The sequence below is a fragment of the Neobacillus sp. FW104-15D2 genome (assembly GCF_058790155.1).
Genome location: NZ_JBYTCJ010000001.1, coordinates 56,527 through 171,869, shown reverse-complemented (window position 1 = coordinate 171,869; position 115,343 = coordinate 56,527). Strand labels below are relative to the sequence as shown.

Genomic DNA, 115,343 nt, shown 5'->3' with positions numbered 1-115,343 from the left:
CTGCTCGATCATAAGCTCAGATATCTTTTTCTTCTGGCTAATTGCCAGTTCTACTAATTCGGCAACATTACGAAACATTTGTCTGCCCCCTTTTTTTACATTGAGATAATATCTATTTTTAATCTACGATTTTAGTAACTTTTAAAACAATTGGCAGCTGTTCTATTTCTTGGAGAATATGATCACCAATATTATGATCTACTTCAATAGTCATTAATGCCATTTTTCCTTTTTCCTTACGGGAAACATCCATATGCCCTATATTAATTTCATGTTTAGCAAGAATATTGGAAACTGATGCGATAGCGCCAAAGCGGTCATTATGGACAACCAGAATGGCCGGATGATGCCCTGATAATTTTAACTCAAAACCATTTAATTCAGTTATCTCAACTTTCCCTCCGCCAATCGAGATTCCGACAAGCTCAAGCTCACCGTTCTCATCGCCAATTTGAATTCTTGCTGTATTGGGATGGTCTGTGATCGCGTCTTCCTCGATAAACCTTATTTTCATACCGTGCCCTTTTGCAATGTCAATCGCCTGAATGATCCTTTCATCATGGGTGTCAAAGTCCAGGATCCCCCCTACGATTGCTACGTCTGTACCATGGCCTTTATAGGTCTTGGCAAATGAACCATAAAGTGAAATATTTGCCCATTTTGGCTCCCGTCCAAATAAAGTTCGGGCAAGTCTCCCAATTCGTGCTGCGCCTGCAGTATGAGAACTTGAGGGACCTATCATAACCGGCCCAATTATATCAAATACGCTTTTATATTTCATCGCACATTCCCCTTTTTAAAAACTGGCTTCACAATGAAAGCGGTTTTATAAATTTATTTATATATAAGACCTTAAAAAGGTCCCTATGTTTGTATGCAAAGCAGAAGGCGCAATCGCCATGGTTAAATGATGATGAAAAGGCTAAATATGCCCGTCCTGTTTCAGCGACTTTCTGACCCACATGATACTGGATTAATAATCTTGTTTTCGGATTTATCCACAAGTTAAAATCTCATTTTTTCTAAAGCAAAAAAAATAGAAGGGTGCATCCCTTCTATTTTATCGTTCATTTAGGTATAGGTCTAGTAATAAAAATTGGGTTCAGTTATTTATTCAACAGCAAAGATAAAGGAATAAAGCGGCTGCTGGCCGTTGTGGATTTCCGTCTCAACATCCTCAAAGTTCTCCTCAACAAATTGTTGAAGCGCACTTACTTCATCTTCTGTTACATCTTCACCATAAAGAATGGTTAATATCTCGGAATCCTTATCAATAAGAGCTGTGAGCAAAGCCTCCGCAGCTTTTAATTTATCCCTGTCCTTTACGATAATTTTACTTTCCGCGATTCCCATAAAATCATCTTTTTGAATTTCAAGTCCATCAATGCTTGTATCACGGACGGCAAACGTAATTTGTCCTGTTTTCACATGCTGAAGAGCTTCATTCATGGAAGTTTCATTGGTTTTCATATCTGCTCCAGGATTAAATGCAAGCAAGGCAGAAAGCCCCTGTGGAACGGTCTTGGATTGAATAACTGAAACTTCCTCTTCGGATACTTCTGCAGCCTGCTGGGCAGCCATGATAATATTTTTATTATTTGGGAGAATAAATACTTTCTTGGCGTTAACCTCTTTAATTGCCTTTACAATATCCTCTGTGCTTGGGTTCATGGTTTGACCGCCTTCAATAACGGCGTGTGCTCCAATGCTCCTAAATAAATCAGCAATTCCTGCACCCATTGAAACAGTAACAATCCCGAATTCAAGCTTTTCTTTTTTCTTTTGTTTAGGTGTTTCAGAAACCAGCGGCGTATGAGTTTCACCCACAATATTGGTATGCTGCTGTCGCATATTATCCACTTTAATATTGATAAGGCTTCCATAAAGCTGGCCATAGCTTAGAACTGTACCCGGCTGTTCGGAGTGAATATGAACCTTAACCAATTCTTCATCCGCAATCACAAGAAGGGAGTCGCCGTACTGGCTGAGATCCTGGCGGAATTTTTCCTCTTTGAAAGGATTGTTTGCAAGTTTATCGGCTTCAAATTTAACCATCATTTCAGTACAATAGCCAAATTCAATATCTTCAGTGTTGATATGGCTTTGTACGCTCTTATGATGTTCCGCACTGACAAGCTCGTTCATAGAAGGGTAGGATGCTGGTGAATCTGGCAGCTTTTCTCCTTTTAATTCTGCAAGAAAACCTTCATAGACAAATACAAGGCCCTGGCCGCCACTGTCTACCACACCCACTTCCTTTAAAACAGGAAGCAAATCAGGAGTTCGTTTCAATGAGGCCTTTGCTTCTTTTAGAACATCTTCCATGATTACAATAATGTCATTTGTATTTTGAGAGGATTGTACTCCCTTTTTTGCAGAATCCTTAGCCACTGTCAAAATAGTTCCTTCAACAGGCTTCATAACAGCTTTATAAGCCGTTTCAACTCCTGAGTTTAATGCCGCAGCAAATTCCTTGCCAGAAATAACAGACTTGCTTTCAATTGCTTTTGAAAAACCGCGGAACAATTGGGAAAGGATAACACCCGAATTTCCGCGAGCCCCCATAAGCAAACCTTTTGAAAGAGCTGTTCCGACCTTGCCTATATGTTCTTGTACATTGTTTTTTACTTCCTTTGCACCGGAAGTCATGGATAAATTCATATTCGTTCCGGTATCACCATCGGGAACTGGAAAAACGTTTAATGCATCTACCATTTTTGCATTTGCAGATAGGTGGTTAGCACCTTGAATCACCATTTCTGCAAAACGTTTTCCGTCTAATGCTGTAATTGACACAAAACTTTCCTCCTCACTAAAGCTCGCTGGAAAACGACCTTACGGGTTCGTTACTCGAACTCCCTGCACGTAAATATTTACCGAGTCAACGGCCAGTCCAACAGTTTTATCAAGTGTATATTTAACCTTTGATTGTACGTTGTGGGCAACCTCGGAAATTTTAGTTCCATAGCTTACAATAATATACATATCAATATGTACTTCCTGGTCTTCCTGACGGACAATCACGCCACGGGTAAAGTTTTCCCTGCGCAGTATTTCTGTAAGGCCATCTTTAATTTGGTTTTTGGAGGCCATACCGATAATCCCATAACAATCTATTGCTGCTCCGCCCGCAATTGTTGCAATAACTTCGTTCGAAATATCTATTTGTCCGTATTTCGTTTTTAATTCAATGGACATTGATCGTTCCCCCTTTGGAAATTGCTCCTTGGCTAAGCTAATTTTACTATAGTCCACAGGATTTTGAAAGCCAGACTTGCCCTGCTTACTATAGAGCCTGAAAAGAAAATGAATGTCAAGGTTTTTTTCTTGAAAGCTTGCTACACAACTATTGCATTCACACAATTTGTATGATAAATTATTAAAGTATCTTTACGACGAAATTCTGGTCCGCCGGTTTTTCTCATGAAACGGATGGAAACATCTGATATTTTTATTGTACATGATAGCTTTTTGCAATTAAGGAGGGAAATAGATATGCCACGTAAATGTGTAATCACAGGTAAGAAAACTACAACTGGTAATTCACGTTCTCATGCTATGAACGCTAGCAAGCGCACTTGGGGTGCTAACTTACAAAAAGTACGCATTCTTGTTGACGGAAAGCCAAAGCGTGTTTGGGTTTCTGCAAGAGCGTTAAGATCTGGTAAAGTAGAACGCGTTTAATAATGAGCACACAGACATCCTTCCAAGGGTGTCTTTTTCTTTGTACCGATTTATTTATCCTGTTGCTTTATGCTCCTGGCGCTCGTTTTCCTCGGGCGATCCGGCAGCCTCCTCGGCACTATGAACCTTCGGAGTCTCCCCTGGACTCGCTTTTCCCGAAGGAGTCCCGCGCCTTCCGCTCCATTCAGCATACACACTTTTTACTCTGTTATTCTTCCCTATCTGAAAAAAAATAAAAGCACCCTCGGCCGAAGGTGCTTAAGCGGTTTAGAAAGGTTGTCTTGTTAATACGCAACCATAGATTTCCATGTTTCTATTCGTTTTTCTTAAAGGCACCAATCATAGCGCGGACAAGTCCGCCTAAAAACCTCGGCAGTTTAATCGTATAAAACTTCATACTGTCCCTCCTCACCAATCTCACACGTCTGTCTTCTGTCAGCCTTCTTTTGTGTTCCCTTATCATCCTATTCAATGAAATAAAATAAGTACTTAATTTGCAGAAGCATCTTTAATCCCGGCTTCTTACCACTATTAATATGCCTTCAGAAAATGAAAAAGTACCATAATCATCAATAAGTTCATTACTTATACATAGTGTGGATCCGAGTGAAATATGACAATTGTTTAATGGGTATTTGAAGCCTTCCAATGTGATTCCGGCAGCCTGAAATGTAACAGGGATAAAGGATATATATTTTTTGTCAGGGAGTTTTGCGATTTTATAGCTTCCTGGGCTCTTTAAAAAAACTTCATTTTTATTATCAATTAAAGAAACCTCATTTCTCTGATTGTTTAAAAGAGGTTTTACAAGCAGCTGTATATTAGCCAATAAGTGATCAAGCCTTCCTCCGCTAAATCCAAATATCTTTATAGAGGCTGGATTTTGGTCCAATGCCCAATTGAGGGCCAGTTCCATATCTGTTTCGTCCTTTTCCGGCTTAAATTTCCTCAATGACTGTACCTTCTGTTCAATTTCTTTCAGTTCAGCCTCGGATACAGAATCAAAATCCCCAAAAGCAAGATCAGGAGTAATCCCTTTTTTGAGAAGAGTAAATACACCCCTGTCTACTCCGACCCATATCCCCTCTTCAACTGTAAGATTAGGAAGAAGATCTTCCGGGCCTCCTGCTAATATATTAATATTCATCCCTTATTCATCCTTCCTTTAAAATAGCTCCCATATATAAAAAGCCAGCAACAGCTGGCTTTTTACAATGTTTATTATTATCCCCTAAGGGCAGAAATAGCTGTGCCTCTATCCTCTTGATTAAATACGGCAGATCCTGCCACAAGTACATTGGCACCAGCCTCTATGCAAAGTTGAGCAGTTTCAGGATTAACTCCTCCGTCAACCTCAATTTCCAGATCAAGTCCCCGTTCATCTGCCATTTTCTTTACTTCCCTGATTTTTGATAGAACTCCAGTGATGAATTTTTGGCCACCAAATCCCGGATTAACCGACATCAGCAGAACCATATCAATATCATCAATAATATGCTTTATCAGATCTACGGGAGTAGACGGATTTAAAACAACTCCAGCTTTTACACCTAGGGACTTTATATAATGAATAGTACGATGGAGATGACGGCATGCTTCAACATGCACTGTAATATAATCAGCTCCTGCTTTCGCAAACGCTTCAATATACTCGTCCGGATTTTCAATCATTAAATGAACATCCAGCGGAAGTTGGGTAACGGGCCTGATCGCTTCAACAATTAAGGGACCTATAGTAATGTTGGGAACAAAATGTCCATCCATAACATCAACATGGATATAATCTGCCCCGCCCCTTTCAACGTCTTTAATTTCCTCTCCCAATTTGGAGAAATCAGCAGACAAAATGGATGGCGCGATTTTTACCATTGTTAATACCTCGGCTTTCTATCTTTTATTTCCTGTAAAAAATCCAAATAATGTTCATACCGGTATCCCGGTATCTCACCGTTTTCAACACCGGTCTTTACGGCACATTTTGGCTCCTTGACATGAAGGCATCCCCTGAACTTGCACTTTTCGCTTGCTTCTTGAAGTTCAGGGAAACAGGCAGTTAATTGTTCAGAATCGATTTCCAAAAATTCTAGTGAACTAAACCCTGGTGTATCTGCAACAAGTCCATCCGCTACCTTAATTAATTCCACATGGCGTGTAGTATGCTTACCCCGTCCCAAATGAGAGGAAATCACACTTGTTTTTAATTCCAAATCGGGCCTTAATGAATTTAAAAGAGAGGACTTTCCGACCCCAGACTGCCCTGCAAATACGGAAATTTTATTCTCAATATGCGGCAGCAATTTCTCAACGCCTGCTTCTGTTTCTGATGAAGTAAGAATCACTTCATAACCTGCGGCCCTGTATTCTTCAGCATAATGCTCAATTCCGACTCTCTGTTCCTCGTTTGCCAAATCCATCTTGCTGATGCAGATAATTGGCACAATATGATTGTACTCTACAAGAACTAAAAAGCGGTCAAGCAGTGCTGTGCTAAAATCAGGCTCGACTGCTGAAAAAACAAGAAAAGCCTGGTCAACATTTGCGATTGGGGGTCTTAAAAGTTCATTTTTACGTTCCTTTACCTCCATTATGTAGCCTTCCAGGTCATTCTCTGCCTGAAATACCACATAATCCCCTACAAGGGGAGTGATTTTGTTTTTTCGGAATACGCCTCTCCCCCTGCACTGAATTATTCTGTCTTCACTAGCAACATAATAGAAACCGCTTAAGGCTTTAACAATTTTTCCTTCAGGCATACTAACGCTCCCTGCCATAATTTTCTTTTAAATGCCATCCATCGGCCAAAAAGATACCTGACATTACTTCGGATAATCTACCGTACCCTGATCAATGACTTCATTATCTCTGATAATCTGATACCCTGCTTGTTTTCCATATTGAACCATAAACCTTAAGGTTCGCTGCTCATTTTTAGTTATAGTAAATGTCTCAACGGGTTCAGTCATGCTGTCGTGCTCCATGTCCTCTATAAAAATCTTAACTTGTTGCGGCTGGCCGGGTATGGCTGGTTCATAATTTATCGTTACATCTTTTGTTACTGGCTTAGGAGGGATTTCTTCCTGCCCTTTTGACAGAACCACCTTAACTGTATCACCTTTTTCCAATTCTGTTCCAGCTGGGGGATCCTGTGAGATAACCATATCTTCCGGTATTTTATCACTGAAAGCCTTCTGTGACATATCAATCACAAGGCCAGTTGAATCAGCATAGTCCTTGAGTGTTTGTGAGTTATAGGCTGATAAATCTTTTACAGCTATTTTTCTAGGCCCTTTACTTACCTCAAATGTGACAACAGTATCCTCTGGCACAACTTTTATTCCGGCTTCAGGATCCTGGCTAAGAATGGTGCCCGGTTCACTATCATCATAAACCTCATTTTGCTCAACGTCTTTAAAGTTTTTATCCTTGAGAAGAGCTTGTACCTCTTCAATATCCCGGTCTTTAAAATCATCCATTTCCAGCTTTTCTTTACCAATACTTTGGTAAAGCGTAATTTTGGAACCTTCCTTGGCAGTATCACCGCCATTAGGGTCTGTTTTGATTATTTGCCCTTCTGGTATTTGGTCGTGGGGCATTTTTTTTGTTTTTCCAATCATAAAACCCTCGGCTGCAAGCTTTTCAACTGCCTTGTCCAGCTCTTTACCGCTGACATCCGGCACTGTTACATCCTTTGGCGCGAACCATTTAGGAAAAACAGTTACCGTCCCAACAGCAAGTAATACTAAAATAATAAAAATTGATACGAGAACAAAAGGCCATTTTTTCCTCTTCTTTTTGACTGGTTCCTGTTTAGTGTCCATTTTCCCGTTCTTTTTATCATTTGAATGAACAAGCGTGTAATCCAAATTTTGAAAAGGGCGGTCATTGGTTATGACAGGTATAGCTTTTGTTGCCTCATCGTCGTCCGGAATTGAAAATTTAGGTTCATTTATCCGATTGGGATATAATGAGGTCTGTAAATCTTCTCCCATTTCATCTACACTGTTGTATCGATGAAATGGATCCTTTGCTGTTGCCTTTAGAACAATATTCTCAACGCTTTGAGGAATATTGGGATTCCATCTTCTAACGGAAGGAGTTTCAGACTGCAAATGTTTAAGAGCAATTGAAACTGCAGACTCACCAGAAAAAGGCAGCCTTCCTGTTAACAATTCAAACATCACAATGCCAAGGGAATAGATGTCCGATTTTTTATTAGCCATTCCCCCCCGAGCCTGTTCAGGAGACAAATAATGGACCGATCCCATAACCGAGTTGGTTTGGGTAATACTTGTTGCACTAAGGGCCATAGCAATTCCAAAATCGGTAATTTTTACGGTTCCTTTATTGTCAACCAGAATATTGTGTGGCTTAATATCCCTGTGAACAATATGATTGTGATGGGCATGTGATATGGCAGAAGTAAGCTGCTTCATAATACCTAGGGCTTCATCCACATCTAAAGGTGAATTTTTTTGTATGTATTGTTTTAAGGTTTGCCCCTCTACATATTCCATTACAATATAGTAAATATCGTTTTCTTCACCGACATCATATATATTCACAATATTTGGGTGTACGAGACTTGTAGCTGATTGTGCTTCACGGTGAAAACGGCGGATAAATTCTTCGTCATTCGCAAAATCAAGTCTCAGAATTTTAACGGCGACGTCACGGTCAAGGATCATGTCATGCGCGAGATAGACATTTGCCATGCCTCCTCCGCCAACCATATCCAGGATTTTATAACGGCCGCTTATTCTTTTACCTATAAGCATTTAACTATCACCTTCGGTGCCTTCCCAAAACTCTACAATCACTAGGGTAATATTATCTTTTCCGCCATACTCATTTGCAAGGGACACAAGGGTAGATGCCTTTTCCTCTAACGATACTTCATTTGTTAGGATATCCAGCATTTCTGACTCTTTTACTCTGTCGGATAGCCCATCCGAGCATAGTAAAAGCTTATCGCCATCTTCAAACATAACTGTCCTTATGTCGACCTCTACTTCCCTTTCAGTTCCCAAAGCGCGAAGCACTACATTTTTATGTGGATGATGTTCCGCATCCTCTTTTGTTATTTGACCAGACCTTACTAATTCATTTACTAAGGAATGATCCTCTGTTATTTGTTTAAATCCTGATTCATTTAACAGATAGACACGGCTGTCACCAATATGCGCAACTGTGGCAAATCCGTCCATACAAACAGCAGCTACAATAGTGGTACCCATACCCTCGCACTCTATATTATTTTGGGCATGTTCAAACAATAAAAGATTTACTTTTAGGATTTCATTTTCCAACCATTTTTCTACTTCCCCAGCCGTTTTCATACCGGAGTTTTTTTCCCATTCCATTTTTAAATGGCTAACTGTCATGGTGCTAGCTACATCACCAGCACGGTGACCGCCCATTCCATCTGCTACAATGGCCAGGCGGTATCCGTCAGGATTTATGAAAACTCCCCCGGAGTCTTCATTATTCAGGCGCACCATGCCTTGATCTGTCATATAAACAGCTTTCATTGTTTCACCTCGTCTCCTCTTTACGCTCCTTTGCACGAAGCTGTCCGCATGCTGCGTCAATATCACTTCCATGTTCACGGCGAATGGTGACATTAACCCCCCGATTTTTCAGCGTTTTCTCGAAGGCGAAAATTTGGTCTCTTGGTGTTCGGACATAATCTCTTTCAGGAACGTAATTAACAGGAATTAAATTGACATGGCATTTGATCCCTTTTAATAGATCGGCGAGCTCTTCAGCATGTTCTACCTGATCATTAACCCCGCCGAAAAGGCCATATTCAAAGCTGATTCTCCTGCCCGTCTTATCGATATAATACCTTACCGCCTTCATTAAGTCATCAAGTTTATAAGCTCGGTTAATCGGCATTAATCTTGAACGGATCTCGGTATTTGGAGCATGAAGCGAGATAGCAAAATTGATTTGAGTATTTTCATCTGCAAATTTATAGATTTTAGGGACAATGCCGCTTGTAGAAACTGTAATATGGCGGGCACCAATATTTAGTGCCTTGTCATGATTAATGATTTTTAGGAATGAAAGCATATTATCATAATTATCAAATGGTTCCCCAATTCCCATGATAACTACGGAGCTGATCCGTTCATCTGTTTCATCAAGCGCCTGCTGAACCTTAACAACCTGGGCTACAATTTCTCCCGCTTCCAAGTGGCGTTTCAAGCCCCCCAATGTCGAAGCACAGAAGGTACACCCAATTCGGCATCCCACCTGGGTAGTCACACAAACTGAGTTCCCATAATCATGCCTCATTAATACAGTCTCGATTGAATACCCATCATGTAGCTCAAATAAAAACTTAATTGTTCCATCTGCTGACTGCTGTCGAATTACTGTATTTAGAGTAGTTATCTGAAAATTAGCTGCCAGCTTATCCCTTAAAGATTTACCTAAGTTACTCATATCTTCAAAATCAGTAATTCTCTTCTTGTAAAGCCAATCAAAAATCTGTTCGGCACGGAAGACCTTTTCTCCATTTACTTTAAGCCATTCCCTTAAATCATCAAGCTCTAAAGAATATATTGAGGGCTTTTTCTCTTCTAATTCATTATTTGTATCAGTTGCAGTAATTTGTTCCAACTGCTACACCTTCTTTCTTAGGCATGCTATATAAAATCCGTCTGAACCTATATGCTGCGGTAAAATTTGCAAGTCAAAACCATTGATCAGCGGCCGTACGGCCTCGGGCATCCGTTCTTTAAAGCTGGAGTCCCCCTCGAAATCGGGGTTTTCAGCTAGAAAAGAGGACACTACGTTCTGATTTTCTTCTTCATCTACGGTACATGTACTATATACTAAATATCCACCTTTTTTCACAAGTGGTGCCATAGTTCCCAAAAGATCCTTTTGGATGGAGGACAATTGGGTCAAGTCCTTTTCCTGTTTCACATACTTGATATCAGGCTTTCTTCTCATGACGCCTAACCCCGAACAAGGGGCATCAAGAAGGATTCGGTCGAACATTTCTTCCTCGAAACGCTCACCAGCTGTCCTGCTGTCCATTGTAATAGCTCTAATATTACCAAGTCCAAGCCTTTGAGCATTGTCACGAATAAGCTTTACTTTGTGAAGATGGAGGTCCAGGGAAACGACCTCACCCGTATTATCCATTTTTTCGGCCAGATGAGTGCTTTTTCCACCTGGGGCTGCGCAAGCATCAAGAATATGCTCATTTTCGGTTACACCCAGTGCATATGCAACAAGCATTGAGCTCTCATCCTGAATGGTAAGCATACCCCATTTGAACGCTTTTGAGGAAGCAATGTTACCTTTAAGAACTCTGATTGCCTCAGGAATGACAGGGCTCTTTTCCACTTCAAAGCCTTCTTCTTTGAGAGTTTCCAGGCACTCATCTCTTGAAATTCTGGTAAGATTTACCCTTGCAGTCTGCAGTGGGGCAATGAGATTTTGTTCGCACATTTCTTTTGTTTTTTCATAGCCGAACTGCTTATCCCACCGTTTTACAAGCCAAATCGGATGGCTGGTTTCAATACTCAGTCTATCCAATGGATCAGAAATCGTATCCAATGACGGCAAGCCCTCACGCTGAATACTTCTCATTACCCCATTAACCATACCGGCAATTCCTTTATGCCCCTGTTTTTTTGCAATTTCAACAGCTTCATGAATGGCAGCCCTGTCAGGTACTCTATCCAGATAAACCATTTGGTAAAGTGTTAGCCTTAATAAATTCATTACCCAGCATTCCGTTTTTTTACTATTCTTCACAAAAGGCTTTAAATAGAAATCCAGGGTCATCTTTCTCTGAAGAGTACCGTAAATCAATTCAGTTAATAGACCTATATCCTTTGAGGGCAGTTGATTCTTTTCAATGGCATTGTTTAGGAGCAGGTTGCTGTATGACTGATTTTTTTCAATTGCATCCAGTATTTCTAATGCAGTTTGACGGACGTTTTTTGTTTTGGCCATTTTATTCTCCCAGCTTAATTCCTGTTGTTAGTTTAGCACCTGAACCTCTCAAAAACTGTTCTGATAACATTTTTGTTTTTCCGGAAGGCTGAAGTTCGGTAATTTTTATAGCAGTAGAATTACCTGTTTGGACAACAAGTCCGTCAGGCTGAATATCTGTTACAGTACCAGGCGGCTGGCTCTCTTTGGATGGAAGCTTCTCGGCCTTCCATATTTTCAGAACCATTTGGTCCATTGACGTATAGGCAACAGGCCACGGATTCATTCCTCTTATTTGGTTATAAATATCTTCACCAGATTTGGACCAGTCTATTTTTTCCTGTTCTCTTTTAATATTATAGGCAAAAGTTGCCTCTGCCTCATTTTGAGTAATTGGCTCAAGCTTATTTTCGAGAAGCTTAGGAAGGGTATCAGATAAAAGCTGAGCTCCAGCCGAGCTTAATTTTACGTGCAGGGTTCCTACATTATCCTCTTCGGTGATGGGAACTTCTACTTGAGTTAAAATATCACCGGCATCAAGCTTTTCAGCCATATACATAATGGTAATCCCTGTCTTTTCCTTTCCCTGAATAAGGGCGTAGTGGATAGGAGCTCCTCCCCGTAATTCGGGTAGCAAAGAAGCATGCACATTAATGCAGCCATACTTCGGCGCTTCAAGCAATTCATTAGGCAGAATTTGACCAAATGCCGCAGTTACAACCAAGTCTGGCTGAAGGGCAAGTACTTTTTCAACTTCTTCCTTAATACGGATTTTTTCCGGCTGGAGAACAGGGATGTTATGTTTCAGCGCCTCAGCCTTTACAGGCGGAGGTGTTAAGACTCTTTTTCTGCCTACTGGGCGATCTGGCTGCGTCACTACTCCAACAACCTCATATCCATCCGCAATGATTTGCCTTAATACGGGGACTGAAAAATCAGGCGTTCCCATAAAAACGATTTTTGTCATTCTTGTTCCAACCCTTCCAACTCTTCCTCAGTTAAATATTTTTCCACCTTTTCAGTGAAGAGCACACCTGAAAGATGATCTATTTCATGCTGGATCGCTCTCGCAAGAAATTCTTCTGCTTCAAGCGTATATTTATGTCCATTTCTATCGTAAGCCTCAATTTTCACCTTATAAGGCCTTGTTACTTCACCAAATAATCCTGGGAAACTCAAGCAGCCTTCCGGCCCAGTTTGTTCGCCGGATGTCTCGAGAATTACCGGATTAATCATTTCAATTGTTCCTGACTCATCATCAATATCCACAATTGCAATTTGCTGATCTATCCCAATCTGAGGTGCGGCCAGGCCTACCCCATCAAATTCAATCATAGTATCATACATATCATTTAGCAGCCTGCCTAATTTCTTATCAAAAGCTGTAACAGGCTTGCATTGCTGTTCTAATATATCTGCTGGATAAGTTACTATTTTACGAATTGCCAAAACTGTTCCTCCGTTAATCAATTCTATATTTATAAAGCTTTCAGCTTTTGCCGAAAAGCGCTGGTATTGTATAAAAAGAAGCTTTGAAAGCTTTTTAGTTTCAACGCCAGAACAACTTACCACTAGGAAAAGTGCTCCTGCAACATTGGGGCGTTAGTTACCCCTCTTGCTTCTCTAGAAACCATTTTGGTTCACTAAGTTGTGTTTTAGTTACACCTTTTGTTCTCCAGAACCAATTTTTGAGTCATTTAGCAGCTGGATTTCAGCTCGTTGCAAAGTTACATGGAGTGGATTCAAGTGAGCAATTCTCAAGATCTCACTTAAATTGCTGCCTCGCTAAGCGGTATCTTCCGCTATTCTTTATTTTCTCCCAAAAACCCGATGCCAAAACAGTCGGTTTTTCAGACTCTTAAGATTACATTAAAATATATGGATTTACATCCACTGACACCTGAAGTCCGCCATTGCTGTCAGTCTGAAAACGGTCGAGTACGTATTTGAGTGTTGTACCCAATTCCGGTTCCCGCTTGTATTTTATCAAACATTGATATCTATATCTATCATTGATCCTTGGGATTGGGGATGCCACTGGACCAAGGACAACGGCATCCTCAGATACATGATTGCGAATATAGTTAGTTATTTTTTCAGTTGTAGAAACAGCAGCCATCAAATTTTCATGGCTAACTGTTACTAGAGCAATATAATAGAACGGCGGATACTTATGAAGCTTTCTAATCATCATTTCCTGCTTGTAAAATAAATCGAAATCCTGCTGGCCTGCAAGTTCTACACTGTAATGCTCAGGGGAATATGTCTGGATCACTACTTCTCCTGGCAAAGTGTGGCGGCCAGCCCTGCCGCTTACCTGGGTAAGCAGCTGAAATGTTTTTTCAGAGGACCTGAAATCAGGAAGGTGGAGCATTGTATCAGCTGTAAGGACACCAACAAGTGTAACATTCGGAAAATCAAGCCCCTTAGCGATCATTTGGGTACCAAGCAATATTTCTGCTTTACCATCCTGGAAGTCCCTTAACAACCTTTCATGGGAGCCTTTTCGGGAAGTGGTATCCACATCCATCCTTATCACTTTTGCCTCAGGCATAATTTTACCCAGTTCATCCTCTACCTTCTGTGTGCCTGTGCCAAAAAAGCGGATATGCTCACTTAAACAGTCCGGGCAGTTTAATGGTACTTGGTCCTCGAATCCGCAATAATGGCACTTCATCCTTTGGCTTGCTCTGTGATACGTAAGTGAGATATCACAATGAGGGCAATTAAGGACATAACCGCAATCTCTGCACATTACAAAGGAGGAATGTCCCCTTTTATTAAGAAACAAAACAGTTTGCTGTCCTTTTTCCACCCGGTCCCTTAATTTTTCAAGTAAAACCGTAGAAAACATGGAACGGTTGCCTTGACGGAGTTCCTCCCGCATATCGATGATCTCCACGGAAGGAAGGGACTGCTGGTTCATTCGATTTGGCAGATTTAATAAATGGTAGACACCTTTTTGAGCGCGGGCAAAAGATTCGAGGGAAGGAGTGGCACTGCCAAGAATAACCGGGCATTGATAGTTTCTAGCTCTTTCAATGGCCACATCTCTCGCATGATAACGGGGCATTTCCTCTTGCTTATAGCTTGTCTCATGTTCTTCATCAATAATAATAAGTCCGAGATTTTCAAAAGGGGCAAAAACGGCCGAGCGGGCTCCAACTACCACTTTTACTTCTTTTCGCTGGATTTTTCTCCATTCATCATATTTTTCTCCAGCCGATAAACCACTGTGAAGCACTGCCACCAGATCGCCAAACCGCCCTTTAAAACGGTTAACCATAAGAGGTGTCAATGCGATTTCAGGGACAAGCATGATAGCTTCCTTGCCTTTTTCTATTACATCCTGAATGGATTGGAGGTATATCTCCGTTTTTCCGCTTCCCGTTACCCCGTAAAGCAAAAATACTTCATGCATTTCGGCTTGATTAGCCTCAAGAATTGGTAAAATCGCGTTCTCCTGTTCTTTTGTTAAAAGAAAAGGATTTGTTCGTTCAAAAGTTCTGTTTTCATAGGGATCCCTGTATACTTCCATTTCCTTTTCAGCGAGTATTCCTTTTGATACAAGTCCTCTTATTGAAGAAGCTGAGAACTCATGTGCAGAAATGAGCTTCCTTAATTCAACTGGCTCTGAATTCTCTAAAAAATGCTCTAATACTTCTTTTTGCTTTGATGCACGAGCAGGCAAACTGCCGATTTCATCCTTCAGCTTTTCAACTGTTACAGCCGGATAAACAAAAAGAAGGCTTTTCTTTTTAACTCTTTCTTTTACTTGGTAAATAACTTCAACATTTCCTTTGGAGGCTTCCTTTTGCAAAGCTGAGATAAAACCCTGCTGAACTGACTGATCCCAATCCAGTTCCGAACTTTCGTGAAATAGCTGCTGAATTTCTTCAGGAAGCGCCTCGAGTCCCTTTCCGGGAACGAGCCTGATTTTTTTCTCATACTTCGCTTTTAATGCGGCTGGAAGCATTGCCTGATAGGCTGATATTTTAAAACTGAGAGTATGATCGGCAAGCCATTCTCCCAGATTCATTAATTCCGGGTTCAAGGCCGGATATAAATCCATTGGTTCACTTATTTCCTTAAGCTTCTCAAAATCGGACTGTGATTTAATTTCCTTAACGAATCCCTGAATTTTTCTTGGGCCAAACGGGACTATTACCCTTATACCCGGCTGAATAATATTCTCCCATTTGGCAGGAATTAGGTAGTCAAATGATCGGTCGGTCTGCTTTGCAGGAACATCAACAATTACACTCGCGATCTTCATATTCACTCATATCCTTTATTAGGAGAGAAACCTCATTAATAATTTTCTCTGCCACTTTTTGTTTAGACATCAAAGGCAGGCTTTCAGAATTCCCGTCCTTTTTATAAATTGTTACAATATTGGTTTCAGTGCCGAAACCCGCACCCTCCTGGCTAACATTGTTAGCAACAATCATATCTGCATTTTTTTTCTGTAATTTTCTTTTTGCATATTCATCGATATGGTCCGTTTCAGCAGCAAACCCTACTAATATCTGTTTCGTTTTTTTCTGGCCAAGTTCAAAAAGTATATCCTTTGTCCTCTCAAGTTCAATAGAGGCATCTCCGTCCTGTTTTTTCACCTTATGTTCATATTGTATTTTTGGACGGTAGTCAGCAACAGCAGCTGTTTTGATTACAGCATCGCAATCTTCAAAATAAGAAAATACGGCTTTGTGCATTTCTTTAGCACTTTCAACCTTAACAAGCTCCACTCCTGGGGGTGCATCAATGCTAACTGGACCGGAAACAAGGATGACACGCGCACCTGCTTTAGAAGCTTCCTCCGCAATCGCGTAGCCCATTTTTCCTGTTGAATGATTCGAAATAAACCTGACAGGATCAATTTTTTCCCTGGTAGGTCCAGCGGTTACAATGACTGTTTTTCCTGCCAGCACGCCTGTGCCATTTTGAAAAAATGTTTCAGCAAGACTCACAATTTTTTCAGGCTCCTCAAGCCGCCCTTTTCCAACATAACCACATGCCAAATATCCTTCACCCGGCTCAATAAAACGGTAGCCGTAATTATATAATGTTTCTATGTTTTTCTTGACTGCAGGGTGGTCATACATATGAACGTTCATCGCAGGTGCAATCCACACTGGAGCAGTTGCAGCAAGAAGTGTGGTGGTAATCATATTATCAGCAAGGCCATTTGCTATTTTTGCAATGGTATTAGCTGTTGCGGGAGCAACCAAAATAAGGTCGGCCCAATCGGCTAAATCTATATGAGCAATTACTTTTGGGTTCTTTTCATCAAATGTATCTGTATAAACTTCATTTTTGGATAGCGCCTGAAAGGTTAATGGCGAAACAAATTTGGCTGCTGATTCACTCAAAATTACTTTCACCACTGCGCCAGCTTGAGTAAGTTTGCTGGTTAACGCTGCAGCTTTATAAACTGCAATACCTCCGGTAACACAGAGTAATATTTTTTTTCCATTGATCATTTTCATTACCCCCGAATGCTTAATCCAGTTATCTTTTCTTCATTATGATGCAATCACGGCAAATTTTCATCTTTTTTGAACAAACACTCTGACAGTATAAAAGGTCTGACACATATTCGCGCCAGACCTCCATAAAGTTTATATTTTTTTGATTAATCTTCAGCAGTCTCAGACTTTTTTGGAGTTCGGTAAGTAAGTTCACCTGAATAAATTTCTTCCAATGCTTTGCCTACATATTTGTGGGAAACATACTTGTTCATTCTGTAGCCGCCACTTTGCTGCATCACCCGTGCACGCTTTGCTGCCACGGATACGAGGGAATATTTAGAATCAATTATTTCTAGCAATGAGTCAATAGATGGATATAACATACTTAATCAGCCTCCAATAATCTTTTATATTTATATGCCACGCGTTCTCTGCGGCAATGTTCCGCTGTCACAATTGCTTTAACTCTTTCTACAGCAAGCTCTACCTGGTCATTAACCACAACATAGTCATATAGATCGATCATCTCAATCTCTTCCCGTGCGGATAGCATACGGTTATTAATTAAATCCTCTGTTTCCGTTCCCCTTGTCACGATCCTGTTTTTAAGTTCTGTCAGGCTTGGCGGCATCAAGAATATAAATAATCCTTCCGGGAATTTTTCACGGACCTGGCGTGCTCCTTTTACCTCGATCTCCAAGAAAACGTCCTTACCTCTTTCAAGTGTCTCTCTAACATAATCGACAGGAGTTCCATAGTAATTCCCTACAAATTCGGCATGTTCTAGGAGCGCTTCCTTGCGGATCATTTCTTCAAACTCATCTCTTGATTTAAAGAAATAGTCAACTCCATGAACTTCTCCGTCGCGAGGAGCTCTTGTTGTCGCGGAAACAGAATATTCAAAAGCCGTATTAGGCTGGGAAAAAATCTCTTTTCTAACCGTTCCTTTACCTACACCGGAGGGGCCTGAAAGTACGATTAGCAGTCCTTTATCTGTCATTTTAAAAAATCCTACCCTTCATCAATAATATCAGACCGGTCTGCCAGCCTGTGGGCAACCGTTTCCGGCTGTACCGCAGAAAGAATCACATGGTCGCTGTCCATTACAATGACAGCACGGGTCCGCCTGCCATATGTGGCATCAATTAATGAGCCGCGGTCACGGGCATCCTGAATAATTCTTTTAATCGGCGCTGATTCAGGGCTGACTATCGATATAATTCGGTTAGCAGAAACTATATTTCCAAAACCGATATTGATTAGCTTAATAGACATGATGTTCCCCCATCATCAATAATTTATTTTTGCCGTATACCATTCTTTCTAAACACATTATTCTATATTCTGAATCTGCTCTTTGATTTTTTCAAGCAAACTCTTGATTTCCACAACATCCCTGGCTATGGAGGAATCCGTTGCTTTAGAACCAATGGTATTCGTTTCCCGATTCATTTCCTGTACCAAAAAATCAAGCTTTCGCCCAATGGGCTCTTTCTCTTTTAATATTTTTAAAAATTGCTGAATGTGGCTTCCCAGGCGGGTTAATTCCTCGTTAATATCGGCCTTTTCGGAGAAAATAGCCACTTCTGTAAGAATTCTGGCCTCGTCTATTTGCCCATTCAGGAAGTCCTGCATTCTCTTGGTTATTCGTTCCCTATATTGCTGAACAACCTCTGGAGCATATTTACGCAGTCCTGAAACATAAGATTGAATCTGCGCTAAGTGGGCTGTAATATCTTTTAATAACTCCTTGCCTTCAGTCTGCCTCATTAAGGCCAGCTGTGAGGCCGCTTCCTCTACAGCAGAAAGGACAGCATTTTCAAGATCTTCATTAGAACCTTCTGATTCTTCAATATGTACAAACTCTTCCCGGCTGATTAGTTCCTGAATGGTGATGGATCCTTCAATGGCATACTTTTCACGTGCCTGCTGGATAAATTGATAATATTCCTCTATCAAATTCCAATCTGCATGAACTTTGCGGCAGACAGTCCCTTCACCTTCGAGAGTAATAAAAACCTCTACTCTTCCCCTTTTGATAAAGGTACCAAGTTTTTTCTTGATTTTTTCTTCAATACTCAGAAGCTGGCGGGGCATCCGGATATGGAACTCGCAAAAACGGTGATTAACTGTTTTAATTTCTGCATTTACCGAAAAAGAACCTGCTTCCATTTTGCTTCTGCCGAAGCCAGTCATACTAAAGGCCATCCATCTGACACCATCCAATCTATTAGGAAACATGGCAAATGCTGAGGCGAAAATCCAACAGCAGAGCCGATGCTTAGCTTTTCTTATTGTCTAGCTCCAGTGCCCTGCGCCTATTGTCCATCCCTCTCCTCCCTACGATAAGTCAACAACGAATCACTTTGCTCTTCGTGTTTCCTTTATCTCAGTCGAAGTGGAGGCGCGCAGGACGCGGGTCAGAAAGGCGTTGCCACAGGACGTGGCGACCTTAGCCTTTCTTCAAACGGCCATACGTCGCATAACGGGCACTTCCGCTTTTTTTGTAACAACAAAAGGTAATAGAGTGGTTCTCTATTACCTTTTGGATTATAACATACTTTATTTTGTTTTTCTCACCAAAAATGAACCTGCCAGTAAAAAAGTAGGAATAGCTGACAATCCTATTATCAGCAGCCAGTCTCTTCCGGCGATCGGAAGGGTGTGGAAAATCGGCTGCAATGGAGGATAATAAATTACTACAAGCATTAAGGCAAGGGAGGAAATGACTGACCAAACAAGATATGGGTTACCGAAAGGATTCCGTGACAACACTGATTTTTCGCTTCGGCAGTCAAACACATGTATAAGCTGTGCCATTACTAGTGCCGCAAATGCCACTGTCTGCGCATATTGAAGGCGATCTGGCTGGTTTTTGTAAACAATAATAAACGCCAGCAAGGTTACTAAACCAATTAAGAATCCCCTAGAGACGACTTTCCATCCCAGGCCCCTGGCAAAAACACCTTCTTTCGGGCTTCGCGGTTTTCTCTTCATGACATTTTCTTCAGGACGGTCAAGGCCAAGAGCCATAGCCGGAAGACCATCTGTGACAAGATTAACCCATAGAATCTGAATTGGTACGAGCGGAAGTGGCAATGCAAGGATCATCGCGAACAGCATAACCAATATTTCACCCACATTGGAGGCAAGCAGGTAACGGATAAATTTGCGGATATTTTCGTAAATATTCCGTCCCTCAACAATAGCTTCTTTAATGGTTGCAAAATTATCATCAAGAAGTACAAGTGCTGAAGCTTCTTTTGCAACATCGGTGCCTGTAATGCCCATAGCAACACCAATGTCCGCCGCTTTAATAGCCGGAGCATCATTAACCCCGTCGCCTGTCATGGCAACAATATGCCCTCTGTTTTGTAATGCTTTAACAATTTTCAGCTTATGTTCAGGAGAAACCCTTGCAAAAACTGAAACATCATCAACAATAGCCTCGAGTTCCTCTACAGACATTCCAGAAAGCGTATTTCCATCGACAATTTTGCTTTTGCGCGTTAGAATCCCCAGCTGACCAGCAATTGCCTTTGCTGTTATCACATGGTCCCCAGTGATCATAACCGTCTTTATTCCGGCTTCACGGCATTCCCTTACCGCCTTTTTCACTTCTGGCCTTGGCGGATCAATCATGCCCTGTATACCAATAAAGGTTAAGTTTCTTTCTGCCTCCTGTTCACTAAGAATCAAGGTATTAGCAGGTACAGGTTTAAAAGCAATGGCTATATTTCTTAGAGCGTTTGAGGCAAGTCCATCAATAGCCTCCTGGACCTTAACCTTTGTCTGCCCTTCTATAAACTGCGTTTTACCGTCCCACAGAACAGACTGGCTTATTCCCACCAGAACATCAGGAGCACCCTTAGTGACGATAAATTGACGGCCTTCCTTGTCCTTGACCAGAATACTCATCATTTTCCTGGTCGAATCAAAAGGGAATTCCTTAAGAATCTCAAATTCTTTCAAAAGACTATTTTTGTCATAGCCAGCTTTCATGGCGCTGACAAGAAGTGCTCCTTCTGTCGGATCTCCGTCGAGAATGATTTCATCCTCATTACGGATCAAGTCAGAATGATTGCAAATCATACCGAAAATAAGCATTTGCTGAAGAGCTTTTTCATCTTTTACAGAAATAGGCTTTCCATTTCTGTAAAACTGGCCTTTTGGTTCATACCCTACCCCATCCACACTCCAGAGCTGTCCTCCGCTCCAAAGATGGGTAACGGTCATTTTGTTTTGCGTCATGGTTCCTGTTTTATCGGAACAAATGACTGATGCACATCCCAGTGTTTCGACGGCCGGCAGTTTTCTAACAATAGCATTTTTCCGAATCATCTTCTGGACACCCAGTGATAAAGCTACAGTAACAATGGCTGGCAGTCCCTCTGGAATGGCAGCCACAGCTAGAGACACCCCAGCAAGGAACATCGTATACAAATCGTTGCCCTGCATGACACCAATTGTTACTACAAGCACAGTCAAAAGAAGGGCTGCCGTTATTAAAATTTTTCCGAGTTGCTCAAGCCTGTGCTGAAGTGGTGTTGTTGCTGTTTCAGCATTTTGAAGAAGGTCGGCAATCTGTCCCATAGCTGTCTGCATTCCAGTAGCTATAACTGTTCCTATGCCGTTTCCACGGGTAACCATGGTTCCCATAAAAGCGATATTTTCCATATCACCAATTCCAGGGTTCTCATTTTCTAATGGATCAATATGTTTAGCAACTGGAACTGATTCCCCTGTTAAAGCGGATTCCTCAATTTCCAGGCTCTTAACGTCTATGAGCCTTACATCTGCACCGATTCTGTCCCCGCTTGAAAACTTCATAACATCCCCGATTGCAATCTCTTTTGATGGAGTCTTTATCCATCTGCCATCGCGCAGAATGCTAACCTGTGGAGCTGACAATTCCTTTAATGCCTGCAGTGACCGTTCAGCTCTTCTTTCCTGGAAAAAACCCAGGAAACCGTTGATTAAAACAATAGCAATAATAGCAATAGCATCGATATACTCACCGAGCAGCCCAGAAATAAGCGTAGCCGCCAGCAAAACTAGGACCATAAAGTCCTTAAATTGGCTGAAAAATAAAATCAAAGCTGATTCTTTTTCACCTTCCGCCAGTTCGTTATATCCATGCTCTATTATTCGGTTTTTTGCCTCTTCCGTTGACAATCCAGACGAAAAGTCCGTATTCAGTGTTTTTTCCGTTTGTTTTACGTCCATTTCATAGAACTTCATCCGGTCATTTCACTTCCCCCTTAAAAAGTACACATTCTCTTAAGTAAACATATTCGGTCTCGTCCCAAAAAATGCTAAGATAGAGAAAAACTTGGTTTGGGCAGGAAACAAAAGCTAAGAGGGAATAAGAGACAGTCTTACTTCCACAGGGTATACTAAAAGGATAGTGAGAGCTGTAAAAGAAAAGGATGTTATTTATGTCATTTGATGGATTATTTACAAAAGCGATGGCTGATGAATTATCACAGAAGCTAAAAGGCGGAAGGATTAACAAAATTTATCAGCCTTATAAAAATGAAGTTCTTTTAACCATTAGAGCTAACGGAAAGAATCATAAACTGCTATTATCAGCTCACCCGAGCTATGCACGTGCCCAGCTCACAGCTGAATCTCATGAGAATCCAAGCGAACCGCCAATGTTCTGCATGCTCCTTCGAAAGCATCTTGAAGGTTATATCATTGAGGATTTATACCAGGTGGAAACGGAAAGAATCTTTATTTTTGAAGTAAAAGGCAGAAACGAGCTTGGAGATATTAGCTATAAGCAGCTAATAGTAGAGATTATGGGGCGGCACAGCAATATCATTCTTGTTGATAAAAACCGTAATGTAATTCTCGACAGTATTAAGCATGTATCGTATGCGGTTAATACCCACCGGGCCATTCTTCCTGGACAGGTATATATTGCGCCTCCTGAACAGAATAAGCACAATCCTTTCACTGCGGAGGAACAGGATGTTTTAAAGACACTTGACTTTAACAGCGGCAGACTAGACCGCCAGCTTGTGGAACAATTTTCAGGTGTCTCTCCTCTATTTGCCAAAGAGGTGCTTTTCAATAGCGGATTGTCAAACCGGACTACTCTTCCTCCAAATTTTATTAAGATGATAAAAGAAATTGAAAGCGGAAAAATAGAACCAGCCATTACCTCTTATTCTGGAAAAGAAGCCTTTTATCTCTTCCCACTTAAACATTTAAAAGGTGAAAGCAAAACTTTCCGAAGCTTAAGTGAGATGCTGGATCGTTTTTATTTTGGGAAAGCTGTGCGCGATCGTGTAAAACAGCAATTTTCTGATTTGGAACGGTTTATTGTAAACGAGAAGGAAAAAAATGAGAAAAAAATTGAAAAGCTGAAAAGAACGCTAGAAGAAGCTGAAAGAGCCGATGAATATCAAAGATTTGGCGAATTGCTGACTGCCAATTTATATGCTGCCAAAAAAGGCATGAAGGAAATTGAGGTAGTAAATTACTATGATGAGTCAGGGAGTACTATCACTATCCCTCTTAATCCGCTGAAAACTCCTTCAGAAAATGCCCAGAAGTATTTCTCAAGATATCAAAAGGCGAAAACGGCTATGCGGATTGTTGAGGAACAAATTCAAATTGCCCATGATGAAGCTGTTTATTTTGACAGTCTTTATCAGCAGGTACAGTCAGCTTCTCCTAAAGATATAGAGGAAATCCGGGAAGAACTAGTTGAGGGCGGTTACATCCGCATGCGGCAAAAAAGAAATGGCAAAAAGGTTTCTGCTAACGCTAAACCTGTTCTTGATCATTATTACTCCCATGACGGTATAGACATTATTGTCGGCAAAAATAATAAACAAAATGATTATCTGACAAACAAGCTCGCTGCAAGAGATGAGATATGGCTTCATACAAAGGATATACCAGGATCCCATGTTGTAATCCGCAGCAAGGAGCCAACAGAACGTACTATCGAGGAGGCAGCAATGCTGGCGGCCTACTTTAGTAAAGCCCGCTCCTCCAGTTCCGTACCTGTAGATTTTACAAAGGTCCGATATGTTAAGAAACCAAACGGAGCTAAGCCTGGTTTTGTCATTTATGATAACCAGCAAACACTTTTCGTTACACCTGACGAAGAAACGGTTCTCCGATTAAAGAATAAGCCCGATTTTTAAAAGATAAAGCCAGGCATCCGCCTGGCTTTATCTTTTAGTTTACGGCAAATTGATTGCTCCAGCTGCCAGGGTCCTTTGCCCATTCTAGCAGGCTTCCCTGGTCATCCCCGCTCACATACCCTTTTTCTATTGCTAACTCAACAAGCGTTTCGAAATCTGTCAATGAGTGGCTTTCTATTTTCTCACCCTCTAACAGCACTCTTCCTTTATTAAGTCCGTATGTAAAAATGGAAACGACCCCCAGGACCTCACAGCCGCTTTCCCTTAAAGCCTGAACAGCAGTGATAACACTACCGCCTGTTGAAATTAAATCCTCGACCACAACAACCTTCTGTCCAGCTTCTGCTTTCCCCTCAATCTGATTTCCTTTCCCATGTCCTTTTGGCGCAGAACGAACATAACACATAGGAAGATTCATTAATTCGCTAACCCATGCTGCATGTGGAATCCCGGCAGTTGCTGTACCGGCTATAATCTCCGCTCCCGGGAAGTGCTCATCAATCAAGCTCTTCAACCCATTGGCTATCTCTCTCCGCACATCAGGATAGGACAGAGTAAGCCTGTTGTCACAATAGATGGGGGACCGGAGACCAGATGTCCATGTAAAAGGATCCTTTGGCTTTAATGCCACCGCATTAATTTCTAAAAGTTTTTCAGCAATTTTTCTCTTCATTTCCTTACCCCTTTCCATTCTTCCATCCAATTAAGATAGCTGCTTAACGGGTCCATTGCTTTTGTAATTGAGCGTCCGACTACAATGGCAGAAACGCCTGATTCTCTTGCAAATTGTGGTGTAGCAATTCGTTTTTGATCCTGTACTTCATCTGAAGCAAGACGTATTCCAGGTGTTACAGTTAAAAAAGAGCCTCCAAGCTGATGCCTTATCTCTTTAGCTTCCCAAGCAGAACACACTACACCCTCCAGGCCAGCCTGGCTTGCAAGCGTTGCATAGTGGAGAACTGATTTCTCAAGTGAAACAGAAATTAGCTGTTCCCGCTGCATCTGTGCTTCAGAGGTGCTTGTGAGTTGGGTAACAGCGATACACTGTGGACGTTCATTACCCGCTGGAGTCCCTGCATCCAGTCCTTCCAGGGCAGCCTCCATCATTTCCCGTCCTCCGGCAGCATGCAAATTGACAAGATTGCATTCCAGTCTTGCCAGCCCCTTCATCGCACTTTTAACAGTATTCGGTATGTCGTGAAGCTTTAAATCAAGAAAAACCTGATGTTCCAGTTCCTTTAATTTATGAATGATTGAAGGGCCTTCCTGGTAAAAAAGCTCCATTCCCACCTTTAAAAAAAGCTTCTCTTTCCCAAGCATCCCTAGGAAACCCTCTACTTCCGTCCAGTTGGAAAAATCAAGCGCGATGATTAACGGGCTGTTCATTCCTCTTCCAGCTCCTTCCTGTACATTCGGAAATATGTTCTATACCAAGCTTATCCAGCAGTGCTGCTAATTCCTCAATAATAGTTGGACAAACAAATGGGTCAACAAAGTTTGCCGTACCGACTGCGACAGCACTTGCTCCTGCGTAGAAAAATTCAACAACGTCCTCTGCGGATTGAATGCCTCCCATTCCGATTATCGGAAGTGTCGTTTTCTGGCTTACCTCGTAAATCATTCGAAGTGCAACCGGCTTTATCGCAGGTCCTGATAAACCTCCGGTATTATTGGCCAAAATGGGTTTTCCCGTTTTGAGGTCCAGCCGCATGCCAATTAGTGTATTGATCATTGTCAGCCCATCCGCTCCGCCATCCTCAACAGCCTTGGCCATCTCAACAATATTGGAAACGTTTGGTGATAGTTTCACGTAAACCGGAACCGCGGATACCTCTTTTACTTTTCTGGTTAGCTGCTTTGCCACATCCGGAATCGTACCAAAAGCAATCCCCCCTGTTTTCACATTAGGACATGAAATATTTAGTTCAAGGGCATGAACATTCGCTGCTTGTGAAATAATCCTTGCCGTCTCCACATAATCATTTTCCTGTGAACCGGCTATATTAGCGATAACCGGAACATCAAACTGATCAAGCCACGGTAATTCCTCGGTTAAAATCTTATATGCTCCAGGGTTTTGCAGCCCAATGGCATTAAGCATGCCTGCTGACGTTTCCGCCACTCTCGGAGTTGGATTTCCAAACCGCGGCTCAAGTGTCGCCGCCTTGATCATAATAGCCCCAAGGACATCCAGATTGTAAAATTGGCTGTACTCCCGCCCAAATCCAAAACATCCTGAGGCTGGCATTATGGGGTTCTTTAAATCCAATCCAGGCAAATTAATATTCAGCCTATTCATATTACAACCTCCCCACCACGGAATACAGGACCATCACTGCAAACCTTTTTATAAGAGATTCCTTTCGGATCGTCTGTTGTGTGGCAAACACATGCAAAGCAGGCGCCTATTCCACAACCCATCCGCTCCTCCAGTGATAAAAACACTTTTTTATCCTGGTAGTTCTGTTCAATTGCACGGAGCATCGGAGTTGGTCCGCAAGCATATACAACATCAAACTGCAGCTTCCTCTCACGTATCACATCCGTTACAAATCCTTTAACTCCATAGCTTCCATCTGCGGTTGCAATCAAGGTCTCTCCCAGACTCTCAAACTTTGATTCATAAAAAATACTGTCTTTTGTTTGAAAGCCAAGTACATGAATTACTTTAACGCCTTTTGCCTTTAGCTGACGGGAAAGTTCGAATAGCGGAGGCACGCCTATTCCTCCCCCTACTAAAAGGGCCGTTTCTTCTGCTTTTGCTTCATCCAAGGGAAACCCATTTCCGAGCGGTCCCAGTACATCAATGGCTGCTCCTGCCTTTTTTTCAGAAAGAAGGGCCGTTCCCCGGCCCTCTTTACGATAAATCATCGTTAGTTCATTTTTACTTCTGTCAATCGAAGAAATACTGATGGGTCTGCGCAAAAGGGGATCGTAACCTTCAGCCGCCTTTACATGTACAAACTGGCCAGGAGTGCGGATATCCTTCACCATTTCACCTTTTACAGTCATTTCAAAAATGGAATCAGCTATTTCTGTTTGGCGGATAACTTCACATAATTCTTTGCGGATCATGCAAAAATTGCCTCCTTCTTATCCGTGCCCATCGCTTCTGTTGAAAAGTTCATTGATTCAATTACTTTTAAAATAGCATCTGCTGTATCAAGTGACGTAAGGCAAGGGATACCATTTTCCACAGCCTCCCGGCGAATTCTGAATCCATCGCGTTCAGGCTGTTTTCCCTTTGTAAGAGTATTGATAATAAACTGTGTTTCTCCTTTATGAATCACATCCAGCAAAGTCTTACCTTCATACCCGATTTTCCCTACCACTGTTACCGGGAGACCTGCTTCTTCAATCGTCTTGGCAGTTCCTTCTGTCGCCATGAGTCGGTACCCGTTTCCAGCAAATCTTTTCGCTAATTTTAGGGCTTCACCTTTATCTTTATCAGCGACTGTTAAAAGGACCGTTCCAAATTTCTGGATTTTCATTCCTGATGCAATCAAGCCTTTATAAAGTGCTTTTTCAAGAGTTAAATCCTTGCCCATTACTTCACCTGTCGATTTCATCTCAGGTCCTAGAGTTATATCAACGCTTCTGAGTTTAGCAAATGAGAACACTGGAACTTTTACATAAACTCCTTCTTTTTCTGGAAGCAGCCCGGTGCTAAATCCCTGTTCCGCCAAAGACTCTCCTAAAATCACTTTTGTTGCTATTTTAGCCATCGGCACCTCCGTAATTTTGCTGAGGAATGGAACAGTACGGCTTGAGCGGGGATTTACCTCAAGAACATACACTTCGTTTTTACACAGTACATACTGGATATTCAGAAGCCCGATAATGTTTAGTCCTTTTGCAAGCTTCTTGGTATATTCCGCAAGCTTTGCCTTAATCTCTGGAGAAAGTGTTTGTGGCGGATAAACCGCGATCGAATCTCCGGAATGTACTCCGGCGCGCTCTATATGCTCCATAATTCCAGGGATAAGAACATCCTTCCCATCACAAATGGCATCTACTTCAATCTCTTTACCAGTCAGGTAACGGTCTATTAAAACAGGATGCTCCGGATTTATTTTTACAGCGTTTTTCATGTAATACAGAAGTTCTTCCTGGCGGTAGATAATCTCCATTGCACGTCCTCCCAGAACATAGGAAGGCCGGACAAGAACCGGATAACCGATTTCTTCTGCTACAATAACAGCTTCCTCAACAGACATGGCAGTTCTGCCCGGAGGCATTGGGATTTTCAGTTCTTCAAGTGCGTGCTCAAACTTGTTTCTGTCCTCAGCCCGGTCAAGATCCTCCAGCCTGGTTCCAAGGATTTTCACTCCATGTTCCGCTAATTTCCCTGCAAGATTTATGGCTGTTTGCCCGCCAAATTGGACCACGACTCCTTCTGGTTTTTCAAGGTCAACTATATGCATAACATCTTCTGCGGTAAGAGGCTCGAAGTATAATTTATCGGAAATGCTGAAATCGGTTGAAACCGTTTCAGGATTATTATTAATGATGATTGCTTCATACCCGGCTTCTTTAATCGCTTTTACAGAATGGACGGTTGCATAATCAAATTCAATTCCCTGGCCGATTCGGATAGGGCCAGATCCCAGTACAATGACACTTTTTCTGTCAGTTCTCACCGATTCGTTCTCTTCTTCGTATGTCCCATAGAAATATGGAGTTTCGGATTCAAACTCAGCTGCACAAGTATCTACCATTTTATAGACTGGAAGGATTCCCTGTTCTTTTCTCCAGGAATAAATCACTTCTTCAGAAGTATTCCAAAGCTCGGCAATCTTCTTGTCCGAAAATCCTGATTGCTTGGCCTTGTATGCCGATTCAACCTCAAACTGATTCTTTGCAGTCTTTTGCTCAAGTAAAATGATTCCTTCCATCTTTTTAAGGAAAAAGAGGTCTATTTTGCTCCAATTGTGGATCGTTTCGATCGTAATTCCACGTTTCAGCGCTTCCGCGATATAGAATAATCTTTCATCGCCTGCTTTTCTGATTCGTTTTTCCAGCAGATCAGCATCTATTTCCTGTCCGTCCTTTAATTCAAAGTGGCTTACACCGGCTTCAAGTGAACGAATGGCTTTTAGCAGGGACTCTTCAAAGGTTCTGCCGATCGCCATTACTTCCCCGGTTGCTTTCATTTGAGTCCCGAGTGAACGGTTACCTGATTCAAATTTATCAAAAGGCCATCTCGGAATTTTGGTTACGATATAATCAAGTGCAGGTTCAAAGCTTGCATAGGTTTTGCCTGTAACAGGATTTAGCATTTCATCAAGTGTAAGCCCAACAGCTATTTTTGCTGCAAGCTTGGCAATCGGATATCCCGTTGCTTTTGAGGCAAGAGCAGAGGATCTGCTAACCCTCGGGTTAACTTCGATGATAAAATATTCAAAGCTGTCTGGATCTAGTGCCAGCTGAACGTTGCAGCCGCCTTCTATCTTAAGGCTGCGGATAATTTTAAGGGAAACATTTCTTAAAAGCTGGTATTCACGGTCGCTTAGTGTCTGACTAGGAGCAACTACAATTGAATCACCTGTATGCACTCCAACCGGGTCAATATTTTCCATGTTACAAACCACGATAGCATTATCATTACTGTCACGCATTACTTCATATTCGATTTCCTTAAATCCAGCGATGCTTTTTTCAAGAAGACACTGGTTCACCGGGCTGTTTTTGAGGCCACTGGCGATGATTTCCGCCAGCTCATCATGATCGCGGCAAATTCCTCCGCCTGTTCCTCCAAGAGTATAGGCTGGCCTTACTATTACCGGATACCCTGCTCTCTCAACAAAACGCTCCGCTTCCTCCATATGGTGCACGATTTCGCTGTCCGGCACCGGCTCGTTGAGTTCGTTCATCAAAGTCCGGAACAATTCCCTGTCTTCCGCTTTTTTTATGGCTGTCAGCTTTGTCCCAAGGATTTCTACTCCGCACTCATCAAGAACACCAGACTCATGGAGTTCAACAGCCATATTTAAACCTGTCTGTCCACCAAGGGTGGCTAGGAGTGCATCAGGACGTTCCTTTCGGATAATGCTACTCACAAATTCAAGTGTTAGTGGCTCAATATAAACCTTATCGGCTATTTCGGTATCCGTCATAATGGTAGCTGGATTGGAGTTTACAAGAATAACCCGGTACCCTTCTTCTTTTAATGCCAGACAAGCCTGAGTTCCGGCGTAATCGAATTCAGCTGCCTGCCCGATGACGATTGGGCCAGACCCAATCACAAGAATGGTTTTAATATCAGTACGTTTTGGCATAGCCAGCAGCCTCCTCTTTCTTGGAATCTATTAAATTCATAAACTGGTCAAATAAACCGTTTGCGTCCTCTGGTCCTGGTGATGCTTCAGGATGGTACTGCACTGTAAAGGCTGGAAACTCCTTGTGTCGAAGTCCTTCGACAGAATCATCATTAAGAGCGATATGAGTAATCTCAAGTGCTGTTGAGCCTACAGACTCTTTTTCAACCGCATAACCGTGGTTTTGAGCGGTAATGGCAATTTTTCCTGTTCGAAGATCTTTAACCGGATGGTTTGAGCCGCGATGGCCAAACTTCATTTTGCTTGTATCTGCTCCGCAGGCAAGGGCAAAAAGCTGATGTCCAAGGCAGATTCCGAAAAGAGGTACCTTACCTAATATCCCTATAATCATTTCAATCGCTTCCGGCACATCCTTTGGATCTCCAGGTCCGTTTGAAAGCATAATTCCATCCGGGCGTAAATGGAGGATTTCTTCAGCACTTGTATGATAAGGAACCACCACCACATCACAGTCCCGGCGATTTAGCTCTCTTAGAATCCCATGCTTCATTCCAAAATCTACAAGCACTACTCTTTTTCCCCGGCCAGGGCTGGGATAAGGATTCCTGGTTGAAACCTGGCTAACCTGGTCTATCGGAAGCTCAGATGAACGAAGCTGTGAAAGAATTTGCTGTGCATCCTCCGAGATATCACAAATCGCTCCTTTTAATGTGCCATATTCCCTAATAATCCTCGTCAGCTTCCTTGTATCAATTCCACTTATTCCCGGAATCTTTTTAAATCGTAAATATTCATCAATTGTAAATTCGCTTCTCCAATTAGAAGGTAGTTCTGCTGCTTCTTTAACAATGAATCCCTTTACCGCGGGATTAATTGATTCAAAGTCATCCCGGTTAATTCCGTAATTTCCTATAAGCGGATATGTAAAAGTAACAATTTGCCCGCAATAGGAAGGGTCAGACAGGATCTCCTGATAACCGGTCATTCCTGTATTGAAAACAACCTCTCCAATTGTTTTTTCCTGGCTGCCGAGGCCCTCTCCGACAAAAATGGTGCCATTCTCTAATATCAGCTGTTTTTTCATTATTGTCCGCTCCCTTTCTGCCAAGCTATCTTCCCTTGGGCAATCGTCATTACCGGCCATCCTTTGCAATTCCAGCCTTTAAATGGTGTATTTTTACCTTTAGATAAAAACTCTTCCGGTTCGATTTTCTTTTCTTCCTCTAGATCGATAAGTACAAGATCAGCAATAGCCCCTTTTTCTATTTTTCCATAGGGCAGTGAGAAGGCTTCTGCCGGCTTTACTGTTAAGAAGCCAATCAACTCTTCAAGCGTAAGGATCTTCTCTTCAACAAGGTTCGTGTACAAAAGCGGAAATGCAGTTTCCAAGCCAACAATGCCAAATGGAGCCAGCTGCATTCCTTCACTTTTTTCTGCCTCCATATGAGGTGCGTGATCGGTTGCAATAAAATCAATCGTGCCATCCAAGAGGCCTTCGATTAATGCCCTTTTGTCTTCTTTTCCCCTTAACGGAGGATTCATCTTGTAATTCGGATCCAGTCCAGGGATATCGTTCTCACTTAATAATAAGTGATGCGGTGTTACCTCGGCTGTGACTTTAATTCCAGCCCGTTTGGCGTCTCTGACTGTCCTGACTGATTCCTTTGTACTGATATGGCAGACATGGTAGTGGCAGCCGGCTGCCTCGGCAAGTAATACGTCTCTGGCGATATGTACTGATTCACATACAGAAGGTATGCCGTTAAGTCCATGTTTTTCAGAAAAAATCCCTTCATGAACCGAACCTTTGTTTATAAGTGTATTTTCCTCGCAGTGCGCCACAATCGCCATTCCTGCATCAGCGGCTTTTTTCATTGCTTCAAGCATCTTAGAAGCAGACTGAATGCCTACACCATCATCCGTAAAAGCAAAAGCCCCTGAATTTTTCAATGCTTCAAAGTCTGTAAGCTCCTGGCCCAGCTCTCTGACAGTAATGGATGCATAAGGGAGAACGCGGACATGAGCCGTTTCTTTAATCCTTCCCTGAAGCCAATCCAGCTGCTCTTTAGAATCCGGTACTGGCCTTGTATTTGGCATAGCGGCGAGAGTGGTAAATCCTCCCCTGGCAGCAGCGTGTGTTCCAGTTTCGATCGTCTCCTTTTTTTCACCACCAGGCTCTCTAAGGTGGACATGCAAGTCAATTAGCCCTGGAGCTGTAATGAATTTCGTTCCATCAATGACCTTTGCATCTGTATAAGAAAGTTCCTCTCCAATATCCGAGATGATTCCGTCCTCGATTAGGATATCACCCTTTTGGAATGTGTTTTCAGTATTGAAAAACGTTGTGTTTTGAATTAGCATTTTCATAACTGTTTCCCCCTCCTATACTTTCAATTGATCTTTTTAAAACTGCCATACGAACGAATACTCCATTTTGCATTTGCTTAAAGATTCTGGAACGCTTTGACTCAACAAGGCTTCCTGCTATCTCCACATCCCTGTTAAAAGGGGCTGGGTGCATAATAATACTGTTAGGTTTCATTGTTTTTTCCCGCCGTTCGGTTAAACCAAAAAGTTCATGATACTGTGAAGCTGTTAAGCTTCCTTTTTCCTCATGTCTTTCATGCTGGATTCGAAGCAGCAACACCACATCCGAAGAAGCGACAGCTTCATCAATAGGTTTATAAAAGGATTTATTTTTTGGATCAAACCATTCTTCGGGTCCTGAGTAAGAAACCTCCGCACCAAGCTTTGTCAGGGCCTCCGCATTTGAACGGGCTACCCGACTGTGCAGGACATCCCCAACGATGGCAACCTTCAAGCCAGAAAAGTAGCCGAATTCCTGCTGAATTGTCATAAGATCTAGCAGAGACTGAGTAGGATGGTGGCCGCAGCCATCGCCTGCATTGATTATTGGAATTCGAATGCCGTCCAGCAGTTCATTGAAGTAGCAATCCTGCTGATGACGGATAACAGCGGTGTTTATGCCAATGCTTTCCATGGTTTTAACCGTATCATAAAGAGTTTCACCTTTTTGAATGCTGGATCTTTCTGCTTCAAACGGGATTACCTGCAGTCCAAGCTTCCTTTCTGCTACCTCAAAACTTGTCTTTGTCCTTGTACTTGGTTCAAAAAAGAGATTAGCTGTGAATATATCCTTTTTCGGTTTCCATTCCATTCCTTTGGCAAACTCATGTGCATCTCCAAGAATATGGAGTATTTCACCTGCAGTTAATTCCGATGTAGTCAATAAATGCTTCATCCATTCCACCGCCTCATGATTTTTAATACATTTTTTGTTATGTTTTGACTTTTATTTAAAAAGTGAAGCTGCAACATGATTGAAAGCATTTTGATATTAGAAAAACTTGGCATTCGCCAATTACTTTTTGGCGGAGGCCTTAGTTTTGCTTATGCGTTCAGAATTTATGGATATAAATTCTGATTAGCTAAAAAAACACCCTGCCATTAAGGCCAGGGTGTTTGCGCTGCAGCAAGCCCAACAAGGATTTTACATTCCTTCTGTGCCTGTCATCAGTTACGCTACACCCTTATTAGCCTCTCTGGACTCATTTAAAAGGTTCGCTTTCGCTTTATGCGGATTTTTGTTCTTCAAAAAGATCTTCTTTTGCAGGCTCTCTGCCTGGGAGTACTAGATTTAACACAACACCAATAATCGCAGCAAGAGCCATACCTTGGATTTGGAAGTTTGCGACCTTGATAAATGCACCGCCGATTCCAATAACAAGGATTACGGATGCAATCACAAGATTACGCTTATCACCGAAATCAATTTTACTGTCTACCAGCATACGAAGGCCGGAGGAAGCGATGATTCCAAACAGGAGGATTGATACTCCGCCCATAACAGGTGTTGGAATTGTGCTGATTAATGCTGTCATTTTTCCAATAAAGCCGAATAATAATGCAATTACTGCAGCGCCGGCAAGGACGTACACGCTGTATACCCGAGTGATTGCTAGCACTCCAATATTTTCACCATAAGTGGTTTTAGGAGGTCCTCCGATCAGAGCAGAAATCATTGTCGCAGTTCCATCTCCTAAGATAGAGCGGTGAAGCCCTGGATCTTTAATATAATCTTTTCCTACTACCTTACTTAAGACGAGCTGGTGGCCAATATGTTCAGAAAGCGTCACAATCGCAACTGGGACCATCAATCCAACCAGGCTCCAGGTTACTTTTACTTTATAGTCGATAAAAGGGAAGATAAAATCAGGCATTTCAAACCAATGTGCTTTACCAACTGGTGCTAAATCAACCACTCCAACTGCAAACGCATAGATATAACCTACGACGATCCCTCCAAGAATCGGAATCATGCTAAGCATTCCTTTAGCATAGATGGAGAAAATTACAGTTGCTCCCAGGGCAACAAGGCCAACCGAGAAGTGAAGCATGCTGTATTTCCCAGCAGGGTTGTTCATTGCCATACCTACTGCAGTGCTGGAAAGTGAAAGTCCGATTACCACAATAACAGGACCAACTACTACCGGAGGAAGAAGGTTCATAATCCAGCGGTATCCTGCTTTTTTAATGACTAAAGAAACAATTCCGTATACAAGACCTGCCATAAAGGTACCGATCATGGCCGCTCCCGGACCGCCTGCCGCTTTGGCGGCAATGACCGGAGCAATGAAGGCAAAGGATGATCCAAGATATGCAGGAACTTTAAATTGAGTAATTAACAGAAAAGCAAGTGTTCCAAGGCCGCTTGAGATTAAAGCGATGGACGGGCTTAAGCCCACCAGATATGGAACAAGGATGGTTGCCCCAAACATTGCGAACAGATGCTGAATACTAAGTGTAAGCCATTGGGCCGGTTTTGGAACATCTTTTACATCCAGGATAGGTTTATTCATTATTTCTTTCTCCCCTTGTATTATATTTATTTTTGCAAGAAGAATTCCAACGGCTTGAGTGATAATAAATGATGCCGGTCTTTCCTGCTTATCTTTAACTTTCCTTAAAATCGCCTAAAAAAAACCCTCTTTGCCTGATGAGAAAACAAAGAGGGTAAATGGCTCAAAAATCTGAACTATTTTGTCTCCCTTTGTCAGCCTCACAGGACTGCCATTAAAAGGGTTATTTATTTTTCAAAAATGCTGACCTGATCAGCATTATCAATTTCCACAAGCTCTACAACGATTTTTTCCGAACTGGAGGTAGGGATATTCTTCCCTACATAATCTGCCCTTATTGGAAGCTCCCGGTGTCCGCGGTCTACCAGTACAGCTAGCTGGATAGAGGATGGACGGCCAATATCCATTAAGGCATCCATACCCGCTCTAACGGTTCTTCCAGTGTAAAGGACATCATCGACAAGAATTACTTTTTTATCTGTAATTTCAAAAGGAATATCCGATCCTTTTACAAGTGGTTCCTGGTTTTCTGTTTTTTTAGTAAGGTCATCACGATATAGCGTGATATCCAATTCACCAATGTTAATTGGAGTTCCTTCAATTTCCTCAATTCGATCAGCGAGGCGTTTTGCCAAGTAAATGCCTCTTGTTCGAATGCCAACAAGGATGCTGTCCTGAACACCTTTATTCTTTTCAATTATTTGATGTGCGATCCTGGTTAACGCTCTGCGGATTGCTTGTTCATCAAGTACTTCGGCTTTTTGTTCTGCCATAAAAAAAACCTCCCACCGGTTTTGGCGAGAGGTAACGTTTTGGCCAATTTACTGGCCCCTTGCATCCGTTTCCTTCTCAGCCTCACGGGACTGATTTAAAGGACTATTCAACTACAGTTATCTTATCTTACAAACTTCGACATGTCAATTATTAATTCTTAAAGTGCCAAGAATCTCTTCAAACTCTTTTGGGAGTGGAGCCTCAAACTCAAGGTATTCTTTTGTTCTTGGATGTTCAAACCCTAGAATTCCCGCATGCAATGCCTGACCATCGATATCAAGAGTCTTTTTCGGTCCATATTTCGGATCACCGGCAAGAGGATACCCAATATACTTCATATGGACCCGGATCTGGTGAGTCCTTCCTGTCTCAAGCTGGCATTCAATAAACGTAAAGTCCTTGAACCTTTCTATCACATGGAAATGTGTAACAGCATGCTTACCCTGGTCCACAACTGTCATGCTCTGACGGTCTTTTGGATCTCTGCCAAGGGGAGCATCTACCGTACCATAGTCATGCGGTATTACACCATGTACAATTGCTTTGTATTTTCTGGTAACCGTTTTTTCAACGAGCTGGTTTACCAGACTTTCATGGGCCATGTCATTCTTCGCTACCATTAAAAGACCTGAAGTATCTTTATCAATTCGGTGTACAATTCCGGGCCTCATGACTCCATTAATTCCTGATAAATCTTTACAATGAGCCATTAGCCCGTTTACCAGCGTCCCATTTAGATGTCCGGGTGCCGGGTGAACCACCATGCCTCGCGGTTTATTTACAACCAAAACATCACTATCCTCGAAATAGAAATCCAGGTCCATTTCTTGAGGGATGACATCCAATGGCTCAGGATCTGGAATAACAATTTCAATATTATCATTAACACTGCATTTATAATTGGTTTTAACTTTCTGCCCGTTAACCAGAACATGTCCATCTTTAATCCATTGCTGAACCTGTGACCTGGACCAATCTTCATTTATTGTGGAAACAGTTTTATCAATCCTGTCTCCCTTTTGTTCCTTAAGAACCGTGTGTTCCATTTTCTCCATATGATTTCTCCTTTGTTTCTCTCTCTTCTCGCAGCATTTGAATCATCAATAATGCCACACCGATGACAAGGGACGAATCTGCAACATTAAAAACAGGAAAGTTGTAACTGAAAATAAATGTATGGATAAAATCAACTACTTCTTTGCGAACGACACGGTCAATAAAATTACCGATCGCCCCACCTAGCATTAACGCAAGTGAAATGCCAAGCATCGGCTTTCCTTTTGCTGCTTTTTGCATGTAATAGATAATCCCAATAATCACAACTACTGTTATGGCATAAAAGAGCCACATCTGCCCTTGCAAAATTCCCCAAGCCGCACCTCTATTGCGATGGGATGTAATATAAAGAAAATCCTTTATTACCGTTATGCTTTCACCAAATTGCATTTTTGCAACAATCAGCCATTTTGTAACCTGGTCTAATAAAATAATTAAAACAGCAATCAAATAATAAAACACCGGAAAACCTCCACATTATGCGATGACTTCCCTAGCATTTTAGCACAACCTGCCTTCATCGTAAATCTAACGGTCAAAAAACAATACCTCATATGGTTTTTTATAAAAGAAATTTATAACAGCACAATCTTTCTCTGTCCTAAGTATAGGAACAATGGAAAGCAGGTCCTCGGGTAATAATTCCCCGGAAAATTCACATTCACCAAATGTCCCTTTTTCGATTTTTCCCATTGCATTCTGAACATCTGAAAGTTCCTCTTCCAAAATGCATGTGAACCACGTTTTATCCTTCAGATTACTTAAACGGTTTATCAATTCCTTTTCGGTATTACGGAGTTCCACATACAGCTTTTCAGTTGATGCCATCATATTAAATGCCTCCGTATAAGATTTTTTCTTATTATTGCCTGTGGTTTAAAAGCAAACCTTTAAAACTTTTGTCATCACCACTAGCAATTGTCGGAGGTGGAAATAATAACATTTTAATAAATAACATTTTAGTGAATAAAGTCCTTCTGCCGCGGAGCTGGAAAAACGCCCCTAAAAAACCCCATGCAGTAATTCGCACGGGGTTTTTTGATTATGCAGTATAGTTTTCTTTTACCACTTCTGCGCATCGAGGGCAAAGAGTTGGATACTCTTCTACCTTGCCTACCTCAGTTGAGACAGTCCAGCATCTTTCGCATGTTTCGCCTTCAGCTTTGGTTACAACAATAGCTGCAGTTTCAAGCTTTAATGCATTTTCCGGTGCATCATCGTAGGATCCTGCTACTTCAAAACCAGAAACGATAAAGAGCTGACCAACGCTCTCCTGGATAGAATTCAGCAATCCACGAGTCTTATCATTTACATACAATGTAACCTTTGCAGTAAGAGATTTACCGATCACTTTTTCGTTTCGAGCTTCTTCAAGAGCTTTGAGAACATCATCACGAAGCTTCAAAAATGCAGACCATTTATCTTCGAGTGCAAGAGCGTTTTCCAATGGCTTAAACTCAGGCATATCTGAAAGCTGTACACTTTCCTCTTTAACAGAAGGAATGAAGCTCCATACTTCGTCCGCAGTATGAGAAAGGATTGGTGCAGACAATTTTGTAAGAGCAAGCAGAGATTCATAAAGAACAGTCTGGATAGCACGGCGCTCATGATTGTCTTTTGCCTCGATATATAAAACATCTTTTGCAAAATCAAGATAGAACGAACTTAAATCAAGAGTACAGAAATTATTGATTGCATGATAAATACCTGCAAACTCATAATTTTCATAAGCGGAACGAACATATTTAATTAGTTTGTTTAGCTTTACAAGCATAAACTGATCTACTTCACGAAGCCTTCCATACTCTACCGCATCTGTTTCAGGGTTGAAATCAGAAAGGTTTCCAAGCAAGAATCGGAAAGTGTTACGAATTTTACGGTAAACTTCCGCAACTTGTTTAAGAATAGGATCAGATACCCGAACATCGGATTGATAATCTACTGATGCTACCCAAAGGCGGAGAATATCGGCACCAAGCTGATTCATAACTTTTGCCGGTACCACAACATTACCAATCGATTTACTCATCTTTCTTCCTTCACCATCAAGCGCAAAGCCATGGCTCAGGACGCCTTTATAAGGAGCTTTTCCTGTAACAGCCACTCCAGTTGATAGGGAAGAGTTAAACCAGCCTCGGTACTGGTCGGAGCCTTCCAGATAAAGGTCTGCTGGACGCTGCAGGTCATCCCTTTCTTCCAAAACAGACTGGTGAGAAGAACCGGAGTCAAACCAGACGTCCATGATGTCCGTTTCCTTTGTAAAACGTCCATTCGGGCTGCCAGGATGTGTAAATCCTTGAGGCAATAGCTCATTGGCTTCTCTTTCAAACCAAACATTTGAACCATTCGATCTAAAAAGGTCAGAGATATGATTAATGGTTTCGTCAGTAATGATTGGATCCCCGTTTTCAGCATAGAATACCGGTATTGGAACACCCCATGCACGCTGACGGGAAATACACCAGTCACCACGATCTCTTACCATGTTGAACAAACGAGTTTCACCCCAGGCTGGAACCCACTTAGTTTCCTTAACTGCCTCAAGAAGGTCATTACGGAAATCCTTAATGGAGGCAAACCATTGTGCAGTTGCACGGAAGATTACCGGTTTTTTTGTTCTCCAGTCGTGCGGATAAGAGTGGGTGATGAAGTTTAATTTTAGAAGAGCTCCTGCTTCCTCTAGTGCCTGAACAATTGGCTTATTAGCTTCATCGTAAAACAATCCTTCAAATCCTGGTGCTTCGTTTGTCATCTTACCCCGGTCATCAACCGGACAAAGTACTTCAAGACCGTATTTTTGACCTACATGGAAGTCGTCTTCCCCGTGGCCTGGAGCGGTATGGACGCATCCTGTACCTGCATCAGTAGTTACATGTTCCCCAAGCATAACAAGGGAATCACGGTCATAAAGCGGATGAGATGCAAGTATGTTCTCAAGTTCGCTTCCTTTTACCTTTTGTACTACTTCCGCATCTTCCCAGCCAAATTCTTTTTTAACAGACTCAAGCAGCGCTTCCGCTACAAGATATTTACTGCCATTTGCTGATACAACCACATACTCAAGCTCCGGATGTACAGAAATACCAAGATTTGCGGGAATTGTCCATGGTGTTGTTGTCCAGATAACAATGCTGGTATCTGTATCAAGCACACCTTTGCCATCCTTTACTTTAAATGCAACATAAATGGATGGGGATTTTTTATCTTTGTATTCAATTTCAGCTTCAGCAAGAGCGGATTCACTTGATGGAGACCAATAAACTGGCTTAAGACCTTTATAAATGTAGCCTTTTTTCGCCATTTCACCGAATACTTTAATTTGCTGTGCTTCATATGAAGGATTTAAGGTGATATAAGGGTTTTCCCAGTCTCCCCGGACACCAAGGCGTTTAAATTGAACTCTCTGGTTGTCAATTTGCTCAAGAGCATATTCCGCACATAATTTACGGAATTCAGCAACTGTCATTTCTTTGCGTTTAACCCCTTTATTCGTAAGCGCCTGTTCAATTGGCAGACCATGAGTATCCCAGCCTGGAACATAAGGAGCGTTATAGCCACTCATTGATTTAAAGCGAACAATAAAATCCTTTAAAATTTTATTTAGTGCATGGCCCATATGGATATCGCCGTTTGCATAAGGAGGTCCATCATGAAGGACAAACATCGGGCGTTCTTTCGTTCGCTCCTGCACCTTATTATAAATATTCATTTCCTCCCATTTTTCCTGAATTTCAGGCTCTCTCTTGGGAAGATTGCCGCGCATCGGAAATTCAGTTTGCGGCATGAGCAGTGTATCTTTATAATCCATTTTTTCTTCCTCCTGACACTATCATCATTGACAAATGATCAAAAAGTTAAAAGGTAGTGCCCGCTAATTTTTCAGAAAACAAAAAAACCCCCTCATCCCAATAGGGACGAGAAGGTTTTATTCCCGCGGTACCACCCTGATAGATCATGCGCTTATGCACATTTTCCACTTTTACATTCGTAACGTGAACAAAACGCCTTTGCTTAATAGCCTGTTTAGGCGTTCAGCAAGGAACTCAAGGGTGATATTCCAGCTTTCTGCTTATACCAGGCTCCCACCATCCCCGGTTCGCTAAAAAAAACAATTGAAAACTGTACTGTCCCTGTCAATGTCTTTTGACCTGTCAACTTTATTAGAAAATTATATGCGAAATGCCATCATTTCGTCAAGCCAGTGAATCTTCTTCCTCAGTGGCTTTCAGTTCAGTAGCATCGAGCTCATATTCAAGCAAATGATCCCAATCATCCGTGTTTAGCATATCAAGCTGAGCTTCAATCAGCATTTTAAAACGTGTACGGAAAACCTTGGACTGCTTCTTTAAATCCTCTATTTCCAATGCAATTCTTCTAGCTTTGGAAAGTGATTCATTTACTATCCTGTCAGCGTTTTTTTCTGCTTCCTTAATAATTAGCTTAGCTTCCTTTTGGGCATTTCTTTTTACGTCTTCCCCTGCTTCTTGAGCTATAATAATTGATTTATTTAGGGTTTCTTCAATGGTTGTAAAATGTCCAAGACGGTCATTTAAATCTTTAAGACGCTCTTCCATTTCTTTTTTCTCTCTAATGATTAACTCATAGTCCTTGATAACTTGATCAAGAAATTCATTTACTTCGTCTTCATCATAACCTCTGAATCCTTTGTTAAATTCCTTATTGTGTATATCTAACGGTGTTAAAGGCATGACGCCACCTCCAAATGTATCAGAATCATTATGTATTAAAGCTAATATTCGACATCTTTCACATAAAGTCCTTCATGGACAGGATAAATTATTTTTGCTTACCAATGATTATTCTGATTTTTTCCTTTTTCGTTACACCTTCCAGTGAAATGATTTTGACCCGTCCATGTCCCCTTACGGAAATAAGATCGCCCTCTTCACACTCAAAGGAAGGATTTTCAATGTTTGTCCAGTTCACTTTTACATGTCCCTGCTGAACCAACAGCTGTGATTTTTGCCGGGAGAGATTATGTATTCCAGAAACAACCGTATCAAGGCGAAGTGAAGAAACTGTAATGGATTGCTCTGTTATAGATACGCCAGCTGATATAGCTTCACTGAAAGCTACTTCCTTCAAAGTAACGGAAGCTCTGCCAATGGATTCAAGCTGTGAAGTAATATAATGGCCTACCTCCTGGGCAGCTAAAAACTGAATTCTGTCACCTTCAAATAGAATATCACCGTATTTCCCTCTCTTGAGCCCAAGCGACATGAGACTTCCAAGAACCTGAGGATGTTCAATGGTAACAAACTTTGAAGGATAGTCCACTTCATAAAGGCTAATTTGAAAATCCTCTTCCGAGGGTTCCATATATTCTGGATAAATAATGGCCCTTCTTCTTTCAGCGTCTTTAATTCCGCCAAAAAGATCCCATTTTACCAGGGGATGTTCACCTATAATAACCTTTAAAATATGCTGTTCCCTAGGATCAAGAAAATCAGTAAGCCTTGGTGCGTAGGCATTTTCAACATAATCCTTCCAATGCAGCACCTGGTCAATGAAATCTCGTTCCTCGGGCCTGAAATGCTGATATATATTCATTTCATACCTCTTTTAAAAGAACGTAAGCGCCCGATTTAAGTTCCAGGAATACATAACCTACCAGGGCGCTGAAATTTTAATCGTATTACCTTAAATATTAACAGTCTCTAAGCTTAGTTGTAGGTCTTAGACAAACCAAATAGCTAATCTTTGGAGTCCGCTTGAAGCGAGATTCAGTACCATAAACGCCACAATAGGAGAAATATCAATCATACCAATTGCCGGAACGAATCTCCGGAAAGGATTAAGATACGGTTCGCAGATTCTGCTTAAGAATCGGCCAACAGAGCTGTTTTGAGCATTTGGAAACCAGGACATTAAAATATAGATAATTAATATCCATGAATAATAGTAAAGCACTCTTTGCAGAAGATAAAATACAATTGCCATTAACTTCTACCACCTCGTGTCTCGTAAATCATGCTCCTGCATGATTTCTGAAATCGTTCCTGAAACTTCTACATTGTCCGGCGTACATAGGAAGATACTGCTTCCTATTCGTTGAATATCACCGCCGATGGCATAAACAGTGCCGCTTAAAAAGTCCACAATACGCTTTGCCTGGTCATGTTCAATCCGCTGCAAATTAACAACAACTGCCCTGCGGTTTTTTAAATGATCAGCAATATCCTGAGCCTCTGCATATACCCTCGGCTCTACTAATACTACTTTGGAAGCTTTTTGAACACTTTGAAGACTGACGACATTTTGGCTTTTGGCAGCAACCGGCTGCTGCCTTTGCGGTTTTACCGGCTCTACTTCCTCAACATATTCCTCTTCTGTATAATCATATTCATCATCTAGAAAGAAAAATGTTTTGATTTTTGATTTAATGCTCATTTATTGCACCTCCTAATCTTCTTCTCCAACTAATGCAGTTCCGATCCTCACCATGGTTGCTCCTTCTTCTGCTGCAATGGAATAATCGTTTGACATCCCCATTGAAAGTTCCCTGCACGGAGCATGGTTAAACTGGCATTTTTGTATATCTTTTTGAAGGTTTTTTAGTGTTTTGAAACAATTTCGCAGTATATTTTCATTATCGGTATTTGGGGCCATTGTCATTAGCCCGTCAACAACAATCTTTTTGAGAGGAGCCAGCTGCTCAATAAAATTAATAACATCCTCCGGACTCATTCCATGCTTGGAGTCTTCACCGGAAACATTAACCTGCACAAAGCATTTGATTGGATTTTTAGCTCTTTTATTAATTTCTTCAGCAAGCGACAAACGGTCAAGTGAGTGAATATATTGAACCTTATCAATAATATTTTTGACCTTCCTGGTCTGAATGGACCCGATAAAGTGCCACACAGGCTTGTCCTTCATTACTTCCCACTTTTTTAATAGCCCTTCGTCCCGGTTTTCTCCTAAATCAAGAATACCCGCCTCAACAGCCTCAAGGGCCCTTTCGGTACTGACATATTTAGTAACCGCAATTATTTTTATATCTTCAGGATTTCTTCCTGCCCTGCGGCAGGCTTCTTCTAACTTATTTTTAATGTCCTTAAGCTTTTCTGCAACTTCCATTATGGCTTAACTTCCTCCTTCCAGCCGATAAAGGCAGCCATTCTTCCAGTCTTGCCGGAATCACGCCGATGGGAATAAAAATGATCCTGATCGCAGCTGGAGCAGAGGCTGGTAACGCTTATATTCTGTTCTGGGATGCCAGCGGCCATCATAATCAATTTGTTTGTTTCCTGTAAATCAAGGCTATACTGCCCTTCTTTTATTTGATTATAGGGCTTTTTTTCGACAGATTCTAGTGTATTTTCTACGAAAGTAATAACACGGTCATCCACAATATAGCATTTTCCGCAAATAGAGGGCCCAATTGCTGCATATATTTCAGATGCCTTAATACCTTCCTTCTCCCAAGCCTCTGCCATATTCCGGGCAATACCATGGACTGTTCCTTTCCAGCCGGCATGTGCACAGCCAATCATACCTGCTTTTGGTGCAATAAAAAAAAGGGGGACACAATCAGCAAAACAAAGAGTCAGCAAAATCCCCCGTTCTGACGTATAAAATCCATCCGTGCTTTTAAAGGCGTTCTCATAGGAACGGGCTCCCAGCCCGCGATCTGAAGCCGAAATTTTTCTTACAAATACTTCATGCGTTTGTTCGGCTCCAACCCAATTGTCCAAAGGGAAATCGATCAATTCAGCTAAACGATCCCTATTTTGGCAAACCGATGTCTGATCATCCCCCACATGAAAACCAAAATTCAAACTGGAGAAGTGATCCTGGCTGACTCCACCATTCTTAGTGGTTATTCCTGCAGTAAGTCCGGGAAACTGCTCAATCCAGTTTTTGATTAGAAAAAAGGAGTCATTTTGTAAAATAAACGGTTCCATTTCTTACCTCGCGCTTTTTCTCTATAGTTTAACATAAAGAGCCAATAAAAGTGTTATTTCTAGGTTTATTCAATCGATTCGGGAATTTTTCCGTTAAATCTGACAAGAACTACATCTTCACCTATTTTGAGAATATTCCTCCATGGGATTACAATTTCATCCTCTTTACCAAACAACCCTAAAACTCTGCCGTTTTTATTAATTACAACTGATTCAATTTTTCCAGTATCAAGGTTAATTTCTATATCCCCTATATTTCCAAGATTTTTTCCATTGGCGACATTGACAACATCCTTTATTTGAAACTCTGAGATTTTTATCATCTTCCTCACTCCTCTTTCCTGCTATTTATAAATATATGTATAGGATCGCCTAATAATTTCTGGATAAAAATGAAAAAGCTGCCCATTGGCAGCTTAGCTCTGGATATTTTTATTCATTTGTTTTATTGCAGCTTTTTCAAGCCTTGAGACCTGAGCTTGGGAGATTCCTATTTCATCTGCAACTTCCATTTGAGTTTTTCCCTGAAAGAATCTTTTGCGGAGAATGAGTTTTTCCCTTTCATTCAATCTTCTCATTCCCTCTTTCAGTGCGATCTCTTCAATCCAGTGAATATCCTTGTTCTTCTCATCACTTAGCTGGTCCATCACAAAAATTGGGTCTCCCCCGTCATTGTAAATCGGTTCAAATAGAGAGACAGGATCCTGTATTGCGTCGAGGGCAAAAACGATTTCCTCATGTGGCACTTCCAGTACACGGGCGATTTCTTCAGCTGTTGGTTCACGGGATGTTTCGCTCATCAATTTTTCTCTTACCTGCAGTGCTTTATAAGCAATGTCACGCAGTGATCTCGATACACGTATGGGATTATTATCCCGAAGATAGCGTCGAATTTCTCCTATGATCATTGGAACTGCATATGTTGAAAATTTAACGTTTTGACCTAGGTCAAAGTTATCGATTGATTTCATTAGACCAATACAGCCAACCTGGAATAGGTCATCAACGAATTCGCCACGATTGTTAAATCTCTGGATGACACTTAATACCAACCTTAGGTTCCCGTTGACAAGCTTTTCACGCGCTGTAATATCGCCATCTTGCATTTGTTTGAAGAGCAGTCTCATTTCTTCATTTTTTAAGACAGGAAGTTTTGATGTATCCACACCGCATATTTCAACTTTATTTCGTGTCAATCATTTTCCCTCCTCATAGGAGCTGCTGTACAAAAAACAGTATCTCCGAGAGCAGGAAAATTATGCACATCCGTTTTTTTACTCAAGAAGGAAAAAGGACCAAAAAAGCGGACATTTCCTTAATAAATCAAGGTGAAAATTTATTTGTGGGAAGCGAAAAAAAAGATTTTTCAGTATAGGATTTTTGTTTATTATCTTTTCTGTTAATCGCCACTAAGCTAATGCTTTTTTCATTTTACGCTGGCTTATCTGCAACAATGTTTTAATCTCTGCACAACCAGATAAACCAATAAAAAAAGCTCCTGGTTGGGAGCCTTTTTTTGTTATACCATTTTATTGAATTCTTTCCTCAGTCTTTTTATAATTCTCTTTTCAAGCCTAGATATGTAGGATTGGGATATTCCGAGCATATCGGCAACATCCTTTTGTGTTTTTTCTTCCCCATTTGAAAGGCCAAACCTAAGTTCCATAATTTGTTTTTCGCGGTCTGACAGCTGATGAAGAGCCTTGGTGAGCAGCTTTCTGTCTACATTTGCCTCCAGGTCTTTAGTAATGATATCTTCATCCGTGCCTAGTACATCTGATAGTAATAATTCATTTCCATCCCAATCGATATTAAGAGGTTCATCAAAGGAAACTTCTGATCTGATTTTATTATTTCTTCTCAAGTACATGAGAATTTCATTTTCTATACATCTAGAGGCATATGTAGCAAGCTTAATTTTCTTTTCTGGGTTGAAGGTATTAACAGCCTTTATTAACCCAATGGTGCCAATACTAATAAGATCCTCGATGTTAATCCCAGTGTTCTCAAATTTTCTGGCAATGTATACAACAAGGCGGAGGTTTCTTTCAATTAAGATGGAACGGGCTGCTTTATCGCCATTAGGGAGTTTTTTAAGCAGCAATTCTTCTTCATCCTTATTCAGGGGAGGCGGCAGGGCTTCACTTCCGCCAATATAAAAAACCTCATCCGTTTTAAGTCCCAGTTTTATTAGAATTTTATACCAATAATATGATAATCGAAGTCTCCATTTTTTCACGGAAGTTCCTCCTTCTAAATTGTTTAAAGTTGAGTATAGTATTATTAGCAAAACTTGGCGTTCGCCAAGTACTTTTGGCGGATACCCTTGCTTTGCTTATGCGTTCAGAAGATAAGGATATATACTGACTAGTTAAGAAATGCGGAAGCGCCCGGTGAGCGCTGTATGGATACCATGAAGGCTAAATCTGCCCCCCTGTGGCAACACCCTTCTGACCTGCTTCCTGCAAGCCTCCGCTTTGACTGAGATAAAGGACACACGAAATGCAAAGCATATAGATTTTTAATTATCGAAGGGAGAACTAAGCGCTAAAGCTGGACGGTATTCAAACTACAAAAATATATCCTCTCATTTTCTCAACTGACCTGCGGCTCATTTATAGCCTGCCGGTGCCCCGTAAGCATTTTCGGATGTACGATGCACTCAAAGGCATCCTCCGAGGAAAGCTGCTGTGCAGTAAAAGAAATAAGGCCCTTTTCACACAATATTTGCTCTTCCTTTGTTGTTACAATTATTAAATCTGGTTTAATTGCTGTTACCAGCTGATGATCTTTGCCAACGACCTTGCATGGAATAATCCTCAGCCTGTTTTGCCATTCACCGGAAATTTCAGTCTGGCCCATAATGATTTCCTCAGATTCTTCCGCCAATTGAATAATGTCCTCAGGAAGGTGGTTTCGTTTCTTATTTATAGAAACGAACATAACCGGCATTTTCGAGATTGGATCATAAACCTGATTACCGCTGTCAATCATCCCTGTAAAATTATAATCCTTTTCATCAACCCTAATAGCGACTGAAACTAACTGGTCATAATTGATCTTAGCTATTTCGATTCTGTCAAACCTATTTTTAGCAAAATGCCATGCTGCCGGAAAACCCAACATAACGAAAAACCAGGTGATAGGGTCTCCAAAGCCCTTTACACTTGAGATCAGGACATTTTCAGTAAGCTTTGGATCATATTGAATAAAATAATGAACTCCAATTAATGCCCCGCCTGCTATAAAGGTCGATAAATAGAGAGTTAAAAGCCCGTTAACAAAATATCTCCATCTTTTAAATCCAAAGGCTATCCAAACCATTAAAACGGAGCAGAGAAACTTTGAAACAGGGTGGCTTGTAATCCAACTGAAAGGAGTAAAGGATAACAAAACAATGAGTGAACCAATGAAACCTCCTGTAATTAGTCTCCAATATTTGAATTTCCTTTTCAGTAGGATAGCAGTCAGGTAGAGGAGAAGACTGTCAAACAGAAGATTGAGCAGCCAGATTATATCTAAATATACAACCAGAGCCCCCTCCTCCTTTACTTATCATTGCAACACGAGAATAAACTTAGAGCCAAGCAAGTCTATTAATATTCTGTTTACCGAAAAGTATAACCTAGAGTTAACGCTGAAGTGTGTCACTTTGTGTACATGAAAGTGGAGAAATTTTCATCCTTCTCTGCGGAATTTTGTCAGTTTTTTAAAGCAAGATTTAGAAGGAAAATTGAGTGGGAATAAATAGAAAGGCATGATTCCATAGAAAATCATGCCTCCGATTGCAGAAAAGTTGCTCTCCGTTCCAGTCGCTTGCTTTCCGGGGGCCGTTCGCCGAGCCTCCTCGCAGCTGGATCCTGCAGTGTTTCGCCTGTAACGATAATCACCCAGGAGTCAAGCACCTTCCGCTCCTCTCAACTGTTGAATGAGCTTTAGTTGATGATTTTTGCTTCTGTATATTTATAAAAATAAACAGGCCGCACAAACCTCTGAATCTGATTTACGAGAAATTTCCATTTATTGTTATCGGCGTGTTCTTACTACTTTTCCTTGAGCGCAAAGATACCTATCATGTATATTTCTAGGGGTCACAATAGTACATAAAATTCTTTTTTTATCAGTCGCTGTGTAATCTTAAATAAAATCACTTGATCATTACTTGTTCCCCATTTTGTAATATAGGCTTTCCACTATTGGATTAATAAAAGAAAAGTCAATTGCCTTCTCAATCTCAGCTACTAAAAGAGCTTCAGGAACTAATTGATCAGTAAGTAAGCATTTCTAGCTGTTCTAGCTTATTTGATTTTATTTTTAGTCATCATTGTTATACCACCTCAAAGAGTATTAATTTGTATATTAAGGAATTAGTAAACTAATTTAACTTGATTATAGCGAAGGGTGGCGACTCCAGCGGGAAAATCGGGTCATTCGAGACCCTGGACTGAGCGTAGCGAAGGAAGCGGCTCGGCCCCGCCCGCGGAAAGCGTCCACCCAAAGCTAAAATCCACAGTCAACCTAAAAAAAAAGCCAAAAAGAAAAAAGACTGTAGACAAACTCAAAATTCTTCGAGTTTGTCTACAGTCTGGAGGCATGATTCCGTTAAAATCATACCTCATAAACAAATATTTTTATCTAGCTTATCCACCCGGCGAAGTTTCATCTCCGAGAGTGCTTACACTTTTCTTTGTCTAGCTTACGCTTTTCTTTGTCTAGCTTCAGCTCCCAGCGACTAATGTCCATCCCACTTCTCCCTACGATAAGTCAACATCGAAACGTTACACGTTTCGTGTATCCTTTATCTCAGTCGAAGCGGGCCCCTGCCCTTACGTCGCTAAACGGGAGCTTACGCTTTTCTTCTTATCTTCTGCGGTTACGATTGCGCAGGAATGTAGGAATATCCAAAGCATCTTCCTGAGATGCTTGAGTATTTCTTACAGGAGGTTCCTGATGAGCCTCTTCTCGTTTTGGCTGTTCTCTTTTAACAGTACCAATCGATGGCTTTACCTGTCCAAAAGAAGAAGGACGAGTCATTTTTGGCTGAACTACTTCTTCATTAAATCCAGTTGCAATTACTGTAACAATGATTTCATCTTTAAGATTCTCATTAATAACAGAACCAAAAATCATGTTAACTTCTTGATCCGAGGCAGTTGCAACGATATCTGCTGCTTCCTGGACTTCATAAAGACTCAGATTTGATCCGCCCGTAATATTCATCAATACACCCTGGGCACCATCAATGGAAGTTTCCAATAATGGTGAGCTGATAGCCTTTTTGGCAGCTTCAGCAGCACGGTTTTCTCCAGCGGCGATACCGATTCCCATAAGTGCAGAACCTTTATTAGACATAATGGTTTTTACATCAGCAAAGTCCAGGTTAATAAGACCAGGAACCGCTATTAAGTCTGAAATACCCTGAACACCTTGACGGAGTACATTATCTGCTTCACGGAAGGCTTCAAGCATTGGAGTGCTTTTATCAACAATTTCAAGCAAACGGTCATTTGGAATAACGATTAAAGTATCAACGGCTTCCTTCATAGCTCCAATACCGCCGGAAGCTTGTCCAGCCCGTTTTTTTCCTTCGAAAGTAAAAGGTCGTGTAACAACGCCCACTGTTAATGCACCTAGTTCACGTGCGATTTGTGCAATGACAGGAGCCGCACCTGTTCCGGTTCCTCCACCCATTCCTGCAGTAACAAATACCATATCAGCTCCTTTAAGAGCTTCTTCTACCTGTTCACGGCTCTCTTCGGCAGCTTTTTTCCCCACTTCAGGGTTGGCACCTGCACCAAGCCCACGGGTAAGCTTAGCACCGATTTGCATTTTCACTTCTGCCTTTGAGAGATTTAAAGCTTGTGCGTCAGTATTGACAGCAATAAATTCAACGCCCTGTACACCATGCTCAATCATCCGGTTAACTGCATTGTTTCCGCCGCCCCCAACACCGATTACTTTTATCGTTGCTAGTTGGTCTAAATTAGTATCAAACTCTAACATGTAATATCCTCCTAATTCGTCAAGATTCCATTATCGCGCATTTTTATTCAAAAAAGTATCCGAGGAATTTTTTTACCTTTGAGGTCACTTTTTCCTCCGGCTGCTTTTCCTGTTTAACTTTTGGCGGATGCTGTTGCTGCTGCTGTTTTGGAATCCTCTTTTCTTTCGGTTCGGAAACTGGCAATGGCATACCTGCCAGGCCACCTCTTAATTTGGCATTTTTATAGGCAAATTTTATAAGTCCAACTGCAGTTGTATATTGCGGTTCCCTAACACCAATATAATCGGGAATAGCAATTCTAACACGGCTATCAAACATTTCCTGGGCAAGTTCCAGAACACCCTGCATATTGGAAACCCCACCAGTAAGGACAAATCCACCTGGCAGATCTCTTACACCCATTCGCTTAATTTCATTTGCAACTAGTTCGAAAATTTCTTCCATCCTTGCTTCTATAATATCAGAAATTTCAAGCTGGTTAAATTGTTGATGCTGATCACTTCCAATAATAGGAACACTAAACACTTCTTCCTCTGATGCATCATCGTAAAAAGCATGTCCATATTTTATCTTGATCTTTTCAGCATCCTCGGTGGATGTCCTTAAACCTATAGAAAGATCCTTGGTAATGTGTTCTCCCCCGACTGGAATTACACATGTAGCTTTAAGATGCCCTTGTTCAAAAACGGCTAGGCTTGTTGAACCTCCGCCAATATCAACGAGAGCAACACCAAGGTTTTTTTCATCCTTTGACAGTGCAAAAGATGCTGCAGCTAATGGCTGCAGGGTTATGTCCAAGATATCCAATCCAGCCCGCTCCACACATCGGAGCGTGTTATGTAAAATCGTTTTTGAACCAGTAATGATTGTTCCTTCCACTTCCAGCCTAACACCGATCATACCGCGAGGATCATTGATCTCATCAAGTCCGTCAACTATAAACTGTCTTGGGATAACATCAATGATTTCTCTTTCGGGCGGAATTGAAATCACTTGGGCTGCCTCTATTACCCGGGCAACATCTTCATTTGTGATTTCTCGATTGTCGCTGGATACTGCGACAACACCATGGCAAGGCTGAAGTATAACATGGTTTCCTGAAATTCCGACAATAACCTGCCTGATTTCCATTCCTATCATTCTCTCAGCTTGCTCTATTGCCCTTCTAATGGAATGAACTGTTTCGTCTATATCTACTATGGAGCCTTTTCTTAATCCTTCTGATTGGACATTGCCTACCCCAATAATATTCAATGAGTCATTGACCATTTCCCCAATGATAACTTTTACACTGGATGTACCGATGTCAAGACTTACATAAATTTCATTGCTGTTCATTCACTGGCACCTCCTTTTTAATCTCTTCAAAGTTTAAATTAATTATATTAATCGATTTAAATAGCTTCTTGGTTATATCTTATAAAATTATTCGGCACAACTAAATGATTCCCTTTAAAAAAAATCATTTTTTTTCTGTTTTTTGCTGGTTAGTTGACCATTTCGTCAATAATATCCTTCGGATAACAGCAATGTTTTGGAAAAGCCGGACACCAAAAGCAAATACTGCTGCTAAATACAAGTCTACACCAAGATGAACACCTAGAAAAGCCAAACTTGCAGCTAAAAGAATATTAAAGAAAAATCCCGATACAAATACTTTTTCATCATAAATATTTTGCAGGTGGGCCCTAATACCTCCAAACAAAGTATCTAAGGCAGCGAGGACCGCAATTGACAAGTAGTTGGAGTATTCCTCCGGTATACGGATATCAGTCAGCAGCCCTAGAAAAATGCCGACAATCATCCCCATAATTGGAAGCCACATTATGTATTGCCTCCTTTATCATCTCCGGCAGTATTCATGTTCAGGACGCGGATAGGGTTTTCATATGCAGGAACCGTAACACTGGGTTTGGGCTGGGAAACTGTTAATCTCATATTATCGATAAAAAACTCTTCGGCAGATTTTGAAACCTGCATGTGGTTATACAGTTTTTCGGCATTCTTCAGGCCATCAGTAACAACATGGATCTCTATTGGCAGATCCTTTATTGCATGACCGTCTATCTTTGTTTCCTTATTTATGTCTCGAATAACAGTGCTATTTATAACCCGCTGCCCATCAATCGATACTTGTTTAGCACCATACATATTTAATTCATTTTGAAGTCTCTTTAAGAGGTCAGGCGAAACTGTCGCTGTAACTGGCTCTCCTAATTTAATCTCTTCATAAACAGGTTCTATTTTCAGAATAATCCCCGGTCCAGTTATATCCGTTAACCCAGCTTCTGCCTTAAGTTCATTAAGAGTTTCTTTTAATACTTCTTCCTTGCTTTGCTTTCTTTTGGATTCATAGGCTGACAGCTTTTCCTCATTAGACCTTATTTCTTTCAAAAGACCTGATTGCAGCTCTTTTTCTTTCAATAAGTCCTCTCTTAACTGCCAAATATCCCGTGTATCCCTCTCGACCGGCTTTTTAATTGTCTGAAACTGAATGGCAATCATAAAACCAACAATCACTGCTATAAGAGTAAAGCTGACCTTTTTGGGCTTGTCCACTTTTCTCACCTTCTAATCTCTTTAACTTCGTGGACGGAATATGCTCTTTTTTTAATTTCCTAAAATAGGGTCAAGGACAATTTCATCCTGTTCAAGTGAAAAAACAATATTATCGTTTACTAACTGGTCTTTTACCCCTCCGGTAAGGTTAATTGCCGAGGATAATACATCGGGATCTCCAATTGCGGTTATAACAAACGGAGCCGGATGCTGATATCCATCCACAGTGATTACGGGGCCATTGCAAACAATGTAAGAATGGCTTGATAACCTTTGACCATTTATCGCTACTGCAGAAGCACCCGATATGTATAGTTCATTGATTACCTTAAATACATGAAATTCATGAACCAGATAGTTATTTACATTTTTTTCATCGGGATTATAATCACCATCATCCAGTGTTATCTTAACCCCTTTGCCCTTTACTTTAACCTTGCCCAGGAACTTCCTGTATTTCTCAGCATCCTCGGCAAGATTAAAGTTGATTTGGTCTTCCTTCGATAAGCTCTTTTCATTTTCAAGGACCTTATCCTGTTTACGTTTTAATTCTTTTTCAAGGTCTCGGTTTGTTTCTTCTTGATCAATGAGTTCATTCCTTAATGCCAGAGTTTCCTCATACTGTTTCCCGTACACTTTTTTAGTTTTTTTTTGATTTTCTTCTTGGGTAAGGTGGTAGGAAAAAGCTATCATGTACCCTAATACAAGACAGACAAGGGATAAAATAACATGATTACCTTTCACCTTCAGTTTTTTCACTGTTTTTTTCCCCCTCTGATTCATAAGCTTTAAAATATGAACCCACTTCCAAATCAATTACACCTTTTTTATTGGGATCCAGCTGGCTTATGATTGAAGGATAATGCGACATTTTTTCAGAGAAAGTCCTTAATGTAGCGCTGACTTCAAAACCGTCGTTCATAAAAAGGGAAATATGGTACTTGTCCGTTTTATTCGGTGTATAATGGATCTCCGAAATAGAATTAACAACCTCAGCAGGTAATTTCTTCAGACTGTCTACCATTAATTCCAGGACGTCCCCTTCTTTAAAGTCAAAAAGAACAGGTGCATTTACCGGAACATCTGCCGATTTTCTCCCCTTAACAATTTTGCCGTTTTCCAGGACCGGATAATAAGCAGAATTCTTCGCAAGGTAGGCTATCCTTTGGTTTTCCTTGACCTGGACGATAACCGAGTTCGGCAAGATAACGGATATTTTCGCATCTTTTATTTCAGGCAGCTTCTTAAGCTTTCCTGATAATTCTTTTTTTCTGATTTTCCAAATGTTTGTTTGTTCATTAAGGCCTGTCTGTTTTATTAATGCTTTCGATGAGTAAAACTCATTGCCTTTTACATAAATCTTTCTGACATGACTTAAAGGCGATTGAACATAAATAATACAGGCTATGAGGATAAAGAACAGCAGCAGAAGTGTAATCAGCCTTCTGTTAGCTTTTCTGCGCCTTTGCTGTTTCAGCTTAGGTATCCGGTCTTCAAGGGTAACGATTTTTCCATTTTCCAAAATTTTCACCCCACTAGAATAGGAGAACTGTTTATAAAGGGTAGTTAAACCTTATTCGGAAAAAGTAGAACAACGGCACGAGTATTCATGCCGTTATTTATTTTCACAGCTTTTTCCCCTATATCTAATGAATTATTATAGCACAATATTTGTCAGCGAAAAGAACTATTTATTGCTATTTCCTGCCTATTATTTCTACTTCTGTTTCCATTTTTATCTGATATAAATCATAAATGGTATCTTTAACATGCTGGATAAGCGCCAGTACATCCTGAGCAGTCGCGTTACCCGTATTAACAATAAAGTTGCCATGCATTTCTGAGATCTTTGCTCCTCCAATGCTATGACCTTTTAGGCCAGCTTTTTCTATCAGGTTCCCTGCATATTCAGGTAGCGGATTGCGGAATATGCTGCCGGCACAAGGGAAATTCCAAGGCTGGGTTTCTTTTCTGTAATCTTTATTCTTCTTGATCTCTGCTGTGATTTTTTCTCTGTCCCCTTTTTCCAATTGAAAAATCGCCTCTACTACAACACCTGGGCGCTTCTTCTGCAGAACAGAGGACCGGTAAGAAAACTCCATCTCCTTATTGGTTAGCCACTCTAATTTTCCATCATCAAAAAGAACAAGTGCTTTTTTCAATATTTTTGAAACGTCTGATCTGTGAGCACCCGCATTCATATAAACGGCTCCGCCCACTGATCCAGGAATACCACCAGCGAATTCCATTCCGGACAAACCTTGCCTACTTACAAGTGTTGCAAGACTGACTAATGAATGGCCGCCACCAGCAGTTACTATTTCTCCTTCAATATTCAGCGTATCAAGGCCAGGTCCCAATTTTATCACAACCCCCTCTATACCGGAGTCCGAAACAAGTAAATTGGACCCTCTTCCAATAGCACGCCAATTAAGATTATGCTCTTGGATAAATTCCATTAACTTTTTCAAGTTTTCCTTTGATGATGGTTCTATAAAGAGGTCTGCGGGACCACCAATTTTAATCGTCGTATGATTTGCAAGTGGTTCATTCTGCTTTACTTTTCCAATACTTAAACCTTCTAATTCCTTTAGTAATTCGTCCATGGTTACCTCCAAATAGAAAAGCGCACGCGTCTGTTCAGCGAAGCTCCCTGAGTAACATCGTTAAAACCCGCTCCAATGAAATAACTTCCTGCCGCTTGGCAACAAGCTGACAGAAGGTCCTTTAGCGCAGGAGCACATAAATGTACCTGATGCGATCAAAAACGATTCGATGTTGACTTATCGAAGGGAGAATGGGATGGCCACTAGTCACAGGACACGGCAGCTAGACAGTAATCAAATTCAATCCTTTTTATATTTTGAATCAGGGGTTAATTCAATTTATGCAGTTAACAGTAAATGGGCTACCTATTGTTTTTTCTTAGTAAGCTGTTTCATTACTTTAAACATGCGGTCTGCTGAATCAGGAACTCCTATTCTCAAAGCGTTCTTTTTCATTTCCTTTTGTATATCCTTATCCAGCATTATTCGATCAATACTTTGAATAAACGCTGAAGCATTTAAATCCCTTTCAAGGAGCATATCCGCGGCTCCGTTGTCGCTCAGAGAACGGGCATTTTTTTCCTGATGATTATTTGTTACATAAGGGCTTGGAATCAGAATACTTGGTATTCCAAGAGATGTAAGTTCCGCAAGAGTAGTCGCCCCTGCCCTTGAAACAACTAAATCCATTCCGGCCAGTACTTCTGGCATATTGTGGATAAACGGTTTGATTATGACATTCTGTGGATTTCCGACAAGGTCTGCCTCTTTCTTTACGTCTTCGAAATGCACATCACCAGTAATATATAAAACCTGATATGGTTTCTCACCAAGAACGGCAAGCGATTTAATTACCGCTTCGTTGATTGGTCTCGCACCTCTGCTGCCGCCAAAAATTAGAACCGCGGGAACATTGGTCTTTAGTCCTGCCGAAAGACGTCCACGGATTCCATCCTTTCCCTGGACTTCAGAAGCCCGGGGATTCCCAGTAAAAACAACCTTTTCACTCGGAAAGTAATCTTGGGCTTCCTTAAAACAAACAGCTATTTTATTTACGTACCTGCTTAAAAATTTGTTAGTTAGACCCGGAACACTATTTTGCTCGTGAATAATGGTGGGTATTTTTAATTTTGCAGCGGCATAAACAACTGGGCCGCATACATACCCGCCTGTTCCTATTACGACATCAGGCTTGAATTCCTTCAGCATTCGTTTGCTGTCCCTTACACCCTTTAAAAATCTCATGACTGTTTTTACGTTATCAAAGGAAAGTTTTCTTTTAAAGCCTGTTATATGTATAGACTTAAAAGGGATATTCTCCCTAGTAACCAGATTGCTTTCCAATCCATTTTCCGTTCCAATATATAAAAATTCACTTTGGGCTGATTTTTTTTGGATTTCCCTTATCAAAGCCAGCGCCGGATAAATATGGCCGCCTGTTCCCCCGCCGCTAATCGCAATTTTCATTTCTACACCCCATTATATATCTTCTTTTCGGGTACTTGCTAACCTGGTAAGTGGCTTTTGACCACCAACTCGATATACCCCATTCTACTATAAACAAAACAGAATCTGATGCTTTAAAAAAAGAATGTTAGACAACTGTAATAAATTTTAATAAGGATTGGAAAGCCTAGGTATTTCTGGGTTTATTAAAGATTGATAATCCAGTCAATTGGCGTTTCTCCTATATGCTTCATTCTAAGCATTCTTTCTATTGACAAATGCTTTGGTAGACGATGTTGTTTATTGAAAGGGAATCCAGACAGACACTCCTCAGAATGTAGCACATTTCATTCGTGCGCTGTTTAATCGAGGAAGCTAGTTCAGTGTTCTGTAGAAAAACGAGCTGGCAGGACCCCACTGCGAGAACGAGAAGGCTTGGCTGTTCGTCCGCAGTAACGGAGCGGACTCCCTCCCTTTTAATAAGAATCAACAGTAAGAGTTAACAGTTCCTTTTCAAAAAGAAAACTCGCCGAATGGCGAGCTCTCTAAGAAGCATTCATACCTTAGTATCTCGAATAACGGCTTATATTCAGCAGAACTCCTATAGCCATCAGCATTAATGTCAGCGAAGAACCTCCATAGCTTAGGAAAGGAAGTGTAATCCCAGTAACTGGCATAAGTCCTGTAACTACCCCAATATTAATCATGACTTGAATAGCAACCATTGCGATAATGCCTACCGCAAGAAAGCTGCCATATAAATCTGGGGCACCAAGGGCAATTCGGATTCCACGCCAAAGCATTAGTGAGAATAGGAGCAAGATCAGTGATCCTCCAATAAAGCCAAGCTCTTCTGCAAGAATAGCAAAAATAAAGTCAGTTTGTGGTTCAGGCAAGTAGAAGAACTTCTGACGGCTTTCACCCAGCCCCTGTCCAAAAAGTCCTCCAGGCCCAATCGCGTATAAAGATTGGATTATCTGAAACCCGCTCCCCAGAGGATCTGACCAAGGATCAAGAAACGATGTAATCCGCTTAATCCTATATGGAGCGGAAGCCACTAGGCCTACAAAGCCAGCAACACCCAAGAGCCCCAGCCACCCAAAATGACTGATTCTTGCACCTGCAACAAAAATCATAATAACGCATGTTCCGATCATAACAGTGCCTGTACCCAGGTCAGGCTGAAGCATAATCATGGCAAAGGCAGCAAACGCAAGACCTAAAGACGGCACGAGACCTTTTTTAAAGGAAGTAATAAGCTTTTGCCGTTCTGATAGGTATTTTGCAAGAAATGCTATCATTGCAAGTTTCATAAATTCCGATGGCTGAATGGAAAACGCACCCACACCAATCCAGCTGCGCGAGCCATTCCTGACATTGCCGATTCCCGGGATAAGAACTAAAACCAGCAAAACAAAGCATGTAATTAAAATAGCTTTTGACCAGGTACGCCATGTCCAATAATTGATATTCATAATAAAAAACATGGCTGCAATTCCCACCCCTGCAAAAAGCATCTGCCTTTTTGCAAAGAAAAAGGAGTCATGGAATTTATAATCCGCCCAAATAGCACTTGCACTGTAAACCATGATAAGTCCTATCGCCAGCAGCGTAAATGTTACCAGCAATAAAATAAAATCGGGAGTCGTTTTCTTTGTCGGCACCGCTACACACCTCAACCGCTAGTATTGGGGCTTGCAGTGTTGCGAACTAAGGAGATCTCTGCATAGACAAGCCCTTACTTAAGCTTATTCACCGCTTCCACAAAAATGTCTCCCCTGACTTCAAAAGTTTTGTATTGGTCCCAGCTAGCACAGGCAGGAGATAAGAGAATAACATCCCCAGGTTCAGATAAGTCAAACGCGACAGGGACTGCTTTTCCCACATTATCGGCCTGTGTTATTGTTTTTATTCCTGCTTTTCTTCCTGCCTTCTGAATTTTTTCAGATGTCTGCCCAAAAGTAATCAGCGTTTTTACGTTTTCAAAGTATGGAATCAACTCATCAAATTCATTGCCTCTATCAAGCCCCCCTGCAAGCAGAACAACTGGCTGCTTAAACGCCGCAAGTGCATTAACTGTGGCAAGGATGTTAGTTGCTTTAGAATCGTTATAAACCTTTCTTCCCTGTACTTCCCCAATGAACTGAAGGCGGTGTTTAACCCCGCTGAAGGTTGTGAGAACTTCTCTAATAGCTTCATTGGTTACACCGGAAAGCTTTGCTGCCGCCAAGGCAGAGAGAATATTTTCAAGGTTATGTTTTCCTGGCAAGACGATTTCATCAATCTTGATTACCTGTTCTCCATTGAACCAGAGCCATCCATCATAAGCACATGCACCGCTATCGAGCTGGCGTTTCACTGAAAAAGGGATAATAGATGCCTTTGAGTTCCGGGCGATCTCCATCACTTCATTCTGATCGGAATTCACAATGAAATAATCTGTTTCTGTTTGATTTTTAGTAATATTTGCTTTTGCACCAAAGTACTCCTTCCTAGTTCCATGATAGTCAAGATGAGCATCATAGAGGTTAGTAAGGATAGCAATTTTAGGTCTGAATTGCTCTATACCCATTAATTGAAACGAGGATAGTTCAATAACAATGGTATTTTCTTTTGTTGCTTCCTGCGCTACTCCAGAGGCTACCGTTCCAATATTTCCTGCAATAAGCGGGTACTTATGGCCAGCATTCAGCATTTCATGTACAAGCGTTGTTGTTGTGGTCTTACCATTTGTTCCAGTAATAGCAATAAACGGAGCCTCAGAAATCTGGTAGGCTAGTTCAACCTCTGTTATTACAGGAATGCCTTTTTCAATTGCTCCTTCAATCATTGGATTATGATAAGGAATGCCAGGGTTCTTTACTATTAATTCGAAGCCTTCCTCTAGAAGCTCAATAGGATGGCTGCCGCAAATAACCTTTATCCCCTGTTCAAGCAAGCCCTGTGCCGCTGGATTTTCAGACAAAGGCTTCATATCATTTACGGTAACGAAAGCTCCCAGCTTATGTAGTAGGGCTGCAGCTGTTACACCGCTCTTGGCTAATCCCAGTACTAAAATTTTCTTATGACAATACGTCTCTATCGTTTTCACTTACAACCACACCTCTATATAAATTCCAAGAATCGCAAATAATAAACCAACACTCCAAAAAGTTACAACTACCCGCCACTCGGACCATCCACTCAATTCGTAATGATGGTGAAGCGGGCTCATTCTGAAAATCCTTTTTCCTGTTGTTTTAAAAGAAGCAACCTGGAGGATAACAGATAAAGTTTCAATAACGAATACCCCGCCAATGATAATTAGCAGTATTTCAAGTTTTGTCAAAATCGCTACAGCCGCAAGCGCGCCGCCCAAAGCCAGAGATCCAGTATCTCCCATAAACACCTTTGCTGGATGAGCATTGAATACCAAAAATCCCAAAACAGCACCTACCGCGGCTACACAAAAAATAGCTATCTCAAATTGAGATTGGTTCCAGGCAAGAACAGCATAGGCACCAAATGCAATGGCTGCTGTACCGGAAACAAGTCCGTCTAATCCATCTGTTAAATTGACTGCATTCGAAAAACCAACCAGCCAAAAAAGAATGAAAAAGACAAAGAACCATCCAAGATTAATCGAATAATCTCCGAACGGAAGATCAATTACAGTCGGAAACTCATTTTGTTTATAAATGAAATAAAAAATAACGGAAATAATAATTTGTCCAAGTAATTTTTGTTTAGAGGTTAAACCCAAATTCCTTTTTAGGACCACCTTTATAAAATCATCAAGGAAGCCTAACAGCCCAAATCCAAACGTAACGAGGACAAGCAAATAAGTTTTGACAGTTGGCTCAGCAATTCTTCCTGTCATAACAAAGGTACTGATAATAATCGAGAAGAGAATCATTAAACCGCCCATTGTAGGTGTACCCGATTTCTTCTGATGAGATTTGGGACCTTCTTCACGAATGCTTTGTCCAAATTTCAGCCTTCTCAAAAAGGGAATAAAAACAGGGGATATTAACACCGTTATTAAAAAACCCATTAGGATTGTGAAAAACAGAACTTTTTCCAGCATTTTAGCCCCTCCTTCCCCGGCTGCCTAGATTGACTGCCAAGTTCCCTTCTATTACAGCTATATCATATGATAGGTAAGATTTATTAAGAAGTTTTTTATCTAAAAAAAGATTGTTGTTATTCATTTTTTTATCTGCTCTTTCCATATTTTTTTATGCTGTTAATTCCAATAAAGCCTATAAAGCTTCAATTGCTTTTTTTGCTTCCTCCCGGTCGTCAAAGTCAAATACCTGACTTCCAATAATTTGGTATGTCTCATGTCCTTTTCCTGCAATTAGGATTACATCGCCTTTAGCAGCATTTTTAATCGCATACTTAATTGCTTCTTTTCTGTCTGGGATCAGTTGATATGTGCCTGGTATTGCTCCATCTTCCATATCCTTTAATATCTCAATTGGATCTTCACTTCTTGGATTATCTGAGGTAAAGACAGGGTCGCTAGCCAATTCGCAGGCTATTTTTGCCATCAAAGGGCGTTTAGTCCGATCACGGTCCCCTCCGCAGCCTACGACCACAAAGGTTTTCTTTTGGGCAAACTGGCGAATAGTTGTAAGGACATTTTCAAGACTGTCAGGTGTATGAGCATAGTCAACAATTACAGTAAAGTCCTGACCAGCCTTTACTAGCTCAAATCGTCCCGATACTCCTTTTACGGATTCAATCGACCGGATAATATCCTCAGCAGTAATTCCTGAAACCAGCCCTGCACTAATTGCAGCTAATACATTATAAACACTAAACTTTCCAATCAGCTGCATCGAAACGGGGTATTCTCCTTGTGGAAGGATAAGTTTAAATGTTGTTCCTTCAGGTGTCATACTCATTTCTTTAGCCATAATATCTGCTGCACTGTCAATACCATATGTGACAACGTGCGCAGCTGTTCCTCTTATGTAGGATTCGGAAGCTTCGTCATCTGCATTCAAGATGGCATATTTCGGTTTATCAGCCTGAAAGGAGTTTCCAAGCTGCGAAAACAGCAAGCCCTTAGCATGCTTATACTCTTCCATTGTTTTATGGTAATCAAGATGATCCTGTGTCAAATTAGTAAAAACCGCGACATCAAAGTCAGTTCCGTGTACCCTTCCTAAGTCCAAGGCATGGGAAGAAACCTCCATAACAGCTGATTGTACACCGTTATCGTCCATTTCTTTAAATGTCTTTTGCAGTGTCAGGCTTTCGGGAGTTGTATTTTTTGTTTCAATCTTACGATCACCTATTTTAGTGTACATCGTTCCGATGAGACCTGTTTTTTTTCCTGCGTCCGACATTATTTTTTCAATTAAATGACTTACAGTAGTTTTTCCGTTTGTTCCGGTAATGCCAATTAATTGAAACTTTCTGCTTGGATGCCCATAAAACACATCAGCAAGTACTGCCATAGCTCTATTGGTATCTTTTACGATGATTACAGGCACATCAAGATGCAGTTCCCTTTCAGCCAAAATCGCTGCGGCTCCCTTTTGGACAGCCGATGGAGCAAAGTCATGGCCGTCAACAGTGTATCCCTTAATACAGATAAAAAGACTTCCAGGCTGAACCTTACGATTATCGTTTTCAATCGAAGTAATTTCAGGGTTGTCACCTGTAAAAGGAACTAAAAGATGCAAATGCTTGAGCAGCTCATGTAATTTCATATAATCTCAAATCCTCTCATGTCTAAAACATAGCGTTTATATTTTACATGATAATGAAAGACAATGCCATTGATTTAAAGAAAAGTGCAAGTGACCGTTTATCTAAGCCGCTAACTGAAGGATCGCGGAGGCTTCAGACAGCTTTTCGACCAGGTGAACAAGGAATTCCCTGAATAAGCTGTTGTGCGGGAGCACTCAAGCGGTGACTTATCGAAGGGAGGAGTGGGTTAAACATTAGGCTGCAGAAAGTATTGCCGAACAATCCTGGTTGATGCAAATACTCTAAAAAGCTTACCTGGAAGAAATTCACGCTGGGCGCTGAAACTAGACAGGTTAAATAGTAAATTACAGTTATTATTCCCATGTTTGGAAAAAGAAAGCAAAAAATGGGACGGTAAGGGAAATTTACCGTCCACTTTTATCCTATTCTTTCTTTCCGAAGAACAGCCTGATGGTCGATCCTTCCTTTAGTTTAATGCCTGGCTCCGGAGATTGCCTTACGACAATATCCCCCTCACCGCTTGCATCAATTCTAAGATTGACCATTTGTTCCTGGAGTTCCGATTTTGTCATACCTACCAAATTAGGAACCTTAATCATTGGTGTATCTGTCCATTTCAGTTTTTTCTCAATCTGGTCTTTTCTTGGCTGTACTCCCATAGCCCTTAAGCTATCCTTCATGATGTTCCCTACGATCGGAGCGGATACAACACCGCCAAACTGCACGGTTCCTTTCGGATTATCTACAGCAACATAAACTACCAGTTCGGGATTATCTGCCGGGGCAAAACCAATAAACGATACGATATGATTATTTTCCAAATATCTGCCGTTTTGTGCTTTTTGCGCTGTACCTGTTTTTCCCCCAATACGGTAGGAGTCTACAAAAGCATTGCCGCCTGAACCCTTTGCTACGACGTTTTCCAAAGCATAGCGGATTTTTTTGGAAGTTTCTTCTGAAATGACCCTTCTCTTTGCAACAGGAGTTTTCCTCATGACCACTTCCTTTGTCAGAGGGTCAATTAGTTCCTTTGCTACATAAGGAGTATAGAGGATTCCGCCATTAACAGCAGCGGAAACAGCTGCAACCTGCTGAATGGGCGTCACTGATACGCCCTGTCCAAAAGCAGTAGTTGCCAGCTCTACAGGACCTACTCTATCGAGATTAAATAGAATCCCTGATCCTTCACCCTGCAAATCTATGCCTGTCTTTGTACCAAATCCAAAATTCTTAACATAACTGAACAATTTTTCCTTACCAAGTCTTTCACCAAGAGCAACAAATCCCGGGTTACAGGAATTTTGGACTACCTCTAAGAAGGTTTGGCTTCCGTGCCCGCCTGCTTTCCAGCATCTTAGCCTTGCTCCGGCAACCTGCGCAAACCCCGGGTCGTGGAAATGATCCTTGTCAAGATCCACCTTACCCTCTTCCAAGGCGGCTGCAAGGGTTATAATTTTAAAGGTTGAACCCGGCTCATAGGTACTCCAAACAGGAAGATTTCGATTGTAAACTTCCTGGGGCACATTGCGGAAGTTAGCAGGATCAAAATTAGGTCTGCTTGACATGGCTAGTATTTCCCCGTTATTTGGATTCATCGCAATTGCAATTAACCCATCCGGATTATATGTCGCCTGGGCATTATCAAGTTCTCGTTCCATGATTGTCTGTATCTTTGCATCAATTGTCAGCTTTAAGTCAAGACCATTTTTCGGAGGCTCATAATCGTCAGCCATATCATTCATCCGCTCGCCTTTGGCGTTTGCATAAAATTTAACTGAGCCTTCATCGCCGCGGAGCTCTTTATCATAATATAATTCAAGGCCCATTAATCCCTGATTATCAATTCCTGTAAAGCCCAAAACATGTGAGAGATATTTACCATATGGATAGTAGCGCTTGGAATCCTCACCTATATAAACACCCTTAAGGCCCAAAGCCCTGATCTCTTTTGCTTTCGCATGAGAGATTTTCCTGCCTCCCTTTAGGCGGACCATTGACTCTCCTGCAGTGATTTCCTTATAGGTTTTTTCTTTATCAAGCCCCAGCACTTTGGAGAGATTGGCTGCAGTATTGGCGGGGTTCTTAAGCTGTCTGGGCACCACGTAAACAGTAGGTGTGCTTATATTGGTTGCAAGAGCAACTCCATTTCTATCTGTTATTTCCCCTCGCTTAGGCTGAAAAGGAATATTTCGGCTCCATGAGCCCTTGGCAAGATCCGTTAGTTTGTCTCCAAGAAAAAATTGAACATAACCAAGACGGACGTCGATAATTAAAAAAGTCAGAATGCCGACAAATAAAGCAACCATCAGCCGCTTTCTAACGGTAACATTAGAAACACGCATAAATGAACGATCCTCCTTTTCATAAGTCCGTTCATTTATATGCTTGTACGAATTTAATTAGAACGATTGCGGCAATGGCGATTGTTTAATCCTTAACCTCTTCTGAGTTTTCATCCTTACCTGAATCTGAATTATTTTTTTTACTATTCTTTTTAGCATCTGCTTCAAACAGCTGCTCTGGAGATCGGAGTTTCACTATTAAGGAATCCCTATCCTTCGCCTCTGTACCGGCAGGTATACTTTGTTTTTCAACGTATCCGCTTCCGGCTGAGCTCAGCTTAATATCGAGCAGCTTTGCCACCTTCATTACATCCCTTAATGACCATCCTGTCATATCAGGAATCTTGCGGTTCCCCCCCGTGTAAATAACGATTTTCTCTCCCTCAAGGATTGTTTCTCCCCCTTTAGGAAGCTGTCCTTCGATGTTAGTTCCATTTCCTATAACAACTGTTTCAAAGCCTTTTTCCTTTAATGTATTAACAGCGGTATCAGCTTGTTCACCGGTTAGATCTGGCAATTCAAGTGTTGAAGGTTTGTCCTGTTTGGCAGGCTGTATATTTAGATACTGAAGGCTGCTCTTCATAACTGGAACAAAAATCTCTGACACAGGTTTTGATCCATCAAAATAGCTTTCAATATCAGGCTGCTGCACAGCAACATAAACAATTAATTTTGGGTCATCTTTTGGAGCCATACCAAGGAAAGAGAAAACATAGTTTTGTGCCCCTGTGAGGTATTTTCCATCTGGTCCTGGCATTTGGGCAGTTCCTGTTTTACCTGCTACACTGTAGCCATCAATCTTATATTTGCTGCCTGTACCTTTAGGCGAGGTAACTACTGTTTCAAGAATATCTCTCACCTTTTTTGCTGTTTCCGCAGAAATTGGATTCCCTACTACTTCTGGAGTTGAGTCTTTAATTACTTCACCTGTATCGTGATTCACAATTTTTTCAACCACATGCGGCTTCATCATTTTTCCGTCATTCGCAACTGCAGTTGCAGCCTGGATTTGCTGGATAGGGGTTATCGCTGTACCCTGTCCAAAAGCGGTAGTCGCTTTTTCAATTGGCCAATGAAACAAAATCTTTCCGCTTGCTTCATCTGGTAAATCAATACCTGTCGGTTTATCAAAACCAAATTTTGTTAAATATGTCCTTAATTTATCAAAGCCCAATTGCTCGTTAGCAATCTTCGCGAATGCAACATTTGAAGAACGCTGTACTCCTTCTAAATAGGTTATAGGTCCCCATCCAACATAGTTATGGTCATGAATAGTGCTTTTCGCAATTTTATAGGTTCCAGACTGATAGATGGCATTTGGATTGAACGCATTTTCCTGAATTGCTGCAGAAAGCGTAAATATCTTCATCGTTGAACCAGGTTCAAAGGATGTTTCGATCGCTTCATTATGCCAGCTCTTATCGATTCCTTCTCTTGTTGATGGACGGAAGGTAGGCCTCTGACCCATGGCTAATATTTCTCCCGTTTTAGGATTAGCCACAATTGCAATCATCTTTTTAGGCTTATATTCCTTATCCACCTTATTAAGAGAATCCTCCAAAAAGGTTTGGATTTTCTTATCTAGTGTCAAATATACATCATTACCGTTTTTGGCTGGAGTAATTTTTTTCTTGCTATCGGGTAACAGATATCCCCATAAGTCACTTTCATAATCGATTGTTCCATTTTTACCTTCCAGCTTTGAATCTTCCGTTTTCTCTACACCCATTTTCGCCTCTGTTTTATACGTTCTGTCACTTTGTTCTTTTCTTTCCACAAATCCGACCACATGTGAAGCAAAAATTCCATTCGGATAGAATCGTTTAGAGTCGCGCAAAAATATAATTCCCGGAAGATGTAAATCTTCAATTTTTGTCTTGGTTTGATGTGATATATCCCGTCCTGCTTCCCCGAACTCCACCTGAAAAACTTTCTTCTTCGTCAATCGATGGTAAATTTCTGATTCGTCCATTTTAATGTACTTGGAAAGTTCTCTGGCCGTTTTCTCCGGATCTTTAACATGCATTGGCTTTTTAGGATCGGTTGTCATTTTTTTATCAAGAATGGCAACAAGCGTGTAAGCTGCAGTATCTTCGGCAACCACTTCGCCGGTACGATCAAAAATGGTTCCCCGGGTTGCTTCTAAAACTCCCTGTTTCATATATTTCTGTTTTGCCTTTGCGACAAGCGGCTGGCCGGCAGCCTCCCCTGTTATCTGAATGGAAAAATATCGGAAAATCAAGACAAAAAAGAGCAGGCTGAATATTACAAATAATATCGCTGCTCCAAAATTCATATTAGGCTGTTTTCGGCTCATTTTTGCTGCACTACCTTAACATTTTTATCATTGAATTGAAGACCAAGCTTATCGGTTATTGCCTTGATTCGTTCATATGTACTAAGTTCACTAACCTGAACCTTTAAATCATCATTTATCTTACCCTGCTCCTTAATCGAGCTCTGAATTTCCTGAATGTCCTTGTTAGCGCTGTAAATTTGAGACTGATTGGAAATCATATGGACCGCTCCAAAGCCGACCATTGCGGTAAATGTCAATCCCAGCACCATTTCTCCTGGTGTAAGCCAAAACTTTCTTGCCCTTGCCCTTTTAGGTTCGGCCAATGGCAAATGTTGCTGCTGTTGCTGTTGCTGTTCCTGCAATTGTCTGGCTAGATTACTCATTTTTTCCCCTCCTGTTTAATTATCTTTTTATCATTTTTTTTCGAATACCTAGCTATATTAGCCTATCTCTCGTATCCTTTTTATAATTTTTCAGCTATTCTCAGCTTAGCTGATCTCGCTCGATTATTTTCCTCTAATTCTTCTTCACTTGGCAAAATAGGTTTTCTCGTAATGAGTTTAAGGATAGGTTTATACTCATCTGGAATGATCGGCAGTCCTGGCGGCAGATTTGGAGTTTCACTAGCCTTTTTAAAAGCTGATTTACAAATCCTGTCTTCAAGAGAATGAAACGTAATAACGCTGATTCTTCCGCCGGGGCTTAACAGGTCAATGGCCTGTTCAAGTGATCTTTCAAATACACCCAGCTCATCATTTACAGCAATTCTTACGGCTTGGAACACTCTTTTTGCCGGGTGTCCGCCTTTTCTTCTTGCTGGAGCTGGAATGGCATCCTTAATCAGTTCAACTAATTCAGCAGTGGTTTCTACCGGCTTTTTTTCCCGCGCTGCCTCGATTTTACGAACGATTTGCTTGGAAAATTTCTCTTCTCCATAACGGAAAAAGATCCGTACCAAATCTTCATATTTCCAATCGTTAATTACATCATAAGCAGATAGCCTGGCGTCACTGTCCATCCTCATATCCAGGGGAGCATCATGATGATAGCTAAAACCCCTTTCAGGTGTATCCAATTGCGGAGATGACACCCCAAGATCATAAAGGATGCCGTCAACTTGTGTAACACCAAGGTCTTCAAGTTCTTCTTTTAAATTCACAAAATTGCTTTTAATAATGGTTAATTGCCCGGTGTAATCAGAAAGCTTCTCTTTTGCATTGGCAATTGCTGTCTCATCCTGATCAAAAGCATATAGTTTTCCATGTTCGTTAAGCTTTGAGAGCAAATAAGCGCTGTGGCCTGCTCCACCCATGGTGCAGTCAACATAAATCCCATCTGGTTTTATGTTTAGGCCGTCCACCGTTTCTTTCAATAACACCGTTGTATGTTCAAACATTAAGCACAAAACTCCCTTCCAATCGAACGGCTTAGATATAAAACTATATCAGTATAGTATCCCCATTATATATCAAAGCCAATCATATTTTCCGCAATTTCTGCAAAAGATTGTTCAGACTCTGTAAAATAGTCTTCCCAAACTTGCTTGCTCCATATTTCAATTCGATTGGAAACTCCCAAAATCACACATTCTTTTTCCAACTTTGCATACTGGAGCAGTGGCGCAGGTACATTTACTCTACCCTGCTTATCGATTTCACTTTCAGTGGCACCCGAAAAGAAAAACCGTGTAAAGGCGCGTGCATCTTTTTTAGTTAGAGGCAAACCCTTTAGTTTTTCTTCTATTAGGCTCCATTCAGTCAGTGGATAACCAAACAAACATTGATCCAAACCGCGGGTAATAATAAACAAATCACCCAGGTCTTCCCTTAGTTTAGAGGGCACAATTAAACGGCCTTTATTATCAATGTTATGATGGTATTCACCCATGAACATACCACTAGCCCCACTTTCTATTTAAAATGTACCACAATCCCCCACTTTCCTCCACACCTTTTTAAAAAATTAATACAATCGTAAAACTTATCCACATGTGGATATCTTTGTTCCTTAAACATTAGAAAAAAACGCATTAGGCAATCCCTTTTGGCCCCCTGTTTTTCTTATACGTTCTGAATTTATGGTTAAAAATTCTGATTAGCTAAAAAAACCTCACCAGTGGTGAGGTTCCAGCTTTAGACAAACTCGATGAAACCGAACTTGCCTTCAGTCTGTTTATTTTTGTAGATGGCCTGTTGATTTTCATCAGGCGCTCACTTTCCGTGGGCAGTCCGGGAGCCTCTTCGGCTATGCGCCCTGTGGGGTGTCCCTTGGACCGCTTTTCCCGAAGGAGTCTCGTGCCCTCCACTCAATCAACTGGGTTAGTATAATCAAGCAATTTTAAAAATAGATATATATAACGCTTAAGGTGATGAAGCTGCTTTCGAACAGTCCCAATCAATTAAATCAGCTTGAGATTACTCTAGACCAGCTTGTACCTCTGTCCTGTTGTGAAGTATTGGTATTCATCCACGAAAAAAGAAGGGTACTGTGAATACAAATCCTCAAATCATATTTGCCCCACCTATCCTTTTTTAGCTTAATGTATATAAAGCAAATATCATCAAAAAATCGCAACGCACCATACCTGGCAAGATAAGTGGGGGAAGCAAACCTTGACGCATAAAGAAGAGGTAAGAAACATTTATGGAAAACGTAAAGAAACCGTCGAGCGTATATTCGTCTGCGCAATAGAGATGCATGGCATGAGTTGGACAACCTTGAGAGGCGATGCTTACTTTCGCTGCCCTGAATTTAAAAATGGACATAGGGGACTAGTAGCGGACTTGAGTCCGTGAATAAGAATGGTAAATCCAATAGGAAATCTCAATAAGTCAAAAAGGGGGTTCGGAATAAAGCATTCCGAACCCCCTTTTGTCGACAAAATGAAACCTCACCAGTGGTGAGGTTCTTATAGCTTAATGACTTTATGGTTTCCATCGAATTCATAGGAAAGCTCCATAAGTGAATGGACAAAATCTAGTCCATATTTATTGATAAACCAGAAGATATTCCATATCCGTTCCTGAGGAGAACCCTCCGGCCTTAAGGCAAGATCAATGCGGGAAAACTTTTCTAGAACCGTCTCATGCTGCATCTTGACAGATTTCTCTAGTCTTCCTTCCATAAAACTGATTTGTTTAATTAATAAATCTTGATTTTTCTTTAATAAAGGAAGCAGCCCTTTGTCCAACTGACCTGTTTTTTCTTCGATAAGGAGGTACTGTCGAGTAAGCTGATCTCTGGCGGCTGTAAAAAGTTCTTCTACTTCCTTATCCTTAATGGATTCAAGAAAAGCATCCTTTTTAATCGAAGTTCCAAACTGAAGGACTTCGGCAAGCTCCAATTCCATCTCTTCGATATCTGTTTCAACCGATCTGTCCAGCAAAGTAATATTAAGCCTTGGAATAATGGGCGGCATTTTTATCCCAAAATGTTCAAAAACCTTCTTTAACTCTGCCCAATAAGCAATTTCACCTGGACCAGCAATAAAACCGAGAGTTGGGAACAAGAAATCCTGCATTAATGGACGCGTTACCACATTATTACTCAGTCTCTCCGGGGAATCAGCTAAGACCCTTAGTAACTCTTCCTTTGAGAAGGAAAGAACTCCATTCTTCCCGATAAACCTATCTTGAGTCCGATCGTATTCCAATAAAATGCGTTCTTGCAGCATTGGATCATAATAGAAAATGTTTGCCGCATTCTCAGTTGCCTCTAAAGTTAGCGAAAAACCTTTTTTGCTGATCTCCTGCTGCTGTTCAAGAAGAGAAACTGTAATTGAATCATGGTGATTGATTTGTTTTTCAAAAAATTCCTTTTCAATTTTCCTTACGTCTGGATTTCCAGAATCAATAATTAACAAACCATAGTCCTTATAAAACTCCATGATCACCGTTGCAAAAAAGTCTGTAAAACTTTCCGATTTTTTTAGAGCATCCTCTAGCATTTCCAAAATAGAGTTTGTATGATCTGTCTCTCCAAAATTCTTAATCAGGTTTTGTGCCCATGATAGACAAATCTCCTCATCAATGGCTATATCTGACACCATTCTTTTCTGAAGAACCCTCTCCGGATAAACCCATTTATCCGCTTTTTGCCCCACCGGAACAAATACATGATTAACCTCTTGGTAATCATGATCTTCACCAGCAATCCAGAAAACAGGGACTACAGGTATTCCCAGCTCTGTTTCCTTTTGTTCAGCCATCTTTATAATCGAAATTACTTTATGTATGGTATAAAGCGGACCTGTTAAAATCCCTGCTTGCTGTCCGCCTATAATAACTGCGGAATTTTCCTGTTTTAGCTTCTCAAGAGAACTTTTTACAGCAGGGGAAGATGGAAAGCGGCTCATATAACTTTCTATATGTTCGCCTAGCTCTTTTCGGGGAAACGTCCTATTTTCCAGTTCCTTTAATCTATTTTTATAATCAGATAACTGATTGTATCGGTAATGAAAAAAGGGCAGAATTTCAGCCGATTGTTCCAAATAGCTTGATGCAAATTTATTCGTAGCAGGCAAAGAGAGATTCATCATCTCCATTTATTGTACTTCCTTTCTGTTTAACCAATATTCATTCCTATCGAGTATAGCATTTACTCCTATAATTGAAAAAAAACTTTGCCTGAAAATAAGATTTAAATTTTAACAGCCGGCTAGAATAAATCGGTGTATTCAATAATCCTGTAAATCATACCAAAAACAATTAAAACAAAATAAGCAAGAGCGAAGATTAAAAAATTAAATCGCCATGCTCCTTTAAAAACCTTTGCAAAGTGAATTTCCCCTTTAACTTTCCAATGAGTAACAACAAAAAAAGCTCCAATTATCAAGATTAGCAGGAGAATGATCCAAAAAAGAGATTTTCCCCAAATAGTGTAAACAATAAAATGGACGGAAGTAACAAAAAAAATGGTGCTGCCATCAGCGGCCATTTGAACGGATCTCCGATGGCTGCCCGTAAGCCATTTACACCCAATAAATATGAACAGATAAGCTGCCAGTGGCAGCATTACCATTCCAGCAAGAAGGAAAGAAATAAGATTTATCAAGATTTACCCTCCCTGTTTATCTCCTTTCCTTTTAGCATGTGGTAAAAGTTCTCTGTGAGAGGTGCTTTAATATTCTGCTTTTCTGCTTCCAACACAACATACCCAAGGATTGCATCAATTTCTGTTTTTCGATGAGCTTCCACATCTTTTAGCATTGAAGATCTGTTCTTGGCAGTCTTCTGACAAATTTCCATTACTGACTTCAACATCTCTTCTTTATTTTTCAATTTTAAAATATGAGCAATTTCCTCAAACATTTGATTAAACACCATATGATAATAGGGATTGTCCAATAATCTTCCATTTGGGACACCAAGAACGGCGGTTAATGGATTAATAACTGCATTTGCCACAAGCTTTTTCAAGAGCATTTCATAGTAGTCTCTTTCAATGAAAATGGGAAAAAAACCAGAAAGCGTATTTGATAAGGATATTAAAGCCTCACTGCTTCCCCTGAATACTGCCGATTTTGTAATCCCTTCCCCGTTATGCCTGACGGTCCATTCATTTTGCTTTAAGGCCCCGTGCTCTACGGAACCTACATAAATATTTTCTGAGCTGAGTTTTTTCATCGTTTCCAAGTGGCCCATGCCATTTTGTAAAAAGAAAAGGTTTCCGCCAATTAATGCGGGAAGCACCTCATTTAACTGATATTGCTTGACTGCAAGAATCGTTAAATCTTCATCCCCCATATACTTTTCAAAGGGAAGGGCCTTTACTTCTACACTTTTTTTGTCGACGCCCTTTAATAGAACGATCCCATGCTCCTCAATTAACTTTGCCTGTTCTACTGTCTTGGAATAAACAGTGACTTCAAAGAAATCCGCTAAGTAAGAGGCAAATAATAAACCAATAGAGCCGGCACCTATTATGGAAATTTTCATTAAAATCCCTCATTTGTTTTCTATAGAAATATTTTAACAGAACATGAGCCGGCGGGGTAAGACATTTCTAAATGGCGTGAATGCAAAATAAAACCCTTTCCATTCTAGAATCGGAAAGGGTTTTATTTTCACACCGGGTATACAGGGTGTTTACGGACACTAAATGAAAGTTCCTTTGTTTCATAATATGCGAATCTTTGAATCAAGGTATCCCTTAATTCAGAGGCTGCAACGATTTCATCAACAATTAATTCAGAAGCAAGCTTATATATATCGATGTGTTCTTTATACTCCTGATGCTTAGCCTGAACAAAAGCAATCCGCTCTTTTGGATCTTCAATTTCATTAATCTTATTCGAATAGACCGCATTTACGGCTGCCTCAGGTCCCATTACAGCAATCTGTGCGGTTGGAAGTGCGATACAGCAATCCGGTTCAAAAGCTGGACCCGCCATTGCATATAAACCAGCACCATATGCCTTTCTAACAATAACAGAAATCTTTGGAACTGTAGCTGAGCTCATAGCTGCAATTAATTTGGCACCGTGCCTAATAATGCCAGCTCTTTCAACCTTTGTGCCAATCATAAATCCGGGTACATCTGCCAGGAACAGTAAAGGTATATGGAAGGCGTCACAAAGCTGAATGAATTTTGCCGCTTTATCAGCCGAATCCACAAACAAAACTCCGCCTTTTACCTTTGGCTGATTAGCAATGACTCCCACTGCCTTGCCATCTATTCTTGCAATACCGGTAATAATTTCTGGGGCAAACAGCTTTTTAACTTCAAAAAAGCTGCCCTCGTCAATTAGTTGATCAATAGCTTCGTACATATCAAACGGGGCATTTTGATTTTCAGGAATGATACTTTCTAAAGAACGGCCCTTTTTTGGACTTCCAGGTTCAACAGCATCTGGTTTTTCTTTAAAATTAGCCGGGAAGTAACCAATATATTTTTTTGCCTGCTCGATGGCTTCCTGTTCGCTTGCTGCCAGCACATCACCACAGCCGCTTACAGTACAGTGCATGCGTGCCCCGCCCATCTCTTCCAGCGTGACTTTTTCACCGATAACTTTTTCAGCCATACGTGGTGAGCCAAGGTACATGGATGCATTCTTATCAACCATGATGACTATGTCACAGAAGGCCGGAATATATGCACCACCGGCAGCTGATGGGCCGAAAAGGATACAAACCTGCGGAATCATTCCTGAAAGCTTGACCTGATTATAAAAAATCCGTCCTGCGCCCCTTCTGTTCGGGAACATTTCAAGCTGATCTGTAATCCTGGCACCTGCAGAATCTACCAAATAAAAAATAGGCACCTTTAGTTTTTCTGCCGTTTCCTGGATCCTGATAATCTTTTCGACCGTCCTAGCCCCCCAGGATCCCGCTTTAATGGTCGAATCATTGGCCATTACACAAACAGTTTGGCCATTAATTTTCCCCATAGCTGTAACCACACCGTCTGCAGGGAGATCACCAGCCTGGAAATTTGCAAATTTTCCATCTTCTTCATACTTTCCCTCATCAAATAATAAAGAAAGTCTTTCACGAACAAATAGCTTGTTTTGCTCAGCCAGCTTTTCATGATATTTCGGATGTCCGCCGGCTTCCACTTTTTCGTGATTCTCAAGCAGCTTATCCTGAATACTTTTATTCACAGTCATTTTTTCCTCCCCTTTTGGCAGTATCATATAGACGCCCTTCTATTCGAGGACCATTAAAACATCGCCTTCATTTACAAAATCGCCGATTGCTGCCTTCAATTCCTTTACAGTTCCTGTATATGGGCTTTCAACCGGAATTTCCATTTTCATAGATTCCAGCATTAATACCTCCTGGCCCTCCGTTACTTCCTCACCTTCACTTTTTAAAATATTTAGTAAAGTACCAGCCATGGATGCAGTAATCTCTTTCATGTTTTTTCCTCCTTTTATTTCAGTACATTTGTATTTGTTAAAAATCCAGTTGTATAACTGCCATTCTGAAAATCTTTGTCTGCCAAAATATTAAGGAACAGAGGGACGTTTGTTTTAATCCCCTCAATCTTCATTTCTTCAAAAAATACTTTTGCCTTTTGAATAGCTTCTGCCCTTGAATCACCATGAAGAATACATTTGGCAATCATAGGATCGTAAAATGGTGTAACCGTATCTCCTTCACAATAACCTGTGTCTACCCTAACATTTTCGTCAAGGTGCCAATCAAGTTTGGTGATTTTGCCCGGAGAAGGAAGAAAGCGGACTGGGTCCTCCGCATATAAGCGAAACTCTATAGAATGCCCTTTGGAAACGATTTCATTTTGCGATTGGGGCAGTCTTTCCCCACTTGCCACAAGAATTTGCCATTTAACCAGGTCAATTCCTGTATTTAATTCGGTAACAGGATGTTCGACCTGCAGTCTCGTATTCATCTCAAGGAAGTAAAAGTTTTCATTTTGGTCCACAATAAATTCAATTGTTCCGGCATTTTCATAGTCTACTGCTCTCGCTGCCCTCAAAGCTGTTTCAAACATTTTTTCCTTAACTGTTTGCGAAAGGAAAGGAGAGGGAGATTCTTCGACCACTTTTTGATGCCTTCTTTGTATGGAACAATCTCTTTCAAAAAGATGTACTAAATTTCCATACTTATCTCCAAAGATCTGAACCTCAATATGCCGGCCATCGGCAATATATTTTTCAATAAATACCTCATCCGAACCAAAATAAGCCTTTGCCCTGGCCTTCGTTGAATCGAAGGATTTAGCGAGCGCTTGCTCATCATCACAGCGGATCATTCCGATTCCGCCGCCTCCGCTGCTCGCTTTCAGCATAACAGGGTATCCTATACTTTGAGCTAGCTCTTTTGCTTCTTCAATATTTTGAATCCCGGTGCCGCTTCCTGGCACAACTGGAACTCCTGCCTGCTCCATAGTTTGTCTTGAAATGATTTTATCTCCCATTAACTCAATAGTTTTGGATTTAGGTCCAATAAAAGAAATGCCTTCCTTTTCAGCCATTTCAGCAAAAGCTGCATTCTCTGAGAGAAAACCATACCCTGGATGAATGCCATCAACCTTTTCCTGCTTAGCTACTTCAAGTATTGCTTCTCCCACGAGATATGATTTATTTACAGGCGCTTCCCCAATTCTGACCGCCTTAGTAGCTGCTTTTACAAAAGGCATTTCCTTGTCAGCATCAGAATAGACTGCGATCGTTTGGATACCCAATTCGTGGCATGTTTTGATGATTCTTAATGCAATTTCTCCCCTATTCGCAATTAAGATTTTTTGCACAGTATTTCTCCCTTCTCTATGCTTTTTTACCAACAGTGTTATATCTTTCTACATAGTTTCCTTAATTTCCTGCAAATTATGAAAACGGTTTCTGTAGTTTCTTCGGGTTTTTTCTTTCATATTGACGGTGCTGGGATAAATGAAGTTTTAAAAGCTGAGAGTGTTGGAAGATTCAATCTATTTGTTATATAATGAAAATGATATATTATGAAAATACTGAAAAGGATTTTCATTTTTATGTTATTCCTTTAATTTTCACTATATACAATATAAAGATAAGAATTTAATTTAGGGGGTATCTTTAATGGACGTCACCAAATTGCATATTAATTTTAAGACTCTAGAAGAATTTAAAAAGTTTAAAGAATATGGTCTTCAGGAACTTTCCATGCTGGAAGAGCTTGAAGGGAATATTATTGAAGAAAACAGCGAGTCACCATTCTATGGTATATATTTCGGAGATAAACTAGTTGCGCGGATGAGTCTTTACCAGATTGACTCCAGGTTTGACCGTTATTTCTCCCCTCCCCAAAATTATTTAGAACTTTGGAAGCTCGAAGTTCTCCAGGATTACCAGGGAAGAGGGTTTGGAAAGGCTCTTGTCGAATTTGCAAAGAGCTTTGGCTTGCCGATCAAAACCAACCCTCGTGTAAATTCTAAAGATTTCTGGGAGAAGATGGGCTATAAAAATGTAAATTATGAAATGGAACGGGACCGCGGTGAAAACCCGCTCGTATGGTACCCGGAAGGCGTCGATCCACAGGTGCATTAGATGCCCGTTTAGCGACGTAGAGGAGTTTAAAAAAGGCTCAAATCGATTCCCTCGGAAAAGCTGCTCTTTTCCCTCGTGCGATGTAAATGCTTGTCCTTTGGCAACGCCTTTCTAACCTGCATCGCACGAAGCTGTCCTGCAGGCCTCCACTTCTATGTTGACTTATTGGAGGGAGGAGTGGGATGGACACTGGCTGACCCAAGCATCACCTGGCGGTCATAATTGATGCAAGATACTTAAAATACTTTCTAAAGGTGAATACCGCTGTGCACCGGAGCTAGACAGTAAACAAGGTGTAATATTAAATTTAAATTAATTGATATTATTTCAAATTAAAAAGCGGACATTGCGTCCGCTTTTTTATATTGAAAACTTACCCTTCTACTCTTTCAAGATTACCGTTTTTGTCCATTTGGAATCTCACCTTTTTTTGGCGATCCTCCTCCTGCAGAACCACCATTTTTCTGGCTCGCTCCATAATCTCAATCAAAGAACGGTAATCTTCCTCTATTGCCTTTAGGTTTTTAGAAAGTTTTTCATTTTCTGCAGCAAGATAGAATGCTTTTTTCTCTAAGTCTCTTATTATTTCTTTATCATCATCAGCTTTAGAGGATTTTTCAGCCTTCACATATAAGTTTTGTATATAACTTACCACTTCCTGAAGGTTCAGCCCACTAGCCCCCACTACCTCTTGAGTATCTATTTCCTGCATATCTTCCTGGACATTTTCAACCTTCGCTTCTTCTAAGGCTGGGGTCTTCTTGACTTCCTTTCGCTGTTTTTTTGCAACCTCAATACCGGATTTATATTGCTTACGGACGTAGGAATTCCAGCGAAAACCACACGCCGCAGCAGTTCTCGAAAGTCTTGCCCCTGTTTCTTCAAAAGCCTGAAGCTGAGTTCCTCCCTCGCGAATATGACGAAGCACTATTTCAGCAAGCAGTAAATCTTCATCCTGCGTCCATGCATCCTGTCTGGTTGGTGACATCAGTATCCCTCCTAGTGTTTTTATTCATACATATGCATCTGCTAGAAAAGATAGACTGATATCAACAGCCGTATTATTGTTTATTCAATTTTTCATTTAAAAAATGGCTTACATACTCATGATGGGCGTCACTCTCCCATAAAATTGCACATGCCTTAACTTCTTCCTGCATTCTTTCCTTTAGCTGTAAAGCTTCCCATTTGCGAATCCACATTGCTTTATAGGCTTGAATAACGTCAGTATTTAAGCCGATTGTTTTTTTAATAAACATTTTCGCTGCTTCAAGTGGTTCTCCTTCATAAAACTCATCAATAAAACCAATTTTATGTAATTCTTCTGCCTGCTTTATATTTGCCTCAAATAGCAATCTCATTCCGTTCGTCCCCGTGAGTTTTTCTGACGCAATCGTTCCGCCGCCCCACCCGGTTGTAATCGCTTGCTTTCCCTGTACAAAACCAGCTTTAATAGTCTTTTTTGCCAGACGAAAATCGCAGGCCATTGCCACTTCACAGCCTCCTCCCACAGCAGCTCCGTTCATAAGAGCAATAACCGGCTTTGGAAGAATAAGCAACTCATAGAGAATAGCAGACATTTTAGAAAGCATTGAATAGGCTTCGTCCCTGGTCTTTAGTGAATGGAAAACGGATAAATCGCCGCCTGAGCAAAAAGCCTGATTGCCGCTGCCCGTAATCACCAGGGCTTTTACATCCTTTTCCAACGCTAAGGCAATAGCTTCTTTTAGGCCCTCCATAACTCCATAATTAATGGCATTCCTTTTTTCATTTCTTTCAATTGTAAAAATCAAAAATCCATCCGAATTCTTTTTTAATGTGTAATCCATTCCTTAACCTTCCTTTATATAAAGTTCTTTAAAACGACAAAAGCACAAGGGCATAATAGTCCTTGTGCTTTTTATCATGAAAATTATTTGTTTACAACGTCTTTTCCTTTGTAGGTTCCGCAAGCCTTACATATGCGGTGAGCAAGTTTCATTTCACCACAGTTTGGGCATTCTACCATACCAGGAACATTTAATTTGAAATGTGTACGACGCTTTCTTTTCGCAGTTTTAGAAGTTCTTCTAAAAGGTACAGCCATTCTTCCCACCTCCTTAAAGAGTTATAAGAAAGTAATGAAGGCCGAAATCACGGTCTTCACTTTGCTTCTTTTTTTTTGCCGATTGTTAATCGGAGGAATTGTTGTCGTCAAAAAACTTAGCCAATTCTGCAAGTCTTGGATCAATCTTCTTTGTTTGATCTTCCTCAGTGACTACTTCCCAATCCTTTCCTGATTGAGGGGCAGCGCCTTCCTGATTATAATCCTCACAAAATACTTGCATCGGCACTTCAAGCAGGAGTATTTCTCTAATGACTGGCATTAAATCAATAAGGTCCCCTTTTACTTGATGAGCCTCCTCTTCGGTAACAGCTTCATATTCCGGTACATTAAAGAGGTATGTTTCAGTTGTTTCGACAGAAATTGGATAATTGACATCAACTAATGTTCGAGAACAAGGAAGAATTAAATAACCATCAATTTCCAAGTGAAATGTCACTCTTGTAGAACCGATATCAGCCCGTCCAGTTACATGGATTGGTGATACCCCTCTTATTGTTGGATCATCAGTTTTAATCTCATCTACCCGTATGGTTTCATCAATTAAAAATTCCTTATTTCGACTCTTTTGCAATTGGCTTAATGTCCATTTCATATGAATCACCCCAAGGCAACAAAGGTAATTATAGCCTTCCCATAATTTTTTGTCAATGTTTTTTCTTTACACCTGGAAGGCATTAAAACAATCATCCTTTGGCATTTTACTTTAATACACATTATTAGTTTATCCTTTATATATTTTTGCAAACCTCTCCGAACGGTAATGATGTTTATACCAATCACTGCATCGAATTGCAGAAAAAAATTTGCTATAATAAAATTTACCATTAAATTGTTTTAAATTAAAGGAGAACATAAATGAAAGCTGTTGGGCTAATTGTTGAATACAACCCTTTTCATAATGGACATGCTTTTCATCTGCAAGCATCTAAAGAAGCTTCAGAAGCAGATGTTGTTATTGCGGTAATGAGCGGAAATTTTCTTCAGCGAGGAGAACCGGCACTTGTTTCCAAGTGGGCAAGAACAAAAATGGCTTTAGCAGGAGGTGCAGATCTTGTATTAGAACTTCCCTATATTTTCGCAGCACAGAAAGCGGAGACCTTCGCAAATGGCGCTGTATCTATTTTGACTGCAGCAGGTTGTGATGCTCTATGTTTTGGCAGTGAAGACGGGGATATTAATGCCTTTCTTAATACTCTGGATTTCCTGCATGAGAACCAGTCCCAATATAATCATAAAGTAAAAACCTATATAAAAACCGGAGTAAGCTATCCCAAAGCTCTTTCACTTTCTTTTGAAAGTTTTGAAGGAACTGATAGTCTTATCAGCCTGGCAAAACCAAATAACATCCTTGGCTTTCAATACATAAAAGCTATTCGAGATCAAAAAAGCTCAATTAAGCCACTCACTGTAAAAAGAAAGAATGCTGACTACCATGATGAACACTTTGCTTCTGAAACAATAGCTAGTGCAACTAGCATCAGAAAAGCCATTTTTGGAGAAGATGAAAACGCAGACAAAGTTAGCCAGTATATTCCAAAACCTACATTTGATCAATTAAAACTCTACTTTTCTGAATATGGTCTCTTTCATCAATGGGAAAACTATTGGCCATTCCTTAAATATAGACTCTTGAATATGGAGGCTAAGGAGTTGCATGAAATCTACGAGGTGGAGGAAGGCATTGAAAACCGTATGCTAAAAGCGGCAGTATCCTCTTCTTCTTTTGGTGATTTCATGGAGCAAATTAAAACAAAAAGGTATACCTGGACAAGACTTCAAAGAGCCTGTGTCCATATATTAACGAATACACATAAAGAAGAAATGTATCTTCCCCAGGAAAAAGCATCCTATATGAGACTGCTTGGAATGTCTTTGGCAGGACGAGAGTACCTAAACAAAATGAAAAGCCACTTTTCCTTACCTCTTGTATCAAAACTATCGTCTTTTAAAGAGAAGTCGATTAATCTGGATATAAAAGCAGCAAAGGTGTATTCATGTGCACTAAGTGGTGAAAAACAAGTGAAGCATTTAAAAATGGAATTTAATCAACCGCCAATTTATATGAAATAAAGGACTGCCCGCCGCTGGGGAGTCCTTTATTTACTGGTTATCTAATTAAGATTTCATTTTAAGCTTTTCTAAATAATGGACAGCATCGTTAAAGGTATCTACAGGAATGATTTTCATATTGGTATCTATATCTTTTGCCGTTTTAACGGCTGCCCGATAATTGGAGTCTTTCGCTCCCTTTTCATTCGGGGCAAAAAAGATTTCAGCGCCTGCTTTGTCAGCCGCAATGATTTTTTGCTCAATTCCCCCGATAGGTCCAACCATTCCATCAGGAGAAATCGTACCCGTTCCCGCAATTTCATAGTTCCTTGTTAAATCTTCCTTTGTCAGCTGGTTATAAATTTCAAGCGAGAACATTAATCCTGCTGAAGGGCCACCGATTTCGTCTGTTTTGATTTTAACCTTAGGCTGAGTAATAAGATCCTTATCATCAACAAGTCCTATCCCTATCCCAACATGCTTCGGATCATTTTTAAATTTCTTGACAGACATATTTGCTGTATCTGTCTTTCCTCTTCTTGAAAAGGTAATCTTAACAGGATCACCTTCATGCTTTTTACTTACAGATTCAATAAATTGTCCTGAGGAAATAAACGGATGACCATCAACTTTTAGAAGCCTATCTCCAGATTTTAATTTCCCTGCTGCCGGCATCCCGGGTACAATATCAAGTACATACACACCTTTGTAGCGGTACTGAACAGGGATTCCTGCTTTTTTAAAAGCAGTTTCTATGGCACTCTCTTTTGAGCCCTCCATCATATGTAGCTGACGGGTATTAAATTCTTCTTCCGTTTCTTTTTTTCCCATAATCATGTCTAATGGGTAAATTTCATCGTATTTGCTTACTTTAGCAGTGAGATACGAATAGATATTGGCTCTTCCCATCCTTACGGTTGTCAGCATAAAGCTTCCTTTTTCGTGGTAACCGTTCTCTATATTGATGATGGGCTCCAATTCTTTTGCCATTCCCGGTTTCGAAACAAAATATGGCAAGGGAAAATATAAAGCTCCTATTAAAACTGCTGTTATTAGAATATAAGGAAGAAACGATATTTTTTTCCGCATCTTTATTCTGTCTCCTTCCATTGATCAATCACATTTTGAATTTGAGAGAGATGCTTTCTCGCCTCGTCTTCCCCAATTTTTATAATTTCTTCTATATTGGTAAAAGCTCTTGAACTGTACATTTCCACATGGGGGCGAATCATTATATCTGAAGCCGCCTCCCTGCTAATAACCAGTTCCTTCTGCATAATATCAATGCTCTGCATAATTACATCGAAAATGGAAGTAATTTCAGCATTTTTCTTTACTTTTGCGACATCCACCGCAATAACTATATCCGCACCCATCTCCTTTACAACAGAAACAGGGACCCTGTCTGCCACACCGCCGTCCACTAATATCCGGCCATTTAATTTTTCTGGAACCAATATTCCTGGAATGGATATACTTGCACGGACTGCATCAGATATTGGGCCATCTCTAAAAATGACCTTTTCTCCTGCAATCAGGTCGGTAGCGACCACAGCAACAGGAATATCCAACTCTTCAAGATTCTTTCCATGTGTAAAGAGCCTTATAAATTCCTTTATCCGGTTCCCTGCTATAAATCCCATTTTTGGAACGGTAAAATCAAGGTAATATTTTCTCTTAAAGGCTCCCGAAAGCTTATATAAGCGATCCATATCAATGCCAGCCCCGTAAAAGCAGGCAACTAAGGCTCCCATGCTGCTTCCGGCAATTAAATCAACAGGAATCCCAGCCTCTCTTAACACTTTAATAACACCCAGATGGGCAAAACCTCTTGCTCCCCCTGAACCGAGCGCCAATCCAATCTTCGGACGCACCAAATTGAACTCCTCCTATACCTAGGTACAAACCGGTTTTCGGCATGCCTTTCTTAAGATACAAGATAAAATATATTTTTAATTTTGGTTCTCCCCTGAAAGAACTTTGGATAACCGTTCTTTCATTCTTTTTTGTACCCATTTTCAAGGCAGGGTGTCTGTTAAATTTACCTGCTTATTTCTGCTTCAGGAACTCGCTTTCCGCGTCCTGTTTGGGGAGTCGTCTTCGGCCCTAGAAGCCTGTGGCGTCTCCCTTTACCCGCTTCTCTGATAAGAGAATTGTCTTTCAATCTTATGGTCTAAAATTTCTTTATATGAGTATATTGTGTTATATGAGGACAAGGCAATATTCCTTATTCTAGCACTGTTTTGGCACCTTGCACAGTAAGGAATTCCAGAGGAAGGAGGCAGTCCCATTTGTTTCGTTCAAAGCTAAAAACCCTCTTTTTATCTGTATCAGTTACCATATTGGCTGGGTCCCTTATTTCCTTTCCGCAGGAATCATTTCAGGCATCGATCAGGGGATTAAATATGTGGTGGGAAATTGTATTTCCTTCGTTACTTCCCTTTTTTATTGTCTCTGAAATGCTTATCGGTTTTGGAGTCGTTAGATTTATAGGGGTCCTGCTCGAACCGCTAATGCGGCCACTTTTTAAAGTGCCTGGAGTTGGCGGTTTTGTATGGGCAATGGGTATGGCATCCGGTTTTCCGGCAGGGGCAAAACTGACAGCAAGGCTTCGCCAGGAAGGACAATTAACTAGAACTGAAGCTGAGAGGCTTGTATCTTTTACTAATTCCTCAAACCCGCTGTTTATTTTCGGAGCTGTTTCCGTTGGATTCTTCAATAATGCCCAGCTGGGAATCATTTTTGCCTTTGCTCATTATCTTGGAAACATCGGTGTGGGTATTCTCATGAGGTTTTATGGAAAGGAAGATTCATTGAAAAGGAGTGAAAGGAAAAAAAGTTTTGCATTTAGAAGTGCCTTATCAGCTCTTCATCAAACGAGATTAAAAGATAATCGTCCCATCGGGAAATTACTGGGCGATGCTGTTACTTCCTCCATTCAAACCCTCCTAATGGTCGGTGGGTTTATTATAATTTTTTCGGTGATAAATAAACTCCTATATCTTTTACATATCACTGCTTTCCTTGCACAAGTTGTTGATTTTGCCCTGGAGACTATATCCTTTCCGGACATGCTAAGTATTCCCTTTATTTCTGGGCTTTTTGAAATAACCCTTGGCAGCCAGATGACAAGCCAGGTTCAGGATGCCACTTTGCTGCAGCAGGCAATGATTACAAGCTTTATCCTTGCATTTAGTGGTTTTAGTGTTCAGGCGCAGGTTGCAAGCATCCTGGCTCAAACCGATATACGCTTCCAGCCATTTTTTTTCGCAAGAATTATTCAAGGTGTATTTGCCAGCTTGTTTACACTTGTTTTATGGAAACCACTTTATCTTCATTTTCAGGAACCTGAAAAGCCTTCAAATGCCATACCCGTAAGTCTTCTTAAAACTGCCATAGAGTCAGATCACTTATTTCAAAAAATGGTCCTTGCCGGTCCATTGATCACTCTTTTTGCACTCGGTGTTTATGTATTAATCCTTGCAAAAAGGCATGCAAAAGCGTAAACGAAACCTTGGCTATTGCGAGCCTTTAAGTGAGAGCAGAGCCGTTCCTGCCCATATCACGCTCAAAACGGCAAGTCCACGATAAAGCTGATGAAGCCTTCCTTTTCCGGTCAACCGTTCTTTCAAAATTAAATCTGATTAGCTAAAAACAGACCTGAGCTGGTTCTCTGGTCTGTTTTTTGTTATTTATGGTCTGTTATTTTTTAAATTTCTTATGTAGGGCTTTTTCTACAGGGGTAGGAACAAGTGATGAAATGTTGCCGTCATATTTGGCAACTTCTTTTACAATACTTGAGCTTAAAAAGGAATATTGATTATTTGTCATAATAAAAAAGGTTTCAATACTTTCGTTTAGCACCCTGTTCATAGATGTAATCTGCATCTCATATTCAAAATCGGATACCGCCCTTAATCCCCGGATGATGGCATTTGCATTTACCGACTGTGCATATTCCACCAATAACCCCGAAAATTCATCCACCTTAACATTAGGAAGGTCCTTCGTTACCTCTTTAATTAGTTCAATTCTCTCATCACCTGAAAAGAGTGGGTGCTTGGAGGAATTGTTTAGAACAACCACATATAGCTGATCAAAAACTTTAGCCCCTCTTCTAATAATATCTAAATGTCCATAAGTTATAGGATCAAAACTACCAGGACACACTGCAATGCTTGCCATATTCAGTTCCCTACTTCCTCTAATTCATTCTGAAAAATGGAGATGGATATGATTCCATACCTTTCATGCTTTATTTGCTGCAAACCTTCCAATGAGTCCGGAAGAATAACCTCGTGGCTGTGTTCACAGACAATTAGGCCTCCATCCGCGAGCAGATTTTGCCCCCTTATTTTTTCCATAAGGCTCACGAGCTGCTGTTTTTTGTATGGCGGATCTAAAAATATGTAATCAAATACTATTTCTCTTTTTTTAAGTGCTTTTAGCGCCCGGTCAGCGTCGTTTCGATAGACCTCAGATTTTTCTTCAAAGCCGCATGTTTTTATATTTTCGTTAATGGTATGGATTGCCTTAGGTTCCCTATCGATAAAAATAACTTTATCAAGTCCCCTGCTCAATCCCTCCAACCCCAGTCCGCCGCTGCCTGCGAATAAATCCAGGCCTAGGCCTCCATCAAAATATGGACCAATCATATTAAAAACTGCTTCTTTTACCTTATCGGTAGTTGGTCTAGTTGTGTTGCCAGGAACCGCTTTCAAAGCTCTCCCCTTGCAAATTCCGGAGACCACTCTCATCTTAATCACCACATATTCTGACAATTTTCTTATTTTCTTCACTATCCTATCATAATTGTATTTCCAAGCCAACATGATAACTAATTTTAAAAGCTGTTAATAAAAATAGTAAAGATCAAGTTTGGGAAAATTTTAATTTATTATCAAATATGTGTATAAGTCTTCCTCTTGTGGAAATAATGTTACTAACAACATCAATTCGAGGATGTTGTTGCCAACCGCGGAGAAGACTTACGTTTCCCCATAAGTTCTTCCTCCGGTTTCTCCTCTCCCTTTGCCTTCTATCCTTTTAAGGATATAGAAGGACCCTGCAGAGTTTTCTGCAGGGTTTTTTTTGTTAGCGAGTTCCTTCATATTAATCAGTTAATATAATCTTCTTTTTAGTTTCAGTTACCTTCACTTTAAATATAGATTTGAGTCCAGCCTGGCTTATATAAACTGTTCCTGTCTTAACCATAAAGGGATTAATCAAAAGCCCGTAGCCTTGTCCATTCCGATAAAAAATTTTTTTCTCAGGCTGGAAGCTATATGTGGCTTTTTGTTTTTTTAAAACTATAAACTTTTCTTCGTGTCGGCCGGACGTATATCCCAGAGCACCCATAGTGGCGACGAAAGGATAAAAACGGCTGCCTTGTGCTACTAGAACCTCAAGAGTGGGTAAATTCGTACCATTAATTACAAGAGATTTACTTTCAAAAAAAGCAAGAGGAACATTTTCTTTTATTTTCTCTGTATTTAACGTGAAAAAGGATGTTTTCAGCCCTCTTGCTTTTTCAAGAATGGAGTCTAAATCCCTGACATTCAATTGCGTTTTTGTGCTATTTACCTTAACAATAAATTCTTTCCATTCCTGATCACTAAGGGAGGAATGCATTTGGTTTAGGGCAAATCTACCTTTCTCAGTCCTGGGTTCATTTCCAGAATAGTTTGAAACAAACATATCCCTTATCCATTCAGATTCGGGAGCCTTTTTAAACTTTTGTCCATAGAAATATTCTGCAGCTGCAGCTTGCATTTCTGAAGCTGGCCGGCCATCCGCAAGAAAAAGAAAGCCTGGAGCAGATCCTGATGATGCCCTTTTTGTAAAAATAATATTTAAAAAAGGCATGCTTTTCAGCCAGCTGGATTCAATAATCTTTTTCTCTGTATTCAATTCCTCTTGTTTATCACTATAAATAGTATAGTTTCCCGTTTGCTTTAACCTATAAAGCGGACTCTCCTGCCAGTACAAAGAAACTTCTGGTTCTTTCCCCTTAAAAACGTAATAATTGATTAATTCCCTTTCCTTATGTCCTGTTAATGGGATACCTGCTACCCATTTCCCTTTCCGTTTTGCGGGAGAAATTATTGTGATTTTTGTATTTTGGATACTCTCATTCTTTAAGCCAGCTGACCATTCTGTGAGTAAAAATGCTGTTGCTTTTTTGTTTGTTTGCAGTGAATACTGAAGAGACAAAGAGCCTTTTTTAGCCAGAAAGGTATTCGGATTGCTGTCTTGGCTGGCGCATTCCCCTCTAATGTCCCCTATACAAGTCCACTCAGGACTATACCGTGGAGGCAAAACTGTATACTCTCTTTTGGAGCTCAGTCCTGAAAATGTGTGAACGATCTTTAGAAGACCGTTCGCATCCGAAGTTATGATAAGTTCCTGCGAAACCTGATCTTTTAAGCCGTCAGAATGTTTTTTCCCATTTTCTGAAAAGCTGTGCCACTGCCAGTATAGAAGTCCTCCAAAAGCAGTCAAAAGGAGAAGCAGACAAATGATGATCTTTTTATACAATTGAAACTCCCCTTAAAAAACAATCCTTTTATAAAGATAGCATGATTTTGCGAAGACAATGCAACTCTCTTACTGGTTTGGAAATGTTTAATTTCACTTTTCTTTCTATTCCAAAAGTGTTAAATTAATTTAGAAATTATGACAAAAAGGAGAACTGTCCATTGATACAGCGTTTTATAGAATTAGGTGAAGGGTACTCGGATATATATGAATTAATCGAGCTTGCAAATTCAAATCCCAATCGGATCCAATACATGATGGCATTGCATACAACTATTGAAAAAAGAGAACTTACCTCTTTGGCAATTATATTGAAGCCAACAGATCCCGGAAAATTTCAGCCTATTTATTTTTGCAGAGAAGGGATTCCAAATCCAGTCCACCTTGCAAATAAACGATTTGATCTCTTTTCTCAAACGGCCAGAACACACGGTAAGGAAATTTATGAACTGTCAGTTAAGCCATCAGTCATTTTTTCCGAAAATGAGCTTTACTACCAGTATCTGATAGGGATTTTAAGACTTAATCACTTTTTAGCACCCCTGCAATAAAACAGATATAGAAAAGGTGAGGGCTTACGCCCCCACCTTTAAATCCCCATTTTATAATCGTATTCTTTTGCTTTGTCAGGAGCTGAGTTTTCATACTCCATTTTCAAAAACGGTTTATATGACGGTTCAATTTTCTTAACGAAAGAATAGGAGTTTAATTTCTCCATAATGCCTTCCAAGTCTTCCTGATTGCAATAGAGGACTACATATTTCAATCTCTTCGAGACATAATGAACGTTGCCAAATCTTCTCAGCATTTTAGCCTGCTTTAAGGAATAGAGCCATATAACCAATCCCTGTCTCTGTCCAATCATATTTTTTTCCCCTTAAATGCACTAGTTTTTATTAGTCTAGCATAAAAAAGCAATAGATTTCAATTTAAACATAAATTACTTCCCAAAATTCTAACAATAATAAGTAGGTGAAGTTTATGGATTTAGATCTTGTATGGGAAAAATTCATCTTCATGCTCCAATCCTCCAGTTCTATAATTGAAAAAGCGGAATGGAAAAAGGTCACCGGTATCCCCTTCCTTTATATTATGCAAAGGGAGAGAACCCAGGTCGAAGATATTCAAAAAGCTATTATGCAATCAGCGGCCAAAGCAATGCAAGGAAAACGCCTTCACAGTCAAACGGTTTTTGTACGGAAAGAAAAGTCCTTATTGGTTTTTAGACACCGGTTTTATGTTCCGCAAAAAAAAATGTTTTGCTGCGGTAATCTATGTGATGATTGCGTAAGGTTTCAAAACGATTATCTTTCTGCAAGGTAGCCAACAGTCAAGTAATATGTGGGTTCTTCTGGGACATTAGAAAAACTTGGCATTCGCCAAGTCCTTTTTGGCGTATGCCTTAGTTTTGCTTATCACGTTCAAATCGGCACATCCTCGAAAAAGCTATGCTTTTTCTTCGTGCGAGGCAAAGCTGACGAAGCTTTCCTTGTCCTGTGCCTTTCGCCGAACTAGGACTTCCTCGGAAAAGCTAGTGCTTTTCCTTCGTGCGATGATATTGCTGACGAAGCCTTCCTTATCCTGTCCGTCGTGCGTTCAGAATTTAGGGATATAAATTCTGATTAGCTAAGAAAAGCGCATGCGCCCGTTCCATTTGAAACAGGCTTTAAGAACGCCCTACTTGCAGCAACGCCTTTCTGACCCGCTTCCTGTCGGCCTCCGACAGGAATAAGACGAATCATGCAGTCAGCCTCGGCAAAGCTGAAGCCTTTCCTTCGTGCGACGTTGATGCTTCCTAAGCGTTCCTTATCCTGTTTTCTGGAGTGGCTTGGCTTATTGCCCCCTCGGACATGATCATCACAAGATATTCAAAAAAAGCATATCCCGAAGAAACTGGCTGGGTTTTAAGCTAGATTTCAATAACTTTGGCTGGTTTTATCAACAAGACTAAATTAAAAAAAACGGCATTTATGCCGTTTTATGCAGAACATCCACAGCTGCCGCCAGAACCGCAGCCGCCGCCACAGCTCGAAGCTGTATCAAAAAAGGGATTCCCTGTTGGTACTTTCACATTTCGCGAAACTGCCCCGCCTATTAGGACACTGATATGGTTCAATAAATCCTGCAGATCATTTTCAGCTTTCCTAAACTCTCCTACGTGAAAATCAAGGTCCATCTCCCTTTTGGCTACACGGATTTCCATCATAACCTTTTTATAATCAGGATGGTATTTTCCGAATCGCTGAACATCCTCGTATTGTTCCTTCAGGTTGGCGAAATGGCGTATTTTCCTTTGGGCCTCCTGATTGGACTGTAATTTATATAAACAAATGTAATAATTTTCTGCTACATCAGAGTCAATAATCATCCGGCTTAAATTTTCGGCTTGATCCAATAGCTCAATTCTTTCAAGTGTTGCTAGCATGAGCCCACCTCCACTCCTTATTCTACCATGGTTAAAATAAGAAAGTGAAATTTTCGATTTAATTAGGGATATTTACCAAAAACTCTCTGCTCATCCCGTAAGGTTTATTTTCTAAGTTTAAAATATCAAGCTTTATGCGATGGGCACCAGGTGATAGATTTCTTACTATAAACGCAGCTGAAGCTACCTCTTCCTTTTTTTCACCATCAACCCAAACAGCTATTTTTCCTATTTTCTTTTGAGTAGGATCATTCTGCCGAAATGAAACTCCATTAACCATGCATTCAATTAGCAGATTTTTTCCTCTTATGTCATAATGCACGCTAAAGTCCTTTTTGACAGTGTCAATTCTTTGTGAAAAAGAGCTGTTATCCGGTTTTTGTTCTGCAGCCTTAACAATACTTGCTTTCGCCCTCGGTTTTGGTATATCTCTTTGGCAGCCTGCAAAAATACTAAGCAAGAGTATCATTGCGATGAATCCAGTAAGTTTCCTTTTCAATTTCATCACTCCTTATGCCTGTATTGTTCGCATTCCCTCTTTTTTTTACTCTTAAGAACAAAGGAACAGGCTAAAGGACACTATTCAAATCATTAAATAATTTTATACAAAATAAAAGCGCACATAGTCTGTTTATGTGCGCTTTTACCCCTGGTTTTTCATTGCCTGGAACATTTGAAACATCATAGAGGCCATCTGTACCCCATTTGTAAACTTCTCCACCTGATGGGGAACTGTTTTTTTATAATGATGTAAGGAAGCAATCTCGAGTGCTTCCAGCTCATAAGGATTTCTGGTCAGCTTTCTGTACCAAATGGGCTGTTCCCTGACAAACTGCTTTAATTCTTTTTTGCTATCCAAGTATTCTAGGACTTCTCTTCTCATCTCATTAGGTTCCTTCCTTCTTAATCTTTTCTAAAATGGAAAGGATGTTTTGGACCTTCTGCAGGCTTTGATGGGCCTGGCTGATTGATTTGACCTGAACCCTGAAACTGGGATAATAATCCCTGTATTGCCCCGAGGGCCTGGCTGGCATTATTAATAAATACCTGCATCTGAACAGGATCCATTTTTTTAGCCATATTAGCTATCTGCCCCATCCATTCAGATTTCTTCTCACCGCCGCTGTTTTTCTTTTCATCTGATTCGGTGGAATCCCCTGTTTCCTTAAACTGCTGCCATCTCTCATCCTCTTCGCCAAGCAGGTACCATTCTTCATACAAATCCTGAAGGCTTGTTTTTCCGCTTTTAACCTCCGATAAAACTCCCGGATTGTTTTTCACAAACTCCCTGAACTTCAACACAGAAGGGTGCAATTTTTTTTGTTCCATAAATTTTCACCTCTGTCATAAATCCCTCGCCTATAATACCATATGTCGTTTTTCGTTATTGGTGAAACCTCTTTTCCATTTATCTCGTTTTATTTGGGCTTTTAATGTAAAATCAAAAGGAAACAGAAGCTCGCCATATGAGTAGTCCAGGCGGTTTGCGGAGGGGTTAACACTGGTATGGTAACAGCAATTGTTATTCCAATTATATGTATATATTTTTTCCTTTTAACCAGAAAAGAAATGAAAGAAAATGATACGAAGTGGAAGAATGCGGGGAATTTTAATGAAGAAGCGGTTGTTGAAGGGATTATAAAATCAATCTCTACTGAAAAACAAAGATTTTATTATCAACGTTTTATTTTTGTACAGGAGCTTCAAGTGGAGACAGGAACTTTATCTATTGCTGTTAAAAAAGTAATACCACTTACAAAAAACTTTGTAAGTGACGAATTTCAAATCGGTAAAAGGTATCAATTCGTCGGGCAGTGGAAGCAAAAACAATTTTATTGCAACCGATATTTCCCCGAGGGTCCGGTAAATGATCAAAAGGAAGCTTCAGTTTGAAGCTTCCTTTTCTAATGAGATAAATCATTCTTGTCCTGTACTTAAATGGCTTAACAGGCACAAGGCTAACGGGCACATCCGCTTCTATTTTTATTTCTCATACTTTTGGATAAAGTTTTGAGTATAATATTTTTTGTAAACGCCGACTCCCAAATGAGTAAAATCCTTATTTAACAGAGAGTCACGGTGCCCTTTGCTGTTCAGCCATCCTTCGACTACTGCAGGTCCATCTGTATATTTGGCAGCTATATTTTCTCCAGCTGACTGAAAGGTTACCTCTGCTTTTTTCAGGCGGTCTGAAAGCGTACCGAATTTCTTTGAAGTGTGGGCAAAATCATTATTTTCTGCCATGTCCTCACTGTGCGCATAAGCAGCTTTCGAAAGTTTTTCATCCCATTCCAATGACTTCAAATCATAACGAGAGCGTAACACATTTGTCAGATCAAAGATTTCTTTCTCGGTACCTTCTTCAATAGAGTGCCATTTATCCTGATCTGGCTGAATTGGATCAAGAAGCTGGCCCCGGTAAACAAGTTCATAAGGTCTTTGCTTGACTAGAGTTGCAGCATCAAGAAAACGAACACTTGAAAGAGTGCCAGTAAACTTATCTATATACAGCTGGGCAAAAATATCGCCTAACTGCAGAAGAGGCCTTGTATTTAGGTCTGTATCATTAAGTTCAAATCGGAAAATGTTTCCTTCCAGTTTTATGCTAATATTCGCATCAAAAAACTGGGTATTAAAAATTTCTTCAACCGATTCCCCTAGTTCAAATGGGGATGCGTTAAGATCCTTACCGACAGCAAAAATAGTTACCAGTTTCTTATTTTCCACGCCCGCCTGAAAATAATGAGCATTATCTTTTTTATAGATATACCATTCATAACCATAGATGGTTTGATCAATCCGTGAAGGCTGCCCCCACTGTTTAACTAATTCATTTACATTTTTTCCTATTAATGTTGATAACCCTTCATTTGGCTGTTCTCGTTTATTAGTAGCAGTTTTGTCGGGACTTCTTAAAGCTTCCGGCTCTTTATAATGGGCCCCGGAGTTTTCTTTTATTAAAACATCTTTACTGCTGCGGTCATTCAAATTCATATAAAAGCCCACCACTAAAATTACCGCAGAAATAATAAGAATCCTAAAAAGTGTTTGCAGAGGCTGCCCCTCCCCGTCTTTGCCCAAAGTAAATCGATATGTATTAAAATTATTATACCATTTTTAATATTTAATTTACCAAGAATCAATAAAAATACTGACACCATTCTTTATCAGCGTAAAAAGAGGCACCTATTGGCACCCCTTTCTAATGCTGTAGATTATTATATTTTTGTTCCGAAATGTCAGACAAGGCCTCTTTTGCCTGGTCGTCGGATAATTGTCTTATTGCAAAATCTCCCAAAGATACAATCCCTATTAACTCTCCGTTGTCTACAACAGGCAGTCTTCTTATTTGATGCTCAGACATCAAACGAACAGCTTCCTGGCTTGTAGCATCAGGAGAAATTGTAATTAATTCACTGCTCATGATATCCTCTACCTTAGTAGAACCTGGATGCTTTTCAGCAACACCTCTTACGACAATATCCCGGTCCGTAATCATTCCTACCAATTTCTTTTCTTCTACAATTGGAATAGCACCAACATTCAAATTCTTCATTTTTACAGCAACCTCAAACACATTATCCAAAAGAGTGCAGCATTCTACTTCGTCTGTCATAATATCCCTTATCTTTTCCAACTCAAATACCTCCAATGAAAGTCCCAAAACATAAGTTTCTTCAAATAGCTTTTCCAATAAAGTCCATAATATTCTACAAGATAATTTCTTTGTCTAGAGGATGAATCTCTTACTTCAATTGATGTATTCATTGCAAGTTGTAACGTTTTCAACTATTATTAAATTGAATTTAAATTGTTCATACTTGGTGATAGCAAACACTCATATTATGGAATTGTTGCAGGAGGGTTTTATTTATGAAATTCGAGGGTATTGGAATCGAAAATTTAAAGGCGGAATTAAACCGTCTGGATGAAGTCATGCTAGACCACCGCCTTGTTCGTGAAGGCCAATGGGATTATGAGCGAGTTACATACGATCGCAAGTTCGAATTAAAAGACGGCGTTTACTATCTGCGCATTTTTGGCTATGCAGTTGAAGGTGATGTTGGTTCTCACAAGGCAATAATTCAGCTAATGACACCACTTCTTGGTAAGCACTATTACCCGCACGGCGTAGAATATGGGGAAGGCGAAAATTTCCCTGAATCACTTGTTAACCAATGCAAAAAGATTCTCTCAGATATAAAAGCTGAAACAGAGAAATTTGCAGAGTAATCACCAGATTTCCTGAACTAATAAAATACGCAAAAAATAAAAAGGCGCATCAATCCTGCGCCTTTTTTACTTTTTCCAGACTAATATTAATTTCTTTTACAAGGTTGCCAATCAGGCTATTTGCATCATGAAAGATTTGTTCTTGAAGCTTTTTAACCCTATTAATGACATGCTCATAACCTTGAGAAAGAACAAATACATCTACTGTTACTCCATCTTCTTTAGGCTGGACAACAATTCCTTTATACCGGACAAGCATTTTTTCTTTTGGATAAAAAATATTCTTTGGGGAATAGGAGCCTGTAAGAATAAAATTATATTCTTTTGCAGCTGATTCAATGATCGCCAACAAAACTTGGGCAATAGTCTGGATTGTTTCCTCTGTAATGCTTTTGGGACCCATAGCATTACCGCCGCCTTCAATTCGATTTGAAATAAATAGGGTATAAGAGCAAATTACATTGTTTATTCCATTAAATGCGTAATATAATTTAATTGTTCAATCTTTTTATTTTTTTCATTTGCTCAGGGAAAGGGGTACGCTATTGAAAGTCATTTTCTCAAAAAAAAATCTGGTTTATTTATTGGTTTTTGCCATCATTATTCTTCTGCTATATTTTATATTGCCCGTTTCTTTGCCATTAATTTTAGCTTTCTTTACAGCCGCTCTTCTAAACCCGGCTTGCCTAAAGCTGGAACAAATTTTAAAAATAAAGCACCGGACAGCGGTTATAACTGTGTTTCTTGTGTTTGTGTTTTTACTATCTCTTGGTGGGTATTTTGTTACTACAAAAGTCATTACCGAAGCAGTGAAAATAGTTAACCACGCTCCCCAATACATAAACGAAGTAACCAGTTCATGGCATAATGTGCAAAAGAGTTATATATCTGCCTCAAGAGACCTCCCAGATGAGATTGTAAGTGAGATAAGTTCACAGGTAGAAAGCTTCCTTAATAACCTGAAAGCGGACCTTCTCACATATGTAAATGTAAACAACTTAAAAGTAGTATTGACAAACATTCCTAATTATTTAGTTAATTTTCTTGTTTATTTAATAGCTCTATTTTTATTTTTACTGGAACTGCCTGCCTTAAAGCTTAAAACTTATAATCATCTTTCCGAAAAAACAGCTGAAAAAGTGAGCTTCATGACTTCCAGGCTTTCCTATGTCTTTCTCGGTTTTTTTAAGGCACAGTTTATGGTTAGTGTGATTATTTTTATTGTTTCCTTAATCGGCCTGGTTATAATTTCTCCTGATACTGCTCTTGTTGTCTCCCTAGTTATTTGGGGAATTGACTTTATACCAATACTTGGTTCTATTATTTTACTTGGTCCATGGAGTCTATACGAGTTTGCTATAGGAGACGTTTCGACAGGCACTAAGCTTGCCATTCTTGCAGCGATTTTATTAATTATTCGGCGGACAGTAGAACCAAAAGTGATGGGTACCCACATGGGCCTCTCACCTCTGTCTACGCTAATAGCTATGTATTTGGGGATCAAAGTAGTAGGAATTCTTGGCTTTATACTGGGCCCATTACTTCTTATTATTTATACTACTGCAAAGGAAGCAGGCATTATAAAAGTGAAGTTTAAGATTTAGTATTTTTACAATAGAGAAAGAGGACTTCCATTGGAAATCCTCTTTTGTTTAATTAAAAGAAATCATAAAAGAATGGTTTCATATAGGGGATTATATGTTCAAGCTTATCTACTTCCGAAGAATTTCCTTCAATGTATCCTAATTCAAATAACTCATTAGGTCTCTTATATCCAAAAAGTATAGCTGTTAAAGTATTAATATTAAGAGAGATTCCTTTTTTAGGGCGATGGGTACAGGTACTTCCTGACTTTTCTTTGAAAACTTTGACTTCCGTACCTCCTATTAAATAGCTTCCATTGTTCCATGGAGCTATATCATCCTCTAAATGAATAAAGACCGATTCCGATCCCTGACGAAAAACATATCTTTTCAGGCATTCTTCAGCATCAACAATTCTAGCCATAAAATAAGGATATACTTCCGTCTTCTGTTTTGGCTGTTTTAAAAAATAAGGAAACGGATCATGAACTGAAACCAGTAATGTTACTGTGTCAACCATGGAGTCATGCTGGCAAACAAAATTCCATAAGCCTTCCCTTGCTTCCTGATTCAAAACGACTAATTCCTGCACATCCATTTTCCTATCCTTTATTTTATAAAGGATATAACCTTTAGCTTCATTGTTGTTTTCATCGTAATAGACTGCCACTTTTTCATCTTGATAAATATTATGATTCCACCAATCTCTATCCCTTGCCAGCATTCCAGTGAAACGGGTTGCGTATGAATGATAAATATCTTCTATTTCCCTGGTATGAGTTTCTTTTGAAAATCTATTTATAGTACCATTTGCCTTACCGACGAATTGTAAGTCTTTACATTGAATTGTTATTTGCCGATTCTCCGTGAAAATCTCCCAGCCGAATTTGCGATAAAAAGCAATATCAAATGGATGGAGGAAAGACACAATTTGTCCTTCTTCCTTTATTTCCCTAAGTGCCTCCTTTAATAAAGCATTAACCAACCCTTTTCGACGAAATTCAGGATATGTTGCAACCCCTGCAATACCTCCCATTTTCCATGGTCCCCCAGGCATTATTATTTCCAGAGGAATAATATGAAGTTTGGCAGCCAATTGTTCTTGTTGATAAACCCCTAAAATTGTATGATTTTTTAGCATTTCTTTTCTCTTTGGTATATCTTCATCTTTAATTTTATACTGAAAAGCATACATTGAAAGCTCCATAGAATCTTGATACTGTTCTTCTGTTAATTTATTAATATCCATAAATCCACCACCTTCTAATAAAATTCGATAAAAACAAATCAATTCCTTTTAAATCTGATGTTGATTTCCGCTTTAGGCACTCACTTTCCACGTGCGGTAAAGGAACCTCCTCTGCCCTATGTGCCTGCATACTCTCCAAGGACCTCCATTCCCTTCTATTGGACTTTATGCTGCATTCTTGAATAATCAGGCTTGAAGGAAATGCGAAAGTACTTTCAAGGTGTCCTACAGCTTCCTCTCCAATTAACATTCTGCCAAATTAACTATATGCTTTAACACAAACTTATAAAATCAAAAAAAGCACCCAGAAAGGGTACTTTTGGTTTTAGAAACCTAATATAGCTTTGATTACGGAGGTTGTTTCCCCGCCGTGATAAAATACGTACAGTAGTAGATAAACTGCTACTCCTGTTATAGCTGTAAAAAACCAAATAATACTTGTAATTGGTCCCAGCTTACGGTGCTTGGACAATTTATTTTTAAACCCGGTAAGAAGTGTGACAATCCCAAAAACTGCTCCGGTTGTTGCCAGTGTAATGTGAAAAATTAAAAATATAGTGTAATAAGGTTTGACATTGGCGGGTCCGCCAAAGGAAGTATTTCCGATAAAAACGGTTCTGCTCGCATAAATCAAAAAGAAAATAAGGGCAAATATTGCGGCGGCAATCATCGTCTTTTTATGAGCCTCAATATTTTTCCGGCGGATTTGCCACCATCCAATCGCAACTGTAACAGCACTCAAAACAATGAATGATGTACTTATTGTAGGTAAAACGGGCAATGAAGCATTCATGTATAAGTCCTCGCTTTTATTTTATTCACCCATAATTTTAGTTTACTTGTCCTGATTTTACAAATCCTATTTTAAAAAAAGTATAAAAGAGCAATTCTTTTTGTAAAAAAGCATGCGATTCTGCTAAGAATCTAATAAAAAATCCCCCTTTAAGGGAGATCTTGATACTTTATTTACTAGGAGAAGGGTTCAGTGTGCTGTTTATTTCTGGGTTAAGAGAGTTAGTAATCTCTAATTGGGATTCTTCCTGGTCCTTACGGTACCATTCAAAGAATACCTGTCCCAATACTGTTCCATAAACAATTTCCTGAATAACTTTCATTAACACTCCGCCCAGCTGCTGATCGTGAATTAAAGACATTGAATTGAATAATTCAGGTCCACTCAAATTCAGGCTTGCTAATGTAGCCGGAGGTACACATAATTTCATCATTTCTCCCCAGGCATGGGGATCAGAAAAAGTGACATACATTGGGTCATTTGCGAAAATAATAAGGGCACAGGCCGGTGTAAGCAATATCCCATCTCCAAAAATATAGCCAACTTTTTTTAGCCCGTTTAGCGTTTGATAATCTTCCAAGCGATTAACCAGTGGCCACCACATAAAGATTGCTGTAATAAAAAGTATCACTGTATAAGTGGCATGAAGGAACATGCTTTGCATAATATTATCAAAAACCAAGGGGATATGGTAAATAGAAAATAAGCCGTTAAATACAATGAGAGCTATCAGTGGCTTTGTCATTACTCTAAAAACAGACTTTATGATGGGAAGTTTTAGTATCGCTCTCCACATCCACTCTGGAATACCCACAATCAAAATCGGTGGTATAACCAGACATAAGACAGCCATTTGGATCATATGAGCGTAAAACATTAAATGCCCCATTAGGTCCAGCGGAGACCCTTTTGCTCCGTACAATAGAATAATACCTATTGAAAAAGAAATACCCTGCCCCAATGTAAGAGGTCTGCTATCTTTAAAATTATTTCTATAACGTGTTGTTAGGGTAAAGTAAATTGCTAAAACAATTAACAGTGAAACCAAAAAATATGGGCTCCAAAGCGCCTGAAATCCAAATATATCTAATGAAAGCACTTATAATCACCTCTGTCAAAACATGTCTTTATTATACCTCTGAATTCGATTTGAAGCAAAGAAGGGTCCTTTTCCTCAGTTGACAGTTTCTTCTATTAAACACAAAAAGAAAATCGGCAGACGCCGATTTTCTTTTGATTACCACCAAACGATGGTCATAAAAGTTAGGATAGCAGTAAGACCTACTCCCAAACCTGTGAAAAGGAAAAGGGATGGTGCTTCATGCCCCTTTTGATTCATATGCATGAAATAATATAATTGGAAAATCACCTGAACAACTGCAAGCAAAAGAATGATTGGCACTGTAAACCAGTGTGAAAAGTCTTTCGCTGCTACCATGCCAAAAGCAATAAATGTTAAAAAGATCATCATTGTAAAAGAAACGATTTGATAACGCATTTCTTCTTTGCTTTTTTTACGGCGATATTCAATGTCGACTCTAGGGTTTCCTGAATTAAATTCATGATCAGCCATCAGTTTATCCCACCATTCCCATTAAATATACTACTGTAAAGATGAATACCCATACAACGTCAATAAAGTGCCAGTATAAGCTGAATACGTAAAACTTAGGGGCGTTGTAAAGGTTTAAACCTCTTTTTGAATTTCGGAACATTAATGTTAAACACCATAATAGACCAAAAGCAACGTGGCCTCCATGGAAACCAACTAATGTATAGAAGGCAGAACCAAAAGCACTGCTTGTAAAGGTATGGCCTTCATGTACATAATTGGTGAATTCGTAAATCTCCATTCCAAGGAATCCAGCACCTAAAAGAGCAGTAAGGCCAAGCCAAAGCATCATCTTTCTAAATGCAAAGTTCTTCATATGGTACATTGCATACACACTAGTTAAGGAACTAGTTAAAAGGAACATTGTAGCTGCAAAAGTAAGCGGGAGCTCAAACAAATCTTTGGCAAGCGGCATGTTTGTATTTGGAACTTTATCTTTTAAGGCAAGATAGGTAGCGAAGAGAGAGGCAAAAAGAACTGTCTCTCCTCCTAAGAATAACCAAAAGCCCATAAATTTATTTTTTGCTTCAAGGGTAGCTTTTTCAGGGTGAGCAGGCCAAGTTTCATAAGTAAATTTTTCTTCAACTTGCATTATGCCTTAACCCCCTTATTTGATTCATCCATTAAATCTTCTTTATGGATATGGAATCCATGATCATCTTTAACAGAACGTAAGAACATGGAAGCAAAAGTTACCAATAATCCAATTACCATTACTGGGATTGCCCATGGCTTATGATCTACATGATACATAGCACCAAACGCTGCAATAAATAAGCCAAGTGCTATTGTTAAAGGCAGGAAGGAAGAGTTTGGCATATGAATATCACCAATCGGTTCTGCTGGTGTCATTGCCTTTTTACCTTCCATTTTTTCTAACCAGTAAGCATCCAATCCACGAACTAAAGGAAGCTGTTTAAAGTTATAAAATGGCGGCGGAGACGGAAGAGACCATTCAAGTGTTCTGCCATCACCCCATGGGTCATTGCCCACTCTAACATTTTTCACAGATGTCATAATAATATTGAACAATAGAAGAAGTACTCCGACAGCCATAAAGAAGGCTCCTATTGTACTTACCATGTTAGCTGTTTCAAATCCTTGACCAGGAAGGTATGTGAACACACGGCGTGGCATTCCCCATAGTCCAAGAAAGTGCTGAATGAAGAAAGTTAAATGGAATCCAACAAGGAACAATACAAAAGTAATTTTTCCCATTGTTTCATTAAGCATAGTTCCAAACATTTTTGGCCAGTAAAGATGAGTTCCAGCCAATAATGCTAATACTACCCCACCTACGATAACGTAATGGAAGTGAGCAACAACGAAATACGTATCATGGTACTGATAGTCAGCTGCAGCGGATGCAAGCATAACGCCCGTTACTCCACCTGCAACGAAGGATGGGATAAATGAAACGGCATATAACATAGGAGTTGTGAATTTTACACTTCCTCCCCACATTGTAAACAGCCAGTTAAAAATCTTAATACCTGTCGGTACACCAATTGCCATTGTTGCAACTGCAAAAATTGCGTTAGCTACAGGTCCTAGTCCAGTAGTGAACATGTGGTGAGCCCAAACCATGAAACCAAGGAATCCGATTAAAACTAGTGCAAATACCATGGAAGAATAACCAAACAGCCTTTTTCTCGAGAAAATTGCAAATATCTCTGAGAAAATACCAAAAGCAGGCAAGATAAGGATATAAACTTCAGGGTGTCCAAAAATCCAGAATAAGTGCTCCCAGATTACAGTATTACCGCCCATTGCAACTTCGAAGAAATTAGCTCCGAATAAACGGTCGAACATCATTAAAACTAATCCCACAGTTAATGGAGGGAATGCGAACAAAATAAGTGCTGAAGTAACAAATGTTGACCATGTGAATAGCGGCATACGCATATAAGTCATGCCTGGTGCACGCATATTGATGATCGTTACAAGGAAATTGATACCACCAATAAGGGTTCCGATACCTGAGATTTGCAATCCAAGTACGTAGAAGTCAATTCCGTGTCCTTTTGAAGCAATTGCTAATGATGCATAAGAAGTCCATCCTGCGTCAGGTGCGCCTCCCAGGAACCAAGAAAGATTCAGGAATACACCTCCGAAGAAAAACAGCCAAAATCCCAAAGCGTTAACAAAAGGGAATGCAACGTCCCTTGCACCAATTTGCAAAGGCATTACTGCATTCATAAATGCAAACACGAGTGGCATAGCTGCAAGGAAAATCATGGTTGTTCCGTGCATGGTTAAAATTTCATTATACAGGCCGGCACTTACAAAATCATTGTTTGGCACTGCAAGCTGTATACGGATAAACATCGCTTCAAGTCCGCCAACGACGAAGAAAAAACCGCCGGCAATCAAATATAGGATGGCAATTTTTTTATGGTCTACTGTTGTTAAAAAATCCCACAAAGTTGCGCCGAATCCCTTTTTTTGTGCGTAGGTACTCACAATTTTACCTCCCTTTCTCTTAATTCCCCTATTAATCCTGAACCTTCAAGCCCATCAGGTACTCAGCCAAAGCGTCTAGCTCCTGGTCGGACATTTCAGGATACTTGCCAGTCATTTTGTTTCCTGGCTTATACTTTTCAGGATTTTTAATCCAAGCTTTTACATCCTCTTTTGTATGAGGTAAAACACCGGCTACACGTGAACGTTCGCCGAAGTTAGTCAAGTTAGGCGCTACACGGGCTTTTTCAGGTGTTGCGTTAGTTGGTGTAACAGCGTGACAGCCGATACAGCTTTGGCTGAAAATCTTTTGGCCTTGCTGAGCCAATTCAGAAGTTGCCTGCTGCGGTTTTTTTACGTCCTTCATAGCGCTAACCCAGCTATCGAATTTGCTTTGGCTAATTGCTCTAACTTTAAAGTCCATTAGAGCATGGGAAGGTCCACATAGCTCAGCACATTTACCATAGAATAGATTTCCGGCTTCATTTGCTTTTTTATCATCAAATTCGAGCCAGAACTTGTTAACGTTATCCGGGTTGGTGTCCATTTTTCCACCAACAGCAGGAATCCAGAAAGAGTGTTTTACATCTGAAGAATGCAAACTAAAGTAAACTTTTTTGTTTGTAGGAACTACTAGCTCCTGACTAGTGACGATACCAAGGTCTGGATATTCGAATTCCCACCAGTAAAGATTGGAACGTACTTTTACGACCAATTCATCTTTATGGGCACCTTTCTTATCCATCTTACCAACGTCTGCAAGCTTAAATACATCTGCTACAGTAGGTACTGCAAGAATGAGAAGTAATAAAATAGGAATAACAGTCCATAAAATCTCTAACTTGTGATTGCCTTCCACCTGTTTTGGGATTTCACTGTCATCTTTCCTTCTGAATTTAATTACTACCAGGATAAAGATAACGGTTACAACTGCGATAACCCCAACCATAATTAATGTACTTAGCTTCATTAAACCATATTGCATTTCTGCAACTTCTCCAGCTGGCCTGAGCGCTGACACATATGGCTGGCCACAGCCGGAAAGAATAAGCGCTAAGATCGAAAATAACGAGATCAAACGCCACTTCGCAAGCCTTTTCATTGCTTAATCAAACCCCTCTTTCGCTAATGATTTCTTTGAAATGCATGATCAAATGAAATATATGATAAGTCCCCCTATCGGGCGGTTCCCCAAAAGGAGGAACTTAACAGCAAAACTATATTAATGTGACAATTACCATCGCTGTGAAAATTATAGTCAAGTATTGCAGCGAATATACAAACATCAGTTTTGCCCATTTTATATCGTCTTTGATCTTATATCCATAAATCCCCAATACCAGCCAACCGATATTTAAAACAGTCGCCAGAATTAGAAATGGGATTCCTAAAGAAGTTAGAAAAAACGGAATAGGAAGCAAAGCTGCCACCCATAAAACAATATGCTTTTTAGTTGTACTAAATCCTTTTACAACAGGGAGCATTGGTATGCCAGCAGCCCGATACTCCTCCACCCTCCTCATTGCAAGGGCATAAAAATGAGGAGGCTGCCAGACAAACATTAATATAAATAAAAACCAAGCCATTATATCAAGGTTTCCATCAACCGCTGCCCATCCAATTAGAGGCGGCACAGCTCCGGAAATACTTCCGATAAGTGTATTTGAAACCAGCTGCCGCTTAGACCACATTGTATAAAGCACAACATAGCTGAAAACACCAATGAGACCGATTATAGTAGCAGTCCAAGTCGTCATTGCTAGTGACAGAGTTCCTATTGCTATTAGGAAAATACCAAGGCTTAAAACTTTCCAGGGCATGACTTTCCCTGTAACAGTCGGCCTTACTTTTGTTCGTTCCATCAAATGGTCGATATCTCTGTCATAGTAATTATTGATTGCACAAGCCCCAGCAATAATTAAAGCTGAACCTAACAGAGTAAAAAATACTATATCTAAATTCTCGAGAAAACGCAGTCCGCTAAAATGCAGAGCCAGCCAAACGCCTGTGAAGGTTGTAATCATATTGGAATTAACGATGCCTATTTTAATTAAAGCCAAAAAGTCTTTCCAGGCATTTGTTTCTTCTATATGTAGGCCAGTTGCGCCATCTTCCACGGCGACATCACTTAAAGCCTTCGGATTGGACATTTATATTCCTCCTATTTCTTTATCACAAAACTAAAAAGCGAAACATGCAGGATCAACTATCTTCCATCCGGCATTATGTTTTTTACTATTTTTACTATAACTATCTTGTTAAATAATAAAGCATAAAACGAAACACTTTCTCTGTATATTAAATCACACTTTTGGTGTTTTTTGTGAACTTTTTTTGTATAATTTTTAATTCATTTTCATGAAATTTTAATCTGGCCTTTTTTAAAAATATAGAAATGGGAATATTCCAGAATAAATAAGGAAAAAGCGGCCAAAAGTGCCTTTAAAGGGGATATTTTGGAACAAAGGCATTTGTCTCTAAAAACTCCAAAAGAATCCTTTTACCATTTCTACCATTTTTGCGGCTAGATTTCAACTTATTCCACTATAACAATAGTGAAAACCCTTTACTATCCACAATATTGATTAAATAACACTTTAAATCGATTTTTATTTGCAGAAAACTGTTCAATTTTGAATTTATTCGTTATGATGTATTAGGGAATTTTTAATTTTCCATTGTGTTTTATTATACTTTTAAGATTATTTTTTGACAAATTATTGAACTATTAACGAGAAGGTGAATTTTTTGCGGCGATCTTTAAAATGGTTTGCTGTCGCAACTACCATTGCAATGATATTTATTTTAATAGGAGGAGCACTTGTTACTAAAACCGGCTCAGGTGCTGGCTGCGGAAAGTCCTGGCCACTCTGTAACGGTCAGGTCCTCCCCACTCATATCACACCTGAATTGGTGATCGAGCTAGCACACCGGCTTGTGTCTGGTGCAGGAGGTTTCATGGTACTTGCGCTTTCTGTCTGGTCCTGGAAGGCAATGGGGCATATAAGAGAAACTAAGTTTCTTTCAATCCTTTCTTTCTTTTTTCTTTTGCTGCAGGCGCTGATTGGAGCTGCTGCTGTAAAATGGGGACAATCAAGCTTTATCCTTGCTCTGCATTTTGGTATATCACTGGTTTCATTTGCTGCTGTTTTTCTTCTGACAATTTTAATATTTGAAGTGGATAAAAAATTCGATGCTGACAAGCTTGTCATTGATTCAAGAATGGGGCGGCATATTGTACTTCTTTCGATCTATAGTTACATCGTGATCTATACAGGAGCGCTTGTAAGGCATACTAAATCAAGTCTCGTCTGTAAGGATTGGCCGCTCTGTGTAAATACTTCCCCTGCCCTTCCTTCAAACATGTATGAATGGGTCCAAATGGGACACAGAATGGCTGCGGGTTTGATTTTTATCTGGATAGGCTACATCACTTACCTGGCTGTAAAGAAATATCGGGATCAGAAAGTCTTATACTGGGGCTGGATTATCTCATTTATCTTAGTAACTTTACAGGTGCTGGCCGGTGCTTTTATTATTTTCAGCCGTTTAAACCTTTATATAGCTCTTCTTCACGCTTTCTTCATTACCTGTCTTTTTGGCGTCTTAAGTTATTTTTTGCTTCTATACTCCAGGACAAAAAGAAATATATAGAAAGACTGTAAAAAAGCTGCTGGCATAAGGCCAGCAGCTTTTTTATTGTTTTATTTGATAAACTTTTTTTGGTAAAGGATTAATGTTCTTTTCTGTTTGTTCTTTTTGATTCTTATAATTTTTTTCATAGTTTACAAACATGGAAACATTAACAAGGATACCTGATGCGATGGCAAGCTGGATGAGCGAGGAGCCTCCATAGCTTACAAATGGCAGCGGTACGCCTGTCAACGGAATAAGCCCTGAGACGCCTCCTAGGTTAATGAATGACTGAATGCCAATCATTCCGGAAATCCCGATTGCCAGAAGGCTTCCAAAAGGATCCTTACACTTCATCGAAACATATAAACCCCTTAAAACAATATAACTTAAGAGAACTACTACAAAGCCAACTCCCCAAACACCAAGCTCTTCAGCAATAACGGCCATTATAAAGTCTGTATGCGGTTCAGGTAAATACCCCAGCTTTTGAATACTCTTGCCCAGCCCCAGGCCGTTTATACCTCCGGATCCAATTGCATAATAGGAGTTTGCAATATGGTAACCAACTCCTTGTTCAACCGAAAACGGATCTGAATATGCAAGGAATCGGCCCATCCGGGTCTTTGAAAAAATCTTTCCAGCAAAGATCAGTACAAATGGCAAAGCTGTAATAGCACCCATTGCGATAAGGCGTAAAATATTCTTCATATTCATACCTGATGAAACAATAATCGTAACAGCAATCAGGAAAATAATTCCGGCTGTACCAAAGTCAGGCTGAATGGCGACAAACAAGCAAACTAAGAATAAGTAGGCCAATGGAGGAACTACCCCTTTGTTAAACTCATTTATGTAGGATTGCTTCTTGGCGTATACAGCTGACATATAAATGATTACGCATAGTTTTACAAACTCAGATGGCTGCAGACTGCTGGTTCCAACCTTAAACCAGCTTTGCGCATTTCCGGCAACATGGCCGAATACAAATAGTGCCGCAAGACCTATTAAAGAAAAGATAACCATCGGAAATAGTAATTTTGTACTTTTCATTGCTTTATAAGGAAAGAGAGCTGTTAAAACAAATACGAATGCAGCGAGAATAAGGTGGATCTTTTGTTTTTGAAAGAAAAAGTCACTGTCATAACCGTATCGCTGCATGGCTGTTACCATGCTGGCGCTATAAACCATTACAAGCCCAAAACAAGCAAGAAGTACGATAGCAATGATCAAAGTATAATCATAGGATTTAATAATTTTTTTTAGCATCTGACCTCTTCCTTAATTTAATTCGTCTTATTAGGTTCATTATAATAGAAAAAATAGATTATTACTTGGGGAAAAAGGCATTTTATCAATATTTTTTAATAACCTTAAACCCTGTAACAAAAAAACTCAAACAATAAGCTGCATTGTTTGAGTTTTTTTAAAGTAATAGAATTAATTGGAAGATGCCAATAGTCCTATAAGAAAAACAAATGACACCCGCCTTGGCGAAAGCCATTTGTTTTTGAATTATTTTTTTATGGATGCATCGTGAAGCGAAGATAATTCTCTCTCGAGTTTACCCAGAATCGCTTTTCCATCCTTTTCTTCTATTAAGCCGAGCCGAACTGCAAAATCTATTTCTCTTGATAGACCAAACATTTGCGTATCAAGCACCTCTTCATAAAGAGGGCATTGTGGCATAGTTAGGTTATCCATTTGCACTTTGATCAGCCTCAATATTTTTTCAGCGTCAGCCTGAAGCAAGGCGTATGCTTTTTCCTGATGATTAATAATCATTTCGGACGCCAACATGGATCCCCCCGTTTCCGAGCGTTTAACCAACTTATCTATAAATTTTACCGTTTGAAACACGAAATTGCAAGAACATTAAAAGGAATAACCCAAAACAAACTATTTACTTCATCAAGATAATCTAACGGGTTAAAGTTTTCATGGTTGTTTTTGCAACTATGTTGAGAAGCGATGGTGGGAGAATCCTCAAAAATCCTCAATTATGCATTTGCATAATGTGTAAATTCCTGGATGCTTTCTCTTCTGCTATTGCACCGCCTTCGTACGAAAATTCTTCACGAAGGCAAGTTAAATGGTCCTCCGGGGCCTCGATGAGTCATTCTTTACTTCAACTCCAGGGCTAAAGCGACATCGAGGTGCTAGGCGCTCAAGTTTGACAGACTCCTGGACAAACCTGCGGGAAGCGAACCAATGGAGCAAAAGTAATAGGCAAGTGAAAATAACACTTTTTTGGTTAAGATTCACTATTTAGAAACGATTGTATGACATTCTTTTAAATAGGGGCTATACTTTACTAGTGAAGAAATGGAATGGGGGATTAAACTATGGAAAGAATTATACCAATTAAGGGGAACGTAAAATATACCATTACACTGGATCCAAGTGTATGGATATTTGATGATAGGCGTATTGACCTAACTACTTATTTTGATCAAGAAAGAAAAGACTCCGATGAACTCCAGGAGTACACAAAAGAGATTTCTAAGCACTGGGATCGGGAAATTATTGAAGGAGCTATTGTTCCTCCTACTTTGAAATCAGAGAAAAAGTTTAAAAAGGAACAAGTTATGACAGGGACATTTGGAATAGCTCTTAAACCGTTTCTTCAAAACGCTTCTCCTAAAGAGGATGCATCAGAACTAATCCTAAAGGCAGCTGAGGAAGAGTATTCGATCCCTCTTGAAACTGCCTTTGACTTAATACTAGGGTTTTCGAATAATGGCAAACCACTCCTTGATGATGGGCCTGTCCATGTTTATTTTGGGGATGGCTCCAATAAAAACAATCCAATTAAAGGCATAAAAGAAATAGTAATTAGTTAATCCAAAAGGGCGGCTGAACCGCCCTTTTTCTTATAAAAGATCGGCTGCAAGCCTAGCGAGTCCCGATCTTTCACCCTTCATCAGCCGGATACTGCCAGAGACAGATTGCTCCTTAAACTTTTCTACAACATAAGTTAATCCATTATTGTAAGCATCCAGGTAAGGATGGTCAATTTGATCAGGGTCACCCATTAGTACTATTTTGCTTCGCTCCCCTACCCTCGTCAGAATTGTTTTCACCTCGTGCTTTGTAAGATTCTGGGCTTCATCAATAATAATGAATTGATCCGGAAGACTTCTGCCTCGAATATACGTCAGGGCTTCTACCTCAATTGAATTCATTCCTGCTAAAATAGCATCCAGTTCCCCTGGTTTTTTAGTATTAAAAAGAAATTCAAGATTATCAAAAATAGGCTGCATCCACGGTTTTAGTTTTTCCTGCTTCTCACCCGGCAAAAAGCCAAGATCTTTGCCAACCGGAACAATTGGCCTTGCTACCAGCAATTTTTTATATTCCCTCAGATCTTCAGTCTGCATAAGCCCGGCAGCAAGTGCCAAAAGGGTTTTTCCAGTCCCGGCTTTTCCTATTAGTGTGACAAGAGGGATATCCTTTCTTAATAGAAGTTCCACCGCAAGGGTTTGCTGAACATTCCTTGGATGTATGCCCCAAACATGCTCCTGATTAAAAATCAATTTTCTTACTTTCTTTCCTGTCGGATCTACCATTCCCAGCGCAGAAGCTTTTCCTCCTAAAGCGTCCCTCATAATTAGCGATTCATTAGGGTAGAAGGGCACCTTAGATATCTCCGAAAGCACCACTTCTCCTTTTTCATAGAATTGAGCCATTTTTTCAGCGGACAAAAAGACTTCCTGGAAGCCAGTATAAATTTGTTCCGAGTCCACGACCCGGTCACTTAAAAAATCCTCTGAAATTAGACCAAGTGCATCTGCTTTAACACGGACAAGAGCATCTTTACTTACAAGAATAACCGGTTTTCCATTTTCCTTTGTTTGTTCCTCGAGAAAAAGGTTCTTAGCGACAGCAAGAATCCGATTATCATTTGTTTTTTCCGTAAAAATGTCTTGCAGCTCGTGGAACGACCTATGATTAATTTCTATTTTTAAACTTCCTCCGTTTTCAAGCTTTATTTTTTCGTGCAGCTTTCCAGTGGTTCTTAAGCTGTCAATTAGTCTTGATACCTGCCTTGCGTTCCTTCCGATTTCATCCATATACCTCTTTTTTGAATCCACCTCTTCAAGGACCACTGCCGGAATAACAACTTCGTTTTCTTCAAATGAGAAAATCGAATTTGGGTCCTGCAACAGGACATTTGTGTCTAATACATATATTTTCTTCAATCTGATGCCTCCTGTTTCTCATGTTCTTTTAGTTGGTATAGGTACCCTTATTTAAAAGGCATTGGACATTGGTAAAATATATGTTTATTGGGATAAAGATAGAAGAATTTCCGCACAATAATGAGAGGATTTGTTAACTGCTATTTGCTCCTTTTCAAAAAATAGCGGTTTAAAACTAGGCTATGTTAATCTTGACTGTTGATTTTCACTTACGGCTATCACTTTCCGCGGGTGATCCGAGAGCTTCCTCGGCACTCTGCGCCTGTGGTCACTCCCCTTGGCCCTCCTTTCCCGCTGGATATTTAATTGGCATCATGGAAGCCGCTTACGCCGAAGGAAATACCATTCTTGGGGAGTCCCGCGCCTTCGCACAAATCAACTTGTTGGGAAACAAAATATGCTTTAACGGAGCCTAAAACTAAAGCATGAATCGGGGGAATGTAATGAAAAAGCTTGTTACACTTATTCTTAGCTTTACCATATTAGCTGGGTGCAGTTCTAACAATGCAGGAGAAAAAAGAAATGCTGACCCTGAATTTGTAAAAGTAAAAAACAGCTATATACAGGATGTTGACAGAAAATCCGGACAGGAGATATCAAGGCATCTTGTAGATTTGGCCAACAGGACACCAAACGTAAACGACGCTGTCGCTGTGGTTCTTGGAAGGTATGCCATTGTTGGCATTGATGTGGATGCTAACATGGAAAGATCACAGGTGGACACAACAAAATATTCAGTTGCCGAAAGCTTAAAAAAAGATCCTCACGGGGCTAGAGCTATTGTAATTGCTGATCCTGATACAACAGCAAGGCTTCGGGAGATCTCCCAGGATATTAATAATGGACGGCCCTTTCAGGGAATTGTAAACGAGTTGGCTGATATTACGGGCCGTTTAATGCCTGAAGTGCCAGGCGATATTATCAAGCCGAATCCGAGGAACGGCATGGAGCAGCCGAAAAAGACCCTTAACAAGGATCAAAGAAAGCAGCTCGAAAGACGGCAGGAGAAAGAGTCCAACCAGCAAAAGTAAAAAGCTTAGCAAATGCTAAGCTTTTTTCATGGCTTCCATTACTTGATTATCAAGTCGTGCAGCAGCAACCTTATCATAGGTTTTGTCATATTCAGGTTCTTGTGTAATTTTAGAACCATAGAACATGACATCCCGTACTTCACTAATTTTCAATTCAATTAAAGCAAGCTTTAAAGGAACGCCGTTTAACTTTTCTTCTTTAACGGCTGCTTTTCCTCCAATAGAATATGTAGATTCATTTGCTATGATATTAAGAACAATTTGATCGTTTTTAGTGATATTCTGTACAATTCTCGACCGATTATCAACAGCAAAATAAATTGTGCTGTTATCTTTAGCCAATACCCATGAAATAGCGCTGACATTTGGTCCACCCGTTTCATGGTCAACAGTTGCTAATGTAACAAATCTTTCTTTTTGCATAGCATTATATAACGGTTCAATCAATTTTGGCTCAACCTGGTTTGCCATTTTCCCAACCCCTTTTGTCTTTAAGCTCTTCTGAAAATTCTATACTCATATTACTACTATACCGAATTTTCATCAACTTAAACGGAATTCGCTAACCTTCCAAAATTCCGTATGATATACTATTATATAAATTATTCATAAAATAATTGTCGTTATAAGACATTGAGGTGTTAAAATGAGAGTCAAATGTGTAATTTGCGATAAAATCGAATCGATTAATGATGAAACTCTGGTGGCCAAAAGACTTCGCAACAGGCCTATTCATACATATATGTGTTCGAACTGTCATGATAGAATTTCCGAAAAAACTCAGGAAAGAATTGATACAGGAAATTTCAGGCTCTACCGCTCAAAATCAGAAGAAGACGAATGGTAGGAAAGCGCAGCATAACGTCATGAGATTAACAACCTGAATAACGGATACTGCTTTGCGTTAAGCCGAACCCTAATTCTAGTGATAGTCGTTAGCACAGGAGCACATTAATTATCAACAAAAGTCCCCTTCACCATAGGTAAGGGGAGCTTTTTGTTTATCAAAGACCTTTTTTGTATCCCTATCTTTCATACTCCTAATAAAAGCCTTTTTCTTATTGTATTGTCCTTCATGCCTTTATGTTGGATTCTTCTCATATGCATCAACAGTTTTTGCCCTCCATAGCGTTTCCGAGCTATAAAAAATACCCTCTGCCTTTTGGGCAGAGGGTATTTTTTATTCATCAGGATAATTTTCGTACTTTTCAGGCTCAAGTTTAATCTGATTTAAAAGAACTTCAATTAGCTCTGTTGGGAAGCGTGTAGATTTACTTTCACCGTTTTGTTTGAATGAAACCTGGTACATGGATTCATCTCTATTTATTTCAATATCTGTGACTCCATGCTGGTTTTTTAATATATCCGAGAACATTTCTTCTGTTTCTATTGCTGCAGTATCTTCCGGGCGGGCATCCACTACAGCCTTAATGGTCAGCCAATTATAAAGAGCATCCTGAACTGATTTCATTTAGGTTCCTCCGTTACTTGGCTTCAGCCTGTTGTTTTTTCTGCTGATGCAGCCGAATCTTATAAATAACAAGGATGGCTGCTGCAATTACAAGACCTTCCCCAACCGGAAGGAAAATCCCTAGAAAGGTAAAGAGGGTACAGCCTAAAATCAGGAATATATAGATGATAATCGATTGTCCCAATGGAAGTTTTTTTGCAAACCCCAGCTTGTACACAACGATTGAAAGTGCCACTATTGTTAAATACAAAAGCCACATTCCTACTTTTGGCTGTTCCTCTACGCGATAGAGCGCGGCGAAAAAAGACAGATGTTCTGTCACGTTCATTTTCGCAAACCTCCCTTGTAATAATTAGTTTGTTTCAGCAAACTTTTTCTTTTTAGCAGATCTTTCACGTTCATTTTTATCTAGAATTTTCTTACGGAGACGGATTGACTCCGGTGTAATTTCGCAATATTCATCGTCATTCAAGTACTCAAGAGATTCCTCAAGAGTCATAATTCTTGGCTTTTTAATAACAGAAGTCTGGTCCTTTGTAGCGGAACGAACGTTGGTAGCCTGTTTAACCTTGGTGATATTAACGGTAATATCACTTTCGCGTGTATGTTCCCCAACAATCATTCCTTCATAAATTTCAGTACCTGGTTCAACAAAAATAGTTCCACGATCTTCGACCTGCATGATTCCATAGGTAGAAGATTTTCCGGATTCCATTGATACTAGAACACCCTGACGTCTTCCGCCAACCTGTCCAGCTGCCATTGGCTGATAGCTGTCAAATGTATGGTTGATAATTCCGTATCCACGAGTCATTGTCAAAAATTCAGTTGTATAACCGATTAATCCACGTGCAGGAACATTAAAGATCAAACGAACTTGTCCAGTTCCATTATTGATCATATCAATCATTTCACCTTTGCGGGCACCGATTGATTCCATTACAGAACCAGTATGCTCTTCCGGAACATCGATTTGAACTCTCTCAACAGGTTCACTGCGTACGCCATCAACATCCTTAACGATAACTTCTGGCTTGGAAACCTGAAGCTCATAACCTTCACGGCGCATGTTTTCAATCAGGATGGATAAGTGCAATTCTCCACGGCCGGATACGATCCATTGATCCGGGGTGTCTGTATTTTCAACGCGAAGGCTGACATCTGTCTGCAGCTGAGCGCGAAGTCTTTCTTCAATTTTTCTTGCAGTAAGGAATTTACCTTCTCTTCCTGCAAATGGGCTGTTGTTAACAAGGAATGTCATTTGCAGTGTAGGCTCATCAATTCTGAGAATTGGAAGTGCATCCTGATGCTCAACCGGGCAAACTGTTTCCCCAACATTAATATCTTCCATTCCGGAAACAGCAATTAAATCTCCAGCAACAGCTTCTTCGATTTCCTGGCGCTTCAATCCGAAGAAACCGAATATCTTAGTAACACGGAATTGTTTTACAGTTCCATCAAGTTTCATTAAAGCAACCTGCTGGCCAACATTCATTGTACCGCGGAAAACACGGCCAATACCGATACGTCCAACGTAATCATTATAATCAAGCAATGCAACCTGGAATTGCAGCGGCTCTTCACGATTGTCGATAGGAGCAGGAATATGGTCAACGATAGCCTCGTATAATGACTGCATATTTTCGTCTTGTTTCTCAGGATTTGTGCTTGCTGTTCCGTTGATAGCTGATGCATAAACAACAGGGAATTCAAGCTGTTCTTCGGTAGCATCAAGTTCAATGAATAAATCAATTACTTCATCAATTACTTCTGCCGGACGGGCAAAATCACGGTCGATCTTATTTACTACCACGATTGGAGTTAAGTTTTGCTCCAACGCTTTCTTTAGAACGAAACGTGTTTGTGGCATACATCCTTCATATGCAT

113 protein-coding genes, 1 pseudogene and 1 other annotated feature (2 of these 115 only partly in view) are annotated in these 115,343 nt (G+C 40.2%); of the genes and pseudogenes, 14 read left to right on the top strand and 100 right to left on the bottom strand.

Annotated elements, in window-relative coordinates; translation table 11 throughout:
• From sdaAA to AC3WR0_RS00875, 4 genes are all read right to left on the bottom strand, one after another.
• Positions 1–78: the 5' end (the start) of an L-serine ammonia-lyase, iron-sulfur-dependent, subunit alpha gene (gene sdaAA / locus AC3WR0_RS00890; protein ID WP_492550575.1), read on the bottom strand. Its footprint begins 819 nt before the window's first position; the window shows 78 of its 897 coding nt (coding positions 1–78); it begins with the start codon at positions 76–78; its stop codon lies off the left edge, out of view.
• Between the two features lie 40 nt (positions 79–118).
• On the bottom strand, positions 119–781 hold the full coding sequence (sdaAB, locus tag AC3WR0_RS00885) for an L-serine ammonia-lyase, iron-sulfur-dependent subunit beta (RefSeq protein WP_492550574.1): 663 nt from the start codon (positions 779–781) through the stop codon (positions 119–121).
• Between the two features lie 329 nt (positions 782–1,110).
• The gene (locus AC3WR0_RS00880; RefSeq protein ID WP_492550573.1) at positions 1,111–2,796 is read right to left on the bottom strand and encodes a DAK2 domain-containing protein; all 1,686 of its coding nucleotides are present in this window, start codon (positions 2,794–2,796) and stop codon (positions 1,111–1,113) included.
• A 39-nt stretch (positions 2,797–2,835) separates the two neighbouring features.
• Complete coding sequence (locus AC3WR0_RS00875) at positions 2,836–3,198, bottom strand: Asp23/Gls24 family envelope stress response protein (protein ID WP_492550572.1); 363 nt, start codon at positions 3,196–3,198, stop codon at positions 2,836–2,838.
• A 297-nt stretch (positions 3,199–3,495) separates the two neighbouring features.
• On the opposite strand from AC3WR0_RS00875, the gene rpmB reads away from it, so the two are divergent.
• A complete protein-coding gene (gene rpmB / locus AC3WR0_RS00870) occupies positions 3,496–3,684 on the top strand; it encodes a 50S ribosomal protein L28 (protein ID WP_492550571.1) in 189 nt (62 codons plus the stop codon).
• A gap of 313 nt (positions 3,685–3,997) precedes the next feature.
• Here rpmB and spoVM read toward each other — a convergent pair whose 3' ends face one another.
• From spoVM to AC3WR0_RS00785, 17 genes are all read right to left on the bottom strand, one after another.
• Entirely contained in the window at positions 3,998–4,081 is an 84-nt protein-coding gene (spoVM, locus tag AC3WR0_RS00865) for a stage V sporulation protein SpoVM (RefSeq protein ID WP_007087787.1), read from the bottom strand.
• A gap of 111 nt (positions 4,082–4,192) precedes the next feature.
• Complete coding sequence (locus AC3WR0_RS00860; RefSeq protein WP_492550570.1) at positions 4,193–4,831, bottom strand: thiamine diphosphokinase; 639 nt, start codon at positions 4,829–4,831, stop codon at positions 4,193–4,195.
• A gap of 77 nt (positions 4,832–4,908) precedes the next feature.
• Positions 4,909–5,553, bottom strand: a complete 645-nt coding sequence (gene rpe, locus AC3WR0_RS00855) for a ribulose-phosphate 3-epimerase (protein WP_492550569.1) — start codon at positions 5,551–5,553, stop codon at positions 4,909–4,911.
• Positions 5,554–5,555: 2 nt separating this feature from the next.
• Positions 5,556–6,437: a ribosome small subunit-dependent GTPase A gene (gene rsgA / locus AC3WR0_RS00850; protein ID WP_492550568.1), complete on the bottom strand. Its 882-nt coding sequence runs from the start codon at positions 6,435–6,437 to the stop codon at positions 5,556–5,558.
• 63 nt (positions 6,438–6,500) lie between these two features.
• Positions 6,501–8,459, bottom strand: a complete 1,959-nt coding sequence (gene pknB, locus AC3WR0_RS00845) for a Stk1 family PASTA domain-containing Ser/Thr kinase (protein ID WP_492550567.1) — start codon at positions 8,457–8,459, stop codon at positions 6,501–6,503.
• Positions 8,460–9,212, bottom strand: a complete 753-nt coding sequence (locus tag AC3WR0_RS00840) for a Stp1/IreP family PP2C-type Ser/Thr phosphatase (protein WP_492550566.1) — start codon at positions 9,210–9,212, stop codon at positions 8,460–8,462.
• Positions 9,213–9,216: 4 nt separating this feature from the next.
• A complete protein-coding gene (gene rlmN, locus AC3WR0_RS00835; RefSeq protein ID WP_492550565.1) occupies positions 9,217–10,308 on the bottom strand; it encodes a dual-specificity RNA methyltransferase RlmN in 1,092 nt (363 codons plus the stop codon).
• Between the two features lie 3 nt (positions 10,309–10,311).
• The gene (gene rsmB, locus AC3WR0_RS00830) at positions 10,312–11,658 is read right to left on the bottom strand and encodes a 16S rRNA (cytosine(967)-C(5))-methyltransferase RsmB (protein WP_492550564.1); all 1,347 of its coding nucleotides are present in this window, start codon (positions 11,656–11,658) and stop codon (positions 10,312–10,314) included.
• 1 nt (position 11,659) lies between these two features.
• A complete protein-coding gene (gene fmt / locus AC3WR0_RS00825) occupies positions 11,660–12,604 on the bottom strand; it encodes a methionyl-tRNA formyltransferase (protein ID WP_492550563.1) in 945 nt (314 codons plus the stop codon).
• Positions 12,601–13,086, bottom strand: coding sequence for a peptide deformylase (gene def / locus AC3WR0_RS00820; RefSeq protein WP_027323337.1), 486 nt, complete (start codon positions 13,084–13,086; stop codon positions 12,601–12,603). The genes fmt and def overlap by 4 nt, the downstream gene beginning before the upstream one ends.
• A gap of 415 nt (positions 13,087–13,501) precedes the next feature.
• Positions 13,502–15,913 carry a primosomal protein N' gene (gene priA / locus AC3WR0_RS00815; RefSeq protein ID WP_492550562.1) on the bottom strand — a complete coding sequence of 804 codons (2,412 nt, stop codon included), beginning with the start codon at positions 15,911–15,913 and terminating at the stop codon, positions 13,502–13,504.
• Entirely contained in the window at positions 15,888–17,120 is a 1,233-nt protein-coding gene (gene coaBC, locus AC3WR0_RS00810) for a bifunctional phosphopantothenoylcysteine decarboxylase/phosphopantothenate--cysteine ligase CoaBC (RefSeq protein WP_492550561.1), read from the bottom strand. Before coaBC ends, priA begins: the two co-directional genes overlap by 26 nt.
• Before the next feature lie 152 nt (positions 17,121–17,272).
• Positions 17,273–17,491 carry a DNA-directed RNA polymerase subunit omega gene (gene rpoZ, locus AC3WR0_RS00805; RefSeq protein ID WP_027323334.1) on the bottom strand — a complete coding sequence of 73 codons (219 nt, stop codon included), beginning with the start codon at positions 17,489–17,491 and terminating at the stop codon, positions 17,273–17,275.
• A gap of 2 nt (positions 17,492–17,493) precedes the next feature.
• The gene (gmk, locus tag AC3WR0_RS00800; protein ID WP_027323333.1) at positions 17,494–18,108 is read right to left on the bottom strand and encodes a guanylate kinase; all 615 of its coding nucleotides are present in this window, start codon (positions 18,106–18,108) and stop codon (positions 17,494–17,496) included.
• Between the two features lie 11 nt (positions 18,109–18,119).
• On the bottom strand, positions 18,120–18,383 hold the full coding sequence (gene remA, locus AC3WR0_RS00795; RefSeq protein WP_166023812.1) for an extracellular matrix/biofilm regulator RemA: 264 nt from the start codon (positions 18,381–18,383) through the stop codon (positions 18,120–18,122).
• 57 nt (positions 18,384–18,440) lie between these two features.
• Positions 18,441–19,316 (bottom strand): YicC/YloC family endoribonuclease, encoded by an 876-nt coding sequence (locus tag AC3WR0_RS00790; RefSeq protein WP_492550560.1) that lies wholly within the window; start codon positions 19,314–19,316, stop codon positions 18,441–18,443.
• A gap of 354 nt (positions 19,317–19,670) precedes the next feature.
• Entirely contained in the window at positions 19,671–22,349 is a 2,679-nt protein-coding gene (locus AC3WR0_RS00785) for a cation-translocating P-type ATPase (protein ID WP_492550559.1), read from the bottom strand.
• Positions 22,350–22,546: 197 nt separating this feature from the next.
• Here AC3WR0_RS00785 and AC3WR0_RS00780 point away from each other — a divergent pair, with 197 nt between their 5' ends.
• Positions 22,547–24,271, top strand: a complete 1,725-nt coding sequence (locus tag AC3WR0_RS00780) for an Rqc2 family fibronectin-binding protein (protein WP_492550558.1) — start codon at positions 22,547–22,549, stop codon at positions 24,269–24,271.
• A gap of 34 nt (positions 24,272–24,305) precedes the next feature.
• Here the strand turns inward: AC3WR0_RS00780 and pyrE are convergent, their stop codons facing one another.
• From pyrE to AC3WR0_RS00545, 47 genes and pseudogenes are all read right to left on the bottom strand, one after another.
• The gene (pyrE, locus tag AC3WR0_RS00775; RefSeq protein ID WP_492550557.1) at positions 24,306–24,944 is read right to left on the bottom strand and encodes an orotate phosphoribosyltransferase; all 639 of its coding nucleotides are present in this window, start codon (positions 24,942–24,944) and stop codon (positions 24,306–24,308) included.
• Positions 24,941–25,657 (bottom strand): orotidine-5'-phosphate decarboxylase, encoded by a 717-nt coding sequence (pyrF, locus tag AC3WR0_RS00770; RefSeq protein ID WP_492550556.1) that lies wholly within the window; start codon positions 25,655–25,657, stop codon positions 24,941–24,943. Before pyrF ends, pyrE begins: the two co-directional genes overlap by 4 nt.
• The gene (locus AC3WR0_RS00765) at positions 25,629–26,570 is read right to left on the bottom strand and encodes a dihydroorotate dehydrogenase (RefSeq protein WP_492550555.1); all 942 of its coding nucleotides are present in this window, start codon (positions 26,568–26,570) and stop codon (positions 25,629–25,631) included. Before AC3WR0_RS00765 ends, pyrF begins: the two co-directional genes overlap by 29 nt.
• On the bottom strand, positions 26,567–27,346 hold the full coding sequence (locus tag AC3WR0_RS00760) for a dihydroorotate dehydrogenase electron transfer subunit (RefSeq protein ID WP_492550554.1): 780 nt from the start codon (positions 27,344–27,346) through the stop codon (positions 26,567–26,569). The genes AC3WR0_RS00765 and AC3WR0_RS00760 overlap by 4 nt, the downstream gene beginning before the upstream one ends.
• Positions 27,343–30,549, bottom strand: a complete 3,207-nt coding sequence (gene carB, locus AC3WR0_RS00755) for a carbamoyl-phosphate synthase large subunit (RefSeq protein ID WP_492550553.1) — start codon at positions 30,547–30,549, stop codon at positions 27,343–27,345. The genes AC3WR0_RS00760 and carB overlap by 4 nt, the downstream gene beginning before the upstream one ends.
• Positions 30,513–31,633 (bottom strand): annotated as a pseudogene (locus AC3WR0_RS00750) (carbamoyl phosphate synthase small subunit). Before AC3WR0_RS00750 ends, carB begins: the two are co-directional and overlap by 37 nt.
• Positions 31,633–32,916, bottom strand: a complete 1,284-nt coding sequence (gene pyrC / locus AC3WR0_RS00745; RefSeq protein ID WP_492550552.1) for a dihydroorotase — start codon at positions 32,914–32,916, stop codon at positions 31,633–31,635. Before pyrC ends, AC3WR0_RS00750 begins: the two are co-directional and overlap by 1 nt.
• The gene (locus AC3WR0_RS00740) at positions 32,876–33,811 is read right to left on the bottom strand and encodes an aspartate carbamoyltransferase catalytic subunit (protein WP_492550551.1); all 936 of its coding nucleotides are present in this window, start codon (positions 33,809–33,811) and stop codon (positions 32,876–32,878) included. Before AC3WR0_RS00740 ends, pyrC begins: the two co-directional genes overlap by 41 nt.
• A gap of 331 nt (positions 33,812–34,142) precedes the next feature.
• The gene (locus tag AC3WR0_RS00735) at positions 34,143–35,429 is read right to left on the bottom strand and encodes a solute carrier family 23 protein (RefSeq protein WP_492550550.1); all 1,287 of its coding nucleotides are present in this window, start codon (positions 35,427–35,429) and stop codon (positions 34,143–34,145) included.
• Between the two features lie 227 nt (positions 35,430–35,656).
• Positions 35,657–36,202, bottom strand: a complete 546-nt coding sequence (gene pyrR / locus AC3WR0_RS00730; RefSeq protein WP_027323319.1) for a bifunctional pyr operon transcriptional regulator/uracil phosphoribosyltransferase PyrR — start codon at positions 36,200–36,202, stop codon at positions 35,657–35,659.
• A 144-nt stretch (positions 36,203–36,346) separates the two neighbouring features.
• A complete protein-coding gene (locus AC3WR0_RS00725; protein ID WP_492550549.1) occupies positions 36,347–37,258 on the bottom strand; it encodes an RluA family pseudouridine synthase in 912 nt (303 codons plus the stop codon).
• On the bottom strand, positions 37,230–37,721 hold the full coding sequence (lspA, locus tag AC3WR0_RS00720; protein WP_166023782.1) for a signal peptidase II: 492 nt from the start codon (positions 37,719–37,721) through the stop codon (positions 37,230–37,232). Before lspA ends, AC3WR0_RS00725 begins: the two co-directional genes overlap by 29 nt.
• 66 nt (positions 37,722–37,787) lie before the next feature.
• Complete coding sequence (locus AC3WR0_RS00715; protein ID WP_492550548.1) at positions 37,788–38,090, bottom strand: hypothetical protein; 303 nt, start codon at positions 38,088–38,090, stop codon at positions 37,788–37,790.
• Between the two features lie 211 nt (positions 38,091–38,301).
• A complete protein-coding gene (gene ileS / locus AC3WR0_RS00710; protein ID WP_492550547.1) occupies positions 38,302–41,067 on the bottom strand; it encodes an isoleucine--tRNA ligase in 2,766 nt (921 codons plus the stop codon).
• Between the two features lie 99 nt (positions 41,068–41,166).
• Positions 41,167–41,405: a binding site (T-box leader), on the bottom strand.
• Positions 41,406–41,452: 47 nt separating this feature from the next.
• The gene (locus AC3WR0_RS00705) at positions 41,453–41,968 is read right to left on the bottom strand and encodes a DivIVA domain-containing protein (protein ID WP_492550546.1); all 516 of its coding nucleotides are present in this window, start codon (positions 41,966–41,968) and stop codon (positions 41,453–41,455) included.
• An 88-nt stretch (positions 41,969–42,056) separates the two neighbouring features.
• A complete protein-coding gene (locus AC3WR0_RS00700; protein ID WP_492550545.1) occupies positions 42,057–42,830 on the bottom strand; it encodes a YlmH family RNA-binding protein in 774 nt (257 codons plus the stop codon).
• Positions 42,831–42,956: 126 nt separating this feature from the next.
• Positions 42,957–43,220 (bottom strand): YggT family protein, encoded by a 264-nt coding sequence (locus AC3WR0_RS00695; protein WP_492550544.1) that lies wholly within the window; start codon positions 43,218–43,220, stop codon positions 42,957–42,959.
• Between the two features lie 6 nt (positions 43,221–43,226).
• Positions 43,227–43,670: a cell division protein SepF gene (locus tag AC3WR0_RS00690; RefSeq protein WP_492550543.1), complete on the bottom strand. Its 444-nt coding sequence runs from the start codon at positions 43,668–43,670 to the stop codon at positions 43,227–43,229.
• A gap of 12 nt (positions 43,671–43,682) precedes the next feature.
• Complete coding sequence (locus AC3WR0_RS00685; RefSeq protein WP_492550542.1) at positions 43,683–44,360, bottom strand: YggS family pyridoxal phosphate-dependent enzyme; 678 nt, start codon at positions 44,358–44,360, stop codon at positions 43,683–43,685.
• Positions 44,360–45,187: a peptidoglycan editing factor PgeF gene (gene pgeF, locus AC3WR0_RS00680; protein ID WP_492550541.1), complete on the bottom strand. Its 828-nt coding sequence runs from the start codon at positions 45,185–45,187 to the stop codon at positions 44,360–44,362. The genes AC3WR0_RS00685 and pgeF overlap by 1 nt, the downstream gene beginning before the upstream one ends.
• A gap of 65 nt (positions 45,188–45,252) precedes the next feature.
• Complete coding sequence (locus tag AC3WR0_RS00675) at positions 45,253–45,510, bottom strand: YlmC/YmxH family sporulation protein (RefSeq protein ID WP_027323308.1); 258 nt, start codon at positions 45,508–45,510, stop codon at positions 45,253–45,255.
• A 93-nt stretch (positions 45,511–45,603) separates the two neighbouring features.
• The gene (sigG, locus tag AC3WR0_RS00670; protein WP_027323307.1) at positions 45,604–46,383 is read right to left on the bottom strand and encodes an RNA polymerase sporulation sigma factor SigG; all 780 of its coding nucleotides are present in this window, start codon (positions 46,381–46,383) and stop codon (positions 45,604–45,606) included.
• A gap of 323 nt (positions 46,384–46,706) precedes the next feature.
• Positions 46,707–47,426: an RNA polymerase sporulation sigma factor SigE gene (gene sigE, locus AC3WR0_RS00665; RefSeq protein ID WP_027323306.1), complete on the bottom strand. Its 720-nt coding sequence runs from the start codon at positions 47,424–47,426 to the stop codon at positions 46,707–46,709.
• A 356-nt stretch (positions 47,427–47,782) separates the two neighbouring features.
• Positions 47,783–48,721, bottom strand: coding sequence for a sigma-E processing peptidase SpoIIGA (spoIIGA, locus tag AC3WR0_RS00660; protein WP_492550710.1), 939 nt, complete (start codon positions 48,719–48,721; stop codon positions 47,783–47,785).
• Between the two features lie 1,326 nt (positions 48,722–50,047).
• Positions 50,048–51,190 carry a cell division protein FtsZ gene (gene ftsZ / locus AC3WR0_RS00655; RefSeq protein WP_492550540.1) on the bottom strand — a complete coding sequence of 381 codons (1,143 nt, stop codon included), beginning with the start codon at positions 51,188–51,190 and terminating at the stop codon, positions 50,048–50,050.
• A 43-nt stretch (positions 51,191–51,233) separates the two neighbouring features.
• Positions 51,234–52,529, bottom strand: a complete 1,296-nt coding sequence (ftsA, locus tag AC3WR0_RS00650) for a cell division protein FtsA (RefSeq protein ID WP_027323302.1) — start codon at positions 52,527–52,529, stop codon at positions 51,234–51,236.
• A 124-nt stretch (positions 52,530–52,653) separates the two neighbouring features.
• Positions 52,654–53,016, bottom strand: coding sequence for a small basic family protein (locus AC3WR0_RS00645; RefSeq protein ID WP_027323301.1), 363 nt, complete (start codon positions 53,014–53,016; stop codon positions 52,654–52,656).
• Positions 53,016–53,750, bottom strand: a complete 735-nt coding sequence (locus AC3WR0_RS00640; RefSeq protein WP_492550539.1) for a DUF881 domain-containing protein — start codon at positions 53,748–53,750, stop codon at positions 53,016–53,018. Before AC3WR0_RS00640 ends, AC3WR0_RS00645 begins: the two co-directional genes overlap by 1 nt.
• A gap of 51 nt (positions 53,751–53,801) precedes the next feature.
• Positions 53,802–54,533, bottom strand: a complete 732-nt coding sequence (locus tag AC3WR0_RS00635) for a DUF881 domain-containing protein (protein ID WP_492550538.1) — start codon at positions 54,531–54,533, stop codon at positions 53,802–53,804.
• Entirely contained in the window at positions 54,484–55,272 is a 789-nt protein-coding gene (locus AC3WR0_RS00630) for a cell division protein FtsQ/DivIB (protein ID WP_492550537.1), read from the bottom strand. The genes AC3WR0_RS00635 and AC3WR0_RS00630 overlap by 50 nt, the downstream gene beginning before the upstream one ends.
• 175 nt (positions 55,273–55,447) lie before the next feature.
• A complete protein-coding gene (gene murB / locus AC3WR0_RS00625; RefSeq protein WP_492550536.1) occupies positions 55,448–56,356 on the bottom strand; it encodes a UDP-N-acetylmuramate dehydrogenase in 909 nt (302 codons plus the stop codon).
• Between the two features lie 306 nt (positions 56,357–56,662).
• Positions 56,663–57,763: an undecaprenyldiphospho-muramoylpentapeptide beta-N-acetylglucosaminyltransferase gene (gene murG / locus AC3WR0_RS00620; protein ID WP_492550535.1), complete on the bottom strand. Its 1,101-nt coding sequence runs from the start codon at positions 57,761–57,763 to the stop codon at positions 56,663–56,665.
• Between the two features lie 542 nt (positions 57,764–58,305).
• Positions 58,306–59,406 carry a stage V sporulation protein E gene (spoVE, locus tag AC3WR0_RS00615; protein WP_492550534.1) on the bottom strand — a complete coding sequence of 367 codons (1,101 nt, stop codon included), beginning with the start codon at positions 59,404–59,406 and terminating at the stop codon, positions 58,306–58,308.
• 74 nt (positions 59,407–59,480) lie between these two features.
• Positions 59,481–60,833, bottom strand: coding sequence for a UDP-N-acetylmuramoyl-L-alanine--D-glutamate ligase (gene murD, locus AC3WR0_RS00610; RefSeq protein ID WP_492550533.1), 1,353 nt, complete (start codon positions 60,831–60,833; stop codon positions 59,481–59,483).
• Positions 60,834–61,808, bottom strand: coding sequence for a phospho-N-acetylmuramoyl-pentapeptide-transferase (mraY, locus tag AC3WR0_RS00605; RefSeq protein WP_492550532.1), 975 nt, complete (start codon positions 61,806–61,808; stop codon positions 60,834–60,836).
• 175 nt (positions 61,809–61,983) lie between these two features.
• On the bottom strand, positions 61,984–63,444 hold the full coding sequence (locus AC3WR0_RS00600; RefSeq protein ID WP_492550531.1) for a UDP-N-acetylmuramoyl-L-alanyl-D-glutamate--2,6-diaminopimelate ligase: 1,461 nt from the start codon (positions 63,442–63,444) through the stop codon (positions 61,984–61,986).
• Between the two features lie 423 nt (positions 63,445–63,867).
• Positions 63,868–65,787, bottom strand: a complete 1,920-nt coding sequence (locus AC3WR0_RS00595) for a stage V sporulation protein D (RefSeq protein WP_492550530.1) — start codon at positions 65,785–65,787, stop codon at positions 63,868–63,870.
• Positions 65,788–65,872: 85 nt separating this feature from the next.
• Positions 65,873–68,104: a penicillin-binding protein gene (locus tag AC3WR0_RS00590; RefSeq protein WP_492550529.1), complete on the bottom strand. Its 2,232-nt coding sequence runs from the start codon at positions 68,102–68,104 to the stop codon at positions 65,873–65,875.
• Positions 68,101–68,469 carry a cell division protein FtsL gene (gene ftsL / locus AC3WR0_RS00585; protein WP_492550528.1) on the bottom strand — a complete coding sequence of 123 codons (369 nt, stop codon included), beginning with the start codon at positions 68,467–68,469 and terminating at the stop codon, positions 68,101–68,103. The genes AC3WR0_RS00590 and ftsL overlap by 4 nt, the downstream gene beginning before the upstream one ends.
• Positions 68,470–68,549: 80 nt before the next feature.
• A complete protein-coding gene (rsmH, locus tag AC3WR0_RS00580) occupies positions 68,550–69,482 on the bottom strand; it encodes a 16S rRNA (cytosine(1402)-N(4))-methyltransferase RsmH (protein WP_492550527.1) in 933 nt (310 codons plus the stop codon).
• Positions 69,483–69,547: 65 nt separating this feature from the next.
• Positions 69,548–69,979, bottom strand: coding sequence for a division/cell wall cluster transcriptional repressor MraZ (mraZ, locus tag AC3WR0_RS00575; protein WP_492550526.1), 432 nt, complete (start codon positions 69,977–69,979; stop codon positions 69,548–69,550).
• A gap of 1,015 nt (positions 69,980–70,994) precedes the next feature.
• On the bottom strand, positions 70,995–72,629 hold the full coding sequence (bshC, locus tag AC3WR0_RS00570) for a bacillithiol biosynthesis cysteine-adding enzyme BshC (protein ID WP_492550525.1): 1,635 nt from the start codon (positions 72,627–72,629) through the stop codon (positions 70,995–70,997).
• 113 nt (positions 72,630–72,742) lie between these two features.
• Positions 72,743–73,138 (bottom strand): DUF3397 domain-containing protein, encoded by a 396-nt coding sequence (locus tag AC3WR0_RS00565; RefSeq protein ID WP_492550524.1) that lies wholly within the window; start codon positions 73,136–73,138, stop codon positions 72,743–72,745.
• Positions 73,135–74,022, bottom strand: a complete 888-nt coding sequence (locus AC3WR0_RS00560) for a 2-dehydropantoate 2-reductase (protein WP_492550523.1) — start codon at positions 74,020–74,022, stop codon at positions 73,135–73,137. Before AC3WR0_RS00560 ends, AC3WR0_RS00565 begins: the two co-directional genes overlap by 4 nt.
• A gap of 128 nt (positions 74,023–74,150) precedes the next feature.
• Complete coding sequence (locus tag AC3WR0_RS00555; protein WP_492550522.1) at positions 74,151–75,692, bottom strand: acyl-CoA carboxylase subunit beta; 1,542 nt, start codon at positions 75,690–75,692, stop codon at positions 74,151–74,153.
• 39 nt (positions 75,693–75,731) lie between these two features.
• Positions 75,732–75,944: a biotin/lipoyl-containing protein gene (locus tag AC3WR0_RS00550; protein WP_492550521.1), complete on the bottom strand. Its 213-nt coding sequence runs from the start codon at positions 75,942–75,944 to the stop codon at positions 75,732–75,734.
• A 14-nt stretch (positions 75,945–75,958) separates the two neighbouring features.
• Positions 75,959–77,299: an acetyl-CoA carboxylase biotin carboxylase subunit gene (locus AC3WR0_RS00545; RefSeq protein WP_492550520.1), complete on the bottom strand. Its 1,341-nt coding sequence runs from the start codon at positions 77,297–77,299 to the stop codon at positions 75,959–75,961.
• Positions 77,300–77,603: 304 nt separating this feature from the next.
• On the opposite strand from AC3WR0_RS00545, the gene AC3WR0_RS00540 reads away from it, so the two are divergent.
• Positions 77,604–78,071: an N-acetyltransferase gene (locus AC3WR0_RS00540; RefSeq protein ID WP_492550519.1), complete on the top strand. Its 468-nt coding sequence runs from the start codon at positions 77,604–77,606 to the stop codon at positions 78,069–78,071.
• A gap of 373 nt (positions 78,072–78,444) precedes the next feature.
• On the opposite strand, the gene AC3WR0_RS00535 is transcribed toward AC3WR0_RS00540, so the two are convergent.
• The 4 genes from AC3WR0_RS00535 to AC3WR0_RS00520 form a co-directional block, all read right to left on the bottom strand.
• Positions 78,445–79,059, bottom strand: coding sequence for an RsfA family transcriptional regulator (locus AC3WR0_RS00535; protein ID WP_492550518.1), 615 nt, complete (start codon positions 79,057–79,059; stop codon positions 78,445–78,447).
• Positions 79,060–79,132: 73 nt separating this feature from the next.
• Positions 79,133–79,900: an enoyl-CoA hydratase/isomerase family protein gene (locus AC3WR0_RS00530; RefSeq protein WP_492550517.1), complete on the bottom strand. Its 768-nt coding sequence runs from the start codon at positions 79,898–79,900 to the stop codon at positions 79,133–79,135.
• Positions 79,901–79,983: 83 nt separating this feature from the next.
• The gene (rpmF, locus tag AC3WR0_RS00525; protein WP_027323277.1) at positions 79,984–80,157 is read right to left on the bottom strand and encodes a 50S ribosomal protein L32; all 174 of its coding nucleotides are present in this window, start codon (positions 80,155–80,157) and stop codon (positions 79,984–79,986) included.
• 85 nt (positions 80,158–80,242) lie between these two features.
• Positions 80,243–80,770, bottom strand: coding sequence for a YceD family protein (locus AC3WR0_RS00520; protein ID WP_492550516.1), 528 nt, complete (start codon positions 80,768–80,770; stop codon positions 80,243–80,245).
• Between the two features lie 263 nt (positions 80,771–81,033).
• On the opposite strand from AC3WR0_RS00520, the gene AC3WR0_RS00515 reads away from it, so the two are divergent.
• Positions 81,034–82,248: a nucleotidyltransferase gene (locus AC3WR0_RS00515; RefSeq protein WP_492550515.1), complete on the top strand. Its 1,215-nt coding sequence runs from the start codon at positions 81,034–81,036 to the stop codon at positions 82,246–82,248.
• A 45-nt stretch (positions 82,249–82,293) separates the two neighbouring features.
• Here AC3WR0_RS00515 and AC3WR0_RS00510 read toward each other — a convergent pair whose 3' ends face one another.
• Positions 82,294–83,316, bottom strand: a complete 1,023-nt coding sequence (locus AC3WR0_RS00510; protein ID WP_492550514.1) for a SepM family pheromone-processing serine protease — start codon at positions 83,314–83,316, stop codon at positions 82,294–82,296.
• 2 nt (positions 83,317–83,318) lie between these two features.
• Entirely contained in the window at positions 83,319–84,104 is a 786-nt protein-coding gene (locus AC3WR0_RS00505) for a patatin-like phospholipase family protein (RefSeq protein WP_027323273.1), read from the bottom strand.
• A 414-nt stretch (positions 84,105–84,518) separates the two neighbouring features.
• On the opposite strand from AC3WR0_RS00505, the gene ylbJ reads away from it, so the two are divergent.
• Positions 84,519–85,733 (top strand): sporulation integral membrane protein YlbJ, encoded by a 1,215-nt coding sequence (gene ylbJ, locus AC3WR0_RS00500; RefSeq protein ID WP_492550513.1) that lies wholly within the window; start codon positions 84,519–84,521, stop codon positions 85,731–85,733.
• A gap of 196 nt (positions 85,734–85,929) precedes the next feature.
• Here the strand turns inward: ylbJ and coaD are convergent, their stop codons facing one another.
• From coaD to AC3WR0_RS00485, 3 genes are all read right to left on the bottom strand, one after another.
• Positions 85,930–86,412, bottom strand: coding sequence for a pantetheine-phosphate adenylyltransferase (gene coaD, locus AC3WR0_RS00495; RefSeq protein ID WP_492550512.1), 483 nt, complete (start codon positions 86,410–86,412; stop codon positions 85,930–85,932).
• Positions 86,413–86,414: 2 nt separating this feature from the next.
• Entirely contained in the window at positions 86,415–86,984 is a 570-nt protein-coding gene (gene rsmD / locus AC3WR0_RS00490; RefSeq protein WP_492550511.1) for a 16S rRNA (guanine(966)-N(2))-methyltransferase RsmD, read from the bottom strand.
• Between the two features lie 355 nt (positions 86,985–87,339).
• Positions 87,340–88,764 carry a stalk domain-containing protein gene (locus AC3WR0_RS00485; protein WP_492550510.1) on the bottom strand — a complete coding sequence of 475 codons (1,425 nt, stop codon included), beginning with the start codon at positions 88,762–88,764 and terminating at the stop codon, positions 87,340–87,342.
• Positions 88,765–88,925: 161 nt separating this feature from the next.
• Here AC3WR0_RS00485 and AC3WR0_RS00480 point away from each other — a divergent pair, with 161 nt between their 5' ends.
• On the top strand, positions 88,926–89,315 hold the full coding sequence (locus tag AC3WR0_RS00480) for a DUF7147 family protein (protein WP_027323268.1): 390 nt from the start codon (positions 88,926–88,928) through the stop codon (positions 89,313–89,315).
• Between the two features lie 38 nt (positions 89,316–89,353).
• Here the strand turns inward: AC3WR0_RS00480 and AC3WR0_RS00475 are convergent, their stop codons facing one another.
• The gene (locus AC3WR0_RS00475; RefSeq protein WP_027323267.1) at positions 89,354–89,629 is read right to left on the bottom strand and encodes a YlbG family protein; all 276 of its coding nucleotides are present in this window, start codon (positions 89,627–89,629) and stop codon (positions 89,354–89,356) included.
• A 116-nt stretch (positions 89,630–89,745) separates the two neighbouring features.
• Between AC3WR0_RS00475 and AC3WR0_RS00470 the strand changes: the two genes are divergently transcribed.
• The gene (locus tag AC3WR0_RS00470) at positions 89,746–90,087 is read left to right on the top strand and encodes a hypothetical protein (protein WP_492550509.1); all 342 of its coding nucleotides are present in this window, start codon (positions 89,746–89,748) and stop codon (positions 90,085–90,087) included.
• 655 nt (positions 90,088–90,742) lie between these two features.
• Here AC3WR0_RS00470 and AC3WR0_RS00465 read toward each other — a convergent pair.
• From AC3WR0_RS00465 to AC3WR0_RS00450, 4 genes are all read right to left on the bottom strand, one after another.
• Positions 90,743–91,189, bottom strand: coding sequence for a YlbF family regulator (locus AC3WR0_RS00465; RefSeq protein ID WP_027323264.1), 447 nt, complete (start codon positions 91,187–91,189; stop codon positions 90,743–90,745).
• Positions 91,190–91,247: 58 nt separating this feature from the next.
• Positions 91,248–91,688 (bottom strand): hypothetical protein, encoded by a 441-nt coding sequence (locus tag AC3WR0_RS00460; protein WP_492550508.1) that lies wholly within the window; start codon positions 91,686–91,688, stop codon positions 91,248–91,250.
• A 144-nt stretch (positions 91,689–91,832) separates the two neighbouring features.
• Positions 91,833–92,072 carry a YlbE-like family protein gene (locus AC3WR0_RS00455; RefSeq protein ID WP_027323262.1) on the bottom strand — a complete coding sequence of 80 codons (240 nt, stop codon included), beginning with the start codon at positions 92,070–92,072 and terminating at the stop codon, positions 91,833–91,835.
• A 20-nt stretch (positions 92,073–92,092) separates the two neighbouring features.
• Positions 92,093–92,518: a YlbD family protein gene (locus AC3WR0_RS00450; RefSeq protein ID WP_492550507.1), complete on the bottom strand. Its 426-nt coding sequence runs from the start codon at positions 92,516–92,518 to the stop codon at positions 92,093–92,095.
• 177 nt (positions 92,519–92,695) lie between these two features.
• Between AC3WR0_RS00450 and AC3WR0_RS00445 the strand changes: the two genes are divergently transcribed.
• Entirely contained in the window at positions 92,696–93,082 is a 387-nt protein-coding gene (locus AC3WR0_RS00445) for a hypothetical protein (RefSeq protein WP_492550506.1), read from the top strand.
• Positions 93,083–93,172: 90 nt separating this feature from the next.
• Here AC3WR0_RS00445 and AC3WR0_RS00440 read toward each other — a convergent pair whose 3' ends face one another.
• A complete protein-coding gene (locus tag AC3WR0_RS00440; protein WP_492550505.1) occupies positions 93,173–94,183 on the bottom strand; it encodes a CAP domain-containing protein in 1,011 nt (336 codons plus the stop codon).
• A 208-nt stretch (positions 94,184–94,391) separates the two neighbouring features.
• On the bottom strand, positions 94,392–94,826 hold the full coding sequence (locus tag AC3WR0_RS00435; RefSeq protein WP_492550504.1) for a CBS domain-containing protein: 435 nt from the start codon (positions 94,824–94,826) through the stop codon (positions 94,392–94,394).
• 236 nt (positions 94,827–95,062) lie between these two features.
• Between AC3WR0_RS00435 and AC3WR0_RS00430 the strand changes: the two genes are divergently transcribed.
• Complete coding sequence (locus tag AC3WR0_RS00430; protein WP_027323258.1) at positions 95,063–95,422, top strand: YugN family protein; 360 nt, start codon at positions 95,063–95,065, stop codon at positions 95,420–95,422.
• A 49-nt stretch (positions 95,423–95,471) separates the two neighbouring features.
• Here AC3WR0_RS00430 and AC3WR0_RS00425 read toward each other — a convergent pair whose 3' ends face one another.
• On the bottom strand, positions 95,472–95,825 hold the full coding sequence (locus AC3WR0_RS00425; protein ID WP_492550503.1) for a hypothetical protein: 354 nt from the start codon (positions 95,823–95,825) through the stop codon (positions 95,472–95,474).
• A 142-nt stretch (positions 95,826–95,967) separates the two neighbouring features.
• Here AC3WR0_RS00425 and ytvI point away from each other — a divergent pair, with 142 nt between their 5' ends.
• On the top strand, positions 95,968–97,026 hold the full coding sequence (gene ytvI / locus AC3WR0_RS00420; protein ID WP_492550502.1) for a sporulation integral membrane protein YtvI: 1,059 nt from the start codon (positions 95,968–95,970) through the stop codon (positions 97,024–97,026).
• Positions 97,027–97,078: 52 nt separating this feature from the next.
• Here ytvI and AC3WR0_RS00415 read toward each other — a convergent pair whose 3' ends face one another.
• From AC3WR0_RS00415 to cyoE, 8 genes are all read right to left on the bottom strand, one after another.
• Positions 97,079–98,254, bottom strand: a complete 1,176-nt coding sequence (locus AC3WR0_RS00415) for a GNAT family N-acetyltransferase (protein WP_492550501.1) — start codon at positions 98,252–98,254, stop codon at positions 97,079–97,081.
• A gap of 325 nt (positions 98,255–98,579) precedes the next feature.
• Positions 98,580–99,047, bottom strand: coding sequence for a DUF420 domain-containing protein (locus AC3WR0_RS00410; RefSeq protein ID WP_492550500.1), 468 nt, complete (start codon positions 99,045–99,047; stop codon positions 98,580–98,582).
• A 169-nt stretch (positions 99,048–99,216) separates the two neighbouring features.
• Positions 99,217–100,146, bottom strand: coding sequence for a cytochrome c oxidase assembly factor CtaG (gene ctaG / locus AC3WR0_RS00405; RefSeq protein WP_027323253.1), 930 nt, complete (start codon positions 100,144–100,146; stop codon positions 99,217–99,219).
• A 138-nt stretch (positions 100,147–100,284) separates the two neighbouring features.
• Entirely contained in the window at positions 100,285–100,620 is a 336-nt protein-coding gene (ctaF, locus tag AC3WR0_RS00400) for a cytochrome c oxidase subunit IVB (protein WP_027323252.1), read from the bottom strand.
• 4 nt (positions 100,621–100,624) lie between these two features.
• Positions 100,625–101,251 (bottom strand): cytochrome (ubi)quinol oxidase subunit III, encoded by a 627-nt coding sequence (locus AC3WR0_RS00395; protein ID WP_027323251.1) that lies wholly within the window; start codon positions 101,249–101,251, stop codon positions 100,625–100,627.
• Positions 101,251–103,122 (bottom strand): cytochrome c oxidase subunit I, encoded by a 1,872-nt coding sequence (ctaD, locus tag AC3WR0_RS00390; RefSeq protein ID WP_492550499.1) that lies wholly within the window; start codon positions 103,120–103,122, stop codon positions 101,251–101,253. Before ctaD ends, AC3WR0_RS00395 begins: the two co-directional genes overlap by 1 nt.
• 31 nt (positions 103,123–103,153) lie before the next feature.
• Positions 103,154–104,221, bottom strand: a complete 1,068-nt coding sequence (gene coxB / locus AC3WR0_RS00385; RefSeq protein WP_492550498.1) for a cytochrome c oxidase subunit II — start codon at positions 104,219–104,221, stop codon at positions 103,154–103,156.
• Positions 104,222–104,336: 115 nt separating this feature from the next.
• Positions 104,337–105,269 carry a heme o synthase gene (cyoE, locus tag AC3WR0_RS00380; protein WP_492550497.1) on the bottom strand — a complete coding sequence of 311 codons (933 nt, stop codon included), beginning with the start codon at positions 105,267–105,269 and terminating at the stop codon, positions 104,337–104,339.
• 598 nt (positions 105,270–105,867) lie between these two features.
• Here cyoE and AC3WR0_RS00375 point away from each other — a divergent pair.
• Positions 105,868–106,773 carry a COX15/CtaA family protein gene (locus AC3WR0_RS00375; protein WP_492550496.1) on the top strand — a complete coding sequence of 302 codons (906 nt, stop codon included), beginning with the start codon at positions 105,868–105,870 and terminating at the stop codon, positions 106,771–106,773.
• A gap of 42 nt (positions 106,774–106,815) precedes the next feature.
• Here AC3WR0_RS00375 and AC3WR0_RS00370 read toward each other — a convergent pair whose 3' ends face one another.
• On the bottom strand, positions 106,816–108,021 hold the full coding sequence (locus AC3WR0_RS00370) for an FtsW/RodA/SpoVE family cell cycle protein (RefSeq protein ID WP_492550495.1): 1,206 nt from the start codon (positions 108,019–108,021) through the stop codon (positions 106,816–106,818).
• Between the two features lie 246 nt (positions 108,022–108,267).
• On the bottom strand, positions 108,268–108,549 hold the full coding sequence (locus AC3WR0_RS00365; RefSeq protein WP_027323245.1) for an Fpa/YlaN family protein: 282 nt from the start codon (positions 108,547–108,549) through the stop codon (positions 108,268–108,270).
• Positions 108,550–109,097: 548 nt separating this feature from the next.
• Here AC3WR0_RS00365 and AC3WR0_RS00360 point away from each other — a divergent pair.
• Positions 109,098–109,595 carry a peptidyl-prolyl cis-trans isomerase gene (locus AC3WR0_RS00360; protein WP_492550494.1) on the top strand — a complete coding sequence of 166 codons (498 nt, stop codon included), beginning with the start codon at positions 109,098–109,100 and terminating at the stop codon, positions 109,593–109,595.
• A gap of 30 nt (positions 109,596–109,625) precedes the next feature.
• On the opposite strand, the gene AC3WR0_RS00355 is transcribed toward AC3WR0_RS00360, so the two are convergent.
• Positions 109,626–110,954 carry a PhoH family protein gene (locus AC3WR0_RS00355; protein WP_492550493.1) on the bottom strand — a complete coding sequence of 443 codons (1,329 nt, stop codon included), beginning with the start codon at positions 110,952–110,954 and terminating at the stop codon, positions 109,626–109,628.
• 443 nt (positions 110,955–111,397) lie between these two features.
• On the opposite strand from AC3WR0_RS00355, the gene AC3WR0_RS00350 reads away from it, so the two are divergent.
• On the top strand, positions 111,398–111,985 hold the full coding sequence (locus AC3WR0_RS00350) for a YhcN/YlaJ family sporulation lipoprotein (RefSeq protein WP_492550492.1): 588 nt from the start codon (positions 111,398–111,400) through the stop codon (positions 111,983–111,985).
• Between the two features lie 15 nt (positions 111,986–112,000).
• Here AC3WR0_RS00350 and AC3WR0_RS00345 read toward each other — a convergent pair whose 3' ends face one another.
• Complete coding sequence (locus AC3WR0_RS00345; RefSeq protein WP_492550491.1) at positions 112,001–112,456, bottom strand: pyridoxamine 5'-phosphate oxidase family protein; 456 nt, start codon at positions 112,454–112,456, stop codon at positions 112,001–112,003.
• 175 nt (positions 112,457–112,631) lie between these two features.
• On the opposite strand from AC3WR0_RS00345, the gene AC3WR0_RS00340 reads away from it, so the two are divergent.
• Positions 112,632–112,832 (top strand): YlaI family protein, encoded by a 201-nt coding sequence (locus tag AC3WR0_RS00340; protein WP_027323240.1) that lies wholly within the window; start codon positions 112,632–112,634, stop codon positions 112,830–112,832.
• Between the two features lie 333 nt (positions 112,833–113,165).
• Here AC3WR0_RS00340 and AC3WR0_RS00335 read toward each other — a convergent pair whose 3' ends face one another.
• The 3 genes in view from AC3WR0_RS00335 to typA are tightly spaced (at most 24 nt apart) and all read right to left on the bottom strand, a layout consistent with a single transcriptional unit that may run on beyond the window.
• Entirely contained in the window at positions 113,166–113,456 is a 291-nt protein-coding gene (locus tag AC3WR0_RS00335) for a hypothetical protein (protein ID WP_027323239.1), read from the bottom strand.
• Positions 113,457–113,469: 13 nt separating this feature from the next.
• Positions 113,470–113,784, bottom strand: coding sequence for a YlaH-like family protein (locus tag AC3WR0_RS00330; RefSeq protein ID WP_492550490.1), 315 nt, complete (start codon positions 113,782–113,784; stop codon positions 113,470–113,472).
• 24 nt (positions 113,785–113,808) lie between these two features.
• Positions 113,809–115,343, bottom strand: the 3' portion of a protein-coding gene (gene typA, locus AC3WR0_RS00325) for a translational GTPase TypA (RefSeq protein WP_492550489.1). The gene runs 304 nt beyond the window's last position; 1,535 of the gene's 1,839 nt are visible here — the last part of the coding sequence; its start codon lies beyond the right edge, outside the window; it ends in the stop codon at positions 113,809–113,811.

Bases quoted from the DNA above. Each gene is read 5' to 3' on its own strand.
- sdaAB (WP_492550574.1), bottom strand. From the start codon at position 781: ATGAAATATAAAAGCGTATTTGATATAATTGGGCCGGTTATGATAGGT.
- AC3WR0_RS00875 (WP_492550572.1), bottom strand. From the start codon at position 3,198: ATGTCCATTGAATTAAAAACGAAATACGGACAAATAGATATTTCGAAC.
- rpmB (WP_492550571.1), top strand. From the start codon at position 3,496: ATGCCACGTAAATGTGTAATCACAGGTAAGAAAACTACAACTGGTAAT.
- spoVM (WP_007087787.1), bottom strand. From the start codon at position 4,081: ATGAAGTTTTATACGATTAAACTGCCGAGGTTTTTAGGCGGACTTGTC.
- AC3WR0_RS00860 (WP_492550570.1), bottom strand. From the start codon at position 4,831: ATGAATATTAATATATTAGCAGGAGGCCCGGAAGATCTTCTTCCTAAT.
- rpe (WP_492550569.1), bottom strand. From the start codon at position 5,553: ATGGTAAAAATCGCGCCATCCATTTTGTCTGCTGATTTCTCCAAATTG.
- rsgA (WP_492550568.1), bottom strand. From the start codon at position 6,437: ATGCCTGAAGGAAAAATTGTTAAAGCCTTAAGCGGTTTCTATTATGTT.
- pknB (WP_492550567.1), bottom strand. From the start codon at position 8,459: ATGCTTATAGGTAAAAGAATAAGCGGCCGTTATAAAATCCTGGATATG.
- AC3WR0_RS00840 (WP_492550566.1), bottom strand. From the start codon at position 9,212: ATGAAAGCTGTTTATATGACAGATCAAGGCATGGTGCGCCTGAATAAT.
- rsmB (WP_492550564.1), bottom strand. From the start codon at position 11,658: ATGGCCAAAACAAAAAACGTCCGTCAAACTGCATTAGAAATACTGGAT.
- fmt (WP_492550563.1), bottom strand. From the start codon at position 12,604: ATGACAAAAATCGTTTTTATGGGAACGCCTGATTTTTCAGTCCCCGTA.
- priA (WP_492550562.1), bottom strand. From the start codon at position 15,913: ATGAAGATCGCGAGTGTAATTGTTGATGTTCCTGCAAAGCAGACCGAC.
- coaBC (WP_492550561.1), bottom strand. From the start codon at position 17,120: ATGATCAATGGAAAAAAAATATTACTCTGTGTTACCGGAGGTATTGCA.
- rpoZ (WP_027323334.1), bottom strand. From the start codon at position 17,491: ATGTTATATCCATCTATTGACTCATTGCTAGAAATAATTGATTCTAAA.
- gmk (WP_027323333.1), bottom strand. From the start codon at position 18,108: ATGACAGATAAAGGACTGCTAATCGTACTTTCAGGCCCCTCCGGTGTA.
- remA (WP_166023812.1), bottom strand. From the start codon at position 18,383: ATGTCTATTAAGCTAATCAATATCGGTTTTGGAAATATAGTTTCTGCT.
- AC3WR0_RS00790 (WP_492550560.1), bottom strand. From the start codon at position 19,316: ATGGCCTTTAGTATGACTGGCTTCGGCAGAAGCAAAATGGAAGCAGGT.
- AC3WR0_RS00785 (WP_492550559.1), bottom strand. From the start codon at position 22,349: ATGAAGTTCTATGAAATGGACGTAAAACAAACGGAAAAAACACTGAAT.
- AC3WR0_RS00780 (WP_492550558.1), top strand. From the start codon at position 22,547: ATGTCATTTGATGGATTATTTACAAAAGCGATGGCTGATGAATTATCA.
- pyrE (WP_492550557.1), bottom strand. From the start codon at position 24,944: ATGAAGAGAAAAATTGCTGAAAAACTTTTAGAAATTAATGCGGTGGCA.
- pyrF (WP_492550556.1), bottom strand. From the start codon at position 25,657: ATGAACAGCCCGTTAATCATCGCGCTTGATTTTTCCAACTGGACGGAA.
- AC3WR0_RS00765 (WP_492550555.1), bottom strand. From the start codon at position 26,570: ATGAATAGGCTGAATATTAATTTGCCTGGATTGGATTTAAAGAACCCC.
- AC3WR0_RS00760 (WP_492550554.1), bottom strand. From the start codon at position 27,346: ATGATCCGCAAAGAATTATGTGAAGTTATCCGCCAAACAGAAATAGCT.
- carB (WP_492550553.1), bottom strand. From the start codon at position 30,549: ATGCCAAAACGTACTGATATTAAAACCATTCTTGTGATTGGGTCTGGC.
- pyrC (WP_492550552.1), bottom strand. From the start codon at position 32,916: ATGAAAATGCTAATTCAAAACACAACGTTTTTCAATACTGAAAACACA.
- AC3WR0_RS00740 (WP_492550551.1), bottom strand. From the start codon at position 33,811: ATGAAGCATTTATTGACTACATCGGAATTAACTGCAGGTGAAATACTC.
- AC3WR0_RS00735 (WP_492550550.1), bottom strand. From the start codon at position 35,429: ATGAATAAACCTATCCTGGATGTAAAAGATGTTCCAAAACCGGCCCAA.
- pyrR (WP_027323319.1), bottom strand. From the start codon at position 36,202: ATGGCAGAACAAAAAGCCGAAGTACTTGATGAACAAGCAATCCGCAGA.
- AC3WR0_RS00725 (WP_492550549.1), bottom strand. From the start codon at position 37,258: ATGGAGAAAATGGAACACACGGTTCTTAAGGAACAAAAGGGAGACAGG.
- AC3WR0_RS00715 (WP_492550548.1), bottom strand. From the start codon at position 38,090: ATGATGGCATCAACTGAAAAGCTGTATGTGGAACTCCGTAATACCGAA.
- ileS (WP_492550547.1), bottom strand. From the start codon at position 41,067: ATGGATTATAAAGATACACTGCTCATGCCGCAAACTGAATTTCCGATG.
- AC3WR0_RS00705 (WP_492550546.1), bottom strand. From the start codon at position 41,968: ATGCCTTTAACACCGTTAGATATACACAATAAGGAATTTAACAAAGGA.
- AC3WR0_RS00700 (WP_492550545.1), bottom strand. From the start codon at position 42,830: ATGAATATATATCAGCATTTCAGGCCCGAGGAACGAGATTTCATTGAC.
- AC3WR0_RS00695 (WP_492550544.1), bottom strand. From the start codon at position 43,220: ATGGCAATTGTATTTTATCTTCTGCAAAGAGTGCTTTACTATTATTCA.
- AC3WR0_RS00690 (WP_492550543.1), bottom strand. From the start codon at position 43,670: ATGAGCATTAAATCAAAAATCAAAACATTTTTCTTTCTAGATGATGAA.
- AC3WR0_RS00685 (WP_492550542.1), bottom strand. From the start codon at position 44,360: ATGGAAGTTGCAGAAAAGCTTAAGGACATTAAAAATAAGTTAGAAGAA.
- pgeF (WP_492550541.1), bottom strand. From the start codon at position 45,187: ATGGAACCGTTTATTTTACAAAATGACTCCTTTTTTCTAATCAAAAAC.
- AC3WR0_RS00675 (WP_027323308.1), bottom strand. From the start codon at position 45,510: ATGATAAAAATCTCAGAGTTTCAAATAAAGGATGTTGTCAATGTCGCC.
- ftsZ (WP_492550540.1), bottom strand. From the start codon at position 51,190: ATGTTAGAGTTTGATACTAATTTAGACCAACTAGCAACGATAAAAGTA.
- ftsA (WP_027323302.1), bottom strand. From the start codon at position 52,529: ATGAACAGCAATGAAATTTATGTAAGTCTTGACATCGGTACATCCAGT.
- AC3WR0_RS00645 (WP_027323301.1), bottom strand. From the start codon at position 53,016: ATGTGGCTTCCAATTATGGGGATGATTGTCGGCATTTTTCTAGGGCTG.
- AC3WR0_RS00635 (WP_492550538.1), bottom strand. From the start codon at position 54,533: ATGAATCAGAGGGGGAAAAAAACAGTGAAAAAACTGAAGGTGAAAGGT.
- murB (WP_492550536.1), bottom strand. From the start codon at position 56,356: ATGGACGAATTACTAAAGGAATTAGAAGGTTTAAGTATTGGAAAAGTA.
- murG (WP_492550535.1), bottom strand. From the start codon at position 57,763: ATGAAAATTGCGATTAGCGGCGGGGGAACAGGCGGCCATATTTATCCG.
- mraY (WP_492550532.1), bottom strand. From the start codon at position 61,808: ATGCTGGAAAAAGTTCTGTTTTTCACAATCCTAATGGGTTTTTTAATA.
- AC3WR0_RS00600 (WP_492550531.1), bottom strand. From the start codon at position 63,444: ATGAAATTACATGAGCTGCTCAAGCATTTGCATCTTTTAGTTCCTTTT.
- AC3WR0_RS00595 (WP_492550530.1), bottom strand. From the start codon at position 65,787: ATGCGTGTTTCTAATGTTACCGTTAGAAAGCGGCTGATGGTTGCTTTA.
- AC3WR0_RS00590 (WP_492550529.1), bottom strand. From the start codon at position 68,104: ATGAGCCGAAAACAGCCTAATATGAATTTTGGAGCAGCGATATTATTT.
- ftsL (WP_492550528.1), bottom strand. From the start codon at position 68,469: ATGAGTAATCTAGCCAGACAATTGCAGGAACAGCAACAGCAACAGCAG.
- rsmH (WP_492550527.1), bottom strand. From the start codon at position 69,482: ATGTTTGAACATACAACGGTGTTATTGAAAGAAACGGTGGACGGCCTA.
- mraZ (WP_492550526.1), bottom strand. From the start codon at position 69,979: ATGTTCATGGGTGAATACCATCATAACATTGATAATAAAGGCCGTTTA.
- bshC (WP_492550525.1), bottom strand. From the start codon at position 72,629: ATGGAGATGATGAATCTCTCTTTGCCTGCTACGAATAAATTTGCATCA.
- AC3WR0_RS00560 (WP_492550523.1), bottom strand. From the start codon at position 74,022: ATGAAAATTTCCATAATAGGTGCCGGCTCTATTGGTTTATTATTTGCC.
- AC3WR0_RS00555 (WP_492550522.1), bottom strand. From the start codon at position 75,692: ATGACTGTGAATAAAAGTATTCAGGATAAGCTGCTTGAGAATCACGAA.
- AC3WR0_RS00550 (WP_492550521.1), bottom strand. From the start codon at position 75,944: ATGAAAGAGATTACTGCATCCATGGCTGGTACTTTACTAAATATTTTA.
- AC3WR0_RS00540 (WP_492550519.1), top strand. From the start codon at position 77,604: ATGGACGTCACCAAATTGCATATTAATTTTAAGACTCTAGAAGAATTT.
- AC3WR0_RS00535 (WP_492550518.1), bottom strand. From the start codon at position 79,059: ATGTCACCAACCAGACAGGATGCATGGACGCAGGATGAAGATTTACTG.
- AC3WR0_RS00530 (WP_492550517.1), bottom strand. From the start codon at position 79,900: ATGGATTACACATTAAAAAAGAATTCGGATGGATTTTTGATTTTTACA.
- rpmF (WP_027323277.1), bottom strand. From the start codon at position 80,157: ATGGCTGTACCTTTTAGAAGAACTTCTAAAACTGCGAAAAGAAAGCGT.
- AC3WR0_RS00520 (WP_492550516.1), bottom strand. From the start codon at position 80,770: ATGAAATGGACATTAAGCCAATTGCAAAAGAGTCGAAATAAGGAATTT.
- AC3WR0_RS00515 (WP_492550515.1), top strand. From the start codon at position 81,034: ATGAAAGCTGTTGGGCTAATTGTTGAATACAACCCTTTTCATAATGGA.
- AC3WR0_RS00510 (WP_492550514.1), bottom strand. From the start codon at position 83,316: ATGCGGAAAAAAATATCGTTTCTTCCTTATATTCTAATAACAGCAGTT.
- coaD (WP_492550512.1), bottom strand. From the start codon at position 86,412: ATGGCAAGCATTGCAGTGTGTCCTGGTAGTTTTGATCCTATAACTTAT.
- rsmD (WP_492550511.1), bottom strand. From the start codon at position 86,984: ATGAGAGTGGTCTCCGGAATTTGCAAGGGGAGAGCTTTGAAAGCGGTT.
- AC3WR0_RS00475 (WP_027323267.1), bottom strand. From the start codon at position 89,629: ATGATTGGACAGAGACAGGGATTGGTTATATGGCTCTATTCCTTAAAG.
- AC3WR0_RS00470 (WP_492550509.1), top strand. From the start codon at position 89,746: ATGGATTTAGATCTTGTATGGGAAAAATTCATCTTCATGCTCCAATCC.
- AC3WR0_RS00465 (WP_027323264.1), bottom strand. From the start codon at position 91,189: ATGCTAGCAACACTTGAAAGAATTGAGCTATTGGATCAAGCCGAAAAT.
- AC3WR0_RS00455 (WP_027323262.1), bottom strand. From the start codon at position 92,072: ATGAGAAGAGAAGTCCTAGAATACTTGGATAGCAAAAAAGAATTAAAG.
- AC3WR0_RS00450 (WP_492550507.1), bottom strand. From the start codon at position 92,518: ATGGAACAAAAAAAATTGCACCCTTCTGTGTTGAAGTTCAGGGAGTTT.
- AC3WR0_RS00445 (WP_492550506.1), top strand. From the start codon at position 92,696: ATGGTAACAGCAATTGTTATTCCAATTATATGTATATATTTTTTCCTT.
- AC3WR0_RS00440 (WP_492550505.1), bottom strand. From the start codon at position 94,183: ATGAATTTGAATGACCGCAGCAGTAAAGATGTTTTAATAAAAGAAAAC.
- AC3WR0_RS00430 (WP_027323258.1), top strand. From the start codon at position 95,063: ATGAAATTCGAGGGTATTGGAATCGAAAATTTAAAGGCGGAATTAAAC.
- AC3WR0_RS00425 (WP_492550503.1), bottom strand. From the start codon at position 95,825: ATGGGTCCCAAAAGCATTACAGAGGAAACAATCCAGACTATTGCCCAA.
- AC3WR0_RS00415 (WP_492550501.1), bottom strand. From the start codon at position 98,254: ATGGATATTAATAAATTAACAGAAGAACAGTATCAAGATTCTATGGAG.
- AC3WR0_RS00410 (WP_492550500.1), bottom strand. From the start codon at position 99,047: ATGAATGCTTCATTGCCCGTTTTACCTACAATAAGTACATCATTCATT.
- ctaF (WP_027323252.1), bottom strand. From the start codon at position 100,620: ATGGCTGATCATGAATTTAATTCAGGAAACCCTAGAGTCGACATTGAA.
- AC3WR0_RS00395 (WP_027323251.1), bottom strand. From the start codon at position 101,251: ATGCAAGTTGAAGAAAAATTTACTTATGAAACTTGGCCTGCTCACCCT.
- coxB (WP_492550498.1), bottom strand. From the start codon at position 104,221: ATGAAAAGGCTTGCGAAGTGGCGTTTGATCTCGTTATTTTCGATCTTA.
- cyoE (WP_492550497.1), bottom strand. From the start codon at position 105,269: ATGTCCAATCCGAAGGCTTTAAGTGATGTCGCCGTGGAAGATGGCGCA.
- AC3WR0_RS00370 (WP_492550495.1), bottom strand. From the start codon at position 108,021: ATGCTAAAAAAAATTATTAAATCCTATGATTATACTTTGATCATTGCT.
- AC3WR0_RS00360 (WP_492550494.1), top strand. From the start codon at position 109,098: ATGGAAAGAATTATACCAATTAAGGGGAACGTAAAATATACCATTACA.
- AC3WR0_RS00350 (WP_492550492.1), top strand. From the start codon at position 111,398: ATGAAAAAGCTTGTTACACTTATTCTTAGCTTTACCATATTAGCTGGG.
- AC3WR0_RS00345 (WP_492550491.1), bottom strand. From the start codon at position 112,456: ATGGCAAACCAGGTTGAGCCAAAATTGATTGAACCGTTATATAATGCT.
- AC3WR0_RS00340 (WP_027323240.1), top strand. From the start codon at position 112,632: ATGAGAGTCAAATGTGTAATTTGCGATAAAATCGAATCGATTAATGAT.
- AC3WR0_RS00335 (WP_027323239.1), bottom strand. From the start codon at position 113,456: ATGAAATCAGTTCAGGATGCTCTTTATAATTGGCTGACCATTAAGGCT.
- AC3WR0_RS00330 (WP_492550490.1), bottom strand. From the start codon at position 113,784: ATGAACGTGACAGAACATCTGTCTTTTTTCGCCGCGCTCTATCGCGTA.